Origin of the sequence: Pantoea leporis (genome assembly GCF_028048155.1) — a bacterium.
Taxonomy (GTDB): Bacteria; Pseudomonadota; Gammaproteobacteria; order Enterobacterales; family Enterobacteriaceae; genus Pantoea; species Pantoea leporis.
This window is the reverse complement of the sequence record NZ_JALMEU010000001.1, coordinates 403,546-518,888: the sequence shown is the minus strand read 5'-3', so window position 1 is coordinate 518,888 and position 115,343 is coordinate 403,546. Positions and strand designations below refer to the sequence as shown.

The window sequence follows — 115,343 nt, the reverse complement described above, 5'->3', positions numbered from 1 at the left end:
CAATGGCGAGGCGACGCGCGAGCAGATTCAGGGCTGGGTGGCGAACCGCTTCTACTATCAAACCAATATTCCGCTGAAAGATGCGGCGATCATGGCGAATTGCCCGGATGCGGCGACGCGGCGTAAATGGGTGCAGCGCATCCTCGATCACGACGGCAGCAACGGTCACGAAGGCGGGATTGAAGCCTGGCTGCAGTTGGGTGAGGCGGTGGGGCTGGATCGTGACGTGTTGCTGTCAGAGAAGCTGGTGCTGCCGGGCGTGCGTTTTGCGGTGGACGCCTACGTGAACTTCGCGCGCCGTGCTAACTGGCAGGAAGCGGCCTGTAGCTCGCTCACCGAGCTGTTTGCGCCGCAGATTCATCAGTCGCGTCTCGACAGCTGGCCGCAGCACTATCCGTGGATCAAAGAGGAAGGCTATTTCTACTTCCGCAGCCGTTTGAGCCAGGCGAACCGCGATGTGGAGCATGGGCTGGCGCTGGCGCTTGAGGTGTTTACCCGCGCCGAACAGCAGAACCGCATGCTGGAGATCCTGCAGTTTAAACTCGATATTCTCTGGACCATGCTCGATGCCATGACCATGGCGTATGCGCTGCAACGTCCGCCTTATCATACGGTCACCGATCAGGTGTCTTGGCACAGCACAAGACTGGTATAACAACATGAAAGATAATGTGATTCCGGCTTTCCGTCGCGGCTACCGTATGCAGTGGGAAGCGGCGCAGGATAGCCATGTGGTGCTCTATCCGGAAGGCATGGCCAAACTGAACGAGACCGCCGTGGCGATCCTCGAACTGGTGGATGGCAAACAGGATGTGGCGGCGATCGTTGCCACGCTGGATGCGCGTTTCCCGGACGCGGGCGGCGTCGGCGACGACGTCAAAGAGTTCCTGCAATCCGCCATCGAACAAAAATGGATACAGTGTCGTGAACCCGAGTAAAAGCGTGACGCCACCGCTGTGGCTGCTGGCAGAACTGACCTATCGCTGCCCGCTGCAGTGTCCGTATTGCTCCAATCCGCTGGATTTTTCCCAGCAGGAGAAAGAGCTGACCACCGAACAGTGGATTGAGGTGTTTCGTCAGGCGCGCGCCATGGGCAGCGTGCAGCTCGGTTTTTCCGGCGGCGAACCGCTAACCCGTAAAGACCTGCCGGAGCTGATTCGCGCCGCGCGCGATCTCGGTTTCTACACCAACCTGATCACCTCCGGCATCGGCCTGACGGCGAAAAAACTCGATGCCTTTGCCGACGCCGGACTCGATCATATCCAGATCAGCTTCCAGGCCAGCGATGAAACGCTGAACGCGGCGCTGGCCGGGTCAAAAAAGGCCTTCCAGCAGAAGCTGGAGATGGCGAAAGCGGTGAAAGCGCACGGCTATCCGATGGTGCTGAATTTCGTGCTGCATCGCCATAACATCGACCAGATCGACAAAATCATCGATCTCTGTATCGAACTGGAAGCCGACGATGTCGAGCTGGCGACTTGCCAATTCTATGGCTGGGCGCAGCTCAATCGTGAAGGATTGCTGCCGACGCGCGAGCAGATCGCCAACGCCGAAGCGGTGGTGGCCGATTATCGTCAGCGCATGGGCGCCAGCGGCAATCTCACCAATCTGCTGTTCGTGACGCCGGATTACTACGAAGAGCGGCCGAAACCCTGCATGGGCGGATGGGGATCGATCTTCCTCAGCGTCACGCCTGACGGCACCGCGTTGCCGTGCCACAGCGCGCGTCAGCTGCCGGTTGCGTTCCCGTCGGTGCTGGAGCGCACGCTGGACGATATCTGGTACAACTCGTTTGGTTTTAACCGCTATCGCGGCTTTGACTGGATGCCGGAACCCTGTCGCTCCTGCGATGAAAAAGAGAAAGACTTTGGCGGCTGTCGCTGTCAGGCCTTTATGCTGACCGGCGATGCCGATAACACCGATCCGGTGTGCAGCAAATCGCCGCATCACGGCAAGATCCTCGAAGCACGGCGCGAAGCCAACTGCAGCGACATCAAAATCCAGCAGCTGCAATTCCGCAATCGCAGCAACTCCGAACTGATCTTTAAGCAGCGCGTCACCTGATGCACGCGCGCCAGCTCACGCTCGCCAACGGCCTGCGCTGCCATCTTTATCATCAGCCCGACGCGCGTGAGGCGACGGCGCTGATGCGCGTGCAGGCCGGCAGTCTGGATGAAGCGGATCGCTGGCCGGGTTTGGCACATCTGCTGGAACATCTGCTGTTTTGCGGCAGCGAAGCTTTTCGCGACGACGACCGCCTGATGCCGTGGCTGCAGCAGCAGGGCGGCCAGGTGAACGCCACCACGCAGTTAAGCCGCAGCGCCTATTTCTTTCAGCTCCCAGCTGCGGCGTTGTCGGCGGGCGTGCAGCGGCTGTGTGATATGTTGGCGTCACCGTTGCTGACGGCGCAGGCCATTCAGCAGGAAACGGCGGTGATTGAGGCTGAGTATCAACTGCTGCAAAACCATGCCGACACCCTGAGTGAAGCTGCCGTGCTGGATAAGTTGCCGGGACGTTTCCAGCGCTTCCGCGTCGGCAGTCGGCAGGCTTTTGGTGACAATGTCACGGAGTTGCAGTCCGCATTACGCGACTTCCATAGCCGCCTGTATTGCGCTGAAAACATGGAACTTTGGCTGCAAGGCCCGCAATCACTGGATGAGCTCGAACAGCTGGCGGCACGCTTCGGCGGCAGTTTGCTGGCGGGTGGAGAATGCGCTGCGGCTGTTGAAGCGACGCTGTTGCAAGGCGATCGTTTACTGCTATCAGGCGGTGAAGAAAATTTCTGGCTGACGATGTTGGTGGCGGGCGATGAGCAAATCATGCGTGACAATGTCACCTTATTAACAGCATTCTGGCAGGACGAAGCGCCGGGCAGCTTGCTGGCGCAGTTGCGCGTTGAGGCGTTATGCGAAACCTTTGATGCGCATTGGTTATGGCAAGATGAGCAACAAGCGTTACTGGCGCTGCGCTTTAACGCCAGGCGCATTTCCCCGGCGCAGGCGCAACAGATTGAGCAACGCGTTTGGCAGCATCTGGCTGCCTTAACTGAATGTAATGCGATTCAGCTGCAGCACTACGCACAGCTCGCGCAGCAGGATTTCGCGACCTTGTCGCCGCTGGAGCAATTGCGCGGCCGGGCGTTGGGATTCGCGCCGGGTTGTGCGCTGCCAGACAACTTCACGGATTTTGCCGCAGCGTTGCCAGATTGTCCGCGCACGCGTCTGCTCACGCAGCAACAGATTGACGGCGCACCGCATCACACGCAGGGCTTTACCTTGCAACTGGCCGAGTGGCTGCCGCCGTCGTTGGCTGCGACCAAACCCGCAGCGTTTCACTTCTATCCTGCTTCAGCCGCTGTTCCGCTCCCTCGTCTCTCGCCCGTGGCGCAGCCGTTGCCGCTGATTGCACCGGTAAAACAGGTTGAAACGCTGCTGCTGCGTCCGGCGTTTTATCAGACCTTGCGTGACGAAGACGCGCAGGCGCGGCAGTGCCAGTTACGCCCGTTGCTGGCGGAATTGCGCCACGCGGGTGGCAACGGCAGCTGGCAACAGACGCATGCCAGCTGGCAGCTGCTGCTCAATCTGCCTGCATCCGCCGATCGTGCGTTGTTTAGCGTGCATCAGGCATTACAGGCGCTGAACACGTCGGTGCTGGCGCAGCCCGCAGCGAATACCCCTTCGATTGTGATTCGTCAATTGCTCGCCGCGTTGCCCACTCGCTTGATCAAGCCATTACCCGCGCCACAATGGCTGGCGGCATGGTGCGGCATCAATACCGCATTAAGCCAGCGCGTGGCGCATCTGCTCAGCGATTTTACGCCGGATCTGGCGCGCGACACGCCGCTGGCACGACTGCAACACGGCATCGTGCCCATCGCCTGCGACGGGCACGATCAGGCGCTGCTGCTGTTTATGCCGTTACCGCAGGCCGACGATGCCAGCCTGGCCGCTTTACGCGTGCTGGCGCTGATGCTGGAAACGCGCTTCTTCCAGCGGTTGCGCGTGGATCAGCAAATTGGCTATGTGGTGTCGGCGCGCTATCAGCGGGTGGCGGATGTGGATGGCTTGATGCTGGCGCTACAATCACCGGATATCTCCTGGCGCGCGCTGCTGGGTCATTGCAAACGCTTTATGCGTGAGATGGCAGCCGAGATCGCGGCAATCTCGCCGCAAAAGCTGGCGGCATGGCAGGCAAGCTTAATGACGCAATGCGCAAGCAAAGACAATGGCGAGGCCGCACTCGAAACCCTGCGCCAGCAGCACGGCCTGGCCACTCTCAATCGCGCGGCTATTCAGTCGCTCACGCTGCCGCAGCTCGAGCAACTGCATCAGCGTCTGCTTCGCGAACGGCATCGCTGGTTGATTTTGGTTAATCAAAGCTGAAAGGTTCAACCGAAACGTACCCATAATTATTCGTCTTTGTAGGGGCGCCATTTATGGTGACCAGGAGCGGATGAATGCGCACCCTACGAAACCCGTGGTTGCCGCTGCTACATCTCCCGCCAAAACTTCTTCTTACTGGTTTTACCAATCCCTGGATTACAGCTGTTGGTGGGATCAAGCTGTTTCCAATGCGCGACATGCTCACACGACGCCTGATAAAGGTGCCCCACATTGTGCTCGGCGGGATATTTCGCGCCGCGCTGTTCCAGATACCGTTTCACCTCTGCCTTAAACACTTTTGCGTCGTAGCCGGGTTTCAGCACGTAATCCTGATGATTGACGAAGCAGAAGAAGTGCCCGCAACACGAATCAACCTGTACCTGCGCCGCCAGATAATCGGGCAGCGTCAAACGCCATGCATCGTCATTACGGCGCAGCGCCACGTCGAAGGCTACCAGCCGCTCGTTGGGGTTGTAACCCAGCGCGTCGCAGTAGGAAATGGTGCAGCCGCCCACGCCGAAGCGCACTAAAAACGCATCCGCCGCTTCACGCGTATTGCAGCGGAAAAAGCCGCCGTGCTGCTCAGCAAAGAATTGCTGCAGTAAACTCTGCAACTCGGCGGTTTGCGGCGACTCTACTTTGATCATCAGATGATGTTGATACTCGCTGCGGTAATCCATGATGCGCGGCGCGATAAAGCTCGGCGTCAATTGGTTGAAGAATTGCAGCACCCGATCAACAAAATTGCGCGGCAGGAATTTAAGATGGCTGACGCGCACATCCCATTTGGCTTTATTGGCCATCATCTGCGGAATGGCCTGCGGGCCCAGTTTGCGAATCGCCAGATACATATGCTTGGCGTAGCGCACGGTTAAATCGAAGGCATTGCGATGGATATATTCCGCCTGCAGCGGCAGTTCGCTCATTTCGGTTAGCAGGAAACGGCGCAGCGCCACCAGCACGTTCTCATTGTTAGTGCCGATGTAGAAGGTGTCGCTGCCGGCGCTGGCTTCGAAGGTGGGCAAGCGTACAGCGAACACCACCACTTTACCGGCGCTGCCCGAGCTGTCGTAAAGGTAGCGCAGATCGCCATTGAAGCGTGCTGGGGAATCCGCAGTCACATCTCGTAAGCGGTCGGCGTAGTCATCGGCCCAGATTTTACCCTGCCAATCGGCTTGCTCGCCGGTTTGATACTGCTGCTGCGCCAGGTTTGCCAGCATCACTTCTGGCGTGTCGCCCAACTCGATGCCGAGGTGATTAACCATCTCTAAGCGACCATCCTCATGAATACGGGCGAACAGGGATTTTTCGGTAAACGCGGGGCCGCGCCGAATCAGCGAGCCACCGGAATTATTACAGATCCCGCCGACCACCGACGCGCCGATGCAGGATGATCCAATAACCGAGTGCGGTTCACGCCCGAGTGGCTGTAAGGTGTGCTCCAGTTCGGTCAAGGTGGTGCCGGGGAAGGCGATCACCTGGCGCGCCTGATCGATCACCTGCACGCCTTTGAGCTGGCGGGTGCTGATGATCACGATATCGCGGTCGTAATCATTGCCGTCAGGCGTTGAGCCGCCGGTGACGCCGGTATTTGACGCCTGCATCAACACAATCACATCGTGCGCCACGCACACCTGCAGTGTTTGCCACAGCTGCAACAAGGTTTGCGGTAACGCCACCGCCAGCGCGTCACCGCGCCCGACGCGGAACCCCTTTATGTACCAGGCTTTATCATCCGCATGGGTTAATAACTGTTTGTCACCCACCACCGCGGCCAACTTAAGCAAAATATCCTTCTGCATGCTCATTTTTCTCTTCTTTATTCTTTATCTGCCACGGTATTGGACAAGCGCAGCTGCACTGAGTCAATCATTCACTGGCCCTGACGCGTAAATAACGCACGGAATCATTATCCCTTTTTACTTTACGGAATAACCGGCAGGAACCGATAAAAATGCGCGGGAAATCACAAAATAGATCGAAATAAAAATCGCCAAGGGCGCGTTTATTTGGCTTGCTGATTTTACTGCGCAAAATAAATATAAACCTATGATTTTATTTGTTATTAAGGTTTTAAGGTGAAAAGTGCCATGTGATTTATATCACAAAAATAAGCCTTTGTTGGATGCTGTCAATTATCTCACTCGGGAAATTCATCGCAAAAGTGTGACATTCGTTGCAAATAACAATGCGGTTAATCGGAAGAATGAATTCCAGACGCACAGCATAAAGGATGATGACAATGAGAATTGGCATGGTGATCAGCGGTGGCGATGTCACCGGGATTAATAACTTTGTGTATCAAATATCGCGCTTAACTCAAGCGGAAATGGTGTTATTTAATGGTGGTATTCCAGGTTTGCTGGAAAACAATCATCAGGAAATATCCCAACGTGATTTAGTGGATTACGCCATCGCCGCTATTCCGGTGATGCAATCGGGACGAACCAGCAGGAAATTAATTCGCCCGGAATATGAGATGATCGCCAAACACCTTAAATCGCTGCGCATCGATGTATTAATTATGGCGGGCGGAGATGGTTCATTACAATTCCTGCATACGCTGAGCGAATTTGGTGTCAACTGTTTTGGCGTCGGCATGACCATCGATAACGATGTCTTTGGCAGTGATTACAGCATCGGTTTCTCCACCGCCTGTGAGCAGGTGTTAAAAGAGGTGGCGAAGTTACGTAATACCGGCCGCGCCTTAACCGGTCGTGTATTTATGGTGGAGCTGCTGGGCGGTTATTGCGGTGAATTAACCTTGCAGTCAGCGATCAAATCCAATGCCGATTTCGCGCTGATACCGGAATGCCAGATTGCACCGCAGGAGCTGGCGGAACGCATCACGCAGCGGCTGGCGGCGCAGAACAGCGTGATAATTTTGTGCTCGGAAGGCTATACCCGTGAATATTCGCCGGGCTTTCAGGGCGCTATCGATACCTTAATTAAACAAATTGAACCGTTAATTGGTGTGCGTATTCGTAAAACGATTATCGGTTATGGCCTGCGTAATGGCGATCCTACCTGTGAAGAGATTTATCAGGGCACCATTATGGCCAGTGAAGTCGCGCGTTGTATTCAGTCGGGAATGCGCAATAAAGCGGTGATTATTAATGGTAGTAATCGACCGATTCCGATTGATTTAATAAGCATGAAAAAACGCCTGGTCGATACGGAAGGGCATCATTATAAACTCGCTAAACAACTGCAAATTCTGTGAGGAAATAGCCATGCTGAAAATATTATGTGTCTGTGGATGTGGTTTGGGTTCAAGCTTTGCGATTGAAATGAGCGCCAAGTCAGTATTAAAGAAACTCGAAATTGATGCTGATATTGATCACACCACCATTTCTGAAGCCAACGCCTTTAAATCCGACATGATTTTAACCCAGAAAGCCTTTGCTGATGTGTTAAATGCCGATGCCAGCCCGGAACAGATCAAGCGGGTGATTATTCTCAATAAGCTGACCGACAAAGCAGAAATTGAAGAGAAAATCGTGGCGTTTATGAAAGAACGTAACTTAAAGGTTGCTAATCATGAATAGTGTCATCGACTTCCTGGTAAAAGACTTATTGGGGCAGGCATCGATACTGATCGCCTTTATTGCCCTGATTGGTCTGCTACTGCAAAAAAAATCGGCGGGCAAGGTGGTGGAAGGCACATTTAAAACTCTGCTCGGTTTCTTAATTATGATGGCCGGTATCAACATTATTGTCGGTACGCTGACCTTCCTGAACACCATTTTCACCCACGGCTTTGGCATGCAGGGTTATATCACCGACGTTGCCGCCATTGCCGGGTTAGCAAACCGCGAGCTGGGTTCAGAAGTGGCGCTGACGCTGTTGGTGATCTTTATCGTCAACATCATCATTGCGCGTCTGACACCGTTCAAATACATCTTCCTTACCGGACAGGCGCTGCTGTGGATGGCGACCATCGGTGCGGTGATTGGCTATAAAGCGGGGCTGACAGGTTTACCTCTGATCCTTACCGGCGGCATTTTTGGCGGCATTATGGCGGTGGTGATGCCTGCACTGGCCCAACCGGTGGTGCGCCGCATCACCGATTCTGACGACGTGGCGCTCGGGCACTTCTGCACCATTGGCTATCTGCTGACGGCGGCGGTGGCAAAGGTGGTGGGCAAAGGGTCGCGCTCCACCGAAGATCTCAAACTGCCCGATAACTTTAAATTCCTGCAGGACACCTATCTGTCGATGGCGGTGGTGATGGTGCCGATGTACCTGATCCCTGCGGTCGCCGCCGGTCCGGAATTTATCGGCCAGTACAGCAACGGCATGAACTACCTGATGTACGCCTTTATGCAGTCGATTCAGTTCGTGTGCGGTGTGTTCGTGCTGTATAGCGGCGTGCGTCTGTTGCTGAACGAACTGGTGCCGGCTTTCCGTGGTATCGCCATGCGTCTGGTGCCGGATGCAAAACCGGCGCTCGACTGCCCGGTGATGTTCCCGTACGCCCCGAACGCGGTGATCGTCGGCTTCCTCGCCACCACGCTGGGTTCGGTGGTTGGCATGCTGGTGTTCCCGATGTTTGGTCTGGCGATGATTCTGCCAGGATTGCTGACTAACTTCTTTGCCGGTGGCACCGCAGGCGTGTTCGGTAATGCGCTCGGTGGGCGTCGCGGCGCAATGATTGGCGGTTTCGTGCACGGTCTGTTCATTACCTTCCTGCCGGCGATTCTGGTGCCGATGCTGGAAAGCTACGGTTTTACCGGCGTCACCTTCAGTGATTCGGATGTCATCAGTACCGGCCTGGTGCTCGGCCATGCATTCCAGAATAACTGGCTGTTCGTCGCGCTGTTTATCGCCTTTATTACTCTCATCGCCTGGTTTGTTAACGGAAAATCCACCAAGTCTAAATCCCATGAGGAAAAGCTCCATGAAACTTTATAACTTTACCGATCTGTTGCAGGTGGCTAAAGAACGTGAATTTAAAGCGCTCGGTTCCTTTAATTTGCACTGCCTGGAAATGTTGCCCGCCTTTTTTAAAGCAGCGGAGAAAACGAATAGCCCATTAATGATTCAGATCTCAACCGGAACCGCCAAATATCTCGGACATAAATTATTGGTGGATGCGATTCGCTCATTGTCTGAAAGCCGTAACGTGCCGACCTGTTTGCACCTCGATCACTGTTCGGATTTGGACGCTATCCAAACCGCGCTGGATGCGGGCTTCAGTTCAATTATGTATGACGGTTCACATTTACCGATTGAAGAGAACATCGCCAATACGCGCCGTGTTATTGATATGGCGCGCCCGCTGGCGGTTTCGGTTGAGGCGGAATTGGGCGCGATTGGCGGTTCGGAAGATGGTAAAGAGGTGGAAATGAACGATGCGGCGTTTACCACCGTCGATGAAGCCAAACGCTTTGTCGATGAAACCGGCGTCGATATGCTGGCGATCTCCATCGGCACGGTGCACGGCTTGTACACCGGTAAAGCCCATATTCAACATCAGCGCCTCGCGGAAATTACCGATGCCACTAAAACGCCGCTGGTGCTGCACGGCGGTACCGGCGTCAGCGATGAAGATATGCGTCTTGCGGTGCGCAGCGGGATTGAAAAAGTGAATGTCGGCACCGAGATGAATGTGCAGTGGGTTGCGAACTGCAAGCAGACGTTTGAAAAGGGCAAGGTCAACGACAGCGTGCGTAATTTCCTTGTGCCGGCCAACGATGCCGTGACCAATGTGCTGGTAGAAAAGATTCAACTGTTTCGCTAATTCCGACTTACTCATGACGTAATAACCTGAGGTGCCCGGCGCCATTCGGGGCAGGAGATGCTATGTTTGGATTCTTGAAAAAGGGCTCTGATAATAAGAGCCAGGATTCACAGGAAATAGATCTTCAGGCTGAAACCATCAGCGGGAAAATAAGCGAACTGGAAAATCAGTTAGCCAATAATCCGCAGGCGACAGACACGCAAAAACAATTAATGCTGGAATATAATCGTGCATTAAATATCTTTGCCAAAAGTCGACACTATCGTCAGGAAATTGATCCGTTGTTTGTCAAAATTGATGAACTGCGTAACACCATTCGCAAATCGTTTTAAGGAGGCAGTATGAGTATTAAACAACTGCTGCAGGAGGCAAGTGCGATTCAGGTGGGGATCAGCGCCAGGGATTGGCGCGAAGTGATCGCGCTGGCGGCGCTGCCGCTGGTGAACGGCGGTTACATCAAAGCCAGTTACCCGGAAGCGGTGATCGCTAACACGCTGGAGCATGGTGCCTATTACGTGTTTGAGGAGGGCATCGCCATTCCCCATGCGCGGCCGGAGACCGGCGTGCTGAAAGATTGTTTCAGCATGATTGTGCTGGATGAGCCGATCTCATTCGACGGCAGTGACAAAGCCGACATCGTGATTATGTTCGGTGCGCGTGACAGTAACGCCCACATTGAAGAGGGTATCCGCGCGATTGTTACGCTGCTGGAGGATGATGAGACGCTGGTGCGACTGCGAAAGGCCAGCAGTGCCGCGGAGGTGATAGAAATCCTATGACAACCGACACAGAAGAGAAAATTGTCGTGCTGGTGAATGGCATTCCGGCTTCCGGCAAAAGCACGCTAACGCGCGCGCTGGCCGAGCATTTCGGCTTTCCGGTGCTGACGCTGGATAGCCTGAAAGAGCCGTTTATGGCCAGCTTTGCGCCGGTGGATCGCCTGCGCAATCGCCAGTTAGGTTGTGCGGCGTATCAGGCGATCTGGCAAGTGGTGGCGCAAGCGCCGACGCGTTGTATCTATGTCATCGATGCCTGGTTTGGCTTCCAGCCGAAAGAGGTGCTGCAGCAGGGATTGCAGCAGGCGGGCGTGACGCGGGTGCTGGAGCTGTGGCTGGCGATCACGCCGGATGAGGCGGTAGCGCGTTATCAGGCTCGTTTAACCGATCGCATGCCGGGACATCCGGGCGCGGAGTATCTGCCAGAACTGCGCCAGTTAGCAGAAACAGCCCAACCGATGGCGCTGGGTCCGGTGTTGCAGCTTAACGCACGCAATCCGGATCAGGCGGCAGCCTGCGCCTGGTTACAGCGTCAACTGCGGCTGCCGATCAGCGCTCAACCGGCTTTATCGGCCTCGGGCTAAATAATGTCGGCAGCAGGCTGAACGCACATCAGCCCTGTGGCCGACAGCACCATCGCATGATTCGTCAATGCATCTTCTCCTGCCTGAACCAGGCTTTGTGATTACGCTCACAGAGGAAAGCACGATGAATATCGATTTACACGGAAAAACAGCCTTAGTTACCGCATCAACTGGCGGTATCGGTTTTGCCATTGCACAAGGTCTGGCGGCCAGCGGCGCGGAAGTGGTGCTGAACGGGCGCAGCGAAGCATCGGTGAGTCGTGCGCGGGAGAAGCTTAACGGCGTAGTGGCGGGCGCCAAAATTCACACCTTTATCGCCGATCTCGGCAGTGCCCAAGGGGTTAAGCAACTACTTAATGGCTTGCCGCCAATTGATATTCTGGTGAATAACGCCGGGATTTACGGTCCGCAGGATTTTTATGAAGTGGATGACGACACCTGGGACGCCTATTGGCAAACCAACGTGATGTCCGGCGTGCGCCTGTCGCGGGCTTTATTGCCGGAGATGGTGCAGCGTGGTTGGGGCCGCGTGGTGTTTATCTCCTCTGAATCAGCCTTGAACATTCCCGCCGATATGCTGCATTACGGCGTGAGCAAAACGGCGCAGCTGTCGCTGGCGCGCGGTCTGGCGAAAGTGGTGGCGGGCAGCGGCGTGACGGTAAACAGCGTGTTGCCCGGTCCAACGCTCTCTGATGGCTTTGCCGCGATGATGGAAGATGAGGTGAAGCGCACCGGTAAGGCGCTGGAAGAGCTGGCGAAAGAGTTTGTGATGGCGCAGCGGCCAGGTTCGGTGATCCAGCGCGCCGCCACGGTGGAAGAGGTGGCGAATATGGTGGTGTATGTTTGCTCGAAACAGGCGTCGGCGACGTCCGGTGCCGCGCTGCGCGTCGATGGTGGCGTGGTGGATGATATTGTTTAACGCCGTGTAACGATAAAATTTTGATGGCCGCAATCCTCGTAGCGGCGCCATTTATTGCGTCGTGTTTAGGTGGGTAATATGCCTTCGTTGAGATGCGCGATAAATCGCGCCGCTACGATGCTGGATCTGGGTTGAGCACCACAAAGACAAAAGTTTACACAGCAAAGCTTGGTGTTTCTGCTGCAGATGCTTAAAATGCCCGCACTTTTCTCTGAGGCTGCGGCATGACGATATCGCTATCACGCGCAAAATGGATTCTGGCACTGGTTTGTCTGGTGCTGGCGTTTTGTCTCGTCCAGCGCAGCTTCAATTTGCCTTCCGCACCTTTAGCGCAGGTCAGCGCGTCCGCGCACACCAACAGCAGTGATGATGCCAGCGGCAGCGAAAAACCCTGTGCGCTGAGCGCCAAATCGCTGAGTGCCGCCGCGCCAATCCTTGATACCGCATTGCCTTTCCTGCTGTTGCTGCTGGCACTGATCGCCACCTACACACAAACCACCACTTGCGTCGGCTATCGCCGCGCACCGCTGTTTCCGCCTCTGCGACGGCGGCATCTGACATTTTGCGTCTTCCGGGAATAACACCTGCGCGTTACATCGCGTAAACCCTGTTATTCACTGGAGAATTCACATGACTGTATTGATCAGGAGCCTGCTGCTCCTGCTGGCGAGCTGCGCAATCACTGCGCAGGCGGCAGACACCGGCTGGCTGCGCAATGCGCAAAACAGCCACGCCGAAGTGCGCTTGCGCAGCGCCAGCCACAACGATAATCAGCAACTGCTGCTGGATATTCGCCTGCAACCCGGCTGGAAAACCTACTGGCGCACGCCTGGCGAAGGCGGCGTTGCGCCGGAAATCCGCTGGCAAACCCCGGCGGTCAAGGCGCAATGGTTCTGGCCCGCGCCCGAGCGTTTTGACGTCAGCGGCTTGACCACGCAAGGCTATAAAGGCGATATCACGCTGCCGATCGAGCTGGCGAAACTGTCGAGCCAGCAACTTGTGGGAACGCTGACGCTCTCAACCTGTAGCGATGTTTGCATCCTCACCGACTTCCCGATCAGCCTCGATCTGACCCAGCCCGCAGACGCCGATTTTGCCCGCGATTTCGCCGAGGCGATGGGGCGCATCCCGGCGGCTAGCGGCTTAACCGATCAACTCCACGCCAGCTTTGTAAATGGCGAATTGCAGATCCGCGCACAGCGTCAGGGCGGCTGGCAACAGCCTGAACTGTTCTTCGATTATCCGCCGGGCAGCATGCTGGCGGCACCGACGATCCGTGTGAATGGCGACACGCTCAGCGCGCGCGTAGCGGTCACCGATGAATGGGGCGAAGCGGCACCGGATCTGCGCGGCAAAACGCTGTCGCTGGTGGTTGCGGATGCTGGCATTGCGCAGCAAAGCACGATAAATATCGGCGCGGAAACGCTGGTGTCCGGCGATGCGGCGCAAACCTTATGGTCGGTGTTGCTGCTGGCGCTGCTCGGCGGCTTGATCCTCAACCTGATGCCGTGTGTGTTGCCGGTGCTGGCGATCAAGCTCAGCAGCCTGGTGCAGCAGCAAGGGCAAACGCAGCGTCAGACGCGCCAGCAGTTTCTCGCCTCCAGCGCCGGAATCATTTTCTCCTTCCTGCTATTGGCGCTGCTGATGACGGGACTGCGACTCAGCGGTCAGGCGCTGGGCTGGGGCATTCAGTTCCAGAGCAGCGGCTTCCTGCTGGTGATGGTGCTGGTGATGTTCCTGTTTAGCGCCAGCCTGTTTGATCTGCTGCATTTCCGCTTGCCGTCGGGTTTGAATACCAAACTGGCGACGCAGGGCGGCGACGGCTTGCTCGGGCACTTCGGCCAGGGCGCGTTTGCCACCTTGCTGGCCACGCCGTGCAGCGCGCCGTTTCTCGGTACGGCGGTGGCTTATGCGCTGACGGCACCGCTGCCGCAGCTATGGCTGCTGTTTGTCGCGCTCGGCGTTGGCATGAGTTTGCCGTGGCTGCTGGTGGCGGCGTTACCGGGCATGGCGCGCTGCCTGCCGCGTCCGGGGCGCTGGATGCTGCATCTGCGCAGCGTGCTCGGCCTGTTGATGCTGCTCGCCACCTTCTGGCTGGTGACGTTGCTGGTGCCGCATTGGGGCAGCACCTTCGCGCTGGTGCTGGCGGGCGTGTTACTCGTGGTGTTGTGTGGCTGGCTGGTGAAACGTCGCGCGCTGCAGCAGGCGGGCGTGGTGTTTATCACCCTGACGCTGGCCGGAGCGCTGTTCCTGATGACGCGTATCTCGCCGGAAGAGGAGGCGCTGCACTGGCAGCCGTTGACCGAAGCGGCGATCCATCAGGCACTCGAGCAGGATAAACGGGTGTTTGTCGATGTCACCGCCGACTGGTGCATCACCTGTAAAGTGAATAAATCTCGCGTCCTGAATCAGCCCGATGTGCGTGCTGCGCTCAAAGCCGATGATGTGGTACTGCTGCGCGGCGACTGGACGCAGCCCGATCCCGCCATTGGTGAATTCCTGCGCCGCCGCGACCGCGTGGCGATCCCTTTTAACCAAATCTATGGCCCGGCACTGCCGCAAGGCCAGATTTTGTCACCGCTGCTGAGTCGTGAAGCGGTGATCTCCACTCTCTCTGAGGCGAAAAAATAATGAAGAAATCCCTGTTACTGCCACTGATGTTCCTTGCCATGCCTGCACTGGCGGCCGCGCCTTTTACGCCTGAGCAGGAAGCGCGCATCAAAGAACTGATCCGTGAAACCCTGGTGCAGAATCCGTCGATTCTGGCGGAAGCCGCTGATGCCTTTGATAAAGAAGCAGCGCAACAGCAGCAAAACGTAGTGGCGCAGATGGTGAAGAAAAACCACGATGCGCTGTTTAACGACGCCGGTTCACCGCGTATTGGCGCTGAAAAACCGGCGCTGACGCTGGTCTATTTCACCGATTACAACTGCGTGTTCTGCAAGAAGTTTGAAGCCGATATCGAAAAACTGATTAAGGCTTATCCGCAGGTAGCGGTGGTGATCAAACCGCTGCCGTACCGTGCTGAAACCTCTCTCACCTCGGCGCGTCTGGCGCTCACCGTGTGGGAGCAGCAGCCGAAAAACTTCCTAAAGCTGCATGAGCGTTTGATGGCGAAAAAGGGCAATCACGATAACGCCAGCATCGACGCGGCGCTGGAGAAAACCGGCATCAAGCTGAAAGAGCCAAGCAAAGTGAGCCTCGATACCATCAACAGCAACCTGACGCTGGCGCAGCAGCTCGGCGTTCAGGGCACGCCAGCCACGCTGGTGGGCGACCAGATGATCAGCGGCGCGGTGCCGTATGAGCAGCTGGAAGCGGCAGTGAAAGGCGCGCTGCAGGCGAAGCAATGAGTCGATTAAAGCGCTGGTTGCGTGAGGCGCTGCTGCTGGTGCTGATTGTCGCGGCTGCGCTGTGGGGCATGGATTGGCTGCGGGCACCGCAGCTGCCTGCCGACCTGGCGCAACAACCGCTGACCTCGCTGCAAGGTGAGGTGAATCTGGCGGAACTTAGTCAGGATCGGCCACTGCTGGTGTACGTCTGGGCAACCTGGTGCGGCGTGTGCAAACTCACCACGCCAACCGTAGCGGCGATGAGTCAGGAAGGTGACAAGGTGGTGAGCGTGGCGCTGCGTTCCGGCATTGACGCGCGCGTGGCAACCTGGCTGGAGAAGAAAGGGCTGCAAGGCGTGGCGATCAATGATGAGAGCGGGGCGATCGCCCAGCGCTGGGATATCAACGCCACGCCGACCTTTATCGTGCTGCATCAGGGCAAAGTCATCAGCACCAGCAGCGGCTGGACCAGCGGTTGGGGGCTGAAACTGCGACTTTGGTGGGCTTCCCGCTAATCGTTCTGGCGGCACGTTACGGTGCCGCCAGAAAATCCTCGCGTTGCGGCGTAAAGGTATCCAGCAGTACGCCCGCTTCCAGACACACGCAGCCGTGCACAATATTCGGCGCTTTATACAGCGTATCGCCGGCGCTGACTTCTTTCGTCACGCCATCAATGGTGAAGGCAAAACGTCCGGATAGCACATAGGTGAGCTGCTCATGCGGATGGTGATGCAGCGGACCGACAGCACCCTGCTCAAAGGTGACTTCTACCGCCATCAGGGTGCCGCCGTGCGCCAGTATTCGGCGCGTCACGCCGTTGCCTAAATCGTCCAGTCGGGTTGCGCTTTTAAAGATAAACATGATTTCTCCTTGCAGGTTGCATCGTCAATATGTGACTTAACTCACAGTCAAAAAGGCATTTAAAGGCTGCATTTTAACGTTCTTTGATTAAAATGAAACGGTGTTTCAATTTAATCTGAGGAAGGATCATGAAAATCGCTTTGATGATGGAAAACAGCCAGGCTGCGAAGAACGCAACGGTGTTGAAAGAGCTTCAGTCTGTGGCGCAACCGCTCGGGCATCAGGTGTTTAACGTCGGTATGAGCGACGAACAGGATCACCATCTTACCTATATTCACCTCGGCATCATGGCCAACGTACTGCTTAACAGCAAAGCGGTGGACTTCGTGGTGGCCGGTTGCGGTACCGGCCAAGGCGCGTTGATGTCGCTGAACCTGCATCCCGGCGTGGTGTGCGGCTACTGCATCGATCCGGCGGATGCTTACCTGTTTGCGCAAATCAACAACGGCAATGCGCTGTCGCTGCCGTTCGCCAAAGGCTTCGGCTGGGGCGCGGAACTAAACCTGCGCTTTATTTTCGAAAAAGCCTTTACCGGTGAAAAAGGGCACGGCTATCCGCCAGAGCGCAAAGAGCCGCAGGTGCGTAATGCCGGCATTCTGAACGAAGTGAAAGCGGCGCTGCTGAAAGAGAATTACCTTGATTCACTGCGCGCCATCGATCCTGAGCTGGTGAAAACTGCAGTGAGCGGCCCGCGCCTGCAGCATTGCCTGTTTGAACATGGGCAGAATCAGGAGATCGTGGGTTTTGTGCGTGAACTGACGCAGTAATCAAAACGGTTTGAGCGAAGCCAGGGAAACCTGGCTTTGTTGTTTATGTCCTTCTTCATTTGCACTATGGCATCAAAGTACCGGAGCATGTGTCGGAGAAAACGCTAAGAGTTGGGCAGCTTCAGAGTCAGTGAAGCACTCGATTTTGTTATGCCTTCGATTCAACAGTCACGCGTATTTATCCTACCGGACCAACCGTTGCAGACGTCTCAATTGTTCATTCAAGTCACCACAGACGACGTAATGCATGTCAGTTAAGCCAGTGACGAGTACGCGGTCCGGTGCGTGTTGTTGAAAAGGGCACCTTTGCCAGAGGCGCTGGCGCGTCTGCTGCGGCAAAAGGGCTATTCGCAGCGCTGAGGCTTTTACGTTGGGCCAGGAGCCTCGCGCATGGATGCGCGAGGCAGTTCGGGGTCGGCCAGGGAAGGCCGATCCGCGAACGGTCCGTTGGCACAACGTGGAAGCCGAAGGCACCGCGCTAGCGGCGCGAGGACGGCCCTTGACGCAGCAGATGTGTCAGAGCCCGCTACCTATTCAAAGCAAAATGTCCTTATCAGTAAGGATTACGCCATCAATGGCGACCCTACGCTAAAACCCCGTTATCCTGCCGACTCGCATCCACCAGCATCTGCGTATACGCCACCTGCGCGCGATTGTGCACCAGCGCATCGACATCCAGCGTCTCCAGCACTTTGCCGTGTTGCATCACCGCCACGCGATGGCACAGATGCGCCACCACGCCGAGATCGTGCGTCACCATCAGGTAGGTCAGCTTCTCCTGCTGCTGCAGATCACTAAGCAGATTGAGGATCTCGGCTTGCACCGAGACATCCAGCGCCGAGGTCGGTTCATCCAGTAGCAATACGCGCGGTTCGAGAATCAGCGCGCGGGCGATGGCAACGCGCTGGCGCTGACCGCCAGAAAGTTGGTGCGGATAGCGGGTTTGCCACGCGCGATTGAGGCCAACTTTCTCCAGCATAGCGATAACGCGCTGCTGACGCTGGCCGATGCCGTGAATCTGCAGCGGCTCCTCGAGAATATCGCCGATGGTGTGGCGTGGATGCAGCGATCCGTACGGATCCTGAAACACCATCTGCACGCTGCGGCAGCGCTCGCGCGCGATGCGATGCGCCAGCGGCACGCCATCAATCGCCAGCTCGCCGTGCCAGTGGGTGAACAGCCCGGAGAGGCACTTCAGCACCGTGGTTTTGCCCGATCCGGATTCGCCAACCAGGCCAAAGATTTCACCCTGATGAATCGACAAATTGACGTCGAACAGCACCTGATTACGTCGCTCCTCCTCACCAAAACTGAGGTTGAGATTACTTACGCGGATCATCTCGTTCATCATTGCTCCTTAGGGTTGCAGCCAGCTGGCCTGACGTTGCAGCACCGGCAGACGCGCTCGACGCTGATCCATATCGGGCAGTGCAGCGAGGAGGCCTTGCGTATAGGGATGCTGCGCCTGAGCGAGTTCGCTGGCCGCCAGCGACTCCACCACGCGCCCGGCATACATCACCAGCACGCGGTCACAGAAACGCCGCACCAGATTGATGTCGTGACTGATAAAAATCAGCCCCAGACCGCGCTGTTTCACTAAATCATCCAGCAGCGCCAGCACCTGCAAACGCACCGAAACATCCAGCGCCGAAGTGGGTTCATCGGCAATCAGCAGCTCAGGCTCGGTAATCAGCATCATGGCGATCATCACGCGCTGGCCCTGACCACCGGAAATTTCATGCGGATAACATTGATAGATGCGGCCCGGATCGCGCACCTGCACCACATCGAGCATCTCCATCGCCCGCTGCCGCGCAACCTCGCGCTGGCCGGGATGATGACTGCGCCAGGCTTCAGCAATCTGCTCACCCACGCGTACCACCGGATTCAGCGAATATTTCGGATCCTGCATAATCATGGAGATGCGCTTGCCGCGAATGGCGCGCATCTGCGCCGGCGTGGCACACAGCAGGTCCACGTCACCAAACTGCATGCGCTGTGCAGTGACCTGCGCGCTGCGCGGATGCAGCTGTAACAGCGCGCGGCCAACGGTGGATTTGCCGGAACCGGATTCACCCACAATCGCCAGTTTCTCCTTGCCCAACTGGAAGGAGATGCCGCGCACGGCGGGCGTCACCAGCCGGCCATTGACGAAATTGACCTGTAAATCCTGCACGTCGAGCAACGGTGCAGCGCTATTCGCTGCGGGGATCGAGGATGTCACGTAAGCCATCTCCTAAGAAGTTGAACGCTAAGCTGTTGATCAGAATCGCCAGACCTGGCACCGTCACCACCCACCAACACTCCAGCATGTATGTGCGGCCGCTGGCGATCATCGCGCCCCATTCCGGATCCGGCGGCTGCGCGCCCAAACCGAGAAAACCGAGTCCGGCAGCGGTGAGAATGATGCCCGCCATATTCATGGTGATGCGGATAATCACCGAAGGCAGGCACAGCGGCACAATGTGTTTCCACAAAATGCGCAGTGACGAGGCGCCCTGTAAGCGCACCGCGGAGACAAAGTCGGCCTGACGCAGCGACAGTGCTTCAGCGCGCGCCAGGCGGGCAATCGGCGGCCAGGCGGTGAGCGTAATGGCGATCACCACATGCTCCAGCCCCGGACCGAGCGCGGCGACAAACGCCAGCGCCAGCACCAGGCTAGGGAAGGAGATGAAGATGTCGGTGACGCGCATCAACACGCTATCCACTTTGCCGCCGAAGTAACCGGCGGTGACGCCGAGCAGCAAGCCCAGCGGACCCACGGTGATCGACACCAGCAGCACGATATACAGCGTGATGCGCGCGCCCCACACCAGACGGCTGAAAATGTCGCGGCCAAATTCATCGGTGCCAAACCAGTGCTGCGCGTTGGGCGGCGTCAGCGCGTTGTTGAGATCCTGAATCAGCGGATGGTAGGGCGCAATCCAGGGTGCGAACAGCGCCACCACCAGCAGCAGCAAAATGATGCCGCCGCCAATCGCGGTTAGCGGGTTGCGCGCCATTTGCCCGAGAAAATGGCCGATGCGCGCGCCGGTGCGGCGACAGCGCGCCAGCCGTTCGCGCGTCTGGCTGGCTAACGGCGTATCGAGAGAAATCGTCATACTTTGGTCCTCGGATCGAACACCTGATAGAGCAGGTCAGAGAGAAGATTGAGCAGCACGAATATCAGGCCGACCACCAGCACGCAGCCCATCACCGCATTCATATCGCCGAGCATCAAACTGCCGGTGAGATAGGACCCAAAACCGGGCCATGAGAACACGGTTTCAATCAGCACCGCGCCTTCCAGCAGCGAGCCGTACGCCAGCGCCACCACCGTGAGCAGCTGCACCAGAATATTGCGGAACGCGTGCTGCCAAATCACCTGCCATTCGCTGAGTCCTTTCACCCGCGCCGTCAAAATGAACTCCTGCGACAGTTGCGCCAGCATAAAGCTGCGCGTCATGCGGCTGATGTAAGCCAGCGAGTGAAAGCCGAGCAGGGACGCAGGCAGAATCAGGTGATTGAGCGCATTGCTGAACACCGTGAAGTCGCCCACCAGCAAGGCATCGATCAGCAGAAAACCGGTGCGACGCGGCACAATGCCATCGAGACTGAAATCAACACGGCCCGCGCCGCCGACCCAGCCGAGATGGGCATAAAACAGCAGCAGACCCACCATGCCCACCCAGAAGATCGGCGTGGAGTAACCCGCCAGGCTGATGATGCGCACCAGATAGTCAATCACGCTGTTGCGGCGTGCGGCGGCCCACACGCCCAGCGGGACGCCGAGGCCGGTACCAATCACAATCGCCAGCGTCGCCAGTTCGACCGTGGCCGGGAAGACGCGCAGGATATCGTTGATCACCGGCTGCCCGGTCAGTAGCGCCAGCCCGAGGTTGCCGTGCAGCAGGCCTTGCAGATAGATACCAAACTGCACCCACAGCGGTTTATCGAAGCCGAGTTGGTGATAAACCTGCTGATAGGTGTTGTGATCGGCATCCGGCCCGACAATCGCCAGCACCGGATCGAGCGGCATCACGCGACCAATAAAGAAGGTCAGCAACAGCAGGCCAAACAGCGTGATCGCCACCTGAACGGTGCGGCTACGCAGGCGCCGCCAGTGGCTTTTTGTCAGCTTCATTGCGCACCTCCCGCCAGGCTGTCTGGCGTTTTCCATACGTCACGCAGGAAAGTGGTGGCCGACGGATGCGGCACGTAATCCCGCACCCGATTGTTCACCACCACCGAATCGGTCATTTGCGAGATCGGCATCAGCGCCGGAATCAGCTGGTCGTAGCGCTGCTGGATAGCGAAGTAATCCTGCTGCTGCTGTTTTACATCGCGCTCCAGCAGCGCTTTATCGATCATGCTGTTCAGCTGCGCGTCATAAAAACCGGTGCGCCAGCCCTGAAAATTGGTGAGGCGCGCGCTGTCGGCGTTGTTGGGGTTGTACACCAGCGCGCGCAGGCTGGAGTGCGGATGCGGCTCCACGCCGCTGCCGCCGCGCCCGACCAGCAGATTGAACTGACGATCGCGCATCGCACCGTAAATCTGGTTACCGGTGCCGGTAATGATTTTGGCGCGAATGCCGCCCTGCATCAGCGTGGACTGAATCGCGATGGCGACATTGAGGAACGGCTGATCGGCCAGCACGCGCAGCGTGGTATCAAACCCGTTGGGATAACCGGCGGCGGCCAGCAAGGCTTTGGCGCGCGGCACATCCAGCTTGTAGCCAGGATCGGGCAGCGTTGCCGGCATGCCGGCTTGAATTGGCCGCTGATGTAGCGTGCCGTAACCGGCCATCAGCGTTTTGTTAATCCCCTGATAATCCACCAGATAACGCAGCGCTTCGCGTACCTGCGGATGGGCGAAGTGATCGTCCTTCATGCTCATCGCCAGGTAATAAATCGTGCCTTTTTGTACCGCGTCGATGGTGAGATCGGGATCGTGGCGCAGCGCTTTTACATCGGGGATCGCCATGTTGCTGGCAACATCGAGATCGCCTTTCTCCATCATCAGACGCAAGGTTTGCGACTCCTGCAGATGACGGAATACCACACGCGTCAGCTTCGGCGCACCGCGCCAGTAGTGGGCATCGCGGCTGATGCGCAGCACATCTTTGGCCTGCCACACATCCAGGCGGAACGGTCCGGAACCCGCTTCGTGGGTGGTGAGCCAGCGATTGCCCCAATCGTTATTCACCGCCTGCGCCTGCACGGTTTTGCTGTCGAGTACCACCATGCTGCCGAGCGCCGCCAGCGAATAGAGCACCAGCTTGGGATCGTTAGGCTTGGGCAGGCGAATCACTACCGTGTGCGCATCCGGCGCGCTGATCATCTGATCCACGTTCTCTTTGCTGAAGCCGTAAGATTTCCATACCGAGGCCTGTGCCAGATTCAGGTGCAGCACGCGACGCATCGACCAGATTACATCGGCGCTGCTCAACGGATTGCCGGAGTGGAAGGTGACATTGTCACGCAGATGAAAGGTGAGTTGACGATTGTCGGGGCTGATCTCCCAGCGCTCCGCCAGCGCTGGGCGCACGTTGGTGAGCTGTTGCGGATCTAACTCGACTAAACCGTCATAGAGATTGACGACAATGCCGACCACTTCGTTGCCGGTCATGGCGGCGGGATCGAGCGTGAGCAGGTTATTCATGTTCATGCCCACAATCAGCTGGTCGTCTGGCGTGGCCGCCAGCAACGATGGGCTACAGGTGAGCAGCAGCAGCGCGGCGCACCACGCTCTGCAGGGGTTCATTAGGTTCATAAGCAAAGTCCAGCAGGTCAGAGGTTTATCGTTTTTATGCCGTACTGCTTGTGTTGGGCGCTTACCAGCGATTTAGCGTGTGTGTCTCAATCCACGCGAAATTGATGTCCTCCCCAAGTCCGGGACGCGTTGGCAGATGGACAAAACCCTCTGCGTCCATGGGATCGACCAGCGCGTTGAGATAGGCCGGCGGCTGTTCGTAATCAAGGAACGGATGCAGCAGACCGCGTTCATACCAGCGGCAGTTGCGGATAGCGCCGACCACCGCGATGCTGGCGGCACCGTTGCCGTGTACTTCGCAATCCATACCAAAGGCTTCGGCCAGGCTGGCGACCTTCATGGTGGCGGAGATGCCGCCGACGCCGTTAGCGCCAGCGCGTAGAATGTCGCAGGCACCAGCGCGCACCCAATCGGCGCGGCTGTGGTGTTTGCCGCCGAGACTTTCCGGGCCGAGCACGTCAATGCTGAGGTTTTCCGCCAGCCACGCGTATGACGCCATGCTTTCCTCTTCCATCGGCTCTTCGAACCAGGCGAAATTGAGTTTTTCCAGCGCTTTGCCGATGGTGAGCGCCTCGCTGCGGCTGTACCAGTGATAGCCGTCGAGCATCAGGGCGATGTCCGGGCCGACCGCTTCGCGCACCGCGGCGCAGGCTTTGATGTCCATTTGGGTGCTGGGCGCGAACGAAACCGGCGGCATCCAGGTGTGCAGTTTGATGGCCTGATAACCGCGCGCGACCAGTTTTTCGGCAAACTGCGCGTATTCATCGGGCGTGGATAAACCGCCTTCCAGCTCATCGCCGCACATGGTGCTGCCGTAAGCAGGAATTTTCTCGCGATAACCGCCAAGCAGTTTGTGGACCGGTTGTTTGAGCTTGCGACCAATCAAATCCCACAGCGCCTGTTCCACCGCCGATAACGCACGTTCGGTGAGCTGATGGGCGCTACCGCGCTGCCAGTGCACCAGATCCTGCCACAGACGCTCGCGATCAAAGGCATTTTGCCCAATCAGCACTTTGCGGAAGAAGGCGTTCACCACATGCGGCCGAATCACTTCGGCGGGGGCAAACGCGTAGCCGCAATCGCCATCTTCGCTGGCGATCGTTAGCAGCGCCATTTGGGCATCGGTCTCTGCGCCGGGATGCGAATGTCCGGCGCTGTCAGAGACGCGTCGCGTGGGGTAGCTAAACAGGGTGACATCAATGGCACTGATCTTCACGGTAACTCCTCCTTCAACTCAGTGGCTTGCCCAAACCAGGCATTAACATAAAAAATAAAACATCGTTTCATTTTGTAATTTAGCGTTCACATTTTGTTTACGCATTAGCCAAAGCGCGGGATAGCGTGGCGATTAATTGGGCATTTGCCCGGTGCGCTGTGAGGTTTTTCACGAATGACGGGCGTTTTGTGAGCGAATGCACAGCGGGAAAAAGCGCAGGGAATGTAAAAAAATGTGTATCCAGGGCTTTTCATTTCCTGTCTGCCAGGTAATAGTGACGCCGCGAAATTTAAATAATAATCATTATCATTCTAGGTGTATTAAATGAAATCATGGCTGATAGCACTGGGATTACTGGCGGTGGCGGGGCACGCTGCGGCGAAAACCATTACCGATGTGGCTGGACGACAGGTCGAGGTCAAGGAGGAGTCTAAACGCATCATTCTCGGCGAAGGGCGTCAGATGTACTTGCTGGCGGCGTTTGACACCGCTGCGCCGTTCCAGCGCGTGGTGGGCTGGCGTGACGATTTCCATAAAGCCGATTACGACGGCTATATGGCGTATGAAAAGAAATATCCGCAGATCAAAAAGCTGCCGACCTTTGGTGGCGCGAAAGATGGCACCTTTAACGTCGAACAGGCGCTGACGCTGAAGCCCGATTTGGTGCTGATGAACCTCGAATCCAAAGCCGCGACCGACGAAGGCAAGCTGATCGAGAAGTTACAAGCGGTGGGCGTGCCGGTGGTGTTTATCGACTTCCGCGAGAAGCCGATGGAACATGCTGAGCAAAGCATCCGCATCATGGGTGAGCTGGTTAACAATCCACAGCGCGCCGAAGAGATCGTGGCGTTCCGCCGTGCGCAAATCGAAAAGGTGACCGATCGCCTGAAAAACTTTAACGGCACGCGCCCGAAAGTGATGATTGATCGTGCTGGCGGCTACAGCGACGAGTGCTGCATGTCGTTTGGTAACGAGAACTTTGGTCAGATGGTAGAACTGGCGGGCGGCAGCAACATCGCCAAAGGGTTGATTCCAGGCACGTTCGGCACACTCAATCCCGAGCAGATCATCGCCAGCCGTCCCGATGTGGTGGTGGTGACAGGCGCGAACTGGAAAAACTACAACACCGTGGGTAAATGGGTTGGCGTGGGGCCCGGTGCGGATGTGAAAGAAGCGACGGCGCGTTTACGCCTGCTAATGATGCGTGATGCCTTCAAAACACTGCCGGTGGCGCACAACGGTAACGCGCATGCCATCTGGCATCAGTTCTACGACAGCCCGTATCAGTTTGTCGCGATCCAGGCGCTGGCGAAGTGGCTGCATCCTGAACTGTTTGCCGATCTCGATCCGGACGCCACGTTCCGTGAGTTTCACGAAAAGTTCTTGCCCTTGCCGTATCGACCGGGTTATTGGGTAAGCCTGCCGGCAGATAAGTCTTAAGTTAGAGTGTGTTTGATAAGTGTTAAACGTTACTGTTTATCTTTACTAATATTTCACAGGTGGCTGCACGTTGTTTTATAAAAGCGAAACGCGTGCACCATCTGACAATAATACGGTAAGGGAGAGAGTAATGTTTCATACCTCAGGAAAATCGGTGTTCGGTGTGACGTTGTATACGCTGCTGGAACCGTTGCCGCTGGGCTTTTTTGTCGCCGCCTGGTTTTTCGATATCCTCTATTTGCAAACCTTCGTCATCATGTGGACCAAATCCGCCAGTTGGCTGATCACTATCGGTCTGGTGCTGGCCATCCTGCCACGTTTAATCAGTTTGGTTTATTTATTCCGTGGCGCGCGGCCGACAGAGAAAACCCATTTCTGGCTGTCGCTGCTGGCGATCGTGCTGGCGGTGGTGAACGCCTTTATTCACAGTCGCGATGCTTACGCGGTGGTGCCACTAGGCATCACGCTGTCGACGCTGGTGGTGGCGCTGCTGCTGATCGCTAACGTGCAGCTGGTGTTGCGCGAACGTCGCACGCAAGGAGGTCGCGTATGAAACACTTACTCAGTGCGGTAGCCATCGCGATGCTGCTCAGTGCCTGTGACGACGGGGCGCTGATCGATCCTCAAAAGCAAATCGGTGCGAATCCTGAACTGCCGCAGGCGCAGAACTTCTTTATGCCGCCGATGCAGGTGCCGGAAGGCACGCCGTGGAAAGCCGGTGAAATGCCGAAAGTGGCGGATGGGTTAAAGATCGAAAAGATCGCCGACAATCTGCAGCATCCGCGTCAGGTGCTGGTGCTGCCGAACAATGATGTGCTGGTGGCGGAATCCAATGGCACACCGAAACCGACCACCGCACCGAAGCAGCTGATTATGGGCATTGTGCAGAAAGCGTCTGGCAAGGGCGGCGAGGGCGGTAATCGCATTACCTTGCTGCGTAATGTTAACGGCAAATGGGAGCAACATCGCTTTATCGACAACCTGACGGCGCCGTTTGGTATGCAGCTGGTGGGCAACACGCTGTATGTGGCGAACGCCGATAGCCTGGTGAAATTCCCGTATGAAACCGGGCAAACCGAGATCCGCACCCCGCCGGTGGAAGTGACCGAGCTGCCGGGCGGGCCAATTAATCATCACTGGACCAAATCGCTGCTCGCCAGCCCCGACGGCAGCAAGCTGTACGTTGGCGTAGGTTCGAACAGTAACGTGACGGAAAACGGCATTGGCGAGGAGTATCGCCGTGCGGCGGTGCTGGAAGTGGATGCGGCCAGCGGTGCCAGCCGGATTTATGCCAGCGGCCTGCGCAATCCCACCGGATTGCAGTGGGAGCCGCAGAGCGGCAAGCTGTGGGCGATTGTGAATGAACGCGACGAGATCGGTTCTGATTTAGTGCCGGATTACATGACGTCGTTGCAGGACAAAGGCTTTTACGGCTGGCCGTACAGCTATTATGGCCAGCACGTGGATGAGCGCGCGCAGCCGCAGAGGCCGGATCTGGTAGAGAAGGCGATTAAACCGGATTACGCCCTGAGTTCGCACGTCGCACCACTCGGTCTGTTGTTCTACGGCGCGGATAATATGCCGCAGTATCGCGGCGGGGCGTTTATCAGCGAACACGGCAGCTGGAACCGTACGCCGCTCAACGGCTATCAGGTGGTGTGGGTGAAATTCGAGAATGGGAAACCGGTGGGACAACCACAGCCGGTGGTGACTGGTTTCCTCACCGACGATCAGAAGCAGGTGCGCGGTTTGCCGGTCGGTTTAGCTACCGATCGGCAGGGCGGCGTATTGATTGCCGATGATGCGGGAAATACCATTTGGCGTATCAGTTCCGCCAGATAATTAATCGCAGGTAATAAAAAAGGATTTGGCATTAAGCCAAATCCTTTTTTTTATGTTCGCTAAACGGCTGGTAACCGCGCCGCGAACGGGGTGCTCAGCACTCCTCACAACAGCGATAATAAAATGTGCGGCGAGATATTTCAAGTTTTGCCATAATACTGTATGGTTATACAGGTGTTGAGTGACGAGCGAAGCCTCATTGTTTTTCTGATGACTCCAGGGGCGCGGATAGTTAAATCCCGGCAGGTTTCAGGTGGTGCTGGCCTGTGGCTTTTACAATGAGAGCCGCTCAGCACTCCTCACAATTGTGCTTAGGCGGTCGGCGGGTGGAGTCAAAGCCCCGGCAGCTGAAAGGCGCGCTCCTCTCAGAGGAGAAGGAAAGTGATGGAACTTGTTCGATTGCTGCTGGACATCGTCCGCATCATTCTTCAAATCATCGTTGCCCTTTTGCAACTGACCGGTCAGGCACACTGACTGGAACTTGAGACAAGGCGGAGCTCACCCCTCCGCCTTTTTTCGCGTGGATCAAAATCCGCTGCGCTAAAAACGCGACTATCCTCATCTCATTCTGTAATGCGAGGAAGTGCATCATGGCAATCACGTTCGGGCCGATTACCGCGCCGATGACGTTCAGCGACGTTGAACCGGTTTTTCTCACCGATGATACGCTTGTGCAGCGCAAGAACGCGCTGCTGGCGGGCATGCAGCGCGAGGGTTTTGACTGGCTGGTGATCTATGCCGACAAGGAACACGGCGGCAATTTCGAATATCTGAGCGGATTTATCCCGCGTTTCGAAGAGGGATTGCTGCTGCTGAATCACTCCGGAGCTTGCACGCTGGTGCTGGGCAACGAAAACCTGAAAATGGCGCGCTTTTCACGCACAGCGGCCGCGCTGCTGCACACGCCGTACTTCTCGCTTCCCAATCAGCCCATGGACAATGAAGTGCCGCTGGAAAGTCTCTTCAATGATGCGGGCTTAGCGAACGGCCATAAAGTCGGGCTGGTGGGATGGAAGATGTTTACGCCCGCCGCCGGCAATGGGCGTGCGATGTTTGATCTGCCGTACTTTATTGTCGATGCCATTCAGCGCACGCTCAACGATGACGCCATGTTAGAAAATGCCATCCACTTGTTTATTGGCGATAACGGCGCGCGCACCACCTGCAATGCCAATGAAATCGCCCATTACGAATATGGCGCAAACCTCGCGTCAAAGTGCATGCTGGACGCGCTGAATGCCATCGAGGTGGGCGTGCGTGAAACAGAATTGGGCGCGTTACTGCACGCCGAAGGGCAATGCAACACGGTGGTGACTATCGCCGCCACCGGCAACCGTTTCGACAAAGCGAACCTCTATCCCACCGACAAAAAAGTGCAGCGCGGCGATCCGCTCTCGCTAACCACCGCCTTCAAAGGCGGACTCTCCAGCCGCAGCGGCTTCGTCATTGCCGATCGAAGTGAGCTGCCGCCAGGCCAGCAAGATTATCTGGAGCGCATCGCCAAACCCTATTTCTCAGCCGTGGTGGCCTGGCTGGAAAACATTCGCTGCGGCATGAGCGGTGGTGCGCTGTACCAGCTTATCGAGCAGGTTTTGCCGAAGGCCCGTTTTGGCTGGCACCTCAATCCGGGACATCTGGTGGCGGACGAAGAGTGGATGTCGTCGCCGATTTATCATCAGTCCACCGAATTGCTTAAGAGCGGCATGATGCTGCAAATTGACATCATCCCGTCGGTGCCGGGCTACAACGGTGCCAGCGCCGAAGAGTGCGTGGTGCTGGCCGATGCGGCGCTGCAAAGCGACATCCGTACTGATTATCCGGCGCTGTGGCAGCGCATCGAAACCCGCCGCCGTTATCTGCGGGAAACCATCGGCATTCAGCTCAGCGATGAAATTTTGCCGCTGTCGAATAGCGTGGCGTATTTAAGGCCGTTCTTTTTAGCAAAGGATCAGGCGTTAAGCGTGGTGAGTTGATGTCGTGAGGTCGCCCTGAATGGCGTAATGCCGATCAGTCAAGCGCCGTACCGAATCAGCGCACCTTCCGTAGCGGCGCGATTTAGCACGCAATGAATTGCGCCGCTTCAATGTGTGCTCTCGGTAATTAGCCTTACAAGGTAAGTCGTTAACGCACATTAGTTTGGCGGATTATGGGTGGCGTACAGCGGCCAGGATTCAAACAGATAACCATCGAAATCAATATCATCAACGTCTGAGAACTCCAGCAGCCGCTGTTTCACATTTTCAAGGTGTTGCCACATCGCCAGCTTGGCGGCGCGCGCGTCTTTTTTGATCAGCGTCGCGAGGATTTTTTTGTGATCGTCGAGCCACTGTTTGCGGTAATCGTTGTTGACCAGATGGCGATGCAGTTGGCTCCACATCACGTTATCTTCGCGCCACTGCCAGGATTGCTTAAACAGCTCAACCAGCATGCTGTTATGGGTGGCTTCGGCAATCGCCAGATGGAAATTGCGATCGCCGTTTTCACTTTGGTTGACCGAACCCGACGCCAGCTCTTTCTCTTCCAGCTCCAGCGCCTGGCGCATCTTCATAATGTCTTCACGCGTCGCCTGCAGCGCGGCGAACTCGGCAATATTGCTCTCCAGCAGCTGACGCGCCTGCAACATCTCGAACGGTCCGGCATCGTTGCTGGCTTTGTGAAGCGAAACAGGTTGCTGCGGCGAATCGTGAATCACATAGATGCCCGCACCGCGACGTACCTCAATTAATCCTTCCAGCTCCAGCATAATCAGCGCTTCACGCACCAGCGTACGCGTCACATTCAATAGCGCGGCGAGTTCGCGCTCCGGCGGCAGCCGTTCGCCCACCGCATACTGCTTCTGCGTGATCATCTGGCGGAGCATTTCCCCGACTTCCTGATAAGGGCGCTGTGCTGAAGTTTGAGTTTTCATCGTGCTCTTTTCTGTGTGTTAAAGGATTCACAATCTCTGATACAGCCTCACTCAGAGACGCGCACTATAGCATAGCGAATAAGAATCGGCCTGGTCACGGCGCGCAGTGACCAGGCCACCATCACTGGGCTTTCAGCGCGAAATAGCGTTCGGCATTGTTAAAGCAGATGTCGCGCAGCATGTTGCCGAGCATCGGCTCATCGTGCGGCACAATGCCGTCTTTTACCCACTGCGCCAGCAGATTGCACAGAATACGGCGGAAGTATTCGTGGCGCGTGTAGGAGAGGAAGCTGCGTGAATCGGTCAGCATACCGACAAACTGGCTGAGCAAGCCGATTTGCGACAGTTGCTCCAGTTGACGCAGCATGCCGTCGCGCTGATCGTTGAACCACCAGCCAGAACCGAACTGCACCTTGCCGGCAACGCCCGCGCCCTGGAAGTTGCCCGCCATAGTAGCCAGCACTTCGTTATCGCGCGGATTGAGGCAATAGAGAATGGTTTTCGGCAGCTGATCGTTGAGGTCCATCGCATCCAGCAGGCGCGCCAGCGGCCAGGCAATATTGTTATCGCCAATCGAATCAAACCCGCTGTCTGGCCCGAGCTGGCGGAACATGCGCGTGCTGTTGTTACGGATCGCGCCGATGTGCAGCTGCATTACCCAGCCGCGTCGCGCATATTCGCTGCCAAGCCACACCAACACTGCGCTGCTGAACTGGGCGATTTCCAATTCATCCAGCGCATCGCCACGGCGACGTTTGGCCAAAATCGTATCGAGCACGCGGTCGTCCGGCACCGGCGCAAAGCGCAGGGTTTCAATACCGTGGTCTGAGGCGCGACAACCGTGGGCGGAGAAGTGGTCAAGGCGTCGTAACAGCGCGCGGCGTAGCGCCTCGAAGCTGTCGATGGCGACATCGGCGGCGGCTTCCAGACGAGCAAGATAGTCGACAAAACCCTCCAGCTCGATTTTGAAGACCTTGTCCGGACGCCAGCTCGGCGCAACGTCAATATCAAAACTGCGGTCATCGGCGATTTGGCGGTGATAGTGCAGTGAATCAACCGGATCGTCGGTGGTGCCGACCATGCGCACCTTCATCTGGCGCATGATGCCGCGCGCGGAAAATTCCGGCGTCGCCAGCTGTTCCGCGCAGCGCTGCCAGATCGCAGGCGCGGTGTCCGGGCCAAACAGCGTATCGGTGATGCCAAACGGGCGCCGCAGTTCAAGGTGCGTCCAGTGATAGAGCGGGTTACCGAGGGTTTTTGGCACCGTTTGCGCCCAGGCGAGATACTTGTCGTAGTCGCTGGTGCTCTTGCCGGTAATCAACGACTCATCGACGCCCGCGGCGCGCAGCGCGCGCCATTTGTAGTGATCGCCTTCCAGCCAGATTTGGCCGAGGTTGGCGAAGCGACGATCTTCAGCAATCTCCTGAGGATTGAGGTGACAGTGATAATCGTAGATTGGCATATCCGCAGCGAAGTCGTGGTACAAGCGCCGCGCGATGTCGCTCTGCAGCAGAAAATCTTCATCCATAAAGCGCATTATTGGGCTTCCTGAGCAAAATAGGCGCGGTGGATCGCCAGTTCGACGCCGCGAATTTCCGCCAATCCTTTCAGGCGACCAATCGCCGAGTAGCCGGGATTGGTTTTCTTCTTCAGGTCATCCAGCATCTGGTGGCCGTGGTCGGGACGCATTGGAATCAAATCTTCCTCCCCCGCGGCTTTACGTCGCTGCTCCTCTTCGGCAATCGCCTTGATCACCGCAAACATATCGACATCGCCAGCCAAATGCGCGGCTTCGTGGAAGCTGTTGGGGTTCTCTTCCCGCTTGGTGGAGCGCAGATGCGCGAAGTAGATGCGTGGGCCGAAGCGCTTGACCATGCCGGCTAAATCATTCTGTGCCAGCACGCCGTACGAGCCGGTACACATGGTGAAACCGTTGGCGGGGCTGCTGACGGTATCGATCATCCATTGCAGATCGTCGGCGTTGGAAACGATGCGCGGTAAGCCGAGAATTGGGCGTGGCGGATCGTCCGGATGTACCGCCATGCGTACGCCCACTTCTTCCGCAACCGCGACAATGGCGCGCAGGAAGGTGGCAAAATTCTCTCGCAGCTCGGCCTTACCGATACCTTGATAACGCGCCAGCTGGGCGCGGAATTGATCCAGCGTGTAGCCTTCCTCCGCACCCGGCAAACCGGCGATGATGTTGCGCATCAGGCGGTTACGGTGCTCTTCACTCATCGTTGCAAAGCGTTCAGCAGCCTCGGCGATCTCTTGCGCACTGTAATCCTGCTCCGCGCCGGGACGCTGCAGAATGTGCAGTTCAAACACCGCGAACTCAATCTGATCAAAACGCAGGGCTTTCGCGCCATCCGGCAGCAGATATTCGAGATCGGTGCGCGTCCAGTCGAGGATAGGCATGAAGTTGTAGCACACGGTTTTAATGCCGCACTGCGCCAGGTTGCGCAGCGACTGCTGATAATTGCTGATCCAGTGCTGGCAGCGGCCGCTGCCGGTTTTAATCTCTTCATGAATCGGCACGCTCTCCACCACCGACCACACCAAACCGGCGGCTTCCACCAGCGCCTTGCGCTGCATAATTTCGTCGACTGACCACACTTCGCCGTTAGGGATGTGGTGCAGTGCGGTGACGATGCCGGTTGCGCCCGCCTGGCGCGCATCGGACAGAGAGACAGGATCGTTGGGGCCGTACCAGCGCCAGGTCTGCTTCATGTTGTTACCTCACTCACTATTGGTTGACCAATATTCTTTATTAGCGCATTACATCAGATAATAACTACGCGATTCCGGATTAAAACTCTGCTTTTTACGGGGTTAAGTCAACCTGGTAAGTGATTTTGGTTAACCAGATCACATTTGCGACATCAATCTGGCGACCACTTTTCGCAACTGTGGTTCACTCCTGGCGGATGGTTAGAAATGACTCACTAACGGAGAATCTGATGAACCGCAGTTTAAACCCAGGGATAACCGCCGCAGGCACCAAACGCACCTTGCGCAATCTGCGCTGGTGGGTATTGGTGCTGTTCTTAGCAGGCGTCACGGTCAACTACATCACCCGTAACTCGTTGGGCTTGCTGGCACCGGAGCTCAAAACCAGCCTCAACATCACCACCGAACAATATTCCTGGATCGTCGGCGCATTCCAGCTGGCGTATACCTTCTTTCAACCCATTTGCGGCTGGCTGATCGACGTTATTGGCCTGAAAGTCGGCTTCCTAATCTGCGCCACCATTTGGGCCGTCGCCTGTTTGTTCCACGCTGGCGCGGCCAGTTGGGTGCATCTGGCTATCCTGCGTTTTGTCATGGGCGGTGCAGAAGCAGCAGCCACGCCCGCTAACGCCAAAGTGATTGGCGAATGGTTCCCGAAAAAAGAGCGTCCTATCGCCGCCGGATGGGCGGGAGTGGGCTTCTCGCTTGGCGCGATGCTGGCACCGCCGATTATCTACTTTGCGCACGCTTCCTTTGGCTGGCAGGGCGCGTTCCTGTTCACCGGCTGCCTGGCGTTGGGTTGGGTGGTGCTGTGGTGGTTGTTCTATCGCGATCCGGAGCAGCATCCCAATCTGCAGGCCTCGGAACTGGAATTTATTCGTCAGGATAATGAACCGCCAGCAGTGAAACTGCCGTTCTTTACCGCGCTGAAAACCGTGTCGAAAAACAAACGTTTTTACGGCATCGCCATTCCCGCCTTTATGGCTGAACCTGCCTGGGGCGTGCTGAGCTTCTGGGTGCCGCTCTATCTGGCGAAAGAGCTGGGTATGGATCTGAAGCAGATTGCTATGTTCGCCTGGCTGCCGTTCCTCGCCGCCGATTTAGGCAGCGCGGCCAGCGGCTATCTGACGCGGCTCTACACCAAAATCTTTGGTTTTACTCAGGTTAATTCCGTGGTGGCGAGTTCGGTGACGGGCGCTTTCCTGATGCTGTCGCTGGCGCTGGTCGCGGTCACTAAAGATCCTTACGTAGCGATTGCGCTTATCTCGATTGGTGGTTTCGGCCATCAGATCATCTCCTGCATGCTGAGCGCGCTGGTGGTGGAGAAGTTTGATAAAGGCCAGATGGCCACCGTCAACGGCATGCGCGGCTCGTTCGCCTGGATCTCCAGCTTCCTGTTCTCACTGCTGATCGGCGTTACCGCCGACACCATTGGCTTTAATCCGCTGTTTGTCGCCATGGGCTTCTTCGACCTGATTGGCGCCGTATTCCTGATTGCTTTTATTGCTGAACGTCGCGCCCAGCGCGCATGAAAAAGTAGGTAACGATGAAAACGTTAAAAAATTGGTCATTAGCCGGTTCCGATGCACACCACGTGGCGTTAAACGTCGACGGCAAACACACGCTGTGTCTGTATGTGCTGGAAACGGGCATGTTCCGCGTGGCGATTAAACGTCATGGCGCATACAGCCTCGATCGCACCTGGAGCATCGCGCCACAAAGTGATGTGCCGTGGGAAGGGCGTCAGCGTGACAGCCTGGCCGGATTCACCTTGCCATCGTTCACGCTGGAAGAAGAGGGCGACACGCTGGTGGTGGCCACCGATAAGCTGCGGGTGATCGTCCATCAACCGCTGGCGCTGGAGTGGCAATATTGCGACAGCCACGGCGCATGGCAGCTGCTGACCTGCGACCGTCCAACCAGCGCTTATCAAATCAACGCGCACGGGGATGGCGTGGCGCACTATCAGTGCCGCATGAACGACGATCGCTATTATGGTCTGGGCGAGAAAACCGGCGATTTGCAGCGTAATGGCCAGCGCTATGAGATGCGTAACCTTGATGCGATGGGCTACAACGCGGCCTCCACCGATCCGCTGTACAAGCATGTGCCTTTTACCATCACCCGTCGTACCGATGTTAGCTTTGGTCTCTATTACGATAACCTCAGCAGCAGCTGGTTTGATCTGGGCAATGAACTCGATAACTATCACAAACCGTATCGCCGCTGGCAGGCGGAAAGCGGTGATATCGACTATTACCTGTTTGTCGGTGACAAGGTGCTGGATGTCACCAAAGCCTTCGTGCGTCTCACAGGTAAAACGCTGTTCGGCCCGAAATGGAGCCTTGGCTACAGTGGTTCAACCATGCATTACACCGATGCGCCGGATGCACAACATCAGCTGATGAACTTCATTCGTCTCTGCGAAGAGCACGATATTCCGTGCGATTCATTCCAGCTCTCGTCCGGCTACACCTCAATTAACAACAAGCGCTACGTGTTCAACTGGAACTACGACAAAGTGCCGCAGCCGGAGGTGATGAGCCAGGCGTTTCACGACGCCGGCTTGCGCCTCGCCGCCAATATCAAACCGTGTCTGTTGCAGGATCATCCGCGTTATAACGAAGTGGCGGAACAAGGGCTGTTTATTCGTGACTCCAAAGAAGATGCGCCTGAACGTTCGGTGTTCTGGGATGACGAAGGTTCACATCTCGATTTTACCCATCCGCAAGCCGTCGCCTGGTGGCAGGAAAACGTCACCAAACAGCTGCTGGAAAAGGGCATCGATTCCACCTGGAACGATAATAACGAATATGAAGTGTGGGACGGCGAAGCGCGTTGCCACGGTTTCGGCACGCCAATTGCCATCAAACACATTCGCCCGGTGATGCCGCTGCTGATGATGCGCGCCTCGATGGAAGCGCAACAGCGCTTCGCGCCGGAAAAACGTCCTTTCCTGATTTCCCGTTCGGGTTGCGCCGGGATGCAGCGCTATGTGCAAACCTGGAGCGGCGATAACCGCACCAACTGGACCACGTTGCGTTACAACATCCGCATGGGATTGGGTATGAGCCTGTCCGGTTTGTACAACGTGGGACACGACGTCGGTGGCTTCTCCGGCGATAAACCAGATGCAGAACTGTTTGTGCGCTGGGTACAAAACGGCGTGATGCATCCGCGTTTCACCATTCACTCGTGGAATGACGATCACACCGTCAATGAACCCTGGATGTATCCGGCGGCTACGCCTGCGATCCGCGCCGCGATTGAACTGCGTTATCGTCTGCTGCCTTACCTCTATACGTTACTGTGGCAGGCGCATGCTGACGATGAACCGATGCTGCGTCCGACTTTCCTCGATCATGAACAGGATGCGCAGACGTTCGCCGAGTGCGATGAGTTTATGCTGGGCCGCGATCTGCTGGTGGCCAGCGTGGTCGAACCCGGCCAGCGCGAGCGTCGTCTGTGGCTGCCCGACAACCAAACTGGCTGGTATGACTTCGCTACCCAGCAATGGTTCAGCGGCGGTCAATGGATCACGCTGGCGGCTCCGCTGGAAACCCAGCCGATGCTGGTGCGTGCCGGAGCGGGCTTACCGCTCAGCGAGCGCCTGCGTCATGTTGACACTAAAACTGACGATCGCCGCACCTTGCAGCTGTTCCCGCTGAAAGGCAAAGGGGTTAGCCACGGTATGCTGTTTGAGGATGATGGCGAAAGCTGGGGTTATCAGCAGGGCAATGCGCTGTGGCTCAACTGGAAAATGCGCAGCGATGCTGAGGCGATTCACCTCAACTTCCAGCGTAAAGGCAGCTTCCAGCCAGCCTGGCAGACGCTGAAGATTATGCTGCCGCCGGGTGAACAGCGTCAGCTGTTTATTGATGGCGTAGCGGTGGATAAGGCGCAGGCAGAAGCGGTGTTAGCGGATATTGCTGCGGAGTAATCGGTCGCCCTGAATGGCGGCACTACATCGATGTTGTATTCGTAGGGTGCGCATTCATGCGCACCTGGAATAAAGCAGAGAGATCAGTCGATTAACCCTTTCGCCCGCGCCAACAGAAACGCGGTAACCGTTGTCGCGTCGCTGATCTTTCCTGCCAGAATCAGTTCAAAAATGCGTCGATTTTAATTTTCTTCGCGGTTAGTCCCACCTCTTCCGCATCCAGATTTTGCCCCTGATTCGCCATTCACATTTTCTGAATTAACGTGCCATCGCCTGTTTTAGGGCGTTTAGAAAAACCGTGACGCGCGTTGGCAGATGCCGTGCGGTGGGAAACAGCGCCCAGACGCCGAGCAGCTGCGGTTGAGCATCTCGCAAGGTAATCTCAGTCAGTTCACCTGCCGCCAACTCTTGCTGCACATCCCACGCAGAGAGCTGGGCGATGCCGCTGCCCGCTACGCATAAGGTACGCACGCCTTCCACATTGCTGCCGCTAAAACGGCCCTCAACGCTGACACTGGAAATATGGTCGTCGACTATAAAACTCCATTGCGGCACGCCGGATAAGCGCAGGCAGTTATGCTGATGCAAATCGGCCAGCAGTTTTGGCGTGCCGAAGCGCGCCAGATAGTCTGGAGAAGCACAGAGCACGCGCGGATTATCCGCCAGCCGCTGCGCGACCAAGCGCGAATCCCGCAGCGGGGCGATGCGAATGGCGACGTCGTAGCCCAGCCCAACAATATCGGTGACGTTATCGCTGAGCTGGAAATCGATCTTCAGTTCGGGATTCTCCGCCATCAGCGCGGGCAGCAATGGAATAATGGTGCGGCGGCCAAAACCAGAAGGTGCGGTGATGCGCAGCTGGCCGGTGGCGCCCTGTTTATTCGGCGAGAACAGATTGCGCGCGCTCTGTTCGGTTTCCGTCAGGGTTTTGGCGTAGGGCAGAAACTCTTCACCTTCATCTGTTAACGCAATGGCGCGGGTGGTGCGATGCAGCAGGCGCACGCCGAGATCTTCTTCCAGCGAGGCGAGTCGGCGTGAGACCGTCATCGGCGTGGTGTTCAGTCGCCGCGCGGCCTGCGTCAAGCTGCGCGTCTGGGTGACCATCAGAAACACCTCAACATCTTTTGAGTTCATTGTAACGATTTCCGTTATACAGACGTATCATCATCGGCCATTTTTGTCCCTGTGGCGACCGAATATACTGTGCTCTGTAGATAATCCGCATCCAGAGAGCAATATGAGTGATAAACATCTTTTTCAGAGCGGCACACTGAACCGGCTGGCGCTGAAGAATCGCATTATGGTGGCGCCCATGACGCGCATCTCCGCCAGCGTTGACGGCATACCGGGCGAACGTATGCAGCACTACTATCAGCGCTTCGTGCGCGGCGGCTTTAGCGCCATCATCACCGAAGGCATCTATATCGATGAAGCCTGGTCGCAAACCTATGCGTTTCAGGCGGGGCTGATTAACGCTAAACAGAGCGCCGGCTGGCGCGCGATCACCGATCGGGTGCATCAGCATGGCGGCAAAATCATTGCGCAGTTGATGCATGCCGGGGCGATATCGCAGGGCAATATCTATCGACCGGACACGCTCGCGCCCTCAGCGGTGCAGCCGCGCGGGGAACAACTCGGTTTCTATCACGGTCATGGCGCCTATCCGCTGCCACGCGAAATGAATGAAGAGCAGATCCAGCAGGTGATCGACAGCTTTGCGCACACTGCGGCGCGGGCAGTCGGCGAAGCGGGTTTTGATGGCATCGAAATTCATGGCGCTAACGGCTATCTGCTTGACCAGTTCTTTACCGATTACACCAATCAGCGCAACGATCGCTGGGGCGGCGATATCGTGGCACGTTTGTCTCTGACGCTGGCGGTGATCGCCGCGGTGCGCCAGCGCGTAGGCAAGGATGTTACGCTGGGAATTCGCCTCTCACAGGGCAAAGTGAATGATTTTCATCACAAATGGCGGGAAGGCGAAGTGGGCGCGCGCCTGGTATTCGCCGCGATTGCTGAGGCCGGCGTGGATTATCTGCATCTGACTGAATATGACGCGCTGCAACCGGCGTTTGCCGATTCGCCGCTGTCACTGGTGCAAATTGCGCGTCAGGCGGCACCGAAATTGCCGATTATCGCCAATGGCGCGTTAAGTGATGCCAGCACGGCGGCGCAGGCGCTGGAGCAGGGCGCGGATTATGTGTCGATAGGCAAAAGCGCGCTGGCCAATCCCGACTGGCCGATGCGTATTCGTGATGGCGTGGCATTGCGCGAATTTGATAAAAATCTGCTGGCGCCATCGGCGGGTGTGAAAAACTGCGAATTGGTTTAACGCTGAAAGGGCGCTGATTGGTAAATGGGTCGCCATGAATGGCGACCACACGATTATTGCGCAAAAGCCCACGTCAGTTTGCCCTTGTCGGAGACCAGCTTCTCCAGCTTCTTCTCGTTCACTTTCTTGCGTGCGCCTAACCGATCCGCCGTCAGCGGGCCGCTATCGCTGTGCGCAATTACCGTGTCTTTCGGCACGCTGGTCATCTTCTCAGCGATGGTTTCCAGCGCTTTGGCGTAACCGCTGCGATTGTTGAGGTCAAAGTTCTTCAGCGGCAGCTGCGTTTCCAGCCATTTGCCCCAGTAGAACTCGAGGAACGGCGGCGGATTCTGCTCCTTCTCAAAGCCAATATCGCGCACGAAATAGACCAGCGAGCGATATTCATCATTCTGCATATGCTGGCGGCCCAACTCTTTCGGCAGCGCGTCCGGTTTAATTTTGCCAGCTGGCGTATCCAGCCACACCAGATGTGCCGTTTCCATTTTTTGCCAGAAGGCGGACATAGTTTTCAGGCTGCGGAAGTCATCGGTGATGCGCACCTGCACCGGCGTATTAAGACCGGCGATATCGGCGAAATTGCTGAAAGTATGATGACCATCGGTAAGGTACAACACGTTATCCGGCGCAATCACCGCCGTTTTCATCGGCCCCGGTTCGCTGCCGACCGGCGCTTTACAGCTGAAGCTGCTGGGCTGCGAGAGACGTGATTTACTGTCAAATTTATCAACGCCTTTCTGCCCCATGCTTTCGCAATAATCATCGAACAGCTTTTTCGGTTCGGCTTCATAACGATGCTGCTTGTAATCCAGCTGACGATAGCCAATCGCGGCCTGCGTTGGATGGAGTTGCGCTAACTGCACTTGCACAATATCACCGGCTTTGATGTCGGCGGGCAGAGCGGCGGATGCCTGTCCGGCTGACCATAACAGCGCCAGTATTGACCACGGTGTTCTCATTCCTTTTCCTCGAATCGCCTGAAACAGATACGCACAATAGCATTAGTGTCATTTTGCCGCTGTAGTGTTGTCGCTCGCGGTTGCCCAGTCGCAACCGGTCATCCAGACATCTGACCACACGGAGCTTTGATTATGGCACTTGCTGCTGTGCAACCGACAAAACTGCAACACACTGTTATCGATCCCAGCGTGCGCATGCGCGAAACCCAGATTGGCGCGCAATGTGAAGTGCTGGCCGAAACCTATATCGAATACAGCGAACTGGGCGACTTCTCCTATCTAGGAGAGCATTGCTGCGTCGCCGATGCGCAAATCGGACGCTTTAGCGCCATTGCCAATCATGTACGGATTGGCGCACCCAATCATCCGATGGATCGCGCCTCGCAGCACCGTTTCACCTACTGTCCCGAATACTACGATGCGCAGGCGGAACGCGATAATGGCTTCTTTGCTGACCGTCGCGCCGATCGCGTGATTATTGGCAATGATGTGTGGATTGGCCATGGCGTGATCGTACTGCCGGGCCTGAAGGTGGGTGATGGCGCGGTGCTGGCGGCCGGTGCGGTGGTGACGAAAGAGGTGCCGCCATACACCATTGTCGGTGGCGTGCCAGCCAAAGTGATCCGTGCACGTTTCGCGGCGGATATTGCCGCGCAGCTGCAGGCGATTGCCTGGTGGAACTGGCCGCTGGAGAAGCTGATGGCGAATCTGGCCGATTTCCAGTCCTCCGATCTCCGCGCATTTTGCCAGCGGCACGGCAGCTAACCGCGCTGCAAGCGCCATTTGTCGTCGCAGTGAATCTCAAGTAAACTCAAAATACCCTGTTTTTGAGATTGCTTGAGATGAAGCTGCGCCGCCCACCCGCTCAACTTATTGATTCGCTGAGTATCAGTGAGATTAATTCGCTCCTCGCCAGTCATGCCGAGTGGGATGAGCGCTATCTGCATTTCGATGAGTTATATCGTCGTGTCAGTGATAGTCAGACGCGTGAGAAAGTGTGGAGCGCACTGAAATTCAAGCGCCGCAGCAGCGCGCAGCACTTTGTGATCGCCGATCAAACCGTGACCTGTAATCTTACGGCCAAAATCACGGCGGCGATGTCGATGGTTGATCGTATGACCTTTGCGCGCAACGGCGAACCAACGAATGAGGACGCGGCTTCTTACCTGATGTCACAGCTGATCATGGAAGAGGCGATTTCATCCAGCCAGTTGGAAGGCTCGGCGACCACCTCGCGCGTGGCGATGGAGTTGCTGGCGGTGGGGCGTGCACCGCGCAACGAAGATGAAAGCATGATCATGGGCAACTGGCGCTTGATGCAGCACATTGCCACGCTGGGTGACGCGCCGCTGACGCGCGCCGATATTCTGGAAATTCATCACATCGCCTGCGCCGGCATTAATGATGAAAAATATCGGCCTGGCGCCGTGCGCGACAATAACGATGTGTTTGTTGCCGGGCGCGACGGCGAAATCATTCATCAGCCGCCGGATTATCAGCGGCTCAATAGCCTGCTGGACGCGTTATGCGCCGAAGTTGCCTGGCTGGAGCAGCAGGGCACGCATCCTTTGCTGGTGGCCTCCGTGTTGCACTTTGCTATCGGCTACATTCATCCCTTCAATGACGGCAACGGGCGCACCGCGCGCGGGCTGTTCTATCATCATCTGATTCGTCACGGTTACAGCGCGTTCCGCTACATCTCCATCAGCAAGCTGTTGAAAGCCGCAGCGGTAAAGTACGGCATTTCCTATCTTTACAGCGAAACTGATGAGATGGATCTGACCTATTTCGTGCAGTTTCAGTGCGAAGTGGTGATGCGCGCGGTGACTGCTTTCACCGGGCAAATCGCCACGCTGCATAAAGAGCGGGAACGTTTAGTGACGTGGGTGGAAGAGCATATGACTTTAGCCAAAGGGGAGCTGGATATCATGGCCATCGCGCTGAATGCGCCGGGTTCGTTACTCAGCTCTGCCGGGATTAAATCGCGGCTCGGCATCGCGGATAACACCGCGCGTGCGCGCCTGAAAAACCTCACTGAACAGGGATTGTTGCGTCCACTAAAGGAGGGGAAAGGAACGGTGTATCAGGCGCCTGTTTCACTGCGCAAGCTGCAGGAGTGGCTGAAAAAGCGCGAAGGGTAACAGCGTTATCGCAAGCAATCTCAAAATGCCCTGTTTTTGCGATTACTTGCGATGTGGATTAGATCGGCGGATGCATTACCATCGCCGACAGCACCGCTTCCTGCGGCAACCCGACATGCAGCAAAATCTGCTGGCGATAATGCTCATCGGCGTCGCGCGCATTGTCGCTGAGTAACACGCCCACTTCATTGACGTTCTTGCCGGCCACCTGCACCTTGTCACGCGCGGCACTGCGCATCCATTCGTACTCGATATCAATGTGGCCGGTATCAATGCAGCGAATGCCATGCTGGCTGAGATCGTAAGCCAGCACCGTGGCGGTGGGGCCGAGCGACATCAGCACCATATCGTAATCGCGTGCGTGCGCCAGCACCGAGCTGTAGAGCTCGTTGTAGACCGAGAAGGCGTTGCGATTGAGCGTGGTGATGCGTTTAATCTCCCGCGCGCCATCGAGCAGATCGTTACCGATGCCGAGACGCGTGCCGCTGCCTTCCACAATTAATATCTTTTTATCGCTGAACAGCTGCTTGAACTTATTAAACACGCGAACCGCCTGCTGCTTGTCCTTATAATCGTGATAGGGACGCGTAACGGAGGTGTTGCCGTAGCGGTAATCTTTCTTTAATAAGCTTTCATAATGGCGAAAATAAAATGCTTTATGAAAAAACCAGAATAGGGCCGAACCAAAACGCATATTCGCGGTGCCGCGAAAGGCATCGGGCATACATAATAAACACGGATTCTTCGGCTGACTTCCGCGCCGTAATATCTCTTTAAGGCGAATAGAGAGTCGTTCATCAAAAGATTGAAAGCCGATATTCTTGAACAAAGTCATTTCCAGTTCGCCGTCGCCATAGCGGCTTACGGAGAGCTTGTGGTTGCTAAGCAGCAGGTCAATGGTCTGTTCAGGCGACATCACCTGATATTGCCGGGCTCGCGCATTGGCAACCGGAAACTTAAAAGCAGCGTGTGTGAGTTTAAAAGGAAAACGTAATTTACGATAAAAGAAATCTGCGCTGATCATCATAACCTTCTTTTTATTAGCGGCCTTGCCGCAGAGCAGTTACGTGATTTATATCACGCTTAATCCGGGATAACAGGCTGAGGAAACTCTCAAAAAGTCATTGCGGCGCAATGGCTAATCAATTTAAAAAAGATTAAATGAAGAGGGAATAAATAAAACTGTAATAAAACCGCACTTATTCGCGCTGCTATGATAATTGTTGCCAGGAATAATCGCAGCAGCGCATTAATGATTAATTAAGTTATTTCAATTGATGACGAACGGTTAAAGCGATTTTCCGGCTTTACTAAGCCTAAACGATCGCGCAGCGTGCCCGGTTGATAGTCGCTGCGGAAGACGCCCGCAGCCTGCAGGCGCGGGACAACCTGTTCGAGGAAGCGATCTTCGTTCTCGTCAATGTAGGTGGGCAGAATGACAAAACCGTCGCAGGCCTGATGCTGATACCAGTCAATCATCTGCTGCGCAATGCTATCTGCTGTGCCGGTCGGCGCCGGGAACGACAAGCTCTCGGCGTAGCGTTTCGCCATCTCGCCCAGCGTCAGATTCTGCTCAATGGCGCTGGCGATCACATACTGAAAACGGCCTTTGCTGCCGGTGATCTTTTCACGCAGGTCAGGCACCGGCCCGTCAATGGGGTACTGCGACAGATCGATATTCATGCTGGCCGAAACAAAGCTGAGGCCCGATTCCACGGTAATCAATGATTTCAGGTACGCCGCACGCTCCTTGGCATCGCGCTGCGTATTGCCGACAATCGGCACCATGCCGGGCAGAATGCGCAGTTGATCGGGCTGACGCTGATACTGCAGCGCACGCTGTTTCAGGGTTTGATAAAACTGCTGCGCGCGTTCCCGATTGGGTTGCACCACAAACAGCACTTCCGCCTGTTGCGCGGCCAGATCGATAAAGGCTTCCGATACGCCAGCCTGGATCACCACCGGATGACCTTGCGGCGGACGCGGCAGATTAAGCGGTCCCTGCACGTTGAAAGATTCACCCTGATGATCAAGCCTATGGAAGCGTGCCGGGTCGGCAAAGTGCGCCTGCGCTTTATCCAGAATCAGCGCGTCCTCTTCAAAGCTGTCCCACAGCGCTTTCATGACATCAATAAATTCAGCCGCGCGGCGATAGCGAGCTTCATGGCTGAAGTGCTCGCTGCGACCAAAGTTGCGCGCTTCGGCGTGGCTCAACGAGGTAACCACGTTCCACGCTGCGCGCCCGCCGCTAATATGGTCGATGTTTGCCAGCTGACGCGCGGTGGTGTAAGGCACCGAATAGGAGGAGGAAACCGTGCCGCCGAGGCCGATGTGGTCAGTCACCGCCGCCAGCGCGGCTAATAATGTTAAGGGTTCAGACCAGCCAACCTGACGATGCTGCACGGTGTGCGCCAGATGCCCGCCGTAAACATCATCAATCGCCAGCTTGTCCGCGACAAAAATCATGTCCAGCTTCGCGGCTTCGGCGCGCTGGGCGATTTTGCGGTACAGCGGCCAGTTACTGCCGCCGGTCGCGGCTGAATCGGGATGGCGCCAGCCGCCCTGATGAATGCCGGAGTCGAGGTAGAGCGCCAGATTCATCATGGTTTGGCGGCTCCGTTGGCGTTAAAGAAGGAGGCATCCACCAGTTTGTCGGCTTTTAAGCCGGGTTTGATCAGGCCGCCACGGGTGAAGGTATCAATCGCCAGTTGCTGGCGTTTCTCCACCAACGCGTAATCTTCTACCGGCGCGTTGTTTTCACGCTGCACTTTACTCAGCGCCACCGCATCTGGCAGACGCAGCAGTTTGGCGAGCTCGCTGGCGTAGGCTTGTGGATGCGCCACGCCCCACGCGCGTGCGCGGATCAGGCGCTCGCGGAAGTCCGTGAGCTGCTCACGCTTGCTGGCGATGGCGCTATCGGTCGCCACCAGATAGTTTGAAACTGGCGAATTTTTGCCGTCGATGGCGATGCGATCGCCGGATTGCGCCACGGCAAAGGACACATAAGGTTCCCAGGTTGCCACCGCATCCACCGCGCCATTATCCAGCGCCAGCGTGGCTTCCGACGGCGTGGTGAAGACAAAATTGACGCTGTCGTCGGGCAAACCCGCTTCGTGCAGCGCATTCAGCACCATGTTTTGCCCGGCCGATCCTTTTACCGTCGCCACTTTCTTGCCTTTTAGGTCGGCGATGCTGTGCAGGGCGCTGTCCTTTTTCACCAGGATGGCATTGCCGAGATATTGCGATGCCTGAATGGCGCGGATCTGCGCGCCTGCGGCCACGGCAAACGACAGCGGACCATCGCCGACTAAGCCGGCATCCAGATGCTGGGAGTTGAGCGACTCCAGCAGCGGCGCAGCGTTGGGGAACTCATACCATTTGATTTCATACGGCACATTGTTGAGCTCGCCAGCGGCGGACATCACCGCGCGAGCATTGCCTTTTTGATCGCCGACGATCAGTGGGTCAGTTGCAGCGTGAGAAGTCACCGCGAGGAGCAACAATGAGGTGGCTAATAAAGTGATTTTCATAACGTTTCCCGGGTAAAAAGAAAACAGCGTAAGTTTTCTACTACAGCGGGCGTAGTAACAAATCTGCGCAAGGTTATGTCTCAGGCGCAAATGCCCCCAAATCGCGCATCCTCGCCATTTTTCGTTATCAAAAAATGCGAATTTTCCTCACTAATGATTAATTCTCTCAACGAAAATGAAACGTGATTTCAGTCACAGATTGAACGAGGCGGTAGCTGGCAGCCATTAGCCAAACTACATTCATTAGCGGAGCTAACAACACACCTCGCAACGGGTTTTTACTAAACGGTAACGTAAGTTAAAATTCTGTTGATTTTATGTGGGGTTATTTTTGAGGTTTTTCGATGAATATGGTTGAGGGATTAGCATGGTTAACAAATTAACCAGTATCGTGCTCGCGATTCTGGCGATTGCCTTGCTGTACATGGGCGGCAAGCTGTTGATGCTGGGCGGCAGCGCCTTCTATGCGCTGATGGCGGTGGGATTACTTATCACCGCAATTTTACTGTTCCGCAACCAGCGCAGCGCGCTGGCGCTGTATGCGGTGCTGATGTGGATTACGCTCGCCTGGATTATCTGGGAAGTGGGCTTTGATAAATGGCAGTGGATCCCACGCGGTGACCTGTTCGGCGTGATCGGCCTGTGGCTGGCGATGCCGTGGGTGGTGAAACCGCTGTATCGCGGCGAACGCCGTTTTCACGGCTTCCTCGGCGGCACCGTGATTATCATGATCGTGGTGGTGATTGGTCTGTGCTTCTACGATCCGGTTCCGCAGCAAGGCACCATCAGCAATGCCCGCGAGCAAAACAGCGAGCAGGGCGCCGCTAACGACTGGACCGCGTACGGTGGTTCGTCTGACGGCCTGCGTTTCTCGGCGCTGAATCAGATCAGCAAAGACAACGTCAAAAACCTCGAAGTTGCATGGACCTACCACACCGGCGATCTGCGCCAGGATGCGGATGCCACCGAATACACCTTCGAAGCTACGCCGCTGAAAGCCAACGGTATGCTGTATTTCTGTACGCCGCATAACGAAGTGCATGCGCTTGATCCGGAAACCGGCGCGGTGAAGTGGAAATTCACGCCAAATAAAGATCGCTCTTACCTGCAGCAGCATCAGACCTGTCGCGGCGTAAGCTACTACGAAGAAACCCCGGTTGCCGCGCAGGATAGCGCCGCGAATCCGGCCATCTGCCGTAAACGTATCTTTAACGCCACCACCGATGCGCAGCTGATTGCGCTGGATGCCGATACCGGTAAACCGTGCGCTGATTTCGGTCAGAACGGTGTGGTTGATCTTCACGCCAACATGGGTGAAGTACGTCCACATGCGCTGATGCAAACCGCAGCACCGCTGGTGGCGGGCAAGCTGGTGATCGTTGGCGGTTCCGTGATGGATAACGGCTTCAACAGCGGCAACCCGTCAGGCGTGATTCGTGCCTATGACGTGCAAAGCGGTCGTCTGGTGTGGAACTTTGATCCGGCTAACCCGGAAAACACCGCGCCAATTGCTGCCGGTCAAAACTACCCGCAGGACACGCCAGTGGCGTGGGGCACGTTGAGTGCTGACCTGAAAAATGGCGTAGTCTATGTGCCGTTTGGTAACGCTTCACCGGATGAAGTGGGCATTGAACGCGATCCAAACAGCAACACCGAGAAGTTCCGTGATGCGCTGGTGGCGCTGGATCTGCAAACCGGTGCGTTCAAATGGCGCTATCAGAGCTCCAACCACGATCTGTGGGACCGCGATAATCCGTCACAGCCTTCGCTGGTGGACATCGATTATCAAGGCCAGAAGCAGCCTGTGGTGATCCTGCCGACCAAAACCGGCAACCTGTTTGTGCTGAACCGTCTTACCGGCCAGCCGGTGTATCCGGTGAACCAGGTGAAGGTTTCGACTGAAGGTGGCGTAGCCGGTGAGAAATTTGCGGCGACTCAGCCGGTTTCCAGCCTGAACTTCATCCCACAGCCGTTGACCGAGAAGTCAATGTGGGGCATCACACCGTTTGACCAGATGTCATGCCGCATGGATTTCCGTAGCCTGCGCTATGATGGCAATCCGTGGACGCCCGCAACGGAAGGCGGTTCACTGATCTTCCCTGGCAACATTGGTGTGTTCAACTGGGGTTCTGTTGCTGTCGATCCGCAGCGTCAAATGCTGATTGCCGCGCCAGTGCGTCTGGCCTACAAATACAACCTGATCAAACGCACCGAGCAGACCGCCACCGAGCGCCTGTTTACCAAAGATGGCACGCCATACTGGAACGAAAACTTCCACGGTGACTACGCGATCCATATCCAGCAGATGGCGTCAGGCCTCGGCATTCCCTGTGTAGCGCCGCCTTGGGGCCGCATGGTGGGCGTGGATCTGAAGACCGGTAAAACCGAATGGCTGCGTCGCGTGGGCGTCACCAAAAACCTGAAGACCAGCTTCCTGCCTGGCCGCTTCCCCATCGGCTTCCCGATGGGCATGGTGGCGCACGGTGGTCCATTGCTGACCGCAGGGGATTTGGTGTTCCACGGTGCAACTGCGGATAACTTCTTCCGCGCCTACGACAGCACCACCGGCGAACTGCTGTGGCAGACCGAGCTGAGTGCCGGTGCGCAAGCCACGCCGTCTACCTTTATGGGTAAAGACGGTAAGCAGTACGTGGTGATTGCCGCAGGCGGTCACGGTTCGCTTGGCACCCAGGCGGGTGACAGCGTTGTGGCATTCCGTTTGAAGTAATTGCAGTGAAATAGAATAAGGCGCCCGCTGTGGCGCCTTTTTTTGTTTTTGTCAGGTTATATTGAGCATCCCTAAGAGACGCCACTAATCAGGAATTCTATGACTATCGCCTGCCTGCATACCGCCGCCAGTAATATCGCTATTTTCGATGACGCCGCGCACTCATTGGGCATGAGCAACGGCGCACTGAGTCATATCGTGATGCCGCATTTGCTGGCGGAAGCGGAGCTGACCGGTGGCATGACCGCTTCGCAGCAGCAAAAGCTGGAACAGCTGTTACGCAGCCTGACGCCGTGGTTCGACGCGATTCTGATTACCTGCTCGACGCTGGGTCCGGTTGCCGATGGTTTTTGTGTTGAAGGGCATGATTGCCCGGTGTATCGCACCGATCGCATGCTGGCCGATGAGGTGCACCGTTTGCCGGGTAAATCTCTGGTGCTGTGTGCGGCGGAATCCACGCTGGCGGCGACGCGCGCGCTGTTTTGCCCAGCGACGCTAGCGGTTGAACAGCATCCTGTTGTCCAGCTGATTCCTGGCGCATGGGCGGCGTTCAAAGCGGGTCATCAGGATGCGTATCTGCAAATGATTGCGCAAGCGGTGGCAGACGGGAAACAGCAGGGCGCAGATCATGTGGCGCTGGCCCAGGTTTCCATGGCGGCAGCGTCCAGGCTGTGTAGCGCCGGTAGTCAGCCATTAACCAGCCCGCAGTTGGCGTTAAAGGTGGTACATAATTTTTCGTAGGGTGCGCATGCAAGACCGCGCATCGGGTTAACGTTTACTCTCATGTAAATAATAATCATTTGCATTAATGATTATAACTCATTATCGTTAGCAACACTTTGTAACCTATCGCGATTTAACCTTTAAAAATCCTCAATCAAAGAGGACGCTATTCTGCTGTCGCTTTTCAGGAGCGCTCTTTTCATTTTCCTGACATACGCCCACATCCGCGATTTGGTAGACTCTCGATTGAGAATGAACGTTCACTACAGGATTATTCATGAAGAATTTTCAGCGCACGGCCATCGCCGGGCTGGTGTTATTGCTCGCCGCCTGTGACCAAAATAGCGCCCCGCCAGCGGGCGACATGACCACCGAAGTCGGCGTGAAAACGCTGCAAACTGAGTCGGTGACGCTCGATAGTCAACTCACCGGACGCGTGGTGGGCAGCATGGTGTCGGAAGTGCGTCCGCAGGTGGACGGTATCATCCAGAAGCGCCTGTTTACCGAAGGCGACGAAGTCAAAGCCGGTCAGGTGCTGTATCAAATCGATGCAGCCAGCTATCAGGCCAGCTACGATCAGGCCGTTGCGCAGTTGAAAAATGAGCAGGCGTTAGTGAAAAGCAGCCAGTTAAAATCCGCGCGCTATAGCGCGCTGGTGAAAGAGAACGGCGTATCGCGTCAGGATGCCGACGATGCGCTGGCAACCTATCAACAGAACGTGGCGTCGGTTGATCAATATCGTGCCGCCGTCGAAAGCGCCCGCATCAACCTCAACTACACGCAAATCAAAGCACCGATTTCTGGCCGCATCGGCATCTCGTCAGTGACGCCGGGCGCGCTGGTGACCTCGGCGCAAACCACGGCGCTGGCGACCATTCGCGCGCTCGATCCGATCTATGTCGATCTCACGCAATCCAGCGTGCAACTGCTGAAACTGAAGCGTCAGCAGGCTTCCCTCCAGCAGAGCAGCGATGTGGTGCCAGTAACGGTAAAACTGGAAGACGGTAGCAATTACGATCATCCCGGCAGGCTGGAACTGACCGAAGTGGCGGTTGATGAAGCCACCGGAACCGTTACGCTGCGCGCCATCTTCCCCAATCCGCAGCATGAATTGTTGCCGGGCATGTATGTGCGCGCCAGCGTCACCAACGGTGTTAAAAACGATGCGATTCTGGCACCGCAGCAGGGCATCACGCGTGATGCTAAGGGCAACGCCACGGCGCTGGTGGTGGATAACGAGAACAAAGTGCAAAGCCGGGAAGTGGTGACCGATCGGGTTATCGGCAACACCTGGCTGGTGACCAGCGGGTTAAACAGCGGCGACAAGCTGATTGTCGAAGGCACCGCCAAAGTGCAGGCCGGGATGACGGTAAAAGCAGTTGAAGTGACGCCAAACAGCGCCAGCAGCGGAGGCCAGTAACTATGTTGGCTCAGTTCTTTATTCGCCGCCCGGTATTCGCCTGGGTGATCGCCATCTGCATCATGATGTTTGGCGTGCTCAGCATTAAAAGCCTGCCGATTGCGCAATATCCCGACGTCGCACCGCCGCAGATCAGTATTCAGGCCACTTACACCGGCGCGTCGGCGGAAACGCTGGAAAGCAGCGTCACGCAGGTGATCGAGCAGCAGCTCACCGGCCTCGACGGCTTGCTTTATTTCGATTCCACCAGCACCGCCTCAACCGGCCAGGTAAAAATCAGCGTCACTTTCCAGCAGGGCACCGATCCGGATATTGCGCAGGTGCAGGTGCAGAACAAAGTGCAGCAGGCCGAAAGCCGCTTGCCGACGTCCGTTACCACGCAAGGCGTGACGGTGGAGAAGGCGCAAAGCGACTTCCTGTTGATTCTGGCGCTGTACGATAAAACCAACCAAAGCACCTCGGCCGATGTGGCGGACTACATGGTCAGCAACATGGAAGATACGCTGGCGCGCGTGCCGGGCGTCGGTAGCGTGCAGGTGTTTGGTGCCGAATACGCCATGCGCATCTGGCTCGATCCCGCCAAACTCGCCTCCTTTTCGCTGATGCCGTCCGATGTGACCAGCGCGCTGGAGAGCCAGAATACCCAAGTTTCCTCCGGTCAGCTGGGCGCGCAACCGGCCAGCAAAGAGCAGCAGCTGGTGGCGACCGTGCGTTCGCGTTCACGTCTGCAAACGCCGGAACAGTTCCGCAATATCGTGTTGAAAAGCCAAAGCGACGGCTCGGTGGTGCATCTGAGTGATGTGGCTCGCGTAGAAATGGGTGATGAGGATTACAGCGCCAACGTGCTGGCGAACGGTCATCCGGCTTCAGGGATCGCGGTGCAGCTGGCGTCCGGCGCCAATGCGCTGTCAACCGCCGAACAGGTGAAAGCCACCATCGACGAGTTCCGCAGCAGCATGCCGCCGGGCTATGAAGTGGCGTATCCGCTCGACAGTACCGACTTTGTGAAAATCTCGATTGAAGAGGTGGTGAAAACCCTGATCGAGGCGGTGATTCTGGTGGTGATCGTGATGTTCGTGTTTCTGCAGAACATCCGCACCACGCTGATTCCGGCGATTGCCGTGCCGGTGGTGCTGCTGGGAACCTTTGGCGTGCTGTCACTGTTCGGGTACTCGATCAACACCTTAACCATGTTCGGCATGGTGCTCGCCATCGGGCTGTTAGTGGATGACGCAATCGTGGTGGTAGAGAACGTCGAGCGTGTGATGCGCGAAGAGGGTTTGCCGCCGCGTCAGGCCACTGAAAAATCGATGAAAGAGATCACCGGCGCGCTGATTGGTATCGCGCTGGTGCTGTCGGCGGTGTTTCTGCCGATGACCTTCTTTAGCGGCTCAACCGGTGTTATCTATCGTCAGTTCTCCATCACCATTGTGTCATCGATGGTGCTGTCGGTGATTGTGGCGTTAACGTTGACGCCGGCGTTGTGCGCCACGCTGCTCAAACCGCACAACGAAGAAGGCGGTCAAAAGGGCTTTTTCGGCTGGTTTAATCGCAGCTACGAGCGCGTGCAGACGCGTTATCACAACGGCGTGGGTCATGTGCTGCACAGTTCGGTGCGCTATCTGCTGCTCTACGCGGTGCTGCTGATCGGTTGCGCGGTGCTGTATATGCGTTTGCCGACCGGCTTCCTGCCGACTGAGGATCAGGGCTATATCATGGTGCAATACCAGCTGGCACCGGGCGCGACGGAAAACCGCACCAGCGCGGTTCGTCGTCAGGTGCAGGAATACTTCGCGACCAAAGAAAAAGACAACGTCAACGTCAGCATGCTGGTGAATGGCTTCAGTTTTGCCGGCAGCGGCCAGAACGCCGGGATTGGCTTTATCTCGCTGAAGAACTGGAGCGAGCGTAAAGGTGCTGAAAACAGTGCCGATGCCATTGCCGCGCGTGCAATGGCCAATCTTGCCAGCATTCGTGATGCGCAGATCTTCGTGCTGTCGCCGCCGTCGGTGTCCGGTTTGGGGCAGTCAGACGGATTCACCTTTGAGCTGCAGGCGCGTGGTGCCACCGGGCGCGATCAGCTACTGCAAATGCGCAATCAGCTGATTGCTGAAGCCAATCAGGATCCGCTGCTCAGCGCGGTGCGTGCCAACACCTTGCCGGATTTGCCGCAGCTGCAAGTCAATATCGACGATGAAAAAGCGCAGTCGCTGGGTCTCACCATCAGCGACATCAACGACACGCTCAGTGCGGCGATTGGCGGCAGCTACATCAACGACTTCACCGATCGTGGCCGCGTGAAGAAGGTTTACATGCAGGGCGATCAGCAGTTCCGCAGCAAGCCGGAAGATATCGATCGCTGGTACGTGCGCGGCAGCGATAGCAACAGCAATACCACCATGGTGCCGTTTGCGTCGTTTGCCTCCTCGGAGTGGGCGTATGGCCCGGATGTACTGTCTCGCTATAACGGCCTCGCGTCCTACGAAATCGAAGGTTCGGCGGCGGCCGGCAAGAGTTCCGGGGATGCGATCAGCGCGATGGAAAAACTGGCTGCGAAGCTGCCGGCGGGCACCACTTTTGCGTGGAGCGGCTTGTCGTATCAGGAAAAACTCTCCGGCAACCAGGCGATGTCGCTGTATGGCATCTCGCTGATTGTGGTGTTTCTGTGCCTGGCGGCGTTGTATGAAAGCTGGTCGGTGCCGTTCTCGGTGATGATGGTCGTACCGCTGGGGGTGATCGGCTCGCTGCTGGCGATCAGCCTGCGCGGGCTGGAAAACGACGTCTACTTCCAGGTGGCGCTGTTAACCATCATTGGCTTGTCGGCGAAGAACGCGATTCTGATCGTTGAGTTCGCTGAAGACAATTACCGCAAAGGGGAAAGCCTGGTGAAGGCGGCGACGCACGCGGCATCGATGCGCCTGCGGCCCATCATTATGACTTCGCTGGCATTTACCGCTGGCGTATTGCCGCTGGCGATTTCCACCGGCGCGGGCGCCAACAGCCGTATTGCGATCGGTACCGGTATTATTGGCGGCACGCTGACTGCTACCTTGCTGGCGATCTTCTTTGTACCGCTGTTCTTTGTTCTGGTGCGTCGCGTGTTCCCGGCGATACCGCATGACGATAATCATGCATCTGTGCCCAAGGCGGGGGAATAACATGTCGGCAAAACTCTTAATGGTATTGGTTCCCGCGCTGCTGTCGGGTTGTGTGTCGCTCGATCCGCACTATGAGCGCCCGCAAGGCGCGGTCAGCAGCCAGATGCCGAGCGGTGAAGCCTATCGTTCATTGCAAGGCACGCCAGCCAGCAACTACCGCGACCTGAGCTGGCAGGATTATGTGCTCGACGCTAAACTGCGGCAGGTGGTGGCGATGGCGCTGGATAGCAGCCGCGACTTGCGTGAAGCGGTGGCCAGCGTTAAATCCGCGCATGCGCAATACGGTGAAGAGCGCGCCAATCTGTTCCCGGCTATTAGCGCCGGCGTGAGCGGCACGCGTTCGCGCGCGTTGACCGGCGAAGGCAATCAAACCGCCATCAGCAACAGTTATTCAGCAGAAGGTAGCGTCAGTTCGTTTGAACTCGATCTGTTTGGCAAAAACCAGAGCCTGACGCGCGAGCAGTATGAAACCTATCTCGGCACGCTGCAGGGCGCACGCAGCACGCGCCTGACGGTGTTGTACAACACCGTGGATTACTGGCTGCAGCTCGCCGCCGATCGCAGCAATCTGGCGATTGCCAAGGAGACCGCTGAGAGCGCGCGACAATCGTGGCAGGTGACGCGCAAGCAGATGGAAAATGGCATCGCCTCGATGGTGGATGTCTCGTCTGCGGAAACCACCTATCAGTCCGCGCAGGCCGATGTCGCCAGCTACAGCACGCTGGTGGCGCAGGATAAAAACGCGCTGGATTTGGTGGTGGGCCGCAGCGTGCCGGATAACCTGCTGCCTGACAGCATTGAGTCGATAGGTAACGCACTGCGCGAGGTGCCTGCGGGCGTCTCATCAGATGCGTTGCTGAATCGTCCTGATGTGCTGCAAGCCGAGCATAATCTCAAGTCTGCCAACGCCAGTATCGGCGCGGCGCGTGCCAACTTCTTCCCGAGCATTACGCTGACGGGCAGCGGCGGAGTCGGCAGTAGCGATCTGTCGACGCTGTTTAAAAACGGGGCGGGCATTTGGTCGTTTGCACCGAGCATTTCACTGCCGATTTTCCAGGGCGGCTACAACGTCTCTTACCTGAAATACACCAAAGCACAGAAAGAGTATTACGTAGCGGCGTATGAGAAAGCGGTGCAAACCGCCTTCCAGGAAGTGGCGGATGCGCTGGCGCGTCGTGGCACCATCAACGATCAGCTCAGCAGTCAGCAGCGTAATGTAGCGGCATCGCAAACCTATTATCATCTGGCGGATCTGCGCTACCGCAACGGCGTTGATAGCTACCTCAATGCGTTAACCGCGCAGCGCACGCTGTACAGTGCCCGAACCAATCTGGTGAGTACGCAGCAAGCCTATTACCTGAATTTGATCACCTTCTATAAAGTGATGGGTGGCGGCACGGCGTTGAAAGAATCTGAAATAATGAGCACGCAATAGTTGCACTTTCGTAGCGGCGCGATTTATCGCGCAATAAATTGCGCCGCTACAATGCCTGCGTGCGGGGAAGCAAGAATTGGAAACATTGTCTGGGTTTCTCACCGGAAACGCATCACGTATGATGACGGGAATAAACGATAAATTCTTTTTCGGAGCCAATGTGAGTCACTCTGAACATGACGATTTTCTCTTACAGCGTCAGCAGCAGGTGATTTCTGCGGCGAAAGTCTGTTTTAGTCGCTCCGGATTTCATGGCGCCAGCATGGCGGATATTAGCCGTGAATCTGCGTTAGGGGCAGGGCAAATATATCGTTACTTTAGCAGTAAAGAGCTTATTGTGATGGAAACAATAAAAAGCATCGCGCAGAATTGGCGTCTGTTTTTAATACAACACTTGCCCGCACAACAATCGACTCAGGATATTATCAACGCTGATTCGCCATTCTGGCAGCATTGGCCGAGTCAGGACCGGAAATTATTACTGGAAATGTATTCTGAGGCGTCGCGTAATGAATCGGTGCGCACCATTCTGGCCCAGCAGGAGCAATTATTACTTGCTGAGTTAGCGGCTATTTTTCGCGCGCAACAACCTGATATCAATCCAACACAGCGCGCCAATCGCATTCAATTTTTATTGCTGCTGGTCGATGGCGTCGCCTGTCGCGCCTTCGTCGATAGCGACCTGGACCAACGTGAAATGCAGCGGGTTAACGGCGTTCTCAGCCAGCATCTGTTCGGCTGAATTTACATCGCACCGTGCGGATAGACATCATTCACCACCGCATTGAAAAACGGCATAAAGCCCGACTCCATATCGCGCTGCTTCATGCAGCGGCGAATAATAATGCCGTCAATAATCAGCGACATCACATATAAGCGGGTGTGAATGGCATTGGCGTCCTGCTCGGGGTGCAGCGTCTGCTCCTGAGCAATAAAATTATTTTTAAGATCATGCCAGGCATCGAGCATGATTTGTTGGATGCGATTATTACGCGTGGCTTCAGATGACACTTCCATCAGCAGAATAATACTGTTTTCCACTGCCGCCGGCACAATATCCTCCGCTTCGTGATAATGTCCTTTCATATGCGCGATACGTTCAAAGTCTGCATTGAGTAGCGTGATCATCCGCTGCACCACATTGGTGACTAATGCCTCAATGATCGCCTCTTTGTTTTTATAGTATTTATAAATTAAACCAATACTGACGTCGGCCTGGCTGGCAATATTCTGAATCGATGTCTGGTGAAAGCCTTTCAGCCGCATGCATTGCTCGGCGGCGGCCAGGATCTGTTCGCTTCGGTTCATGATTATTACACTCGCAGAATAAAGCGGCTATTTTACGCAATTAAAGCTGTACTGGCGATGAATAAAAACATTAACCCGACCTGATTATTTCGGCGCTTTAGCGTTGTTCAGTTTTTTTGATTTAAGCGAGCAGTTTTGCCTGCTGTTCATGATTTTTCAGACCTCTATGATGGTGGACAGAAAAAATCATCAAGGAATAACATCATGAACATCCTGCGCGCCCAACGCGATCAGCTGTTTGAATATGGTCCTTTCACCATTCGCCGTCAGCGTCCCGGTGAAGCGTTTGGACCGCTGGCGATTGTCGACCAAATGACGCTGCAACTGGATGCCACTATCCCGCTGCATTCTCATCAGGATAGCGAGATTTTCAGCTACGTTTGGCGCGGTTCGCTGCTGTACAGCACCGAGCAGGGTGAAACGCACTCCCTTAACGCCAAACGCGCGCTGCTGCTGAGTGCCGGTAGCGGCATGCGCTTTGCCGAGTCTGCGCCTTTTATCGAAACCGAGATGTTGCAGGCCACCATTAATCCAGCGCAAACCGGCGGTGAGCCGCAGGTCAATACCTTTACCCGTGCGGACGGTGCGGCAGTGAACGCATGGACGTTACTGGCAGGGCCGCACGGCAGTGAGGCGCCGCTGGCGCTGAATCAGGCGGTATACATTTATGACCTGAAACTGGAGCGCGGCAAACAGGTGGATGTGCCACAGCGTGCAGGCTTTTCCAGCTGGATTACCGTGCTGGACGGCATTGTGCGTATGGATAATGAACGGATGCACAAAGGCGATTCCGTGAGCGATAACAAGGCTTTGCCAGCGTTGATGGGCGAGCGGGATGCAACGCTGATTGCGTTTCTGGTGCAGAAAAGCCTGTAGAGCCGCCATTCATGGGCACCTAACCCATCCTCCTCATAACATCGTGCTATCATCTGCGGATAAAACACCGGAGGAGGGTAATTCAATGAAAAAGAAAGAGTTCGTTACCCAGGATTTGCTGAGCAAGATCTATCAGGAAGATACCTCCGCGCCACGCAAATTACCGCCAGAACGCCAGCTGGCCGAGGAATATGGCGTATCGCGTTTCACTATCCGCCAGGCGCTGGAGAAACTGGTGAGTATCGGCGCGGTACGTATCGTGCAGGGATCAGGTATCTGGATTAATGAAACGGTACGTAATAACCCGCTGGTTTATAATTCGATCACCGAAAAGCGCTTTGATCAGATGCATTACCGCTCACTTAGCCTGCGTAAAAGACGCCCCGATAGTGATGAGCAACAGATATTCGCCATTAACGACAACGCCTTTATCTGGGAGTTTTCCCGCCTGCGCTATGTCGATAATGTGGCAGTACAAATTGAAATATCGCGTATGCCCGCAACCTTATTTACCGATCTCAACGGTGAGATTATTGAGCGCTCGATACAGCAATATGTGTTGTCCAAAGGCTACCAAATCTCACATTTACTCACCAGCTATCGTGCGATTAGCGTTAACCGCGAACAGGCGACGCTACTGGGTTGTAAAAAAGGCAGTCCGGCGATGCACATTATTAATCGTGGTATTTTGCAGGGCGGGCAGGTGTATGAAATCAGCGACATCGTAGATATTAATTACACCTGCACCTATCTGATTCCGCATAACCCGGATAATCTGCGTTTCCGCCAGCAACAGCGTTAACTTATGGCGTGTGCATGGTGCCGTCTGGCAGGCGACTCTGCGTCCATTCATGCGGACGATAAACCACCGGATATTTTTCCGCTAACGCTTGATCAAAGCCGACGCCAATACCTGATGCTTGCGGCGGATAGAGATAGCCATTTTTAATTTCCGGCGCGCCAGGGAAAATGGCATCCGTCAGCGTTGAGCGTGGAATAAATTCCTGAATCGCAGCATTGTGCAGATGAATATTCAGATGTGTATTAACCGCCACGCCAATCGGCGTCATATCGCCTGGTCCGTGCCATGCCAGTCGCACACCAAATGCCTGACACAGTGCAGCCAGTTTCAATGCCGGCGTAATACCACCAATCTGCGAGACGTGACAACGAATAAAGTCGATGCGACGATTGACAATTAATTCGTGCCATTCTGCGGGATTATTAAATAATTCGCCTAACGCTAACGGCACCGCGCTTTGCTGACGCAACTGCGCTAGCCAGCCAGTTTGCGCGGGTGGGAGCACATCCTCAAGGAAGTAGGGCATATACCGCTCAAGCTGTTTTACCAGCTGAATGGCCTGCTGCGGGAATAAGCGCTCATGCACGTCATGCAATATTTCAAAACAGTGACCGTATTTCTCCCGCAACGCGCGGAACATCTCGACCGTATTCGTCATGTACTCTTGCTGCGAGTAATAAGCGCCGGAGGTGCTATTTTCCGGTGCGTGGAGTTCTTTCGGCGTTCCGCCGTAAAAGCCCAGCTGACAGCGGATATGGCGATAGCCTTTCTCTAAGGCGTTATCAACGGAGGTATAAAGTTCCTCCAGCGTTTCACCGCTGGCATGGGTGTAAGCTGCAATCGCATCGCGCGCTTTGCCGCCCCACAGCTGATATAAAGGCATATCGGCTAACTGCGATTTAATATCCCACAGCGCCATATCCACGCCCGAAATGGCATTGTTGGTCACCGGCCCGTTACGCCAATAGGCATTAACGTTCATCATCTGCCACAGGTCTTCAATATTGTTGGCATCGCGTCCAACTAATAGCGGCACTAGATACTCATCCACCATGGTTTTTACCGCCAAAGGACGCTGTTGAAAGGTGGCGCAGCCGTGACCGATAATCCCTTTATTGGTGGTGACGCGTACGGTAATAAGGTTATGGCGATCGGGGCGGGTAATAAAACACTCAATACTTTCAATAAGGGTTGGGGTCACGTGAAATACTCCTGTGGCGTAGTGACTGCGCTCAATTTCAAGGCCTGTAGACAAGCTATTTTGGCGTATCATTACCGGGTTTTTATTGAGACGCAAACCCTTTTTCAGCCAATAAATATTGGTCAGTAAAAAAGAGTATTTATCGCGATAAAAACAGACCAATTTGCTATTTTAAAACTTAATGGCCCTGTTGCAGCGGGTTTTGTGATAGCAGTCATGATTTATTGGTTTGTTTTGTCGAGCGTTATTTATTACCATCCAGTGCAGATTTCATCAGGCTGTTTTTCTTCCCTCAGGAGCACGTATGGGAACGCAGGAAGTAATAAAAAACATAATCCACTTAGTGGGTGGGAAGAATAATATCAATAAAGTCTGGCATTGCATGACGCGTCTGCGCTTTGACCTTATTGATGACAATAAAGTTAAGCAGAGCGAAATTAAAACCTTGCCCGGCGTATTGGGCGCGCAAATGCAGAGTGAACAATTCCAGATTATTATCGGGCCCAAGGTCAATAGCTGGTATGAGCAAATCGTTCCGGTATTAAATAACGACGGCGTTCAGCCCGCGCAAAACGAGAAAGCGCGCAAAAGCCTGGTATCGCTGTTTATGGATACCGTTTCGGGCGTATTTGGCCCGATTGTTCCCGCCATTGCTGGTGCCGGGATGATCAAAGGTTTGCTGGCCGGATTAGTGGCGTTAAAGCTGGTTTCGGCCAAAAGCGATACGGTAATGGTGATTGATTTAATTGCAAGCGGCGTGTTCTATTTCCTGCCGTTCTTTTTAGCGGTCTCCGCCGCCAAAATCTTTAAAACCAACGAGTATTTAGCCGCAGCCGTGGCGGCGTGTTTAATGTATCCCTCTTTAATTGATGCGGCAAAATCGCTGGCGGCGCATCAGGAGGGCGCAGTAAGCGCATTTTGGCTGATGGGCGTGCTGCCGGTTTCGGTATTTAATTATGCTTCCAGCGTTATCCCGGTTATCTTCTCTATTCTGGCTCTCAGCTATATCCATCGCGGGGTGGATCGCATTATGCCGGAAGTATTGAAAACCGTATTTACCCCAACCTTAACGCTGTTCCTGGCGGCATTAACCGCGCTGGTGGTAATTGGCCCGATGGGTATTTGGCTTGGCAAAGGTTTGGCGCTGTTTATTGAGGGCTTATTCAGTATCTCAGCGAGCTTTGCTGGCTTAATTGTCGGTGCCATTCGCCCCGTAGCGGTGCTAACCGGCATGCATCACGCGATGACACCGATTGCGCTACAGAATTTCAGCGATCGCGGTTATGACATGTTGATGCCGATGATGTTTATGGCAAATATGTCGATTGCCGGAGCCACATTTGCTATCTGGAAATTGACTAAAAATCGTCAGGACAACGTGGTCACACTTTCAGCCGCCATTTCAGCATTATTAGGCATTACAGAACCGGCGTTGTTTGGCGTGTTAACGCGCTACAAAAAAGCCTTTATTGCGGCAACGGTTTCCAGTGCGCTGGCTTCGGCCTTTATCGGTTTCTTTGGCGTGCGTTTATACGGCTATATTCTTTCCAGTATATTCAGTTTGCCGGCCTATATTGGCCCGTACTTTATCTGGGCCATTTCCGGCGTCGCCATTGCGCTTATTATGTCGTTTAGTCTGACATTGATGTTGGTAGGCAAAGAACCGGATTTAGTCGTACAGCCCGAGAATAAGTAATGTTTGGTCGCCATTTATGGCGACCAATTTACGCTTAGCTCACACTCGCCACCAGCCAGCTTTCCAGCTCGCTCAGCTCATTCATCTGCTGAGGATATTCTGCTTTCAACTGCGCTAATTGCGCCAATACGGTTTCAGGTCGATACACCGCGCCCTGTAGACGCAACTCCAGCGTTTCTAATGGCGAAGGGTTCAGGCTGTCGGTGAAAATCTGGCAGCGAGAAATCACGCCGCGTTCGACATCAAAGTGGATCTCAACGCCGCCCCAGACAAAACGCTCATTCAGCAGATGCGAGAAATCCGGTGCGTTACCAAAATTCCATTCCCAGCTGCTTAGCCGCGCAAACTGCTCTTCAAAACCAGGCAAATCAGGCAGTGCGGCGGGGGAAATATGCTCCGGTTCGCACTCTTCCTGGTAGTAAGCGAAATAGGCGGCAATCACCTCACGGCAGATCGCCTCAAAGCTGATGCCTGGCACCAAATCGGCAATGTTGGCCACGCGCGATCGCACCGAGGTAATGCCTTTCGCCTGTAATTTTTTAATGTCTGGATTGAGGTAATCTGCGAGACGCGACAAATCAGCATTCATCAAAAAGGTGCCGTGATGAAAACCGCGATCCGGCGTTTCACGGTAAGCAGATCCGGAAATCTTACGCACTTCGCCATCCACATTCACCACGATATCGTTGCGACCGGAGGCTGTTGCCGGAATGCCGAGCTGTTCCAGCGCGCGCAGGATAATCGCCGTGGAGACTGACTTATCGTATTCCGGTTTACCGGCCATAAAGGTGAAGCAGCAGTTGCCCAAATCGTGAAACACCGCGCCGCCACCGCTGCTGCGTCGTGCCAGCTTGATGCCGTCTTCCGCCATGCGCCGCGTGTTGCACTCTTTCCACGGATTCTGGGCGCGCCCGATAACCACCGTTTCGGCGTTCTGCCAGAGAAACAGCACGCGCTGCGTCGTCGGCATCTGGCGGAAAATGCACTCTTCTACCGCGAGGTTAAACCAGGGATCGTGTGAGTCAGAAATTAGCAAACGTAGGGTGGACATGATTTTTTCGGTTCCGTGAGAAAGGGCAAACCGGGACAGAGTACGCTGAAGCGGAGCGAAAGGTAAGAAACAGCAGCGCATTCCATTTCAATAATAAAATGAATTAAGCTCTAGACGACTGGTCTATTAGCTGATACTTTGCATTCAAGCGCTAGACGACTGGTCTAGTTTAGAAGTTTAAACCCAGCAAGCAGGAGATGGATGATGAAGATTCTTATGGTTCTAACCTCACACGACCAATTGGGTAACACCGGCCGCAAAACCGGTTTCTGGCTGGAAGAGCTGGCCGCGCCTTACTACGCATTCAAAGATGCTGGCGCAGAAATCACGCTGGCGTCACCGAAAGGCGGCAACCCGCCGTTAGATCCTAAAAGCAATGAGCCCGATTTCCAGACGGAGCAAACGCATCGCTTTGAAGCGGATGCAGCAGCAACCGCGCAACTCGCCGCCACCGTGCGTCTGGACAGCGTATCGCCAGCCGATTTCGACGCGGTGTTTTACCCAGGCGGTCACGGTCCGCTCTGGGATCTAGCAGAAGATCAGCACTCAATCGCGCTGATCGAAGGCTTCCTGGCCGCCAACAAGCACGTTGCACTGGTGTGTCATGCGCCGGGCGTGCTGCGTCACGTCAAAACGCCGGAAGGAAAACCGCTGGTAGCAGGCCGTAAAGTCACCGGTTTTACCAACAGTGAAGAGGAAGCGGTTGGCCTGACTCAGGTGGTGCCTTTCCTGGTGGAAGACGAGCTGGTTGCGAAGGGCGGTCTGTATTCGAAAGGCGCGGACTGGAGTTCCTATGTCGTCAGCGATGGTTTGCTGATTACCGGACAAAACCCAACGTCTTCAGCAGAGACGGCGCAACAGTTGATCAAGCAACTGGCGTAATAGACGAATCGGGAGGCGAACCGCTGTCCGCCTCCCTTATCGCAGCAGTAAACGCATGCTTAGCGCCTAGACGACTGGTCTAGTATTTGGTAATCTACCGCTATGACGACTACATCCCAATTGCATAGCAATGAAATCCGCGATCACATCCTTGCCACTGGCCAACGCATTATGGCCGGCAAGGGTTTTTCGGCTGTCGGATTAAATGAAATCCTCACCGATGCCGGTGTGCCAAAAGGCTCGTTCTATCACTACTTCAGCTCGAAAGAGGCTTTTGGGGTGGATATGCTGGCGCGCTATTTCGATGATTATCTGGCTGAGCTAGACGCGACATTGAGCCAGCCGGGCTTGACGATGGCGCAGCGGCTGATGAATTACTGGCAGCTGTGGCGTGAATCGCAATCGTTCTCCGATTGTCAGGGCAAGTGTCTGGCGGTGAAGCTGGGCGCGGAAGTTGCCGATCTCTCGGATAGCATGCGCGGCACGCTACAGACCGGCACGGCCGGCATTATCGCGCGACTGGCGGATGCGCTAGAAGCGGGTGTTGAGGAAGGGTCGCTGTCTGTCGATGACAAACCTGTGCGTGTAGCGGAGAGCCTGTATCAGCTGTGGGTGGGCGCCAGCCTGATGGTGAAAATCGTGCGCAATACCGGCCCATTTGATTCCGCCATGAGCATGACGCAAAAAATCATTCGTATTACCGCGTAGTAAAAAGGGCGACTCAACAGAGCCGCCTTTTATTTTGTCGGGGCACCATTTAGCGATCGCCTATCACAACACCGATCTCGCCGTGTTAACCACGTTCTCAACCGTAAAACCAAACTCTTTGAACAGCTGATCCGCAGGCGCCGACTCACCGAAGGTGGTCATGCCGACGATCGCGCCGTTCAGGCCGGTGTATTTGAACCAGTAATCCGCGATACCCGCTTCAATCGCCACGCGTGCGGCAACGGCTTTTGGCAGCACGGATTCACGGTACGCCGCGTCCTGCTTGTCGAAGGCGTCGGTGGATGGCATAGACACCACGCGCACCTTGCGGCCTTCCGCCGTCAGCTGATCAAACGCCGCCACCGCCAGCTCCACTTCCGAACCGGTGGCGATCAGGATCAGCTCTGGCGTACCTTCGCTGTCCTTCAGCACGTAACCGCCGCGCGCCACGTTAGCCAGCTGCTCAGCGCTACGATCCTGCTGCGCCAGGTTCTGACGCGAGAAGATCAGCGCCGACGGGCCGTCCACGCGTTCAATCGCGTACTTCCACGCTACCGCTGACTCAACCTGGTCGCACGGGCGCCACAGGCTCATGTTTGGCGTCACGCGCAGGCTGGCCATCTGCTCAACCGGCTGATGCGTCGGGCCATCTTCGCCCAGACCAATTGAGTCGTGGGTGTACACCATGATCTGACGGATCTTCATCAGCGCGGCCATACGTGCGGCGTTGCGCGCGTACTCGACGAACATCAGGAAGGTGGCGGTGTACGGCAGGAAGCCGCCGTGCAGCGCGATACCGTTGGCGATGGCGGTCATACCGAACTCGCGCACGCCGTAATGGATGTAGTTGCCCGCCGCATCTTCGTTGATTGGCTTAGAACCAGACCACATGGTGAGGTTACTCGGCGCCAAATCAGCGGAGCCGCCCAGATATTCCGGCAGGATTTTACCGAAGGCTTCAATAGCGTTCTGCGAGGCTTTACGGCTGGCAATTTTCGCCGGACTGGCCTGCAGCTGCTCAATGAACTTCTGCGACTCGCTGGCCCAGTTCGCCGGCAGCTCATTGTTCACGCGACGTTTGAACTCGGCAGCCAGCTCCGGATGCGCGGCGGCGTAGGCGGCAAACTTCTGGTCCCACGCCGACTCTTTCGCCTGGCCGGCTTCTTTGGCATCCCACTGCGCGTAGATGTCTGAAGGGATTTCAAACGGACCGTGGTTCCAGCCGAGCTGCTTGCGGGTCAGCGCGATTTCATCGGCACCCAGCGGCGCGCCGTGCGAGTCGTGCGTACCGGCTTTATTCGGCGAACCGAAGCCAATCACGGTTTTGCACATCAGCAGCGAAGGCTTGTCGGAAACCGCTTTGGCTTCTTCCACCGCTTTTTTAATCGCGTCCGCATCGTGACCGTCCACGCCGCGCACCACGTGCCAGCCGTAGGCTTCGAAACGTTTGGCGGTGTCGTCGGTGAACCAGCCGTCAACGTAACCGTCGATGGAGATGCCGTTGTCATCGTAGAAGGCAACCAGTTTGCCCAGCTTCAGGGTACCGGCGATGGAGCAGACTTCGTGTGAGATGCCTTCCATCATGCAGCCGTCGCCCATAAACACATAGGTGTTATGGTCTACGATGTCATGACCCGGACGGTTGAACTGCGCCGCCAGCGTGCGCTCGGCAATGGCAAAACCCACTGCGTTAGCGATGCCCTGACCCAGCGGGCCGGTGGTGGTTTCAACGCCGGGTGTGTAGCCGTATTCGGGATGCCCCGGCGTTTTGGCGTGCAGCTGACGAAAATTTTTTAATTCGCTGAGCGGCAAATCGTAACCGCTAAGGTGCAACAGGCTGTAAATCAGCATTGAGCCGTGACCGTTCGATAAAACGAAGCGGTCGCGGTTAGCCCAGTGAGGATTGCGTGGATTGTGCTGCAAAAAGTCGAGCCACAACACTTCAGCGATGTCCGCCATGCCCAGCGGGGCGCCCGGATGTCCCGAATTGGCTTGTTGTACGCCATCCATACTCAAAGCGCGGATGGCGTTGGCTCTTTCCCGGTGTGTCGACATAAGGTTCTCCAGAGGTGCGACGTCGGCGCTTATTTAGCGTGGGATACTTGTTCGTAGTAACCGATCTTGTCTACTTTGGCGGTTGAGCCGCCACCTTCAAATTCCGATGCCAGCCAGGCATTCACGATGTTCTTCGCCAGCTCAGGCCCGATGACGCGCGCGCCCATGGTCATGATCTGCGCGTTGTTGCTCTTGCGAGCACGCTCAGCAGAGAAGGTGTCATGACACTGCGCCGCGCGCACGCCTTCCACCTTGTTGGCGACAATCGCCACGCCGATGCCGGTGCCGCACAGCAGAATGCCGCGCTCAAATTCGTTCTTCTGGATGGCGGTGGCGAGCGCAAATGCCACATCCGGGTACATCGGACGGTCGTTTTGCGCGTCATTGGTGTAATCCGTCACCACATACTCTTTCTCTTCCAGCAGCTTTTTAATCACATTTTTCAATTCGATAGCCGCATCATCGGCGCCAATTGCGATAGTTTTCATCGTCGTTCTCCAGCAGGGTGTGCAATGACGCCTGCACGTTTGTTCAGCAGGCGAGAAGATGTTCATAGTTAGCCTGCCACAAAATCAATCATATGTTCAATGGTTGTTCATATGAATTGCCTTCAGGATCGCGCCTGAATGCCTCAGAAAACCCTGTTAAACCGCCTGTGCCGAGCCGTATGGGCGCAGTAATCCGATAAATTGACCAAAATCAGATCTCATGAAGCCGCTCACACTTTCGCGTGTTGCAGTTGAGAGATGCACAATTATCCGTGTAGTGTTCATATGTTCGCATGACTATACCAATGTACAAGAAGACCCATCGAGGACTCGAACATGTGTCATTTACACCGTACCTCTCAGTACTCCTGCAGCCAGCGCCTGTTTGGCGATTGGTCAACACCACATAAAGAAATGATCACTCACGCACGTCGTGGAGGTGCGTTATGAACCAACCATCAATGACAGCGGTGGAACAATCCACCATCAGAAAAATCTCCTGGCGCTTAGTGCCGTTCGTGGCGCTGATGTTCTTTATCAACTTCCTCGATCGCACAGCGATTTCGTTTGCCGGCCCCAACGGCATGACGCAAGACCTCGGCCTCACCGCACTGCAGTTTGGCCTGGCATCGGGCATCTTCTTTATTGGCTACATTCTGCTGGAAGTGCCAAGCAACCTGGCGCTGCATAAGTTCGGCGCGCGTCGCTGGCTGGCGCGCATCATGATCAGCTGGGGCATTGTCTCGCTGCTGTTCACCTGGGTGAGCAGTGTGGAAGGCTTGTATACGCTGCGTCTGCTGCTGGGTATCGCTGAAGCCGGCTTCTTCCCAGGCGCGATTCTCTACCTCAGCATGTGGGTGCCGGGACGTCATCGCAGCAAAATCCTGTCGCTGTTCTATCTTGCCCAGCCGCTAACGGTGGTGTTCGGTGCGCCATTAGCCGCGTCCCTGATTCAGCAGCACGGCCTGTTCGGCATGGAAGGCTGGCGCGTGATGTTTATGGGCGTGTCGATTCCCGCGATTTTGATTGGTATCGTCGCGCTGTTCTGGTTGGTGGATTCGCCGCGTCAGGCCAAGTGGCTGACCGCCGAAGAGAAAACCTGGCTGACCACCGAACTGGAAGCCGAGCATCAACAGAAGCAGGGCCATCAAAAACACAGCCTGCGCTCGGTGATGGGCAACGGCCGCGTCTGGATGCTGTGCCTGATTTACTTCGGCTTTATTTATGGCCTGTATGCGCTGGCGTTTTTCCTGCCAACCATTATCGCGGGCTTCCAGCAGCAGTTCGGTACCACTTTTAACGTGATGCAGAAAGGGCTGATTACCGGCGTGCCGTATCTGATTGCGGCGGTGGTGATGTTCTTCTGGTCGAAAGATGCCACGCGTCGCGGTTGCAAAACCTGGCATATCGCCATTCCAGCGCTGGCAGGCGGCATCAGCGTGCCGCTGGCGCTGTATATGGATTCGCCGTTCACCACCATTATGGTGATTGCGATTACCGCCAGCTCCATCTTCGCTGCACTGCCGAATTTCTGGACCTTACCAACGCAGTTCCTGACCGGCGCGTCTGCCGCCGCAGCCATTGCCTTGATCAACACCTTAGGAAACGTAGCGGGCTTCTCCGCGGGCTACATCACCGGCGCGCTGCATGACGCCACCAACAGCTACGCCTTGCCGATGTTTGTGGTGGGTGGATTCATGCTGCTGTCCGCGTTCCTCATGCTGTTACTTAATCGCCGTCGCTCGCCGTCTCAGCCGACCTCTTTAGCTCAGGAGCATTAATATGACTTACCTGTTTAACCAACCTTCAGCCTTTGCCGCTGAGCTTATCGAAGGCTTTGTCGCCGCCAACGCCGATAAAGTCCGTCAGGTCGCCGGAGGCGTGGTGCGCAGCACCCGCAGCCAGCCGAATACGGTGGCGGTGATTGTGGGCGGCGGGTCCGGTCACTATCCGGCGTTCGCCGGGTTGGTTGGACAAGGTCTGGCACACGGCGCGGCGATGGGTAACTTATTCGCTTCGCCGTCGGCGCAGCAGATCTACAACGTAGCGCGTGCGGCCCATAACGGCGCGGGCGTGTTGCTGATGTTCGGTAACTACGCCGGGGATGTGCTGCACTTCGGCCAGGCGTGCGAGCGTTTGCGGGCGGAAGGTATCGCCTGCGAAGTGCTGGCGGTGACCGACGATATCTCCAGCGCGGGTAAAGATGAGCTGGAGAAGCGTCGCGGTGTGGCTGGCGATCTGTGCGTGTTCAAAGCCGCCTGCGCCGCGGCTGAAGCGGGTCACGATTTATCACAGGTTCTGCAGCTGGCACAGCACGCGAATCAACGCACGCGTACCTTTGGCGTGGCGTTTTCCGGTTGCAGCCTGCCGGGCGCTTCGCATCCGCTGTTCGAAGTGGAAAAAGGGCGCATGGCGCTGGGACTGGGCATTCACGGCGAGCCGGGGATTAAAGAGACCGACATGCCGAGTGCGGATGAGCTGGCCGAGATCTTCGTGGAGCGCTTGCTCAATGAACTGCCAGCCGACATCCCGCAAGCTGACGGTCAGCGCGTGGCGGTGATCCTCAACGGTCTGGGCTCGGTGAAATATGAAGAGCTGTTTGTTGTCTATCGTCGCGTCGCGCAACTGCTGGAGGCCGCCAACCTGCAGGTGGTTGAGCCGGACGTCGGCGAGTTTGTCACCAGCTTCAATATGGCTGGTGCGTCACTGACGCTGATGTGGCTGGACGATCAGCTGGAAACCTTGTGGCGCGCGCCGACCAATACGCCAGCGTACCGCAAAGGCAGCGTATTGGTGGCCCAACCGTTAAGCGCCGCTGAGCGCGTTGAAAGCACGGAAGAAGCCTTGCCAGCAGCCACCGCAGAATCGCAAGAGAGTGCGAAACGCGTACTTCAGTTACTCGAATCCGTGGCGGAAACATTACAGCGTAACGCTGAACGCCTTGGCGATATCGATGCGGTGGCCGGTGACGGCGACCACGGTATCGGCATGGAGCGCGGCGTGCTGGGCGCGGTTGAGAAAGCGCGTGAAGTCGCTGCGCGCGGTGCCGGGGCGGGCAGCTTGCTGTGCCGCGCGGCAGATGCCTGGGCGGATAAAGCGGGTGGCACATCCGGCGCGTTGTGGGGCGTGGCGCTCACTGCATTGGGTACCGCGCTTGGCGATCGTCAGACACCAGATGCACAGCGTGTGGCCACCGGCGTACGTGAAGCAAAAGAAGGCATTATGCACTTTGGTAAAGCGCGCGTTGGCGATAAAACCATGGTGGATGTGCTGGTGCCGTTCAGCGACAGCCTGATTGAGGCGGTTGCCGCCGGTGCGTCGTTAACGGACGCCTGGCTGAAGGCGGCGCAGGTGGCTGATAAAGCTGCGCAGGACACCGCGCAGCTGGTGCCAAAAATGGGGCGTGCGCGTCCGCTGGCAGAAAAAAGCGTTGGCACGCCGGATGCCGGAGCCATTTCGCTGGCATTGATCGTCAATACCGTCGGCGATCTGCTAAAAGAACACAGTGCCTCTGAACAAGGAGCTTGAAGCATGTCTCAGCCAAAAATCTGGCTCGGCGTCAGTTTAAAAATGTACTTCGGCTATCAGCAAACCTTGCAATGGTGTCGTGATGTAGCGGCATTAGCCGACCATGCTGCGGTGAAAAACGGCGACGTGGGCTTGTTTGTGTTACCGGCTTATCCGGCGATTCCGGCGGTTGCAGCCATCTTCGCTGACACGCGGGTGCGCTTCGGCGCTCAGGATGTTTGCCAGGCTGAGAACGGAGCCTGGACCGGCGAAGTCAGCGCCAGTATGTTGCAGGAGTTAGGCTGCTCGCTGGCCGAAATTGGTCACGCTGAGCGCCGTCGTCATTTCCACGAAGATAAAGTGCAAATTGCTGCCAAAGTGGCGATGTCGCTGCGTCATGGCATCACGCCGGTGCTGTGTATCGGTGAAGAAGTGCAGGCAGAACCGCAGCAGGCAATCGCGCTGTGCCAGCAGCAGCTGGCCGAAGCGCTGGCTGAGTCAGCGCAGCAAGGCTTAAAGGGCGAGGTGTTCTTTGCCTACGAACCGCAGTGGGCGATTGGTGCGCCGCAACCGGCTCCAGACAGCTATATCCGCGCCGTGTGCGCCGGATTGCAGCAACTCGCCACGCCGCCCGGCATCACCTTGAAAATCATTTACGGCGGCAGTGCCGGTCCGGGACTGATTCAGCGCCTTGGCGCGGATGTAAATGGCCTGTTTCTGGGGCGCTTTGCCCACGATCCCAAAGCGTTGGCACAAATTATTGATGAAGCCAGTGAGCTGGCTCAGGAGCGCCGTTAATGAGCCGTATTGGACTCAGTACCTACGCCTTTTTCTGGCGCATGTCATCGAAAGTCCCTCATCCGCTGACGCTGGAGCAGATGCTGCAACAGACCGCCGATCTCGATGTGTCGGTGTTTCAAATCTGCGACTACCCGGCGATTGAAAGCTGGACTGACGCACAGCTGCTGACGCTGCGTCAGCAGGCTGATGCGCTCGGCATCACGCTGGAACTCGGCACGCGCGGCCTCGGCACCGCGCATCTGCGTCGTTATCTGCATATGGCGGAAATCCTTGATGCGCGCGTCATACGCTCGATGTTCAACACCACCGATCACCGTCCCACGCTCGACGAAGCCGCCGAGCTGATTGGCAAAGTGTTGCCGGATTTTGCCCGCCAGCAGGTGCGTCTCTGTCTGGAGACATACGAGCAGGTGAACAGCGGCGCGATGATGTCAGTGATCAACAAGTTCCTGTCTCCGTGGCTCGGCGTGTGTCTCGATCCCGCCAACTGTGTCGCCGGCCTCGAACTGCCAGAGCAGGTGATTGCCAACACCGCCGCGCGCGTCGGCAATCTGCACATCAAAGACTTTGCCTTCACGCGCCGTGATGGCTGGATCGGCTTTACCTTTGCCGGCTGCCCGATGGGCGAAGGCTTGCTGGATTACGACCGGATGATCGCCAGCGTGCGCCCGGCGGATAAAGGCATTAACCAAATCGTCGAACATTGGTTGCCGTGGCAAGACGATGCCGCCGTAACCTGCGAGCGAGAAGCCGAATGGACTCGCCGCACCGTGGAATTCTTACGTAGTAAACAAGATCAGGAGTAACAACATGAGCGTGCAACTGAAAACCATCACCGTGATTGGCGCGGGCGGCAAAATGGGTATGCGTATTTCTGCCAACTTCCAGAAAAGCGATTACCAGGTGTTTTACTGTGAGAACTCCCCCAAGGCGCAAGAGCAGGTGAGCGCGCAGGGGCGCGAACTTTCTGATGCCGCCTCCGTGGTGCCATTGAGCGACGTGGTGATTCTGGCGGTGCCGGATATCGTGCTGGGCAAAGTGTCTGAAGGCGTGGTGCCACAGATGAAACCGGGCGCGATTCTGCTGACGCTGGATCCGGCGGCGGCCTACGCCAATCTGATCGCCCATCGTGATGGCATTGAATACGCGGTGGCGCATCCTTGCCATCCGTCGGTATTCCTTGAGCGTTACACCAAAGAAGAACATGCCGATGCCTTTGGCGGTATCGCGGCGATTCAGCACGTGGCGGCTTCCTATGAAACTGGTTCTGATGAGCAGAAAGCCGAGCTGAGCAAGGTGATCAGCGTGATGTACGGCCCGGTGGAGCAGGTGCATTGGGTCACCGTGACGCAGCTGGCGTATCTGGAACCGACGCTGGTGGAAACCGTAGCCTGCATGGTGGGTGCGTTTATGAAAGAGGCGCTGGATGAAACCGTGAAGCACAGCGGCGTGCCGGAAGAAGCGGCTAAAGCGATGTTGTACGGCCATATTCAGATCGCGCTCGCCGTGGCGTTCCGCGCGACCAACCCGTTCTCGGATGCCTGCATGATCGCCATGGAGTACGGTCGTGAGAAGATTGTGAAACCTGACTGGAAACAGATCTTCGATCAGAAAGAGCTGGATATCGTGATTGCCCGTATGCTGAAAATCGACGCCATCAAGCGCTAAGCGTGACGCTCGATCGACTCGCGGCGCTGTGGTCTGGCGAAGCGAGTCGTATCAATGATATAACTCCTTCCTTTGGTGTAATCATGTCAGTTAAGACCAAACAGCACGCACCTACTGTAGCGGCGCAATTTGTTGCTCGATGAATCGCGCCGCTACAGTAGGTGCGGTTATCGCAATCAGTACTTAACCGAATGGCATTAATACACGATCTCAAATAAGACAGGTTACGGATGGAAAAAAACACGCTTTCTCAGGACTCCGAGCTGCTGACGGAAATAGCTGTCGCCTATTATCAGGACGAAATCACCCAGGAGGAGATTGCGCGTAAGTTTGGTATTTCCCGCATTAAAGTCGGCCGGCTGCTCAAACGCGCACGCGAAGAGGGCATCGTCGAAATCAACGTGCGCTACCATCCCGTCTTCAGCACCCGCCTCGAACAACAGCTGCAAAATCGCTTCCCACAACTGCAACGTGCGCTGATAGCGCTCGATCAGCCCGATCAGGAAGAGCAGCGACGTCAGGTCGCCGCGCTGGTGTCGTCACATTTAGCGCAGTCGCTGAAAGACGACGCCATTGTTGCCGTTGGGCAAGGACGCAACGTGGCCGCTGTCGCCGATTATCCCGGCCAGGTGCCGACGCGTAATTGTCTGTTTATCAGCGGTATTGGCGGCACGCATCGTCCCGGTGATGCCATTAACGCCGACCATATCAGCCGTCGTCTGGCGAAGAAGTTCGGCGGCATCAGCGAAACGCTTTACGCGCCCGCTTATGTTGAGAACCGCGCGTTGCGCGATGCGTTTATGCAAAACGGCACCATCAAAGAGACGCTGGACCGCGCGCGTAAAGCCGACGTGGCGCTGGTGGGCATCGGCGACATGAACGAAAACAGCTATATGGTGAAACTCGGCTGGTTCACACCGCACGAAATCATCGACGCCAGCGTTAATCAGGGCGTGACGGGGGATGTCGCCGGCTACGACTTCTTTAATTCGCAGGGCCAGCACGTGGATACCGTGATGAACGATCGCGTCATTGGGCTGAGCATTGATGAACTACGCAAGATTCCCTGCGTGATTGCCATTGCCGCGGAAAATACCAAAGCGATGGCGATCCTCGGCGCACTGCGCACTGGCGCGATCGATATTATCGCCACCACCGCACAGAACATTCGCACCATTCTGAGTTTGTCGCAGGAGAAGATTTAGTTAAACGCTTCACTGGGTTTATTCATTAGGACATCACCGGCGATCATCGCCGTTAATACGGCGTATTTTAAACCTGGCGTACAGCCTTATTCCGCCACGCGCAGTGCCATAACTTAACGGTCTTGTTCGTGCTATGTTCAGGATATATCCTGTATTTTTCCTTGTTGAGAATCCCTGCCTGATGACTAACGCGCGCTTGCTCTCGGTTGAAAATCTCTCGCTGCACACTCACGATCAGCGCTTGCTGGTGGATAACATCTCTTTTCATCTCGATCGCAAGGAAATCCTGGCGTTAGTTGGCGAATCGGGATCTGGCAAAACCTTGACCTCGCTGGCGCTGATGAGTTTGTTGCCGGCGGGCGTGCAGCAGAGTGGCGGCCGCGTGGTGTTCAATGGCGAGCCGCTGGATGCGCGCACAACCCAGCAATTGCGTGGTTGCCGCATCGCCACGGTGTTTCAGGAGCCGATGACCAGCATGAATCCCACGCTGCGTATTGGTGAACAGATTGCCGAAGTGCTGGTGCGGCATCGTCAGTTCGGCTGGAAACAGGCGCAGCAGGAAGCGATAGCGCTGCTGGATCGCGTCGGCATCGTCAATCCAGCGCAGCGCGCGCGGCAGTATATTCATCAGCTGTCGGGTGGCATGCGGCAACGGGTGATGATCGCCAGCGCCATCAGCGGTCAGCCGGAGTTATTGATTGCCGATGAGCCGACCACCGCGCTGGACGTGACTATTCAGGCGCAGATTCTGGCACTGTTGCAGGAGTTGCAGCAGGAGATGGGCATGGGGATCTTGTTGATCACCCACGATCTCTCGGTGGTGGCGCGCTACGCCGACCGCGTCTGCGTGATGCAGCAAGGGCAGCTGGTTGAGCAGGGCGCGGTGCTGAGTACGCTCGGCGCGCCAACGCATCCTTACACGCGCAAATTGATTGCTGCTTCGGCAGCGCAAATCCCCGAGGCGACTGCGCCGGTTGCACAGCCGCCGCTGCTGGTGCTGCGCGACATCAGTAAAAGCTATCCGCTGCCGCGCCGCATGCCGCTGTGGCCGGCCAAACGGCAAACCGTGTTGCATCCGGCGAATCTGTCGATTGCGCAGGGCGAAATTGTCGGACTGATTGGCGAATCCGGCTCCGGTAAAACCACATTGGGCAGTGCGGCGATTGGCCTGATTACGGCGGATGGCGGCGAAGTGCATTTTCAGGGGCAGCATTTGCAAGGACGTCAGCTGCATAGCTTACGTCGCCACACGCAGATTATTTTCCAGGATCCTTATGCCAGCCTGAATCCGAAAATCCCGGTTGGTGAGCAGATCGCCGAACCGCTGCGCGTCTGGCAACTGCGCAAAGGCGCGGCGGTGGATGCGCGAGTCAAAGAGCTGCTGGCGTTGGTGGGATTGAAAGCCGAACATGCCACCCGTCTGCCGGGCGCGTTCTCGGGCGGCCAGCGTCAGCGTATTGCCATTGCACGCGCGCTGGCGATGGAGCCGAAGCTGCTGGTGGCGGATGAAGCGGTAGCGGCGCTGGATTTATCGGTGCGCGGGCAGATTCTGGCGCTGTTTAATACGCTGCGCCACAAGCTGGGATTATCGGTGCTGTTTATCAGCCACGATCTCGGCGCGGTGCGTCAGTTGTGCGATCGCGTGGTGGTGATGTATCACGGCAGGATTGTGGAGTCCGGCGCGACCGCCAGCGTGATTAACCATCCACAGGACAATTACACCCGCCAACTGCTCGCCGCTGCGCCGGACGTGCAGCAGGCGCTGGCGCTGCGATCAGCTGCCGTGTAACAGCGGCAGTTCGTGGTGCTCGGCCCATTCGTGCCAGGAACCGACGTACACCGAAACATGGGGATAGCCCGCCAGTTTTAACGCCGCCAACACCGTGGCGGCGCGGGCACCACGATGGCAATAAACCTGCAACTTCGCGTTTTTACTCAGTCCTGCCGCCTCGGCGCGTGCGGCAATCTGCGGCGCTGATAAGAAATGGCCGTTGGCGATGACATCTTCCCAGAACAGTAGCTGAGAATGCGGAATCCGTCCCGCGCGCTGACAGCAGGCATGCGCAAAGCTGCCGTCAAACTCGCTGGGGCGACGGGCATCCACGTTGATCACCGCCACGCCATCCGCTGCTAGTACCTGTTCACGGCTGCACACCAGCTCGCGATTCCACGCGGGTGCGTTGGCTGCCGGTGGATGCGCCACGGTGCGGCTTAATCCCAATCCCGGCGCGAGTTCATAGCCTGCCGCAATCCAGGCATCCACGCCGCCATCCAGAATCAGCGCATCATCACGCTTGAGCAGCCAGGCGAACCAGGCGCCGCGCGGTGAACGCATGCCAACCTGCTGCTCGAAAAACACCGGCGTGGCGTTGGGATACGCGGTAAACATCGGCTGCAGCGCGGTGGCGGCTTCGGCTGCCATCACCGCTAAACCTCTCTCGCTGCAATCCTCAATAAAATAGTCGTAGACGTTACAGTGCTGCGCGCCAGGCAAGGTGGCGCGTTGCCAGTCGGCACATTCGCGGACATCGATCAGCAGAAACGCTTCGCCGTGCGCTTGGCGCTGATGCAGTGAAAGCACATCAATGATCATGCAGAACTCCTGAAAACAGCGACTGCAATGAACCGAGCTCGTCGTGCTCGGCGGCCTGTAGCACGCGGGCGGCGAGGGCGATATCAAATACATTGAGGCCAAATGAGGAGAAATAGACGCTGTCATCGGGCTGTGGACGCCAGTGATCCAGTAGCAACGCGGCGAGATCGGCCGCCACATCCTGCTCAGCAAACTCCCCGGCGCGGAACATCTGGAACAGGCTTTTGGCGCTGCGCTGGGCAAAATCGCCCCACGCATCCACCACCACCTTGCTGCTGGCTTTGATGGCGGCAAAACTCACTTCGTGATAACCGACCTGCACAATGATCCTGCCGGGACGTACCGCTGCGGCGTCGACAATCGGCTGGTCGGCGCTGGTACAGGTCAGCACGGCGTCATAAGGCTGCGCCAGAGCGAGCCGCAGATCGGTTTCGATTTGCACTTCGCGCAACGCACTGAGTTTAAAAGGGGAGCGATTCCACACGCCAATCTGTTCCAGCTGCGGAAACAGCTGCTGCAGCATGCGCAGATGCGCCTGAGCATGTAAACCGGCGCCGAGCAGCAGCACGCGTTTTACCGGACGCGGCGCGGCCAGCTGTAACGCCAGTGCGCTCACCGCCGCAGTGCGCGCCGCGGTGAGTGCCCCGCTGGCCAGCAAGCCGCGCGGAATGCCGCTCTGCGCATCGTTAATCAGGGTCAAGGCTAGGGCGGCGGGCAGCGCGTCCGGTCGCTGTGGACGATGTGCGGTCCACTTCACGCCTGCGGCGTTGTAGGTGCCGCCGACGCGCGCCGGTAAGGCATAAGCTTTACCGAGCGGCGTACCGAGATCGATGTGATTTTCGGCGGGCATCTGCGCCTCGCCGAGACGCATTAGCTGAATCACCGCTTTGACGTCTTCCAGCGCCAAAGCGACATCCCCGCCGCCTAATTGCGCGACGGTGGCTTCATCCAGTACACGCAATAAGGCTTCCATTACGCCTCCAGCAGGCGATCGGCGAAGGGATAAAGCGCCGGAGAACCGCCACAATGCACGAAGGTCACGCGCGATCCCTGCGGAATGCGCCCCTGTTCGACCAGCGAGAACAGGCCGTGCATCGCTTTACCGGTGTAAACCGGATCCAGCAGCACGCCTTCCAGTTGGGCGAGTTGATAGATGGCAGCGATGCCGCCGTCCGATGGCACGCCGTACGCCTGACCGATATAACCATCCTCAATCCAGATATCCTCCGGCTGCCACTGCTGCGGCCATTGCAGTAGATCGGCACAATCCTGCGCCATGCCGGCAATGCGTGGCTGGAACCAGTCGGCTTTGGCGCTGACGCTCACGCCAATCACCTTAGTATTGGGCCAATAGCGACGCGTGCCCACATGCAATCCCGCCAGCGTGCCGCCGGAACCGGTGGGCGCGACGATGAAATCGGGTGCGGGCATCTGGCTGGGTGCCAGCTGCGCCGCTAACTCTTCCACTGCGCGTACATAACCCAATGCGCCGAGTGGCGTTGCGCCACCCAGCGGAATAATCATGGGGGTTTCACCTTGCGCGAGAGCCGCATCCGCGTGCGCCTGCATCGCACCTTCAATCTGGCTGAAATAGCCGTCGGGATCGAGGAACTGCACCTCGGCCCCGAACAGCTTATCCAGCAGCAGATTCCCCTGCCAGCTTGCGGGCGGATTGCCCCGCAGCACCAGCACCGGACGCATACCAAACTTGCGTGCGGCGGCAGCCACCATGCGGGCGTGGTTCGACTGATGCCCGCCGGTGGTGATCACCACATTCACGCCTGTTTTGCAGGCCTCCGCCATCAGATACTCCAGCTTGCGGACTTTGTTGCCGCCGCCGCCGAAGCCACTGTAGTCATCACGTTTGATCGTCAGCGTGATCCCAAGTGCCTCACTGAGCCGCGGCAGCGGCTCGTGAGGAGTGGGGAAGAAGCCGAGCGGAACGCGTTCAAACTCTTCTACTGATTTCATTATTTACTACCTTTATTTTTGTGTACTGCGGTGTTTCCCTGGTGTGGCGCGACCCGGCCAATGGCCGAATCATTGAATGCGTTGAGCCATAAGCTCATGGATTGCTGGAAGCGTTCGAGCCCCGCCAGCGTGACAAACTCATTGACGGCGTGCGCGTTGCCGCCGTGGCCTAATCCGCCAATCAGAAAGGCGGGCGCAACGGCCGCGAAAGCGTAGGCGGGCGCACAGCCCGGCGCCCACGGCCAGATTTGCGGTGCCGCGCCCAGCGTTTGATAGCTGGCGATCAGGGCATCGACGCCACTGGCGCTGCGACTAAAGCGCACGCCGGGATAGCGATCAAACAGGTGCAGCTCGCTGCCGGCTAAATCGGGTTGTGCCAGCCGCTGCTGCACGTCGGCAATCATCGCGTCCTGATCGAAACCCGGCGGGATGCGAAACGCCAGCTCCGCGCTGGCACGGAACGGGATGACGCCGCGTCCGCCCGGCGGATCGCTGTGCAGTTCGGCCAGCGTTAACACCGCGCTACCAAGCAGCGTTTGCAGGCAGCTCAGCGTATCGCCGGCGATCATCAGGCGCTGGCTGCGACGGAACTGCAGTTCGTCATCGATGCTGAATTCGGCGGCTAAGGTCGCCAATAACTGATTCGCCTCATCGTCCGTGGCGTGACACGCTAATACGCCGCTGTGTTCAGCTGGCGCGATGGCATCTAATGCCTGCACTAAGCGCCACGCCGGATTGGCGATCCAACCGGCATTGCTGGCATGAATCGCGGAGGACGGTCCGCCCCATGCGCCGCCGGTGACGCTGAGGCGTCCGCTGGCCAGTCCGGTAAAGCCGAGATAGACGCGCGGTGCGCCGCCACCGTATTCGCACAGTGACGGAAACAGCACGGCTTCAGCGGGAGCAATCGGGCAAGGCTGTTGCGCCAGATAACGCCGCAGCGCGCCGCTGCCCACTTCCTCTTCGCCTTCGAGCAGGATTTCAATATTAAAATCGAGCTGCTGGCTCTGCTGCAGTTCACGTAGCAGAATCAGCAGGGCGGCGACCGGGCCTTTGTTGTTCTCTGCACCGCGTCCAACAAATACCGCGCCAACATCTTCCCAGTAACACACGCCACCGACAAACGGCGGCACATCCCAGCCGGCATCATCCGCAGGCATTACGTCATACATGTTGTACAGCACCACGGTTTTGCTGCTGCCGTTATCGATGCGTACATGGACCAGCGGCGGGACATCATCGGTTTGAGACGCCACCGGATAGACGATCGCGGCATTCAGCTGCGCCACCATCCACTGTTCCAGCCAGGCGGCCAACCCGCGCTGCGAGGATAACTGACCGGCTACGCTTGGCCAGCGCGTCAGTTCACTCAGCAGTTCAAGCGTGGCGTCAAGGCGACTCATAAACGAATCCTCGGGTTCAGCACCAGATAGAGCAGGTCGATCAGCAAATTGATCGCCACAAACACCACGGCGGCGAGCAACACAATCGCCTGCACCAGCGGGAAATCGCGGTTTTGAATCGCCTGAATCGCCAGACGACCAATGCCGGGCCAGGCAAAAATAATCTCGGTCACCAGTGCGCCGCCGAGCAGCGAGGCGAAATACATGCCCTGTACGGTGATCACCGGTATCAGCGCGTTACGCAAACCGTGGCGTACCACGATGCGCCAGGCGCTGAGCCCTTTGGCGCGCGCGGTGCGGATATAATCCTGTTGCAGCACATCCAGCAGGCTGGCGCGCGTCAGGCGTGCCACGGCGCTCATGTAAAACGCACCCAGACTGAGCGCCGGCATTACCAGCGCGGCGAAAGTGCCGTAACCGCTGGAGGGCAGCCACTGTAACTTCAGGCTGAACAGCAGAATCAGCAGTAGCCCGAGCCAGAACACCGGAATCGCCTGGCCGGAGAAGGCCAGCAGGCGACATAACAAATCCCACAGGCTGTGCGGCCGTAGGGCGCTGATAATGCCGAGCAGCAGACCGAGCAGCGAACTCCATGCCAGCGCACTCACCGCCAGCAGCGCCGTCGCCGGCAGACGTTCGGCAATCAACGCCAATACCGGCTGGCTGTAGCGCAGCGATTCACCAAAATCCCCGTGCAGCACGCCGCCAAGATAGTGGCTGTATTGCCACAGCAGCGGACGATCAAAGCCCATGCTGTGACGGAAAGTATCGATCTCCTGTTGGCTGGAGCCGGGCGGCATCATCAGCGCCGCCGGATCGCCCGTCATGTGCAGGCTAAAGAAAATCAGCAGCGACACGCCGAGCAGCACTAATACTGATTGGCCAAGGCGATTAAGCAGAATGTTCAGCATCTTAATCCAGCCTTGTGTGCGTGCGACGCAGCAGCGCATCGCCGAGCAGGTTGCAGCCAATCACCAGCGCCGCAATCACCAAACCGGGATAGAGCACCAGCCATTGCGACAGCAGCATGTAAGAGCGACCTTCGCCAATCAGATTGCCCAGCGTTGGCGTAGGCGGCTGAATGCCCATGCCGAGAAAACCCACTGAGGCTTCGAGCACGATCAGGCGTGGGATATCCAGCGTTAGCAACACCACCAGCGGCGTCAGCAGATTGGGCAGGATATGCCGTAGCAGTATGCGCAGCGGCGAAAAGCCCATGGCGCGCACCGCCTGAATATATTCCAGTTCCCGAATCTCTAAGGTTTTGGCGCGCGCCACGCGGGCATAAATCGCCCAACTGGTACAGCCCATAATCACAATGATGTTGGTCAGTGACGCGCCCATCAGCGCAATTACCAGCAAAATCAACAGAATAAACGGCACCGCCAGCTGGATGTCGATCAGTCGCATGATCAGCGCATCAACCCAACCGCCGGCGTAACCGGCGATCATACCGAGCGCGACGCCAATCACCGCGCCAATCGCCGCCGCGACCAACACCACCAGTAGCGACAAGCGCGTCCCGGAGAGAATGCGCGCCAGCAGATCGCGGCCCAGTTGATCGGTGCCGAGCCAATGCGTGGCTTGCGCACCGGGCGAACCCGGCGGCAGGAACATCTCATTGAGATTGTTACTTAAGGCATCGGGCAACGGCAGCCACGGAGAGAGCAGCGCCGCGGCAATCACCACGATCAGCAAAAGGCTGCCGATCACCGCATCGCCGTAAATCAGGCGGCGCGGACGGCGCTGCAGCACGGTGCCCGGTGAAATCATTTCAGCCTCAGATCAAACAGCGGGATGCGGGCATCGACGCGGCCTTTGAAGTTGAGCGACGTGCTGTGCGCATACAAGGTATCTTCACGGTACAGCGGCAGCAGCGGCTGTTGTTCCGCGACGCGTTGCTGAATCTGCTCTAACACTTTTTTGCGCGCAACGGGATCGACAATCTGACGGCTTTGGTCGAGCAGCTTATCCAGCTCTGCATCATGCACGGTGGAATAGGGCTCGCCGCTGCGCAGGATGGGGAACAGCGCGGCATCGGCATCCAGCGTCTGCGTGGATCCCCACGCCAGCATATACATCGGAGCCTGTTTCTGGGACGCGACCTGCTGGGTGTAAACCGACCATTCCGGCACCTCCAGCTCGGCTTTCACGCCAATGGCGGCTAAATCCTGCACGATGGCTTGCGCCACATCGGCGCTGGCAATATAGCGGCGCGGCGCCTGGAAGCGCAGGGTAAAGCCGTTTGCGTAACCGGCTGCAGCCAGCAGCGACTTGGCTTTCGCCACATCCTGCGCGGTGGCCGGAACCGCCAGATAACCAAAGTCATTGGCTCCGGCCATGGTGCCGGTTGGCGTGCCAAAGCCGTGCAGCAGCTGTTGGGTATAAGCCTGACGGTTCAACGCCAGCGAAAGCGCCTGACGGACGCGCACATCACTCAGCGGTTTCTCATCATCTTTAAGGCCGAGATAGATCGTCAGTCCGCCGCCTTTCACCTGTTCCAGTTCGACGTTGGGGCGATTTTTCAGCGCGGGCACTAAATCAGCAGGCACGCTTTCAATCAGCTGCACTTCACCGGTCAGCAGTGCGGTGAGGCGTGCGGTGGCTTCGGGAATCGGACGCCAGGTAACGCGATCAATCGCCGGTTTGCCGCGCCAGTAAGTTTCATTGGCGACCATCACCACTTTTTCATCCGGGATAAAGCTATCAAGCTTGTAAGCGCCGCTGCCTACCGGTTTGCGTGCGAACTCGCTGGCGCCAACTTTCTTCACGTAGGCGGGCGGCACAATGTAAGCCGGGTAGCGGCTCATGCGCGTGGGCAGCAGAGGATCCGGGCCGTTGGTGTGGATCTGCACCTGATAGTCGTTGATCACATCCACCGATTTGATGGTGCGGATATAGGAAATCGTCGGTGCGTGATTAGCGGGGTCTAAAATACGATCGATGGAGAACTTCACCGCTTCGGCGTTCACCGGCTCGCCATCGGTAAATTTCACGCCCTGGCGCAGGGTAAATTGCCAGGTGGTGTCGTTAATCGCTTTCCACTCAGTGGCTAAGCCCGGCTGTAATGACATGTCATCGGCGCGGCGCACTAAGGTATCGAAGAGGTTGTCGACTAAGGTGGCAGATTCTTTAAGAAAGCCGGGATCCATCGCCGTGGCAGACGTGGGTTGGCCAATGGTCAGTTCCGCTGCCTGTACGGCTGGCATCAGAGCAAATAGCAACGCGGTGGTGGCAAACTTCACTGCAGGTAATCTCATAACGTTTCCCAAAATTGCCAACGGCAAGGTAGTGAAAAGAGTGGATACTGCCAGAATCAAGACTGTGCTTATTTGTAATACATGATATATCCTATAATCTGGCAAGTTGGCAATAAAACATTAAAAATAACTTACCATTTGCGAAATTCAGTAGAAGGCCCTCAACGTATGATCGAAATGGATAAAGCGCAGCGCATGAGTTTGACCGCGCAGGTGGAATCGTCACTGCGCAGCGCGCTGATTGTTGGCAAGTTAAAACCTGGCGCACGGCTGGTGACGCGCGATTTGGCGGCTCAATTGGGTACCAGCATCACGCCGGTGCGTGAAGCCTTGTTGCGACTGGTTTCTGCCGGAGCATTAGACGCCACGCCAGCTGCGGCGTTTCTGGTTCCGGAAATGACGTGCCAGCGCTTTGATGAGATTACGCTGATTCGTAAGCAGCTTGAAGGTTTAGCGGTGAGGGCGGCGACGCCATTTTTGGGAAAAAAACAGATTTCCGAGCTGAAAAAACTCTGCGCGCGCTTTATGCAAGCCAAACAAAGCGGTGATGCCGAGGCGGCGTTAGAAGCTAATCGCGCGTTCCGTTTTACGCTCTATGGCTATGCGCAAATGCCAACGCTGGAGGCGCTGATCGAACAGCTTTGGGTGCAGATCGGTCCGTGCTTTAACTATCTCTATCCGCAGCCGGCCGAGGTGGTGAATGGGCATCATAACTATGATCACCTGCTGGAAGCGTTACAGGCCGGCGATGCGGTCACCAGTGAAAAGATATTGATGAAAGCGATTGATGATGGGGCTGCGATTTTGCATCAACATTATTTTAATCAGTGATTCATGTTTGAAGGTCGTCATTAATGATGACCCTTCGGTGGCCTTTAACCGCGCGGTCACCGCAATGACATAAAACCTTCATTTCCTTCCGCTAGCTTACCGCCATTCTGATTTCTGGATTGCGGATGCATGAGCCACCTTTCGCTTCACCACATCACTAAAGCCTGGGGCGAGAAAACCGCCCTGGACGACATCAGCTTCGACGCGGCAGAAGGCGCGTTTGTCGCGCTGCTCGGTCCATCGGGCTGCGGTAAATCGACGCTGCTGCGTACCATCGCCGGACTGGAAACAGCCGATCGCGGGGCGATCCACTTTAAACACGCCGACATCACCCATCTGCCGCCGTCGCAGCGCAAGCTATCGATGGTGTTTCAATCCTATGCGCTGTTTCCCCACCTTAACGTGCGTGAAAACCTGCTGTTTGGTTTGAAAGCGCGCGGCGAGGAGAAACAGTCGTTTGCTGCACGCCTTGATAACGTCAGCAAGCTGATGGAGCTGGATAAGCTGCTGGATCGTTTGCCGTCGCAGCTCTCCGGCGGACAACAGCAGCGCGTGGCGCTGGGCCGTGCGGTGATCGCCAATAACACGCTGTGTTTAATGGATGAGCCGCTGTCAAATCTCGACGCCAGGCTGCGGCAAAGCATGCGCCGTGAAATCCGCGCGCTGCAGAAAAAACTCGGTTTGACCATGCTGTACGTCACGCACGATCAGACTGAAGCGATGAGCATGGCCGACAGCATTATCCTGCTCAACGATGGCCACATTGAACAGCACGGCACGCCAGACGATCTCTACAACAATCCCGCCAGCGTGTTTGCCGCACAGTTCATTGGCGCACCGCCGATGAACATCCTGCCGCTGCAGCGCAATGGCGCGCATCACTATCTGCTGCATCTCACCGCGCCGGTAGTGGAATACCGCGACGCGCCGCTGAGCCTTGGATTGCGTGCCGAAGATATCCAGCCGATCGCTGCAGAACAGGCGGCGCTGACCGCGCGGGTGATCGGTTCTGAATATATGGGCGCTGATACCTTGCTGGTGTGCCTGCTTGCTGGCATCAGCGAACCGCTGACCATTAAAGTGCCGGGCATGCAGCGCTTCACCGATGGCAGTGAGGTGGGATTGCAGTGGTCCGCCGCGCGGCAATATCTGTTTCATCGCGAGAGCGGTAAGCGCTGCGTGCCAGCCGAACAACAGATGTTTGCTTCACAGAAAAAATACGCCGTTTAACCGTTGTCATTTGCCCAAGGGAAAATCATGTCTGCGATTCGTTATTCACGTCTTTCTGCATTAGTTCTCGCCGTCACCACCTCAGCTTTTGCGGCTGAACCGGTCAAGCTGCAAATGTATTACCCGATCGCGGTGGGCGGCAAAGTAAGCCACACCGTAGATTCGCTGGTGGCGGATTTCCAGAAAGTGCATCCGGACGTGAGCATTCAGCCGGTGTATACCGGTGACTACGCCACCACCGTGACCAAAGCGCTGACCGCCTTTCGCGGTGGCAACGCGCCGCAGCTGGCAGTGATCGGTGATATCGAAGCGTATTCACTGATTGATGCCGGTGCGATTGTGGCGGCCAGCGATTTAGCGCAGGGCGAGGAAGGCAAAAAATGGATCGACGGTTTCTACCCGGCGTTTCTGCGTCACATTGACGGCAAAGTGTGGGGCGTACCGTTCCAGCGTTCAACCGTGGTGATGTACTGGAACAAACGGGCGTTTGAGAAAGCCGGTTTGAATGCCGATACGCCACCGGCCAACTGGCAGCAGGTGGTCGAGTTCAGTAAGAAACTCACGATCAAAGATGCCAACGGCGTCAGCCAATGGGGCATCGAGATTCCGTCCACACCAAACGGCTACTGGAACTTCCAGGGCTTGTCCGCCACCAACGGCGGTCGTCTGGATAACGGCAAAGGCACCGCGGTGCACTTCAATACGCCGGGCAACGTGGAAACGCTGCAGTGGCTGACCGATCTCGGCCAGAAAGAGGAGGTGTCGCCGAAGGGTGCCATTGCGTGGGGCACCACGCCGCAGGACTTCATTAGCGGCAAAACGGCCATGATGGTGACCACCACCGGCAACCTGACCAACGTGCGTGATAATGCGAAATTCCCGTTCGGTGTGGCGATGCTGCCGGAGAAAACCCAGCGCGGCAGCCCAACCGGCGGCGGTAACCTGTATGTCTTCAAAAATGCCTCGCCAGAACAGCAGAAAGCGGCGATGGAGTTTATCCGTTGGGTAACCTCACCCGAGCAGGCGGCGCGCTGGAGTATCGCCACCGGTTATGTAGCGACCTCTCCGGCGGCATGGGATACCACGGTGATGAAGGATTACGTTAAAGAGGTTCCTCAGGCATTGGTGGCGCGTGAACAGCTGAAGTATGCGCAGCCAGAACTCTCGACTTACAACAGCGTGCAGATTCAGGATGCGCTCAATCACGCGGTAGAAGCGGCGGTGACGCAGGCGAAAACGCCAGCCGAAGCGCTGGAAGGCGCGCAGAAGCAAGCCGATCGTCTGCTGAAGTCTTATCAATAATGACGAGCACGATGCTCACCGTTGCGCCGGTTCGGCGGCCCCGGTTATGGTCGATGCAGCTGTATGGCTACCTGCTGATTTTACCGGCACTGAGTTTTTTACTGCTGTTTACGCACTATCCGGCGGTTGCGACCGTATGGGAAAGCCTGTTCAGCGCAGCACGTAACGGTCGTCCAGCCCATTTTGTTGGGCTGGATAACTATCTTGCGCTGCTGGATGACGACATCTTCATTCAGTCGCTGTGGAATAACCTGCTGTATGCGTTGATCACCATTCCGCTGGCGGTCATGCTGGCGCTGCTGATGGCGCTGGCGGTCAATAGTCATATGCGTGCCAATGCGTTGGTGCGCACCGCGTTCTTTATTCCTTCGCTGCTGCCGATGATCGCCATCGCCAATCTGTGGCTGTTCTTCTACACGCCGCAGCTGGGTTTGCTGAATAAGCTGCTGGCGCTGTTTTCGCTGCCAGCGATGAACTGGCTCGGCGAACCGGGTAGCGCCTTGTACTGTTTGATGGCGGTATCGGTATGGCGCGAAGCGGGCTTCTTTATGATCTTTTATCTCGCCGCTTTGCAGCAGATCGATCCGCGCCTCAGCGAAGCCGCGCAGATAGAAGGGGCGTCGCGTCGCTATTTCTTCCGCCGCGTGCAGTGGCCGCTGCTGATGCCCACCACGCTGTTTGTGCTGATCAATGCCTCGATGAATGCGTTTCGCATCGTCGATCAGGTGATCGCGATGACCAACGGCGGGCCGAATAACAGCAGTAGCCTGCTGCTGTTCTACATCTATCGCACTGCCTTCAGCTTCTGGAATATGCCCGCCGCAGCGGCAATGACGGTGGTACTGCTGGTGATCCTCGCCGCGATTGCACTGCTTAAATTCAACCTGCTGGACAAGCGAGCCCATTACCAATGAAGCCAACAATCACGTTTGGTCGCCTGTGTCTGAATATGGGCATTGGGCTTGCCGCGTTGCTGTGGTTTTTACCGATTCTGGTGGCGATCTGGGTGGCGATTCATCCAGCATCCGATCAGGCGAGCTTTTCGCTTTTTTCGCCGCTGACCTTGCAGAACTTCGTTAATGCCTGGCACGCCGCGCCCTTTGGTCGCTACTTCCTCAATACCAGCTTGCTGGTGCTGATGATTGTGGTGGTGCAGCTGATTCTGGCGACCATGGCCGCTTACGCATTAGTGCGCTTCCGCCTGAAATTCTCCGGCGCGATCTTCGCGCTGATCCTGCTGCAGCTGATGATCAGCCCCGACGTGCTGATTCTGAATAACTACAAAACCATCGGCGCGCTGGGTTTCCGCGATACGCTGACCGGCATCGCGCTGCCGTATTTCTCATCGGCCTTCGCCATCTTTCTGCTACGCCAGACCTTTAAAAGTATTCCGCTGGTATTGGAAGAGGCGGCAATTGTGGAAGGTGCCAGCCGCTTTTACATTCTGCGCAAGATTTACATCCCGCTGGCGAAGCCGATCTATGTGGCGTTTGCGCTGGTGTCGATCAGTTTCCACTGGAATGATTTCCTCTGGCCGCTGGTGATCACCGATTCGGTCAACGTGCGGCCGCTCACCGTGGGCCTGCAACTGTTCTCGGCGCCGGAGCAGGGCGTGCAATGGGCATTGATTGGCGCTGCTACGTTAATGACCACCTTGCCGCTGTTGGTGCTGTTCCTGATTTTCCAGCGTCAGTTTATTCAATCTTTTATGCGTGCTGGTATTCGCTAAGGAGTGCTTTTCGTGTCTTATCCGCATCCGCTGACTGAACTGCAGCGTGAACTGCTGGGCGATGTCGCCGAGCTCTATGCCTTGCCCGATGTGCGTTCCGCGCCGCTGAGCAGCACGCTGCGTTTTGGTTTGATTGCCGATCCGCAATATGCCGACATCGACGCGGATATGGCGAAAAATCTCTACTATCGTCACGCGCTGCATAAGCTGCCGCAGGCGATTGCGGTGTTGAATCAGCAGCCGCTGGATTTTGTCGTTACGCTGGGGGATTTAGTCGATCGCGACTGGAACAGCTACGCGGCGATATTGCCGATTTACGATCGCCTCGAACATCCACATGCGGTGGTGCTGGGTAATCACGATGCGCAGACCATCGCGCAGCATCTTAACGAAGCCGCTGCGCTACCCAAAAGCTATTACGCCTTTGGGCTGCAGGGCTGGCGTTTTATTGTTTATGACGGCAACGACATCAGCCTCTATTGCAACACGCAGAACGGTGACGATCGCAAGCAGGCGGAGGCGATGCTGGTGGACCTGACCGCGCGCCAGCAGCCGCAGGCGAAACCCTGGAACGGTGCGGTAGGAACGCAGCAAATGGCGTGGATTGAGCAGCAGTTGCAGCAAGCCCAGCAGCAAGGGGAGAAAGTGGTGGTGTTTGGGCATTATCCGCTGGCGCCGCATAACAGCCATAACTTACTCAACGGCAGCGCGCTGGCAGAGCTGCTTTCTAGTTACAACATACTATGCTGTTTCTCTGGACACGATCATCGCGGCGGCTTTGCGCGCATCCGTCGAACAGGCTTCTATACGCTCAAAGGGATGCTGGATGGGGCAGAAGAGGTGCCGTTTGCGGTGGTTGAAATTGAGGGCGATGAAGTCATCGTGAAAGAATACGGTGTAGCGTCGCCATTTATGGCGACCACTCATGATGATGCCGGCATCTGCCCGCGCTGACGATGTGTCGCAATCTCTTCGGCGCGTTGCAGCAACTGCTGCAAATCATCCTCATCGATATCCAGCACTTCACCGCTTTCCAGCGCCTGATGCAGGTCTTCACGCGTAATCGCTACGTCGATCACCACAGGCGGCGCTTTGGTTTCCGTTGCCGCCAGCGGATGCGGGTAACGGCGTCCGGCGAGATTGTTAAACAGCAACGCCAGCAGCGCGAGGCAAACCGAGTTCAACAGCACCGGCGTCAGAATAAAGTGGTAACCCAGCTGCTGGACGCCGTTACCGCCCAAAATTGCGGTCAGCGCCACCGCGCCGCTCGGTGGATGCAAACAGCGCAGTTGAAACATCAACGCGATCGTCACACAGGCCGCGATACCACACGCCAGCGCGGGATGGGGAACCCACAGCGCGGTGGTGACGCCAACAACGCCCGCCACCAAATTGCCGCCGACAATTGACCACGGCTGCGCCAGCGGACTGTTCGGCAGACCAAACAGTAATACCGCTGAAGCGCCCATCGGCGCGACAAACCACAGATTCACTCCACCCAGCAGCCAGTGGCTGGTCAGGCTGGTCATCATTAAACCCAATCCCGCGCCAATGCTGGCGATGACCATCTGCTTTCTGCCTCCCGGTAACGGATGGGGCCAAAGGCGGGCCAGAAAGGTGCGCACGGAGGTTATCCACGTCACCGATGGCTGATTTGTCATTACGGAATCACTCTGTCATAAGAAAAAACGATGGGTGCGAATTGTCGCTGATCGATCCGTTGACAACAACCACATTGTTAGTGTGCTGTTATATCGTGGTAAGAGAAATGCTGATGATTGTCGCGAGGCTTAACCAACGCCTAAGGTTGCTGTATAGTCCGTTTTTTTTCGGAGGAACCATGCTGCCTAACTCATCCACACGCCTGAACAAATACATCAGCGAGAGCGGAATCTGCTCACGCCGCGATGCCGATCGTTACATCGAGCAAGGCAACGTTTTCATTAACGGTAAACGCGCTGCCGTCGGTGCGCAGGTGTTTGCAGGGGATGAAGTCAAAGTGAACGGGCAGCTGATTGAGCCGCGTGACGAAGAAGATTTAGTGCTGATTGCGCTGAACAAACCGGTGGGCATCATCACCACCATGGAAGAGGGTGAGCGTGACAACATTGGTGATTTCGTTAATCACAGCAAGCGCGTGTTCCCGATTGGTCGCCTTGATAAAGATTCGCAGGGACTGATTTTCCTCACCAACCACGGCGATCTGGTGAATAAAATTCTGCGTGCCGGTAATAATCACGAAAAAGAGTATGTGGTCACCGTTGATAAACCGATCACCGATGAATTTATTGCCGGAATGGGCGCGGGCGTACCGATGCTCGGCACCGTCACCAAAAAGTGCAAAGTTAAAAAAGAGTCGACCTTTGTCTTCCGCATCATTCTGGTTCAGGGGCTGAATCGTCAGATTCGTCGAATGACCAAACACTTCGGCTTTGAAGTGACCAAGCTTGAACGTACGCGCATCATGAACGTCAGCCTGAAAGGCATTCCGCTCGGCGAGTGGCGCGATTTGACCGATGACGAGCTGATTGATCTGTTCAAACTGATTGAAGACTCATCATCCGAAGATCAAAAAACGCAGAAGACGCAGGCGAAAAAGAAACCCGCCAGCGCGGCGAAAAAGCCCGCGACGGTTGGCGCTAAACCGGGTGAGAAAGCGGGAGCAAAACCGGCTAATCGCCAGCGTTTCGCCCAGCCAGGTCGTAAGAAGAAAGGGCGTTAATTTTCTTTCCCCGCGCACAGCGCGCGGGGAAAAGCCGTCACTTGTCGTTGCCAAACCCTTGCTTCTTCAGCGCGTCCAGCACGTGCGGGAAGTAAATCTTGTGATAATAACCGCTAACGCTTTCACTCCAGCTCTCGCCATCCTCACGTCCGGTATTTTTCCAGTGCTGCACCATCTCCTGATTGTAGGCAGCGATGTGTTGCTCCAGTCCATCACGTTGATAGCGCTCTTCATGGCGGAAGGTGGCCAGCGGCAGACGCGGCTTCTGATGCGCAGGCTGATCGACATGGCCAATCACCACGCCCGCCACCGGGAAAGTATATTCCGGCAAATCCAGTAAGCGGATTAACGCCTGCGCATCGCGACGAATACCGCCAATCGGCACAATGCCCAAACCTTCCGCACGCGCTGCCGCCATGATAGAACCCAACGCAATACCCACATCGGTTGAGCCCGACACAATGCTTTCGATGCTCTGCTGGGCGATCTGCTCGCGGTCGATAGCGTTCATCGCCAGACGCGATTTATGCATATCCAGCACCAGGGTAATAAACACCGGCGCTTTAGCAATCCACGGCTGACCGCCAGCAATCTGGGAGATTTGTGCGCGTCTTTCAGCATCGCGCGTCACCACCAAAGAGACCTGCTGCGAGTTCACCGAGGTTGGCGCGCGATAGGCGGCCGAAATGATGCGATCCAGCACCGCATCCGCAACGGGAAGGTCGGTAAAACTGCGATCGCTTTTATGACTGGTGAAAATATCGATTAATGAACTCATGGATCCTCCTGATTGGGAGGCGAGAGCGTAGCAGAAGAGAGAGTGATGTGACTTAACCGTTGTTGCCGTGGCTAACTACTTCTTTTGAATAAGCAAAGTGCGGAATGGGATAAGCAATGAGACCGGTGCATAAAGCACCGGCTAAGCGACTCTGGCTTCAGCGACAGCCGGATGAACGCTGCGATCGGGTCCGCTCAGCATCACCGGTTTACCGGAGCGTAATCCGCGCTGGAACTGGGTCATGCGTTCATGGCTGATCCCGGCACCGCACCACAACAGGTGATGATCGTGGCGGCTTTCTGAACTGTACAGCATCGGTTGTGAGGTTTGATCCACCTCGACGCAGAATCCTTGTCCGGTAAGGCGAATGGCTTCCAGCCACACTTCCGTTTCATCGCCGGTGCTGACCACTTCCAGTAACAGTGGCATCTGCTGCTGACGGGCTGAAGCGCGTTTTACACAGTCGCTGTGATGAACGATCGCTTCATGAAAGCGCGTTAACCTGCGTGATGCCCCGCGACGCGTATCATCACGCAGCCAGCGGTTGAGCGGTTTCATCAGCACATTGACGAAATCGTCGCTGCTGTAATCGCCCGCCAGATTGCGCACAGTACGCGCTAGTTCTCGATCAGAGCCTAACTCCAGCTGCCGTAACAGATCGCCGCGGCGTGCCACCCAACCAGACGAAGAGTAATCGAGCCCGCAGTGACGGCCTTGATAGATTTGCCACAGCGTGGCGCCACCCGAGGTCAATGCCATCATGGCGAGCACTTCATCAACCTGATGTCGGCTCCAATCCTTATTGACGTGATTCTCAGAAATTAATCCACCGCGCAACCAGCGACGTAAATTGGCGCGGTTGGCACCGGTAATGGCGCAAACGGTTTCAGTTGAATAAAAGTTCATTACGAGCCCTCAGATAGAGGGTGAATGGCCGTGGGTGCTAATCCAGGATGAGTGACCATCCTGAACCTTATCTGTATGGATTACCAGTATCTTTACGTAACTGTGCATAAAAAACCGACAAAGCGCAGCGGGAAAAAACGCACCGAAATAGTGCGGATTGGCTATTACCAATCGCCAGCTAGCCTAAGGAGAAAATAGCATTATGGATAAAAAATGGCTGTGATAATTTTTTATTTCACACGCCAGATAACAGGCGTCACACAACATTACTTTATTGTTTCCAGGGATATTAAGAATGAAAAAGCACCGCCTGGCAGGTCTGTTATTGGCTTCTCTATCACTATTATCAGGAATGGCGCACGCCGAGGATCAACCGATTCCGTCGCTGGCGGGTAAACGCATTGGCATTACCGTCGCGGGTACCGATCACTACTGGGATTTGAAAGCTTATCAGGGACAAATCGATGAGGTGAAGCGCCTTGGCGGAACGCCGATTGCGCTGGATGGCGGGCGTAAAGAGTCGCAGCAAATTGCGCAGATTCAGACGCTTATTGCGCAAAAACCGGATGCCATTATTGAAACCCTCGGCACAGCGTCGGTGCTGGAACCCTGGCTGAAAAAAATACGCGAAGCGGGCATTCCTTTATTTACCGTTGATACCGCCAGCCCATCCAGTATTAACGTCACCACATCGGATAATTTTTATATTGGCGAACAGTTAGCATTAAAACTGGTAAACGACCTGCGCGGCGAAGGCAATATTTTGGTATTTAACGGTTTCTATGGCGTGCCGGTAGTCGCAATGCGCTACGACCAGTTAAAAGCCGTGCTGAAGTGGTATCCGAAAATTAAAATTATCCAACCTGAATTGCGCGATGTCATCCCGAATACCGTGCAGGATGCGTATGCGCAAATCAGTCAATTACTAAATAAATATCCGAAAGGTTCGGTGCAGGCGATTTGGGCGGCGTGGGATGTGCCGCAAATCGGCGCCACGCAGGCGGTAGACGCTGCCGGACGCAACGAAATCAAAACGTATGCGGTGGATGGCAGCCCGGATGTGGTGTCGCTGGTTAAAGATCCCAAATCCAGCGCGGCAGCGGTGGTGGCGCAGCAGCCGTATGTGATTGGCCAAACTGCGGTGCAGAACGTGGCGAAATACCTCGCTGGCGATCGTTCGTTGCCGCCCGCAACCTATGTGCCGTCGATTCTGGTGACTAAAGAGAACGCTGCCGAAGCGCAGAAAACCCTGGGTCAAACGGATGGCAAATAACGCGCCACTACTGCAACTGCACGCCATCAGCAAAGCCTTTGATGGCGTGCCTGCGCTGCAATCGGTGTCGCTCAGCGTGCATGCCGGTGAAGTACACGGCTTGATTGGCCATAACGGTGCGGGTAAATCGACGCTGATCAAAGTGTTAGGCGGCATTCACGCCGCCGATCGCGGCAGCATCGAGCTGGATGGCCAGCCGCTTACGCTCGCTACGCCCGCGCAGGCGCAACGCCAGGGCATCGCCATCGTGCATCAGGAGCGATTGTTGCCCGGCTCGCTAACGGTGGCGGAAGCGCTGTGGCTTGGCAACGAACCGCGCTTAGCCGGTACGCCGTTTATCCTGCGACGTCGTATGCGCCAGCAGGCAGAGCAGCAGCTGCAGCAGCACTTTGGTTTGCAACTCGATCCTGATGCGTTGATCGCCACGCTGAGCGTGGCGGAGCAGCAACTGGTGCAAATCTGTCGCGTGCTGCAAAACGCGCCGCGCGTGGTGGTGCTGGATGAACCGACCGCCGCGCTGGCGCGCCATGAAGTGCATGCGCTGTTCCGGGTAATTGAACGCATGCGCCAGCAGGGCATCGCGCTGCTTTATGTTTCGCACTATCTCGATGAAATTCAGGAGCTGTGCCAACGCGTCACGGTGCTACGTGACGGCAAAGACGTGGCGCAGTTCAACGCAGATCAACTATCACCGGCGGCACTGATCGCGGCGATGGTAGGCGACGCGCGTCATGAACTGGCACCGCGTCAGTCGCGCCGCGCCGGTGCGCAAGTACTGCAGGTTACTGCGCTCAGCGCGCCCGGCAGTTTTCACAGTGTGTCGTTCACCGGCCGACAAGGCGAAATCATCGGCATCACCGGCTTGTTAGGTTCCGGCGGTAAAGCGCTGATTCGCGCGCTGTTCGGGCTGGAAAACGGCGTCAGCGGCAAGGTTACGCTGGGCGAAGTGAGCGGCGTGCCGGCTTCTCCACATGCCGCAGTGAAGCGCGGTATCGCCTTTGTACCGGAGGATCGCCGCGCCAACGGCGTCGCGTTAAATTTGTCATTGCGTGACAATGTCACCTTAACCACGGTGCAACGCTTGCTGCGCTGGGGCGGCGTTTCGCGTCAGGCGGAGAGCGAACTGGTGGCGAAGAACATTCAGCAACTGGATATCCGCACGCCGGGGCAGCTGGCGGCGCTGCGTCAGCTTTCGGGCGGCAACCAACAGAAAGCGGTGCTGGCCAAATGGTTAAACACCGGTGCGCGTCTGTATTTGCTGGATGAGCCCACGGTGGGCGTTGATATTGCGGCTAAGGCGGCGATTTATCACACATTGCAGCAGTTGGCTGATGACGGCGCCCTGATTCTGGTGTTCTCCACCGATTTACTCGAACTGCAAACGCTGGCCGATCGCATTATGGTGTTGGCGCGCGGCGAACATGTCGCCACGCTGGAGGCACAGCACACCAGCCATCAGGAAATTCTCTCCTGGGCTTCGGGCACCGGCGCGTTAACGGAGCGTGCTTCATGAGTGATGTTACCCAATCTGCACCGCTTGTAGCACCGCGCAGCGTGCGTGGTCAGCAGTGGCTGCAACACGTTTCGCTGCTGATTATTGTGCTGGTTTTAGCCGTCTTTGCCTGGCTGTCGCCGATTTTTCTTACGGTGATGAATCTTGGCAACGTGCTACAGCAGACCGCGGTGGTTGGCACGCTGGCGCTTGGCTTAACGCTGGTTTTAAGCGGCGGCGGCTTGCAGGGTATTACCGGCGGCATTGATCTGTCGATTGCCGCCAACCTTGGCCTAAGTGCGGCGGTGTTTGCCAGCCAGCTCAACGCCGGTCAGCCCATCGCGATTGCCTTGCTGCTGACGCTGTTTACCGGTGCGGCTGTGGGTTTGTTTAACGCGCTGGCGATTGTCTGGCTCGGGATTTTGCCGCTGCTGGCAACGCTCACCAGCATGAATATCGCTATCGGCCTGGAAATGGTGCTGACCAGCAACGCCTCGGTGTCGGCCAGCAGCGATCTGCAAAATCTGTTGTTAAGCAACGGCCCTTTAGCGGTGTCGTGGCTGGGCTGGTCGTTTCTGCTGCTGGCGTTTGGCATGATCGCCTTGAGCCGCCTGACGTCCTTTGGCCTGCGCTTGCAGGCGGTGGGCAGCCATCCGCAGGCGGCGAATGCGGCGGGCATCGGCGTTAAACGCTATCAGGGTTTGAGCTACGTGTTGTGTGGCGTCAGCGCGGCTATCGCGGCAATTGCGTCGGTGTCGCTACTAAGCGGCAGTTCGCCTGGCGCCAACGACAATCTGTTGATGGTGATCGCGGCGGCGCTATTGGGCGTGGTGTTTTCCCGTCGTCTGGTGCCGACACTTGGCGGCGCACTGATTAGCGCGCTATTTCTCAGCCTGATTGCCAACGGCTTTCAGCTGATCAATGTCTCAAGTTACTGGATAAACGGCGTCGAAGGCGTGTTGATCCTATTAGTGGTGGCGTTAACCGCGCTGTTACGTCGTCGCCAGTCAAGGAGAACGCAAGGTGTCTGACTCTTTGTTATCACCTGTCGCGCCACGCCCGCGCCAGACCGGCTGGCTGCGCGCCATCATCGTGCTGACCTTTGTAGCGCTGCTCGTGTTCTTTATTATCGCGGTGCCCGCTTTTGCCACTGTCTCCAATATTCGCAGTGTGTTGCTCAATAACGTCGCGCCGCTGGCGATCGTCGCCCTGGCGATGACGTTGGTGACACGCATTGGCGCGATTGATCTCTCGGTGGGCACGGCGATCGATATTGCCTGTCTGGTTTTGGTGACACTGGTGCTGCATCAGGTCAGTTTGCCAGTGGCGCTGTTCGCGGCATTAATTGCCGCGCTGCTGGTTGGCGTGTTTAACGCCTTTTTGGTGACACAGTTAGGCGTGGAGCCGTTTCTCGCCACGCTTGGCACGCTGTTTATCGGACAAAGCGTGCAGCAGCTGTCGTCAAATGGCGGACAACCGGTTTATCTGCTGAGCCAGAAACTGCCCGATGGTTTTTCGGCGATAGGTCACGGCGCGCTGCTCGGCATTCCGCTGCCGTTGTGGCTATTGTTCCTGGTAGCGCTGGCGCTCTATCAGTTGCTGCATCGCAGCGCCACCGGCCGTTCATTGCGGGTAATGGGCGAGCAGTACAGCGTTGCGCAGCATTCGGGCGTGCCAGTGAAACGACTCACTGCGCTGGCGTTTATTCTCGCGGCGTTGATTGCCGGTATCGTCGGTTTGATTCTGGCGGCCAACGTCAAAGCCTGGGTGCCGCTGTCGGGCAATGCCTATCTGCTGAATGCGATTGGTGCCAGTTTTATTGGCGCCACCTTCGCGCCATCACGTCGGCCCAATGTGTTAGGCACGCTGCTTGGCGTGGTGCTGCTGAGCTTTATCGCCAACGGCTTGCTGCTGGTCGGCTGGAATTTTTACTGGCAACAGGTCGCCACCGGCGGATTAATTTTCATTGTGCTGGCCGTCGGGGCTCTGCGCGCGCGTCATCACAGCTGAGAGAGGTCAAAGATGAGCCGGGCACCGTTTTTACTGTTTGGTTTTATGATGAATGTGCCGGGCCACATCTCCGCAGGATTGTGGCGGCATCCGCAGGATCAGGCTCATCGCTATACCGAATTGCGTTACTGGACCGATATTGCCCAACAGCTGGATCGCGCCGGGTTTGATGCGCTGTTCATCGCCGATGCGCTGGGTCAGTTGGACGTGTGGCAAAACAAGCCGGACGCGGCGTTGCGTCTGGCGACACAAATGCCGGTTAACGATCCACTATTGCTGGTTTCTGCAATGGCAGCGGTGACGCAACATCTGGGCTTTGGCATCACCGTTTCTACCACCTACGAACAGCCGTATCTGCTTGCGCGCAAATTCACCACGCTTGATCACCTGAGCAACGGGCGCATCGCCTGGAATGTGGTGACGTCAATGCTGGATTCAGCGGCACGTAATCTGGGGCTGACGCAGCAAATTCCGCACGATGAACGCTACGATCGCGCGCAGGAGTTTCTCGATATCACCGGCAAGCTGTGGGAAGGATCGTGGGAAGAGGACGCGGTGCGGCGCGATAAGCAAAACAGCGTGTATAGCGATCCGGCCAAAGTGCATGCTATCAAGCATGCCGGGCGCTGGTATCAGGTACCGGATGCGCACCTAAGCGAGCCCAGTCTGCAGCGCACGCCGGTGCTGTTTCAGGCGGGAACCTCCAGTCGCGGGGCGCAATTCGCTGCACGCAACGCGGAAGTGATATTTCTCGGCGGCGTTACGCCGCAGGCCATTGCTGCGGATATCCAACGCATTCGCCAGTTAGCCGCAGCAGAAGGGCGCCATGCGGCTTCGCTGCGTTTCGTAACGGCTATCACGGTGATCACCGCAGAGAGTGATGAAGCCGCGCAGGCTAAATATCGCGATTATCAGCAGTACATCAGCGAAGAGGCCGCGCTGGCGCTGTTCTCTGCGTGGACCGGTATCGACTGGTCACAGGAGGATTTGGATACGCCGCTAGCGTTTCGTGAAACCGATGCCTGTCGCTCAGCCTTAGCCAGCCTGACGCGCATTGACGATCAAAAACGCTGGACGCTGCGTGATGCGGCGCGCTACATCGGCATTGGCGGATTGCATCCGCTGCTGATCGGCGGTCCGGAGAGTATCGCCGATCAGCTGGAACAGTTTGCCGCGGAGTCGGGTGTTGATGGCTTCAATCTGGCGTGGGCGATTAGTCCCGGCAGCTTTGAGGATTTTATCCAGCATGTGATGCCGGTGCTGCGTAGCCGAGGGCTTATCCGTGAAACGCCCGCGCAAGCCGTGACGTTGCGCGAACGGTTGTTTGGTCAGCCGCGACTCACGGCTGACCATCCAGCGGCACGTTTTCGCCACCGTTAATTCCATGCATGGCGCGGCGGCGGGGTGCCATTGAGGTAATAATTGCCGACGTGGTAATACTTCCAGCGCACCGGATCGTGCAAGGTGTGGGTGCGCGCATTGCGCCAGTGGCGATCGAGGTTGAACTCCTGCAGCGTTGAGCGTGTACCCGCCAGTTCGAACAGCTTGTTACCTGCCAGAATAGCGATTTCGGTAGTTAACACTTTGGCTTCAGCGGTAGCGACCGTTGCCGCAGCCACCGTGCTTTCATCGGGTTGCCGCAGCGCCAGATCAATCGCTTCGCCAGCGCGCCACAGTAAGGCTTCAGCGGCGTGCAGGCGAATTTTCAAATCCCCGACTGCCGCCAGCGTAAAGTGATCATCGGATGCGCGCTCCTGGCCGCTATCAATCCACGGACGTGACCGCTCGCGCACAAAATGCAGCGTGTCTTCAACAGTGCCGCGAGCAATGCCCACATCCACCGCCGACTGAATAATCTGCGAAATCGGACCGGCGGCAGTCGGGCGCTCAAACGCCTGATAAGCCGGGATCACGCGGGATAGCGGGGCGCGCACGTTCTCCAGCAGCACGGTGCCCGATGCCGTGGTGCGCTGACCAAAGCTCGACCAGTTGTTAATGATGGTCACGCCCGGCGTGTTGCGATCCAGCACAATCAGATGCGCGCGATCCTGATCGTCGAGCGCCACTGCGTGAATTCGATGCGCCAGCAGTGCGCCGGTGGCGTAGAATTTCTCGCCGTTGATCACCACGTCATCACCTTCACGCTGAAAACGCGTCTGGAAATCGGCGACGGTGCGCGAATTCTTCTCGGAGAAAGCGTTGCCCCAGCGCAAGCCAGCCAGCACTTCGCCCAGTAGTTCTTGTTTCTGCGCCTCGCTGCCATCCGCCACCAGATGCGCCACGCCGGCTAAATGGTTCTGCGGTAGCTGACCGAGCGCGGAATCTGCCGCCGAAATGATGGCGATGACTTTCGCCACCGTCACCCAGGATACGCCCGCGCCGCCATAGATTTTAGGGATCGCCATCGCCCATAAGCCACTTTGTGAGAACGCATCCAATTCGTTGAGCGGCAAGATGCCTTCGCGGTCGCGCAGTGCGGCGTCACGCGCAAACTCTGTGGCCAGACGTTGAGCAATCTCAATGGCTTCGGCATCATCACGAATGATATGCGCCGGTTCAGCAGGTAAGGGAACGGGTGCTTCAGGCTGTTGGGAATTGACCTTCAGGATGTGGGTTTGGCTGAGCGACATGAGAACTCCCGATAATGACGATGTAGGGAAAATATCTTCTCATGCGCTCAGCGCGCGCCATATCTCAATTGCGGCTATGCAAAGTGAAAAATAGCGTTAACACAACGGTTTACTGCGCGACTTTCACCACGGTTTTACCGAAGTTTTTGCCTTTCAGCATATCGAAAAACGCCTGCGGGGCATTTTCCAGTCCGTCGATCATGTGCTCGCGGTAGTGGATTTTTTGCTGCTCCACCAGCGGCGTCATCGCTTTGAGGAATTCGGGATAACGATCGCCGTAATCCTGGAAGATGATAAAGCCCTGCATGCGAATACGACGTTTAAGAATGCCGCCCATGATTTGCGGGGTGCGATCTGGGCCTGGCGGTAATTCGCGGCTGCTGTAACCAGAAACCAGGCCACACACCGGCACGCGCGCCGCGGTGTTCAGCAACGGGAATACGGCATCAAACACTTTGCCGCCAACGTTTTCGAAGTAGATATCAATGCCGTCCGGGCAGGCAGCCGCCAGTTGTTCCGCAAAGTCGTCACGATGGTGATCGATACAGGCGGAGAAACCGAGCTTCTCAATCGCATAACGACACTTCTCTTCACCCCCCGCAACGCCTACGACATGGCAGCCTTGGAGTTTCCCAAGCTGACCCACCGTTGCACCGACCGGGCCGGTAGCCGCCGCGACCACCAGGGTTTCACCCTGTTTTGGCTGGCCGATATCCATCAAGCCCATATAGGCCGTAAAGCCCGGCATACCGAGAATGCCCAGCGCCCAAGAAGGATGGGGCAGATCGCCCAATTTCGCCACGCCGTTTCCGTCCGAAACCGCATAGCTTTGCCAGCCGCTTTGCGCGAGGACCACATCGCCTTGCTGGAAATCCGCGTGTTTAGATTCCACCACTTCGCTCACCGTGCCGCCAACCATCGGTTGGTCGAGTTCAGCAGGTGCAGCATAAGATTTGCTGTCATCCATGCGCCCGCGCATATAGGGGTCGAGCGACAAATAGAGCGTGCGCAGCAGAATTTGGCCGTCGTTCACGTCAGGAATGGGCTGCTCCACCAGGCGGAAATTCTCTTTTACCGGTTCGCCATGCGGGCGTGAAGCTAATAGCCAAGCTTGATTACGTTGAGTAGATTGCGACATTTTTACCTCTATTAGCGTTTCCACGTGAGGCAAGTGTAGACGAGGAAAAGGCTAGTTTGAGGGTAAGGTCGCCATTAATGACGACCTTACGAAATATCTGTAGGGTGCGCATTTATGCGCACCTGGTAAAATGCCAGTGAGCCAGCGCACAAACCAAGCGTAAACTTTTCGACGCGAATTAATATAACACCATGAATTTTAACAATCATAGGGCATTTGCCTAAGCGGTCTCGGGCAATGCCACATACACCTGGCCACACTCTGCTGCGTATACCTATAGCGATGCTTTTCTCCCTACAGGTGACGCATGACACAACAACAATACGTATTATCGCCCGATCATGACGCGCATATCGCCTCGGCTATCGGCAAGTTCTTCCGCCGCATCATTCCGATGCTGGCGCTGATGTTAATTGTGAACCAAATTGACCGGGCAAACATCGGCTTCGTAAAAGCCGAACTGCAAACGGATGCGGGCATTAGTGCGGCCGCCTTCGGCTTAGGCGCGGGGCTGTTCTTTATCGGCTATGCGCTGTTTGAAGTGCCGAGCAACATGATGCTGAAGAAACTCGGCGCACGCGTGTGGCTGACGCGCATCATGATTACGTGGGGCATGGTGGTGGTGCTTACCGGTTTTGTGAGTACGCCGCTGCATTTCTATCTGCTGCGTTTCCTGCTCGGCGTGGCGGAAGCCGGCTTCTTCCCTGGCGTGCTGTTCTATTTTCGTCAATGGGTGCCGAATGCGTGGCGAGGGCGAGCTACCGCGTTGGTGTTGAGCGCCACCGCCAGCGCTTTTCTGTTCTCCGGTCCGCTCACCGGTGCCATTCTGATGATGCATGATGTTGGCGGCATCACGGGCTGGAAATGGGTGATGTTTATGGAAGGCGGCGGATCGATGGTGATCGGCTTGCTGGCCGCCTTTGTGCTGGTATCCAAACCGCAAGGCGCGAAATGGTTGAGCGATGCCGAGAAACAAGCGCTGGCGCAGCAGTTAGCGCTGGAAGATGATGCGCGCGAAGAGCACGCGGTGAAACACGGCCGCTGGGGCTTGATCAGCGATCGCAGCCTTTTGTCTTACTGCCTGATCTTCTTCACCATGACCATGACCGGCTACACGTTAGTGTTCTGGCTGCCGCAAATCATTCAGCGTATTCAGGGCTTCAACAGCTTTGAAACCGGATTGCTGACCGCCGTGCCGTGGCTGTTCGCTATCGTCGCGCTGTTTCTGCTCGGCAAAGCCACCGACCGCTATCGCGATAAACTGGACAAAGGGCTCGGTATCGCCATGCTGATCGCCGCGTGCGGCACCTTTATGGCCACGCTGGGAACGCCATGGTTTGGCTTTGTGGCGATGATTGTGGCCTGCATCGGATCCAAAGTGAGCGCGGCGTTCTTCTGGCCGATGCCGCAAAGTGAATTACCCGCCTCGATTGCCGCGCCCGGCATTGCGCTGATCAACTCGATTGGCAACCTCGGTGGCTTCTTTGCGCCCACGGTATTCGGCTACCTCGAAATGCACACCGGCAGCACCACCGGCGGACTTTACGCGCTAACCAGCGTGTCTGTGGTTACCGGACTCTATTTGCTGCTGCGTCGCAAACCTTTTCCACCCGCTTTCGGTCACACGGAGAGAAACCATGTCAGACAGTCCAGTCATTAAATCGATGCGTATCGTGCCGGTTGCCGGCTACGACAGCATGTTATTGAACATTGGCGGCGCCCATAACTGCTATTTCACGCGCATCATCGTGATACTGACCGATTCCGCCGGACATACCGGCGTAGGCGAAACGCCGTGTCATGCATCCACCTTGCAGTTGCTGGAACAGTTTCGCCCGCTGATAGAAGGTAGTTCGCTGCTGCGTCTCAACGCGACGCTGAGCCAGTTGTTCAGCAGCGAGGCTCGTCAGCAACAAACCTCGCACACCAACGACATTCATATCCCGCAGATGAATCCGGAGAAGTTTTATAACGCCGCCGCCGCCATTGAAGCGGCGCTGCTGGACCTGCAAGGCAAGCTGTTTAACCTGCCGGTAGCGGACCTGCTTGCCAGCGGTAAACAGCGCGATCGCATTCCGGTGCTGGGTTATTTGTTCTACATCGCCGATCGCAAGCGCACCAATATGCACTATCGATCAGGGGAGCATGAGCAAGAAGGCTGGTTCCGTCTGCGTCATGAAGCGGCGATGGACAGCGATGCCGTGGTGCGACTGGCCGAAGCGGCAGTTGAGCAATACGGCTTCCGCGACTTCAAGCTCAAAGGCGGCGTGCAGCCAGGCGAAGTGGAAGTGGCAACGGTGGAAGCGCTGCTGGCGCGCTTCCCTGAAGCACGCGTCACCGTCGATCCTAACGCCAGCTGGTCGCTGGAGGAGGCGATTTGCTTTGGCAAGCAGCTGGCGGGGAAGGTGCCGTATCTGGAAGATCCTTGTGGCGCTGAACAAGGCTATTCCGGTCGGGAAACGCTGGCCGAGTTTCGCCGCGCCACAGGTGTGCCGGTCGCGACTAATATGATCGCCAACGACTGGCGCCAGCTGCATCATGCGCTGCAACTGAATGCCATTGATATTCCGCTCGCCGATCCGCACTTCTGGACGATGCGTAACGCCAACGTGGTGGCGCAGCTGTGCAACGAATGGGGGCTGACAACCGGCTGCCACTCCAATAACCATTTTGATATTTCGCTGGCGATGGTGGCGCACCTGGGTGCCGCCGCGCCTGGCGATCGTCAAACCGCCTTTGATACGCACTGGATTTGGCAGGATGGTCAGCAGCTTACGCGTCAACCGCCGCAAATCCGCGATGGTTATCTGGAGTTACCGCCGGGGCCGGGATTGGGCATCGAGCTGGATATGGATCGCATCGAACAGGCGCATGCGCTATACAACGCGCTGCCGGATAAAAATCGCAACGATGCGCTGGGGATGCAGTTTTTGATCGATAACTGGCGCTATGACGCCAAACGTCCGTCATTGGTACGCTAAGGAAGCAGCATGAAGAACCTATTACGCGCGGCAACGCTATTAGCGTCGTTGGCCGCCAGCGCGCCGTTGCTGGCGCAGACTTTTGTCTACGTTTCAGAAGCCGATGATGGCACCATCGCGCGCTACGCGCTGAACGAGCAAACCGGTGCATTGCAACTATTGGGACGCACTCAGGCCGGCGGCAAAGTGATGCCGATGGCGTTGAGCGCCGATCACAAACATCTTTACGCCGCGATTCGCAGTAAACCGCTGCAACTGGTGAGCTGGAACATCGACAGCAAAACGGGCGATCTCAGCCCGTTGAATAGCGTATCCGCTGCGGCCAGTTATCCCTACATCAGCACGGATCCGCAGGGTCGTTTTCTGCTGGGCGCTTCCTATGATGGCGATGTGGTGCACGTTTATCGACTAAATAGCGACGGCAAGCTGATTGCGCCGCCGGTCGGGAGTTACAAAACCGGACATGCCGCGCACTCGGTGATTGTTGATGCGAGCGGCGAGCAGGCTTATGTCGGCAATCTCGGCACCGATCGCGTGCTGCAATTGAAACTGAGCGCCGAGGGAGAGCTTTCGGGGTTAGGCAACGGCTATGTTAAAACGGCGACAGAAAACGGACCGCGCCATTCGGTGTTGTCGCCGGATAATCGCTATCTCTACAACATCGGTGAAATGGGCGGCATCATTACGCAGTTTCGTCGTGAAGCCAGCGGTGAGCTGGTGAAAGTGGCGGAGACACCAAATGCGGTAGCGGAAAAATATCAACTGCAACACGGCAAAGAGCGACCGCCGGGCTACAGCGACACCACGCCGCGCATCTGGGCGGCCGATATTCGTCTGACGCCGGATGGCCGTTTTCTCTATGTCAGCGAGCGGACCAGCAGCACCATCAGCGGATACCGGATTAACAAAGCAGACGGCAAACTGACGCTGATTGATAGCTGGCAAGTCGAGAAACAGCCGCGCGGCATCTCGATCACCGCTGACGGACGTTGGTTGATTGCCAGCGGCGAAAAGAGTGCGGTGACCGGCAGCTATGCCATTGATCAAGAAAGCGGGGCGCTAAAGCGCGTTGGCGAAGCACCGGCTGGCGGTGACGCCAATTGGGTGACGGTGGTGAGTTACAAATAATCCCTAAGGATTGCCATTAATGGCGACCAGGTGCGCCTTACAGTTGCTTATATTTCTCATTGGTTAAAGTGTAGCGGTGGGCTGGCTGAATGATAATGCGCTCAAAGTTGCAAGCACTTGTGAGCGCGATTCATTAATATGACATGCGTGACAATGTCACTGATTGGGGTAAGCAGAGTGCGACAATGTCCCTCGACGATCGACCTTTCTTGCGGCTAACCACAACAGTGCGGTGACAATCCAGCCAATAATCCACGACACATCATTACCGGCAAAAATCCAGGTTAACGAACCGTGATGCAGTGGATTATCAATGAACGGCAACTGTACCAGCACGCCGCAGAAGTAGACAATTATGCCCGCCCAGTTCCAGCGACCGTAACGTCCGTTGGGCTGGGAGAGTGCCGGTACATCGACTTTACCTTTGGTGATCAGGTAGAAATCGGTCAGGCTGATTGCGCTCCACGGCACAAAAAAGGCCAGTAAAAACAGCAGGAAATGGGTGAATGATTTCAGGAAAGCGGGTTCGCTAATCAGCGCAATCACACAAGAAATCGTCACCATCAACACCACAAACAGAATGCGGCCGCCACGACTTAATGCGGTTTTCTGACGGAAGCCAGAAACGATGGTGGTGAGTGACATAAAGCTGCCGTAAGCATTCAGCGTGGTGAAAGTGATTTTGCCGAAGCAGATCGCAAAATAGATCACCATCGCCATCGTAGCGCTGCTGCCTAAACTGACAATATAGCCAACCTCGTTGCCAGAGAAAGCCTTACCGGCAATCGCCGCGACAATTACACCCAACGTCATTGAAGCCTGCGTTCCTAAAACCGTGCCGAAGAAAACGCAGCTGAAAAGTTTTTTGGCTGAGACGTTAGCCGGTAAATAGCGCGAATAGTCAGAAACATACGGGCAAAATGCAATCTGCCATGACGACGACAACGAAACCGCAAGCAGGAAGTTAGCGACCGTGAAATGCTGGTTCTGCCACACTGCGGACAGATCATGGGTAGAAAGCAGCGTGATAAACAGGTAAACAAAGGCAAGTACGCCAATCACGCTGGCCACTTTACCGAGCTTGTGAATCACGCGATATCCCAGCACCGCGATGACGACGATAATCGCACTGAACAGGATCATGCCTGACGCATTGCTGGTATTGATCAGTTTGGCGAGCGCCTGTCCGGCTAGCACCGTACCGCTGGCAGAGAATCCGACATACATGATGCACACCAACACCAACGGAATCACCGCACCATATACGCCAAACTGCATGCGGCTGGTGATCATTTGCGGCAATCCGAGACGCGGTCCCTGAATGGCATGCAGTGACATGATCGCCGCGCCCACAACTTGCCCAACCAGCAAGCCGATGATCGACCACACCACATCGCCGCCCAACACCACGGCCAGCGCGCCGGTTACGATGGCGGTGATCTGCAAATTGCCACCAAACCACAAGGTGAATTGGCTGAAAGGATGTCCGTGGCGTTCGCTCGGAGGAATGTAATCAATGGATCGCGTTTCTGACAGGCGCTGTTTCTCTGCGCCGGCGTAATCTGCTGCAGGTGATTCGGCTGACATAGTTTCCTCGCTAAAACGGCTAAAGATGGGAAATTATTGTTAGTATGATGTGGCTTCTCTTGGTGGTACATGTATATACATGTTGCGATATTGTCATGCAGCATGGAAACTTACAATACGATCGGTCATTGGAAAATGTGATGACGCGGGCAAGGTTGGGAAGTTATGAAATGGAGAGTACGGATGAGTTGATATGACGTCGCTACGTGAATTCTGCAAAAAGAGCAGGGTGGAAGTTGCCGAGAATTCACGTAGCGCTGCCGGTTTTGTCGCCAGAAATTACTGATCTTTGCCCATAGTCCAGGGATTTGGCGCGGAATCATCTGCCTTATCCGCAGCAAAATCATCCAGTGAATCCAGATACAGTGCTTCAACCTCAGCGCGTGCCCAGGGTGTGCGGCGTAAAAACTTCAGGCTCGATTTAACGCTTGGATCGCTTTTGAAGCAGTTGATATTAATGAGCTTACCCAGTTCGGCCCAGCCATAATGGGCGACCAGCGCAGTAATTTGCATCTCAAGCGTGACGCCGTGCAAGGGATCTTTGGAGCGATGATCGTTCATAGGAAATCCTTAAAATGTTGACGGCAAAGGTTACAAGAAAGCCACGTAAGCGGCAATGGTGCGATCTTCATTGCCGGTAAATGCTGTACACTTGTTGCCAGAAAATCACTATTGGACGGTACGCTATGAACGACAAGAAAATGATTTCCATCGATCAATTCAATCTCAGTGAACGCGTTGCAGTAGAAGAAGCGTTTAAGGGATTGATGGGGAAGTATCGCCAGCGCACTGGCAAAGAGCCGGATGCAAAGAAAGAGAAAGAGTTCACTGCGGAAGCCCGGCAGCAGATTATGACGACGAAACTGGCCAAAGAGAAAGCGCTGGCTGAAAAGGCAAAGAAAACGCCAACGCGCAGGAAGAAACCTGAATCGTTGAAAGAGAGTGAAGTCAGTGATTTCAACTGGAAGGCGTCGGTGATTAAAGGGCGCAGATAACGGCAACGTGCGTTCAACAGTCCGTCGCCGGGATGATCGCGGGTTACGGATTGTTGGTGACGGAGGTGAAAGAAGGCAGGTGATGAGCGGATGAAGGTTTGAGTGCGCGATGATATATCTCATTTAACATAATATACATTATGCGCCCTTTGGTTGATATCCGCCTTGGACTATATTCATCAACGTCATCATTACGGAGAAAATTCATGAGCCATTTCACCTGCGGATGCCTTTGCGGAAACGTTCGATTCGAAGCAACCTCAGGACGTTTTGAAAACTAAATAAAAGAGGAACCAATCAGTGGTTCCTCTCCAATCTTAAATACGTTTACGGACGTGCCGCCGTGCCATCTGGCAGACGCGCGTTAGTCCAGTCTGGAATACCGCCCGATACCGGATATTTTGCCGCCTCTTTCAGATCGATATCCACGCCCAGCCCCGGACGATCGCTGAGATAGGCATAACCGCGATCAATCTCCGGACAACCTGGGAACACTTCCTGCAGCGCCTCATTCACCGGCGTGTACTCCTGAATGCCAAGATTGGTGATGCTCAGATCAATATGCAGGTTTGCTGCCACGCCAATCGGTGAGATATCGCCCGGACCATGCCACGCGGTGCGCACGCCAAACAGTTCCGCAAAAGTCGCCAGCTTCTTCGCCGGTGTAATGCCGCCAATGGTACTGACATGGCAGCGAATATAATCGATCAGCTGGTTTTGAATTAATGGCTTCCACTCGTTGATTTGCGTAAACAGCTCGCCCATGGCAATTGGCGTGCTGCTTTGGCTACGTAATTTACTCAGCCAGTCGATATTTTCTGGCGCAACCGGATCCTCGAGGAAAAATAGCTGATACGGTTCGAGTGATTTCGCCAACTGAATCGAAGCGATTGGCGTGATGCGCTCGTGCACATCGTGAATAAACTCAACGCCAAAACCGAGCTTGTTGCGCAGATGATCAAACAGGCGCGGTACGGCGCGCGCATAAGCATCCGGATCGAAATAGATGCCGTGAGTAGGATTACGCGGTGACACCTTCGGCTGGATATTGCGCGCCTTGGCCAGCTTGCCGGCGATCAAACGCAAATCATCGGTACCCGCGCCGCCATACATGCCCATCTGACAGCGCACATATTGATAGCCCTCTTCCATGCGCGCGCGGATGTTGTCTTCAACTTCTATCTCATCGGCACCGTCGCAGTGGCGATAAAGCGGCACGCCATCACGACATTTGCCGCCAAGCAGTTCATACACTGGCAGGTCGGCAACTTTACCCTTCAGGTCCCACAGCGCCATATCCACACCGGAGAGCGCATTATTCATCACCGGACCGTTACGCCAGTAACCGCTGACCGCCGCCGATTGCCAGATGTCTTCGATACGCGCCGGGTCTTTGCCGATCAAAAACGGCTTCATGTAGTTTTCAATCGCGGCGGCGACCGCGTAGATACGCTGAGTAAAGGTGGCGCAGCCCAAACCGTATAAACCGGGTTCGCTGGTTTCGATTTTTACCACCACCAAATCAATGCCGCCTGGCGCGGTAAGGATGGTTTTTACATCGGTAATTTTCAGGTTAGTCATCATGATCCTCACAGTATCTGGATAACATGCTGTATGATGTCCTACATGTTATGTGTATTAAAAAGCCCTGTGCAGGGCTTTTGGTTATTCAGTTATGGCGTACATCCTCGATGGCGTGCACGTTATGTGTCATCGCGCTATTAAGCGTCTCGGCTGCCAGCGAGGCATCGCGGTTTTTCAACGCCATAAAGACTTTAATGTGGGCTTCAACGCTTTCCAGCGTAATGCCCAATACGCGGTTCAACTCTTCGAGGTAATGCACATAAATCCCCTTGAGGGATTCCATGACGTGGATGAACACTTTGTTGTGCGAGGCTTTCACAATCGCCAGATGGAAATCGTAGTCCGCCAGCGAGTACTTCTTGTAGTCATCTTTACTCACCAGCATGCGATTTAGGGCGCTTTCCAGCACTTTGACATCCTCATCTGTGGCGTTCTGCACTGCCAGCTCCATACATTTGAACTCGACGGTCTGACGGAAAACCCGCATATCATCAAACTCTTCCTGCGAAAGGTGCAGAATGGGCTGGTTATCGCTGAACGATCCGTAGCGCGCCACTTCGCGGGTAACATAGGTACCCTTCCCTTGATGCGTCACCACCACGCCAAGGTCTCGCAGCTTCTGCACGGCACTCCGCACGCTGACGCGGCTCACCTGAAAGGTTGCGGTCAATTCCGCTTCTGACGGCAACTTACAGCCCGGCTCCCACAGACCATCCTGAATGTTCTGCTTCATCTGCTCGTAGATGACATCAACCACATTATGTTTTTGGATACTTTCCAGCGCCACGGCTTTACTCACTTGTCCTACATGTCTACCGCTTTTTAACGCGTCACTGCTTGCAACACAAGCAGCAATTTTTCGCGCAGCAAAAGCGATACTGCAAAACCCCGAAATTTAACTATTACTTTCATTAGGTTAATCATCAAAGGTAGATAATTACCTTCTGATGATGACATTAATAATTTGTGAGATATCTTACAAATCTCTCGCCTGCCAATTGCTGCCTTTCTGCGCATGACGTAAAAGTAACCCATCCAACTTGTTAGTCATGTTACATGAAGGACGTTTTGTTATGCAGACCTTATTTAACCTCTCCGGGAAAACCGCCCTGATTACCGGCTCAACGCGCGGTTTGGGATTTGCTTATGCACAAGGCCTGGCGCAGGCCGGCGCAAAAGTGCTCCTGAATGGCACGCGTCAGGAGCACATGGATAAGGCGCTGGAGCAATTACAGCAACAAGGATTTGATGCCCGAGGCTTTCTGTTCAATGTGGCAGATGAAGCCGCGATTGAAGCGGTATTCCAGCAGCTTGATGAAGAGAACATTCACGTCGACATTGTGATCAACAACGCAGGCATTCAGTTCCGCAAACCGATGCTGGAACTGGCATTGAGCGACTGGCAGCGGATGCTGGATATCAATCTCACCAGCGCGTTCCTCGTCTCACGTGCTGCAGCCAAACGCATGGTGGAACGCCAGCGCGGTGGGAAAATTATCAATATCGGATCGCTGACCAGCGAAGCCGCGCGCCCTACCGTCGCGCCCTACACTGCGGCAAAAGGCGGCATCAAGCTGTTAACCAAATCGATGGCGGCTGAATGGGCGCCGTTCAATATCCAGACCAACGGCATTGGGCCGGGCTATATCCTAACGGATATGAACGAAGCGCTGATCGAAAACGAAGAGTTCAATAAATGGGTCTGCAGCAGTAATCCTTCTGGTCGCTGGGGAAAACCCGACGAACTGGTTGGTACCGCCATCTATCTGGCGTCCTCTGCTTCCGATTACGTCAATGGCCAGATGATTTACGTGGATGGCGGCTGGCTCGCCACCTTATAACGGACCGATTTAAACGACCTAAGCTGGGCACCAAGACTCAGCTGTATCCTACTCAAGCGACCTGAGGTCATAGCATGAACCAGAATATTGCAGGGATTTTACCGGCTAGTCGGTGGGGAAAACTCATCCCGATTGCCTTTATTACCTATAGCCTCGCCTACCTCGATCGTGCCAACTACGGTTTTGGTGCCGCCGCAGGTCTGGCTGAAGATCTCAATATCACGCCCGCCATTTCGGCATTACTCGGCGCACTGTTTTTCCTCGGTTATTTCTGTTTCCAGGTGCCGGGCGGCATTTACGCGGAAAAGCACTCGGCGAAGAAGCTGATTTTCTGGAGCCTGATCCTGTGGGGCGCATTGGCCACCGCCACCGGCATGGTGCACAGCGTGGCGCTGCTGGCGGTGATCCGCTTCCTGCTCGGCGTCGCAGAAAGTGTGGTGATGCCGGCGATGCTGATCTTCCTCAGCCACTGGTTCACGCGCGCGGAGCGTTCCAAAGCCAACACCTTTCTGTTCCTCGGCAATCCGATTACCGTGTTGTGGATGTCGATTCTCTCCGGCTATCTGGTGAACGCCTTTGGCTGGCGCGGCATGTTCATTATTGAAGGCGTGCCTGCCATCTTATGGGCGTTCATCTGGTGGAAAATTTATGCCGACCGACCGCGTGATGCCAAATGGCTGAGCGAGGCCGAAAAGCGTGCGGTGGAAAACGCGCTGGCGGCAGAGCAGCAGTCGATCAAACCGGTTAAGAATTACCGTGAAGCTTTCCGCTCGCCTAAAGTGCTGGCGCTGGCGTTTATCCACTTCTTCTGGAATATCGGCATGTACGGTTTCATCATGTGGCTGCCTTCCATGCTGAAGAGCGCGTCCGGCATGGGTATTGTCGCGACCGGTTGGCTCTCAGCCGCGCCCTATCTGCTCGCCGTGCCGCTGATGCTGACCGCATCCTGGTTCTCCGATAAATACCAGCAGCGTAAAAACATCGTGCTGCTTTTCCTTGGGCTGGGCGCGGTGTGCTTCATTGCTTCTTTTACGCTCGGTGCGACGCACTTCTGGTTCTCATGGGTGCTGCTGGTGATCGCGGGCGGTGCGATGTACACGCCGTACGGACCCTTCTTCGCTGCGATCCCTGAGATGCTGCCACGCAACGTTGTAGCGGGCGCGATGTCCTTCGTGGTCTGCTTCGGTGCGTTGGGATCCTTCGTCGGCGCATGGATTGTGGGCTATCTCAATGGCCTTACCGGCAGCCCAGCGGCCTCTTATGTATTTATGGGCGGATCGCTGGTTGTGGCGGTATTACTCACCGCACTGACCACCTTTAGTAGCCTGAGCACGCCAACGGCACAAACCCGCTCTGCACACTCATAGAGAATGAAGTCATGACCATGAAACCCACGCGCACGCGTTTAAGCGTTTTATTCATGCTGTTTATTGTCACCGCTATCAACTATATGGATCGCGCTAACCTGGCGGTAGCCGGTTCCCATATTCAGGGCGAGTTTTTCTTATCCGCCACGCAGTTAGGTTTACTGTTTTCGATGTTTACCTGGTTTTATGCTCTGAGCCAGATTCCGGTCGGCTATCTGCTTGACCGTATTGGTTCGCGCTGGCTGTACGGCAGCGCGATTGTGCTGTGGAGCCTGTTTACCCTGCTAATGGGATTGGCATCGCATCACTTTTTCACCACCGCCACCGCGTCATTTATGATGCTGTTGGTGTGCCGCGCGCTAATTGGCGTAGCAGAAGCGCCCTCTTTTCCCTCCAACACCAAAATCATCGCCACCTGGTTTCCCGACCATGAACGTGCGCGTGCAACGGCAACCTATTCCAGCGCGCAATACATTGGTCTGGCGCTGCTGACGCCGGTGCTGTCGTTTATCGTCTCTCAATGGGGTTGGGAGATGTCATTTTATCTCTCTGGCCTGGTGGGCATTGTGTTCGGCATTTACTGGCTGATTGTCTATCGCGACCCGCAGCACAGCAGCAAAGTGAATGATGCGGAACTCGATATCATCCGCAAAGGCGGCGGCCACGGTTCAGTGAATCAGCAAGCCGGAAACGGCAAGATTAACTGGCAGTCGGTAAAACACATTCTGCGCCAGCGCACCACCTGGGGTTTGTTTATCGCGCAGTTCGCGGCCTCGTCGACGCTCTACTTTTTCCTGACCTGGTTTATTGTCTATCTGGAAAAAGGGCTGCATCTGTCGATCGATAAAGCGGGGATTGGCGCAATGTTCCCTTATCTGATGGCGATGGCTGGCGTGCTGTGCGGCGGAACGCTGAGTGATTTCCTGCTCAAGCGTGGCCGCAGCCGCACCTTCGCACGCAAGCTGCCGGTAATGCTGGGGATGTTGCTCACCTGTTCGATTGCGCTAGTGAATTTCTTCCAGGACAGCCCGGTAATTGCCATCGCTATTCTCTCTATCGCCTTCTTCGCCAACGCCTTCTCTAATCTCGGCTGGGTGGTGTGCAGCGATGTGATTCCGCGCCACTTAATCGGCACCATCGGCGGCTTTCTGAATATTTTTGGCAATCTCTCCGGCATTGTCAGTCCGATCATCATCGGCGTTATTTTGCAGCGCACCCACAACTTCCAATACGCGATGTGGTACATCGCTGCCGTCGCACTGATGGGCTTTTTGGCCTACCTGCTGCTGGTTGGCAAAATTGAAGTGATGACGCCGCCCGGCCAACAACCGGCTGAAAATAAAAAGAAATTTGAAACCCCTTCAAACGCATAGAGAGAAGCATAATGCAGCAGAAAACAGTGAACGCGGTGATCGTCAATGCCGCACATGATGTGCGCTGTGAGTCGCGGGAAATTGAGTGGAACGCGCAGCAAGTGTTAGTCAAAGTTGAGCGTGGCGGGATTTGTGGCTCGGATATTCACTATTTCCAGCATGGCCGCGCGGGCATGTCGGTACTGAAAGCGCCGATGATTTTAGGCCATGAATTTGTTGGCATCATCGAGCAAGTGCCAGAAAACAGCGACCTGAAGGTTGGCCAGCGCGTGGCGATCAATCCTTCCCAACCGTGCCAGCTGTGCGCGCTGTGTCAGGAAGGAAAACAGAATCTTTGTCGCTCAATGCGCTTTATGGGCAGCGCGCAGTTTTTCCCGCATGTTAACGGCGGATTTGCCCAATATGTGGCGGTTAATCCCGTGCAGTGCGTACCGTACAGCGATGGCGCAGATGCCAAAGTGATGGCCTTTGCCGAACCGCTGGCGGTGTGTATTCATGCGGTACGCCAGGCTGGCGATCTGACCGGCAAGCGCGTGCTGGTCACCGGCGCCGGACCGATCGGTTGTCTGGTCATCGCGGCGGCACTGGCTTCAGGTGCCACCGAAGTGGTGGCTACCGACATCAGCGAACGTTGTCGTCAGTTGGCGATCAATATGGGGGCCAGCGCGGCGCTGGATCCGCGTGACGAACAGCAAATTGCGCGCTGGGCAGAAAATGGCGGCAGTTTTGATGTCTGTTTTGAAGCTTCTGGCGCAGGCGCGGCGGTGGCTTCGCTGGTCGCCTTTACCCGTCCGGGCGGCATTATCGTGCAGCTTGGCATGGGCGCGGCAGAGGTAAACTATCCCATCGGGCCGTTGCTGGTCAAAGAGATACAGCTACGCGGATCCTTCCGCTTCACCAGCGAATTCACCACCGCAGTACGCTGGCTTGAGCAAGGCAAAATCAATCCGCTGCCGCTGCTTTCAGCCGAAATGCCCATGCAGGATGCCGCACTTGCGCTGGAGCTGGCAGCGGATAAAGAGCGTGCGGCTAAAGTCCAGCTGGTTTTCTGAAGGCTAACCGGAGAGAAAGCCTCTCCGGTTATTTCCTGAAACGGACTAAATCCTTCAGGGTGGCGTGCTCAAATTCGGGTAATGCAGCAAAAATGCCATCACCTTGCATGTCATAAATTTGCTGAAAATAAAATTTTGCGCCATCAACTGCGCCCAGAGCATAGAGCGCACGCGCAAGCGTCATTCGGGAAAGTATTTGGTTTTGTTGCGCTTCCCAATCTAGGGCTTCTTTCGCCGCTTCAATTGCTTCTTGATAGCGCTGACACTGGATTAATATTGCGCCATAGCCGCTCATAATCCAGAAA

General features: G+C 56.2%; 102 protein-coding genes (2 of these 102 only partly in view). 64 read left to right on the top strand and 38 right to left on the bottom strand.

Going from position 1 to position 115,343, the window contains the following annotated elements; genetic code table 11:
• The 4 genes in view from pqqC to pqqF are tightly spaced (at most 4 nt apart) and all read left to right on the top strand, a layout consistent with a single transcriptional unit that may run on beyond the window.
• A protein-coding gene (gene pqqC, locus MWH02_RS02395) for a pyrroloquinoline-quinone synthase PqqC (RefSeq protein ID WP_137385725.1) crosses the window boundary here: on the top strand, positions 1-655 show its 3' portion. Its footprint begins 101 nt before the window's first position; 655 of the gene's 756 nt are visible here — the last part of the coding sequence; the start codon falls outside the window, past its left edge; it ends in the stop codon at positions 653-655.
• Between the two features lie 4 nt (positions 656-659).
• Positions 660-938: a pyrroloquinoline quinone biosynthesis peptide chaperone PqqD gene (pqqD, locus tag MWH02_RS02390; protein WP_061720121.1), complete on the top strand. Its 279-nt coding sequence runs from the start codon at positions 660-662 to the stop codon at positions 936-938.
• Entirely contained in the window at positions 925-2,064 is a 1,140-nt protein-coding gene (gene pqqE / locus MWH02_RS02385; RefSeq protein ID WP_101764482.1) for a pyrroloquinoline quinone biosynthesis protein PqqE, read from the top strand. Before pqqD ends, pqqE begins: the two co-directional genes overlap by 14 nt.
• Positions 2,064-4,382, top strand: a complete 2,319-nt coding sequence (pqqF, locus tag MWH02_RS02380; protein WP_271459835.1) for a pyrroloquinoline quinone biosynthesis protein PqqF — start codon at positions 2,064-2,066, stop codon at positions 4,380-4,382. Before pqqE ends, pqqF begins: the two co-directional genes overlap by 1 nt.
• A 107-nt stretch (positions 4,383-4,489) precedes the next feature.
• Here pqqF and dld read toward each other — a convergent pair whose 3' ends face one another.
• On the bottom strand, positions 4,490-6,190 hold the full coding sequence (gene dld, locus MWH02_RS02375) for a D-lactate dehydrogenase (protein ID WP_271459834.1): 1,701 nt from the start codon (positions 6,188-6,190) through the stop codon (positions 4,490-4,492).
• A 434-nt stretch (positions 6,191-6,624) separates the two neighbouring features.
• Between dld and MWH02_RS02370 the strand changes: the two genes are divergently transcribed.
• The 12 genes from MWH02_RS02370 to MWH02_RS02315 all read left to right on the top strand — a co-directional run bounded on the left by MWH02_RS02370 (position 6,625) and on the right by MWH02_RS02315 (position 16,251).
• Positions 6,625-7,605, top strand: a complete 981-nt coding sequence (locus MWH02_RS02370; protein WP_101764479.1) for a 6-phosphofructokinase — start codon at positions 6,625-6,627, stop codon at positions 7,603-7,605.
• A gap of 10 nt (positions 7,606-7,615) precedes the next feature.
• A complete protein-coding gene (locus MWH02_RS02365) occupies positions 7,616-7,930 on the top strand; it encodes a PTS sugar transporter subunit IIB (RefSeq protein WP_008110086.1) in 315 nt (104 codons plus the stop codon).
• Entirely contained in the window at positions 7,923-9,296 is a 1,374-nt protein-coding gene (locus MWH02_RS02360) for a PTS sugar transporter subunit IIC (RefSeq protein ID WP_008110085.1), read from the top strand. The genes MWH02_RS02365 and MWH02_RS02360 overlap by 8 nt, the downstream gene beginning before the upstream one ends.
• Entirely contained in the window at positions 9,283-10,125 is an 843-nt protein-coding gene (locus tag MWH02_RS02355) for a class II fructose-bisphosphate aldolase (protein ID WP_101764478.1), read from the top strand. The genes MWH02_RS02360 and MWH02_RS02355 overlap by 14 nt, the downstream gene beginning before the upstream one ends.
• 62 nt (positions 10,126-10,187) lie before the next feature.
• Positions 10,188-10,457, top strand: coding sequence for a hypothetical protein (locus MWH02_RS02350; protein ID WP_271459833.1), 270 nt, complete (start codon positions 10,188-10,190; stop codon positions 10,455-10,457).
• A gap of 9 nt (positions 10,458-10,466) precedes the next feature.
• Positions 10,467-10,904 (top strand): PTS sugar transporter subunit IIA, encoded by a 438-nt coding sequence (locus MWH02_RS02345; RefSeq protein WP_271459832.1) that lies wholly within the window; start codon positions 10,467-10,469, stop codon positions 10,902-10,904.
• The gene (locus tag MWH02_RS02340) at positions 10,901-11,485 is read left to right on the top strand and encodes a P-loop nucleotide/nucleoside kinase family protein (RefSeq protein ID WP_110866091.1); all 585 of its coding nucleotides are present in this window, start codon (positions 10,901-10,903) and stop codon (positions 11,483-11,485) included. Before MWH02_RS02345 ends, MWH02_RS02340 begins: the two co-directional genes overlap by 4 nt.
• Positions 11,486-11,609: 124 nt before the next feature.
• Positions 11,610-12,404 (top strand): SDR family NAD(P)-dependent oxidoreductase, encoded by a 795-nt coding sequence (locus MWH02_RS02335; protein WP_271459831.1) that lies wholly within the window; start codon positions 11,610-11,612, stop codon positions 12,402-12,404.
• A gap of 224 nt (positions 12,405-12,628) precedes the next feature.
• Positions 12,629-12,985, top strand: coding sequence for a hypothetical protein (locus tag MWH02_RS02330; RefSeq protein ID WP_271459830.1), 357 nt, complete (start codon positions 12,629-12,631; stop codon positions 12,983-12,985).
• Between the two features lie 49 nt (positions 12,986-13,034).
• Positions 13,035-15,035: a protein-disulfide reductase DsbD family protein gene (locus MWH02_RS02325; RefSeq protein ID WP_271459829.1), complete on the top strand. Its 2,001-nt coding sequence runs from the start codon at positions 13,035-13,037 to the stop codon at positions 15,033-15,035.
• Positions 15,035-15,757, top strand: a complete 723-nt coding sequence (locus MWH02_RS02320; RefSeq protein WP_110866094.1) for a DsbA family protein — start codon at positions 15,035-15,037, stop codon at positions 15,755-15,757. The genes MWH02_RS02325 and MWH02_RS02320 overlap by 1 nt, the downstream gene beginning before the upstream one ends.
• A complete protein-coding gene (locus MWH02_RS02315) occupies positions 15,754-16,251 on the top strand; it encodes a protein disulfide oxidoreductase (RefSeq protein ID WP_217546721.1) in 498 nt (165 codons plus the stop codon). The genes MWH02_RS02320 and MWH02_RS02315 overlap by 4 nt, the downstream gene beginning before the upstream one ends.
• A 16-nt stretch (positions 16,252-16,267) precedes the next feature.
• Here the strand turns inward: MWH02_RS02315 and MWH02_RS02310 are convergent, their stop codons facing one another.
• On the bottom strand, positions 16,268-16,597 hold the full coding sequence (locus tag MWH02_RS02310) for a cupin domain-containing protein (RefSeq protein ID WP_217546719.1): 330 nt from the start codon (positions 16,595-16,597) through the stop codon (positions 16,268-16,270).
• Between the two features lie 128 nt (positions 16,598-16,725).
• On the opposite strand from MWH02_RS02310, the gene MWH02_RS02305 reads away from it, so the two are divergent.
• Positions 16,726-17,364 (top strand): RpiB/LacA/LacB family sugar-phosphate isomerase, encoded by a 639-nt coding sequence (locus MWH02_RS02305; protein ID WP_008110061.1) that lies wholly within the window; start codon positions 16,726-16,728, stop codon positions 17,362-17,364.
• A gap of 583 nt (positions 17,365-17,947) precedes the next feature.
• Here the strand turns inward: MWH02_RS02305 and MWH02_RS02300 are convergent.
• The 6 genes from MWH02_RS02300 to MWH02_RS02275 form a co-directional block, all read right to left on the bottom strand.
• Complete coding sequence (locus tag MWH02_RS02300) at positions 17,948-18,703, bottom strand: ABC transporter ATP-binding protein (RefSeq protein WP_271460172.1); 756 nt, start codon at positions 18,701-18,703, stop codon at positions 17,948-17,950.
• Between the two features lie 18 nt (positions 18,704-18,721).
• Positions 18,722-19,588 (bottom strand): ABC transporter ATP-binding protein, encoded by an 867-nt coding sequence (locus MWH02_RS02295; protein WP_101764468.1) that lies wholly within the window; start codon positions 19,586-19,588, stop codon positions 18,722-18,724.
• A complete protein-coding gene (locus MWH02_RS02290; protein WP_101764467.1) occupies positions 19,560-20,465 on the bottom strand; it encodes an ABC transporter permease in 906 nt (301 codons plus the stop codon). The genes MWH02_RS02295 and MWH02_RS02290 overlap by 29 nt, the downstream gene beginning before the upstream one ends.
• Positions 20,462-21,487 (bottom strand): ABC transporter permease, encoded by a 1,026-nt coding sequence (locus MWH02_RS02285; RefSeq protein ID WP_101764466.1) that lies wholly within the window; start codon positions 21,485-21,487, stop codon positions 20,462-20,464. Before MWH02_RS02285 ends, MWH02_RS02290 begins: the two co-directional genes overlap by 4 nt.
• A complete protein-coding gene (locus tag MWH02_RS02280) occupies positions 21,484-23,115 on the bottom strand; it encodes an ABC transporter substrate-binding protein (RefSeq protein ID WP_271459828.1) in 1,632 nt (543 codons plus the stop codon). The genes MWH02_RS02285 and MWH02_RS02280 overlap by 4 nt, the downstream gene beginning before the upstream one ends.
• 61 nt (positions 23,116-23,176) lie before the next feature.
• Positions 23,177-24,331 carry a mandelate racemase family protein gene (locus MWH02_RS02275; RefSeq protein ID WP_137385741.1) on the bottom strand — a complete coding sequence of 385 codons (1,155 nt, stop codon included), beginning with the start codon at positions 24,329-24,331 and terminating at the stop codon, positions 23,177-23,179.
• A gap of 324 nt (positions 24,332-24,655) precedes the next feature.
• Here MWH02_RS02275 and MWH02_RS02270 point away from each other — a divergent pair, with 324 nt between their 5' ends.
• From MWH02_RS02270 to MWH02_RS02255, 4 genes are all read left to right on the top strand, one after another.
• Positions 24,656-25,771 (top strand): ABC transporter substrate-binding protein, encoded by a 1,116-nt coding sequence (locus MWH02_RS02270; protein ID WP_271459827.1) that lies wholly within the window; start codon positions 24,656-24,658, stop codon positions 25,769-25,771.
• 130 nt (positions 25,772-25,901) lie between these two features.
• Positions 25,902-26,324, top strand: coding sequence for a DUF2231 domain-containing protein (locus MWH02_RS02265; protein WP_271459826.1), 423 nt, complete (start codon positions 25,902-25,904; stop codon positions 26,322-26,324).
• A complete protein-coding gene (locus MWH02_RS02260) occupies positions 26,321-27,613 on the top strand; it encodes a PQQ-dependent sugar dehydrogenase (RefSeq protein WP_271459825.1) in 1,293 nt (430 codons plus the stop codon). Before MWH02_RS02265 ends, MWH02_RS02260 begins: the two co-directional genes overlap by 4 nt.
• A gap of 590 nt (positions 27,614-28,203) precedes the next feature.
• On the top strand, positions 28,204-29,586 hold the full coding sequence (locus tag MWH02_RS02255) for a M24 family metallopeptidase (RefSeq protein WP_271459824.1): 1,383 nt from the start codon (positions 28,204-28,206) through the stop codon (positions 29,584-29,586).
• A gap of 158 nt (positions 29,587-29,744) precedes the next feature.
• Here MWH02_RS02255 and uxuR read toward each other — a convergent pair whose 3' ends face one another.
• The 3 genes from uxuR to uxuA form a co-directional block, all read right to left on the bottom strand.
• Complete coding sequence (uxuR, locus tag MWH02_RS02250; protein ID WP_110866101.1) at positions 29,745-30,521, bottom strand: Uxu operon transcriptional regulator; 777 nt, start codon at positions 30,519-30,521, stop codon at positions 29,745-29,747.
• Positions 30,522-30,642: 121 nt separating this feature from the next.
• The gene (gene uxaC / locus MWH02_RS02245) at positions 30,643-32,061 is read right to left on the bottom strand and encodes a glucuronate isomerase (RefSeq protein ID WP_271460171.1); all 1,419 of its coding nucleotides are present in this window, start codon (positions 32,059-32,061) and stop codon (positions 30,643-30,645) included.
• Positions 32,058-33,251 (bottom strand): mannonate dehydratase, encoded by a 1,194-nt coding sequence (gene uxuA, locus MWH02_RS02240; RefSeq protein ID WP_271459823.1) that lies wholly within the window; start codon positions 33,249-33,251, stop codon positions 32,058-32,060. The genes uxaC and uxuA overlap by 4 nt, the downstream gene beginning before the upstream one ends.
• 230 nt (positions 33,252-33,481) lie before the next feature.
• Here uxuA and MWH02_RS02235 point away from each other — a divergent pair, with 230 nt between their 5' ends.
• Positions 33,482-34,783, top strand: coding sequence for an MFS transporter (locus tag MWH02_RS02235; RefSeq protein ID WP_110866104.1), 1,302 nt, complete (start codon positions 33,482-33,484; stop codon positions 34,781-34,783).
• 14 nt (positions 34,784-34,797) lie between these two features.
• Positions 34,798-37,191: a glycoside hydrolase family 31 protein gene (locus MWH02_RS02230; protein WP_271459822.1), complete on the top strand. Its 2,394-nt coding sequence runs from the start codon at positions 34,798-34,800 to the stop codon at positions 37,189-37,191.
• A 258-nt stretch (positions 37,192-37,449) separates the two neighbouring features.
• Here the strand turns inward: MWH02_RS02230 and MWH02_RS02225 are convergent, their stop codons facing one another.
• Positions 37,450-38,325 (bottom strand): LysR family transcriptional regulator, encoded by an 876-nt coding sequence (locus MWH02_RS02225; RefSeq protein ID WP_101764454.1) that lies wholly within the window; start codon positions 38,323-38,325, stop codon positions 37,450-37,452.
• A gap of 103 nt (positions 38,326-38,428) precedes the next feature.
• Here MWH02_RS02225 and MWH02_RS02220 point away from each other — a divergent pair, with 103 nt between their 5' ends.
• Positions 38,429-39,523 (top strand): oxidoreductase, encoded by a 1,095-nt coding sequence (locus MWH02_RS02220; RefSeq protein ID WP_271459821.1) that lies wholly within the window; start codon positions 38,429-38,431, stop codon positions 39,521-39,523.
• A 53-nt stretch (positions 39,524-39,576) separates the two neighbouring features.
• Here the strand turns inward: MWH02_RS02220 and MWH02_RS02215 are convergent, their stop codons facing one another.
• Positions 39,577-40,479: a ParB/Srx family N-terminal domain-containing protein gene (locus MWH02_RS02215; protein ID WP_271459820.1), complete on the bottom strand. Its 903-nt coding sequence runs from the start codon at positions 40,477-40,479 to the stop codon at positions 39,577-39,579.
• 132 nt (positions 40,480-40,611) lie between these two features.
• On the opposite strand from MWH02_RS02215, the gene MWH02_RS02210 reads away from it, so the two are divergent.
• Complete coding sequence (locus tag MWH02_RS02210; RefSeq protein WP_271459819.1) at positions 40,612-41,244, top strand: DapH/DapD/GlmU-related protein; 633 nt, start codon at positions 40,612-40,614, stop codon at positions 41,242-41,244.
• Between the two features lie 77 nt (positions 41,245-41,321).
• The gene (locus tag MWH02_RS02205; RefSeq protein ID WP_271459818.1) at positions 41,322-42,620 is read left to right on the top strand and encodes a Fic family protein; all 1,299 of its coding nucleotides are present in this window, start codon (positions 41,322-41,324) and stop codon (positions 42,618-42,620) included.
• A 58-nt stretch (positions 42,621-42,678) separates the two neighbouring features.
• On the opposite strand, the gene MWH02_RS02200 is transcribed toward MWH02_RS02205, so the two are convergent.
• The 3 genes from MWH02_RS02200 to MWH02_RS02190 all read right to left on the bottom strand — a co-directional run bounded on the left by MWH02_RS02200 (position 42,679) and on the right by MWH02_RS02190 (position 46,150).
• A complete protein-coding gene (locus tag MWH02_RS02200) occupies positions 42,679-43,644 on the bottom strand; it encodes a GT-D fold domain-containing glycosyltransferase (protein ID WP_271460170.1) in 966 nt (321 codons plus the stop codon).
• 236 nt (positions 43,645-43,880) lie between these two features.
• Entirely contained in the window at positions 43,881-45,224 is a 1,344-nt protein-coding gene (locus tag MWH02_RS02195; RefSeq protein WP_271459817.1) for an NtaA/DmoA family FMN-dependent monooxygenase, read from the bottom strand.
• Positions 45,221-46,150, bottom strand: coding sequence for an ABC transporter substrate-binding protein (locus tag MWH02_RS02190; protein WP_271459816.1), 930 nt, complete (start codon positions 46,148-46,150; stop codon positions 45,221-45,223). The genes MWH02_RS02195 and MWH02_RS02190 overlap by 4 nt, the downstream gene beginning before the upstream one ends.
• A gap of 367 nt (positions 46,151-46,517) precedes the next feature.
• Between MWH02_RS02190 and MWH02_RS02185 the strand changes: the two genes are divergently transcribed.
• The 6 genes from MWH02_RS02185 to MWH02_RS02160 all read left to right on the top strand — a co-directional run bounded on the left by MWH02_RS02185 (position 46,518) and on the right by MWH02_RS02160 (position 56,356).
• A complete protein-coding gene (locus MWH02_RS02185) occupies positions 46,518-48,878 on the top strand; it encodes a membrane-bound PQQ-dependent dehydrogenase, glucose/quinate/shikimate family (protein WP_271459815.1) in 2,361 nt (786 codons plus the stop codon).
• 99 nt (positions 48,879-48,977) lie between these two features.
• Positions 48,978-49,619, top strand: a complete 642-nt coding sequence (locus MWH02_RS02180; RefSeq protein WP_271459814.1) for a glutamate racemase — start codon at positions 48,978-48,980, stop codon at positions 49,617-49,619.
• Between the two features lie 259 nt (positions 49,620-49,878).
• The gene (locus MWH02_RS02175) at positions 49,879-51,021 is read left to right on the top strand and encodes an efflux RND transporter periplasmic adaptor subunit (protein ID WP_271459813.1); all 1,143 of its coding nucleotides are present in this window, start codon (positions 49,879-49,881) and stop codon (positions 51,019-51,021) included.
• Positions 51,022-51,023: 2 nt separating this feature from the next.
• The gene (locus tag MWH02_RS02170) at positions 51,024-54,179 is read left to right on the top strand and encodes an efflux RND transporter permease subunit (RefSeq protein WP_222233477.1); all 3,156 of its coding nucleotides are present in this window, start codon (positions 51,024-51,026) and stop codon (positions 54,177-54,179) included.
• A 1-nt stretch (position 54,180) separates the two neighbouring features.
• Positions 54,181-55,614, top strand: coding sequence for an efflux transporter outer membrane subunit (locus tag MWH02_RS02165; RefSeq protein WP_137385761.1), 1,434 nt, complete (start codon positions 54,181-54,183; stop codon positions 55,612-55,614).
• A 118-nt stretch (positions 55,615-55,732) separates the two neighbouring features.
• Positions 55,733-56,356, top strand: a complete 624-nt coding sequence (locus MWH02_RS02160) for a TetR/AcrR family transcriptional regulator (protein WP_271459812.1) — start codon at positions 55,733-55,735, stop codon at positions 56,354-56,356.
• Between the two features lie 2 nt (positions 56,357-56,358).
• Here the strand turns inward: MWH02_RS02160 and MWH02_RS02155 are convergent, their stop codons facing one another.
• A complete protein-coding gene (locus MWH02_RS02155) occupies positions 56,359-56,922 on the bottom strand; it encodes a TetR/AcrR family transcriptional regulator (protein WP_271459811.1) in 564 nt (187 codons plus the stop codon).
• A 204-nt stretch (positions 56,923-57,126) separates the two neighbouring features.
• On the opposite strand from MWH02_RS02155, the gene MWH02_RS02150 reads away from it, so the two are divergent.
• Both MWH02_RS02150 and MWH02_RS02145 read left to right on the top strand, forming a co-directional pair.
• A complete protein-coding gene (locus MWH02_RS02150) occupies positions 57,127-57,798 on the top strand; it encodes a pirin family protein (RefSeq protein WP_271459810.1) in 672 nt (223 codons plus the stop codon).
• A gap of 85 nt (positions 57,799-57,883) precedes the next feature.
• Complete coding sequence (locus tag MWH02_RS02145; protein ID WP_101764439.1) at positions 57,884-58,600, top strand: GntR family transcriptional regulator; 717 nt, start codon at positions 57,884-57,886, stop codon at positions 58,598-58,600.
• Position 58,601: 1 nt separating this feature from the next.
• Here the strand turns inward: MWH02_RS02145 and MWH02_RS02140 are convergent, their stop codons facing one another.
• Positions 58,602-59,801, bottom strand: a complete 1,200-nt coding sequence (locus MWH02_RS02140) for an enolase C-terminal domain-like protein (protein WP_271459809.1) — start codon at positions 59,799-59,801, stop codon at positions 58,602-58,604.
• A gap of 304 nt (positions 59,802-60,105) precedes the next feature.
• Here MWH02_RS02140 and MWH02_RS02135 point away from each other — a divergent pair, with 304 nt between their 5' ends.
• On the top strand, positions 60,106-61,497 hold the full coding sequence (locus MWH02_RS02135) for a PTS transporter subunit EIIC (protein WP_271459808.1): 1,392 nt from the start codon (positions 60,106-60,108) through the stop codon (positions 61,495-61,497).
• 34 nt (positions 61,498-61,531) lie between these two features.
• Here the strand turns inward: MWH02_RS02135 and lplA are convergent, their stop codons facing one another.
• Entirely contained in the window at positions 61,532-62,548 is a 1,017-nt protein-coding gene (gene lplA, locus MWH02_RS02130; RefSeq protein WP_271459807.1) for a lipoate--protein ligase, read from the bottom strand.
• A gap of 204 nt (positions 62,549-62,752) precedes the next feature.
• On the opposite strand from lplA, the gene MWH02_RS02125 reads away from it, so the two are divergent.
• On the top strand, positions 62,753-63,430 hold the full coding sequence (locus MWH02_RS02125; RefSeq protein ID WP_271460169.1) for a type 1 glutamine amidotransferase domain-containing protein: 678 nt from the start codon (positions 62,753-62,755) through the stop codon (positions 63,428-63,430).
• A gap of 102 nt (positions 63,431-63,532) precedes the next feature.
• Positions 63,533-64,138 (top strand): TetR/AcrR family transcriptional regulator, encoded by a 606-nt coding sequence (locus tag MWH02_RS02120; protein WP_271459806.1) that lies wholly within the window; start codon positions 63,533-63,535, stop codon positions 64,136-64,138.
• Between the two features lie 63 nt (positions 64,139-64,201).
• On the opposite strand, the gene tkt is transcribed toward MWH02_RS02120, so the two are convergent.
• Both tkt and MWH02_RS02110 read right to left on the bottom strand, forming a co-directional pair.
• Positions 64,202-66,193: a transketolase gene (gene tkt, locus MWH02_RS02115; protein WP_271459805.1), complete on the bottom strand. Its 1,992-nt coding sequence runs from the start codon at positions 66,191-66,193 to the stop codon at positions 64,202-64,204.
• Between the two features lie 29 nt (positions 66,194-66,222).
• Positions 66,223-66,681 (bottom strand): RpiB/LacA/LacB family sugar-phosphate isomerase, encoded by a 459-nt coding sequence (locus MWH02_RS02110; protein ID WP_101764432.1) that lies wholly within the window; start codon positions 66,679-66,681, stop codon positions 66,223-66,225.
• A gap of 446 nt (positions 66,682-67,127) precedes the next feature.
• Between MWH02_RS02110 and MWH02_RS02105 the strand changes: the two genes are divergently transcribed.
• From MWH02_RS02105 to MWH02_RS02075, 7 genes are all read left to right on the top strand, one after another.
• Complete coding sequence (locus tag MWH02_RS02105; protein WP_101764431.1) at positions 67,128-68,462, top strand: MFS transporter; 1,335 nt, start codon at positions 67,128-67,130, stop codon at positions 68,460-68,462.
• 1 nt (position 68,463) lies between these two features.
• The gene (locus tag MWH02_RS02100) at positions 68,464-70,209 is read left to right on the top strand and encodes a dihydroxyacetone kinase family protein (RefSeq protein WP_271459804.1); all 1,746 of its coding nucleotides are present in this window, start codon (positions 68,464-68,466) and stop codon (positions 70,207-70,209) included.
• 3 nt (positions 70,210-70,212) lie between these two features.
• Positions 70,213-70,986 carry a triose-phosphate isomerase family protein gene (locus tag MWH02_RS02095; protein WP_271459803.1) on the top strand — a complete coding sequence of 258 codons (774 nt, stop codon included), beginning with the start codon at positions 70,213-70,215 and terminating at the stop codon, positions 70,984-70,986.
• A complete protein-coding gene (locus MWH02_RS02090; protein WP_271459802.1) occupies positions 70,986-71,795 on the top strand; it encodes a sugar phosphate isomerase/epimerase family protein in 810 nt (269 codons plus the stop codon). The genes MWH02_RS02095 and MWH02_RS02090 overlap by 1 nt, the downstream gene beginning before the upstream one ends.
• Before the next feature lie 4 nt (positions 71,796-71,799).
• Positions 71,800-72,657: a phosphogluconate dehydrogenase C-terminal domain-containing protein gene (locus MWH02_RS02085; protein WP_101764427.1), complete on the top strand. Its 858-nt coding sequence runs from the start codon at positions 71,800-71,802 to the stop codon at positions 72,655-72,657.
• 230 nt (positions 72,658-72,887) lie between these two features.
• Positions 72,888-73,862 carry a sugar-binding transcriptional regulator gene (locus MWH02_RS02080; protein WP_110866128.1) on the top strand — a complete coding sequence of 325 codons (975 nt, stop codon included), beginning with the start codon at positions 72,888-72,890 and terminating at the stop codon, positions 73,860-73,862.
• Positions 73,863-74,043: 181 nt separating this feature from the next.
• Positions 74,044-75,651, top strand: a complete 1,608-nt coding sequence (locus tag MWH02_RS02075; protein ID WP_192233821.1) for a dipeptide ABC transporter ATP-binding protein — start codon at positions 74,044-74,046, stop codon at positions 75,649-75,651.
• Here the strand turns inward: MWH02_RS02075 and MWH02_RS02070 are convergent.
• From MWH02_RS02070 to MWH02_RS02040, 7 genes are read right to left on the bottom strand one after another with little or no spacing between them, the layout of a single operon-like run.
• Positions 75,637-76,455 (bottom strand): sulfurtransferase, encoded by an 819-nt coding sequence (locus MWH02_RS02070; protein ID WP_271459801.1) that lies wholly within the window; start codon positions 76,453-76,455, stop codon positions 75,637-75,639. The genes MWH02_RS02075 and MWH02_RS02070 overlap by 15 nt on opposite strands.
• Positions 76,445-77,428, bottom strand: a complete 984-nt coding sequence (locus MWH02_RS02065) for an ornithine cyclodeaminase (RefSeq protein WP_271459800.1) — start codon at positions 77,426-77,428, stop codon at positions 76,445-76,447. Before MWH02_RS02065 ends, MWH02_RS02070 begins: the two co-directional genes overlap by 11 nt.
• Positions 77,428-78,426 (bottom strand): 1-aminocyclopropane-1-carboxylate deaminase/D-cysteine desulfhydrase, encoded by a 999-nt coding sequence (locus MWH02_RS02060; protein WP_271459799.1) that lies wholly within the window; start codon positions 78,424-78,426, stop codon positions 77,428-77,430. The genes MWH02_RS02065 and MWH02_RS02060 overlap by 1 nt, the downstream gene beginning before the upstream one ends.
• Complete coding sequence (locus MWH02_RS02055) at positions 78,426-79,829, bottom strand: M20 family metallopeptidase (protein WP_271459798.1); 1,404 nt, start codon at positions 79,827-79,829, stop codon at positions 78,426-78,428. The genes MWH02_RS02060 and MWH02_RS02055 overlap by 1 nt, the downstream gene beginning before the upstream one ends.
• On the bottom strand, positions 79,826-80,740 hold the full coding sequence (locus MWH02_RS02050; protein WP_110866134.1) for an ABC transporter permease: 915 nt from the start codon (positions 80,738-80,740) through the stop codon (positions 79,826-79,828). Before MWH02_RS02050 ends, MWH02_RS02055 begins: the two co-directional genes overlap by 4 nt.
• Position 80,741: 1 nt before the next feature.
• The gene (locus tag MWH02_RS02045) at positions 80,742-81,602 is read right to left on the bottom strand and encodes an ABC transporter permease (RefSeq protein WP_101764420.1); all 861 of its coding nucleotides are present in this window, start codon (positions 81,600-81,602) and stop codon (positions 80,742-80,744) included.
• Positions 81,599-83,089 (bottom strand): ABC transporter substrate-binding protein, encoded by a 1,491-nt coding sequence (locus MWH02_RS02040; RefSeq protein ID WP_110866135.1) that lies wholly within the window; start codon positions 83,087-83,089, stop codon positions 81,599-81,601. Before MWH02_RS02040 ends, MWH02_RS02045 begins: the two co-directional genes overlap by 4 nt.
• A 168-nt stretch (positions 83,090-83,257) precedes the next feature.
• Here MWH02_RS02040 and MWH02_RS02035 point away from each other — a divergent pair, with 168 nt between their 5' ends.
• The 6 genes from MWH02_RS02035 (at position 83,258) to MWH02_RS02010 (ending at position 89,135) form a co-directional block, all read left to right on the top strand.
• The gene (locus MWH02_RS02035; protein WP_271459797.1) at positions 83,258-83,920 is read left to right on the top strand and encodes a GntR family transcriptional regulator; all 663 of its coding nucleotides are present in this window, start codon (positions 83,258-83,260) and stop codon (positions 83,918-83,920) included.
• 129 nt (positions 83,921-84,049) lie between these two features.
• Entirely contained in the window at positions 84,050-85,150 is a 1,101-nt protein-coding gene (locus MWH02_RS02030) for an ABC transporter ATP-binding protein (RefSeq protein WP_271459796.1), read from the top strand.
• Between the two features lie 27 nt (positions 85,151-85,177).
• Positions 85,178-86,452, top strand: coding sequence for an ABC transporter substrate-binding protein (locus tag MWH02_RS02025; protein ID WP_271459795.1), 1,275 nt, complete (start codon positions 85,178-85,180; stop codon positions 86,450-86,452).
• Positions 86,452-87,366: a carbohydrate ABC transporter permease gene (locus MWH02_RS02020; protein WP_271459794.1), complete on the top strand. Its 915-nt coding sequence runs from the start codon at positions 86,452-86,454 to the stop codon at positions 87,364-87,366. Before MWH02_RS02025 ends, MWH02_RS02020 begins: the two co-directional genes overlap by 1 nt.
• Positions 87,363-88,181, top strand: coding sequence for a carbohydrate ABC transporter permease (locus tag MWH02_RS02015; RefSeq protein ID WP_110866140.1), 819 nt, complete (start codon positions 87,363-87,365; stop codon positions 88,179-88,181). Before MWH02_RS02020 ends, MWH02_RS02015 begins: the two co-directional genes overlap by 4 nt.
• Before the next feature lie 12 nt (positions 88,182-88,193).
• Positions 88,194-89,135 (top strand): metallophosphoesterase, encoded by a 942-nt coding sequence (locus tag MWH02_RS02010; protein WP_271459793.1) that lies wholly within the window; start codon positions 88,194-88,196, stop codon positions 89,133-89,135.
• Here the strand turns inward: MWH02_RS02010 and MWH02_RS02005 are convergent.
• On the bottom strand, positions 89,105-89,842 hold the full coding sequence (locus MWH02_RS02005; protein WP_101764412.1) for an HPP family protein: 738 nt from the start codon (positions 89,840-89,842) through the stop codon (positions 89,105-89,107). The two genes, MWH02_RS02010 and MWH02_RS02005, sit on opposite strands and share 31 nt — an antisense overlap.
• Positions 89,843-90,021: 179 nt before the next feature.
• Between MWH02_RS02005 and rluF the strand changes: the two genes are divergently transcribed.
• Positions 90,022-90,903 (top strand): 23S rRNA pseudouridine(2604) synthase RluF, encoded by an 882-nt coding sequence (gene rluF, locus MWH02_RS02000; RefSeq protein ID WP_101764411.1) that lies wholly within the window; start codon positions 90,022-90,024, stop codon positions 90,901-90,903.
• 37 nt (positions 90,904-90,940) lie between these two features.
• On the opposite strand, the gene MWH02_RS01995 is transcribed toward rluF, so the two are convergent.
• The gene (locus MWH02_RS01995; RefSeq protein ID WP_101764410.1) at positions 90,941-91,681 is read right to left on the bottom strand and encodes a nitroreductase family protein; all 741 of its coding nucleotides are present in this window, start codon (positions 91,679-91,681) and stop codon (positions 90,941-90,943) included.
• 141 nt (positions 91,682-91,822) lie between these two features.
• Positions 91,823-92,587 (bottom strand): hypothetical protein, encoded by a 765-nt coding sequence (locus MWH02_RS01990; protein WP_110866144.1) that lies wholly within the window; start codon positions 92,585-92,587, stop codon positions 91,823-91,825.
• A gap of 295 nt (positions 92,588-92,882) precedes the next feature.
• Here MWH02_RS01990 and MWH02_RS01985 point away from each other — a divergent pair, with 295 nt between their 5' ends.
• From MWH02_RS01985 to MWH02_RS01965, 5 genes are read left to right on the top strand one after another with little or no spacing between them, the layout of a single operon-like run.
• A complete protein-coding gene (locus tag MWH02_RS01985; RefSeq protein ID WP_101764408.1) occupies positions 92,883-93,860 on the top strand; it encodes a sugar ABC transporter substrate-binding protein in 978 nt (325 codons plus the stop codon).
• Entirely contained in the window at positions 93,850-95,373 is a 1,524-nt protein-coding gene (locus MWH02_RS01980) for a sugar ABC transporter ATP-binding protein (protein WP_271459792.1), read from the top strand. Before MWH02_RS01985 ends, MWH02_RS01980 begins: the two co-directional genes overlap by 11 nt.
• On the top strand, positions 95,370-96,383 hold the full coding sequence (locus MWH02_RS01975; protein ID WP_217546629.1) for an ABC transporter permease: 1,014 nt from the start codon (positions 95,370-95,372) through the stop codon (positions 96,381-96,383). Before MWH02_RS01980 ends, MWH02_RS01975 begins: the two co-directional genes overlap by 4 nt.
• Positions 96,376-97,362 carry an ABC transporter permease gene (locus tag MWH02_RS01970; protein WP_271459791.1) on the top strand — a complete coding sequence of 329 codons (987 nt, stop codon included), beginning with the start codon at positions 96,376-96,378 and terminating at the stop codon, positions 97,360-97,362. Before MWH02_RS01975 ends, MWH02_RS01970 begins: the two co-directional genes overlap by 8 nt.
• Before the next feature lie 12 nt (positions 97,363-97,374).
• Entirely contained in the window at positions 97,375-98,742 is a 1,368-nt protein-coding gene (locus tag MWH02_RS01965) for an LLM class flavin-dependent oxidoreductase (protein ID WP_271459790.1), read from the top strand.
• Here MWH02_RS01965 and MWH02_RS01960 read toward each other — a convergent pair.
• Positions 98,739-99,992, bottom strand: coding sequence for an SfnB family sulfur acquisition oxidoreductase (locus MWH02_RS01960; RefSeq protein ID WP_271459789.1), 1,254 nt, complete (start codon positions 99,990-99,992; stop codon positions 98,739-98,741). The two genes, MWH02_RS01965 and MWH02_RS01960, sit on opposite strands and share 4 nt — an antisense overlap.
• Positions 99,993-100,101: 109 nt before the next feature.
• A complete protein-coding gene (gene curA, locus MWH02_RS01955) occupies positions 100,102-101,130 on the bottom strand; it encodes an NADPH-dependent curcumin/dihydrocurcumin reductase (RefSeq protein WP_271459788.1) in 1,029 nt (342 codons plus the stop codon).
• Positions 101,131-101,437: 307 nt separating this feature from the next.
• Between curA and MWH02_RS01950 the strand changes: the two genes are divergently transcribed.
• From MWH02_RS01950 to MWH02_RS01940, 3 genes are read left to right on the top strand one after another with little or no spacing between them, the layout of a single operon-like run.
• Positions 101,438-102,790, top strand: coding sequence for an MFS transporter (locus tag MWH02_RS01950; RefSeq protein ID WP_271459787.1), 1,353 nt, complete (start codon positions 101,438-101,440; stop codon positions 102,788-102,790).
• Positions 102,768-104,111 (top strand): enolase C-terminal domain-like protein, encoded by a 1,344-nt coding sequence (locus MWH02_RS01945; RefSeq protein WP_271459786.1) that lies wholly within the window; start codon positions 102,768-102,770, stop codon positions 104,109-104,111. Before MWH02_RS01950 ends, MWH02_RS01945 begins: the two co-directional genes overlap by 23 nt.
• A gap of 9 nt (positions 104,112-104,120) precedes the next feature.
• A complete protein-coding gene (locus MWH02_RS01940; RefSeq protein WP_271459785.1) occupies positions 104,121-105,239 on the top strand; it encodes a lactonase family protein in 1,119 nt (372 codons plus the stop codon).
• Positions 105,240-105,395: 156 nt separating this feature from the next.
• Here the strand turns inward: MWH02_RS01940 and MWH02_RS01935 are convergent, their stop codons facing one another.
• On the bottom strand, positions 105,396-106,826 hold the full coding sequence (locus MWH02_RS01935) for a purine-cytosine permease family protein (protein ID WP_271459784.1): 1,431 nt from the start codon (positions 106,824-106,826) through the stop codon (positions 105,396-105,398).
• A 279-nt stretch (positions 106,827-107,105) separates the two neighbouring features.
• Positions 107,106-107,387, bottom strand: coding sequence for a VF530 family protein (locus MWH02_RS01930; RefSeq protein WP_271459783.1), 282 nt, complete (start codon positions 107,385-107,387; stop codon positions 107,106-107,108).
• 125 nt (positions 107,388-107,512) lie between these two features.
• Between MWH02_RS01930 and MWH02_RS01925 the strand changes: the two genes are divergently transcribed.
• Positions 107,513-107,821, top strand: coding sequence for a hypothetical protein (locus MWH02_RS01925; RefSeq protein WP_271459782.1), 309 nt, complete (start codon positions 107,513-107,515; stop codon positions 107,819-107,821).
• Between the two features lie 327 nt (positions 107,822-108,148).
• Here MWH02_RS01925 and MWH02_RS01920 read toward each other — a convergent pair whose 3' ends face one another.
• Both MWH02_RS01920 and MWH02_RS01915 read right to left on the bottom strand, forming a co-directional pair.
• Positions 108,149-109,402 (bottom strand): enolase C-terminal domain-like protein, encoded by a 1,254-nt coding sequence (locus tag MWH02_RS01920; RefSeq protein WP_271459781.1) that lies wholly within the window; start codon positions 109,400-109,402, stop codon positions 108,149-108,151.
• Positions 109,403-109,490: 88 nt separating this feature from the next.
• Positions 109,491-110,192, bottom strand: a complete 702-nt coding sequence (locus MWH02_RS01915; RefSeq protein ID WP_110866446.1) for a FadR/GntR family transcriptional regulator — start codon at positions 110,190-110,192, stop codon at positions 109,491-109,493.
• Positions 110,193-110,478: 286 nt separating this feature from the next.
• Between MWH02_RS01915 and MWH02_RS01910 the strand changes: the two genes are divergently transcribed.
• From MWH02_RS01910 to idnD, 4 genes are all read left to right on the top strand, one after another.
• Positions 110,479-111,246, top strand: a complete 768-nt coding sequence (locus MWH02_RS01910; RefSeq protein ID WP_271459780.1) for an SDR family oxidoreductase — start codon at positions 110,479-110,481, stop codon at positions 111,244-111,246.
• Between the two features lie 74 nt (positions 111,247-111,320).
• Positions 111,321-112,613, top strand: coding sequence for an MFS transporter (locus tag MWH02_RS01905; protein ID WP_101764393.1), 1,293 nt, complete (start codon positions 111,321-111,323; stop codon positions 112,611-112,613).
• A 17-nt stretch (positions 112,614-112,630) separates the two neighbouring features.
• Entirely contained in the window at positions 112,631-113,986 is a 1,356-nt protein-coding gene (locus MWH02_RS01900; RefSeq protein ID WP_271460168.1) for an MFS transporter, read from the top strand.
• 11 nt (positions 113,987-113,997) lie between these two features.
• Positions 113,998-115,038: an L-idonate 5-dehydrogenase gene (gene idnD, locus MWH02_RS01895; protein WP_271459779.1), complete on the top strand. Its 1,041-nt coding sequence runs from the start codon at positions 113,998-114,000 to the stop codon at positions 115,036-115,038.
• Positions 115,039-115,066: 28 nt separating this feature from the next.
• On the opposite strand, the gene MWH02_RS01890 is transcribed toward idnD, so the two are convergent.
• Positions 115,067-115,343, bottom strand: partial view of a hypothetical protein gene (locus MWH02_RS01890; RefSeq protein ID WP_101764391.1) — the 3' portion only. Its footprint extends 155 nt past the window's final position; the window shows 277 of its 432 coding nt (coding positions 156-432); the start codon falls outside the window, past its right edge; it ends in the stop codon at positions 115,067-115,069.

Coding starts and splice junctions, on each gene's coding strand:
- MWH02_RS01930 (WP_271459783.1), bottom strand. CDS start 107,387: ATGAACGATCATCGCTCCAAAGATCCCTTGCACGGCGTCACGCTTGAG.
- MWH02_RS02235 (WP_110866104.1), top strand. CDS start 33,482: ATGAACCGCAGTTTAAACCCAGGGATAACCGCCGCAGGCACCAAACGC.
- MWH02_RS02105 (WP_101764431.1), top strand. CDS start 67,128: ATGAACCAACCATCAATGACAGCGGTGGAACAATCCACCATCAGAAAA.
- MWH02_RS02360 (WP_008110085.1), top strand. CDS start 7,923: ATGAATAGTGTCATCGACTTCCTGGTAAAAGACTTATTGGGGCAGGCA.
- MWH02_RS02220 (WP_271459821.1), top strand. CDS start 38,429: ATGAGTGATAAACATCTTTTTCAGAGCGGCACACTGAACCGGCTGGCG.
- dld (WP_271459834.1), bottom strand. CDS start 6,190: ATGAGCATGCAGAAGGATATTTTGCTTAAGTTGGCCGCGGTGGTGGGT.
- MWH02_RS01995 (WP_101764410.1), bottom strand. CDS start 91,681: ATGAGTTCATTAATCGATATTTTCACCAGTCATAAAAGCGATCGCAGT.
- MWH02_RS02325 (WP_271459829.1), top strand. CDS start 13,035: ATGACTGTATTGATCAGGAGCCTGCTGCTCCTGCTGGCGAGCTGCGCA.
- MWH02_RS02005 (WP_101764412.1), bottom strand. CDS start 89,842: ATGACAAATCAGCCATCGGTGACGTGGATAACCTCCGTGCGCACCTTT.
- MWH02_RS01940 (WP_271459785.1), top strand. CDS start 104,121: ATGAAGAACCTATTACGCGCGGCAACGCTATTAGCGTCGTTGGCCGCC.
- MWH02_RS01975 (WP_217546629.1), top strand. CDS start 95,370: ATGAGTGATGTTACCCAATCTGCACCGCTTGTAGCACCGCGCAGCGTG.
- MWH02_RS01945 (WP_271459786.1), top strand. CDS start 102,768: ATGTCAGACAGTCCAGTCATTAAATCGATGCGTATCGTGCCGGTTGCC.
- MWH02_RS02330 (WP_271459830.1), top strand. CDS start 12,629: ATGACGATATCGCTATCACGCGCAAAATGGATTCTGGCACTGGTTTGT.
- MWH02_RS02060 (WP_271459799.1), bottom strand. CDS start 78,426: ATGAAATCAGTAGAAGAGTTTGAACGCGTTCCGCTCGGCTTCTTCCCC.
- MWH02_RS02305 (WP_008110061.1), top strand. CDS start 16,726: ATGAAAATCGCTTTGATGATGGAAAACAGCCAGGCTGCGAAGAACGCA.
- MWH02_RS02335 (WP_271459831.1), top strand. CDS start 11,610: ATGAATATCGATTTACACGGAAAAACAGCCTTAGTTACCGCATCAACT.
- MWH02_RS02310 (WP_217546719.1), bottom strand. CDS start 16,597: ATGTTTATCTTTAAAAGCGCAACCCGACTGGACGATTTAGGCAACGGC.
- MWH02_RS02265 (WP_271459826.1), top strand. CDS start 25,902: ATGTTTCATACCTCAGGAAAATCGGTGTTCGGTGTGACGTTGTATACG.
- MWH02_RS02200 (WP_271460170.1), bottom strand. CDS start 43,644: ATGATCAGCGCAGATTTCTTTTATCGTAAATTACGTTTTCCTTTTAAA.
- pqqF (WP_271459835.1), top strand. CDS start 2,064: ATGCACGCGCGCCAGCTCACGCTCGCCAACGGCCTGCGCTGCCATCTT.
- MWH02_RS02215 (WP_271459820.1), bottom strand. CDS start 40,479: ATGAGAACACCGTGGTCAATACTGGCGCTGTTATGGTCAGCCGGACAG.
- MWH02_RS02090 (WP_271459802.1), top strand. CDS start 70,986: ATGAGCCGTATTGGACTCAGTACCTACGCCTTTTTCTGGCGCATGTCA.
- MWH02_RS02165 (WP_137385761.1), top strand. CDS start 54,181: ATGTCGGCAAAACTCTTAATGGTATTGGTTCCCGCGCTGCTGTCGGGT.
- MWH02_RS02145 (WP_101764439.1), top strand. CDS start 57,884: ATGAAAAAGAAAGAGTTCGTTACCCAGGATTTGCTGAGCAAGATCTAT.
- MWH02_RS02210 (WP_271459819.1), top strand. CDS start 40,612: ATGGCACTTGCTGCTGTGCAACCGACAAAACTGCAACACACTGTTATC.
- MWH02_RS01990 (WP_110866144.1), bottom strand. CDS start 92,587: ATGAACTTTTATTCAACTGAAACCGTTTGCGCCATTACCGGTGCCAAC.
- MWH02_RS02125 (WP_271460169.1), top strand. CDS start 62,753: ATGAAGATTCTTATGGTTCTAACCTCACACGACCAATTGGGTAACACC.
- MWH02_RS02135 (WP_271459808.1), top strand. CDS start 60,106: ATGGGAACGCAGGAAGTAATAAAAAACATAATCCACTTAGTGGGTGGG.
- MWH02_RS02270 (WP_271459827.1), top strand. CDS start 24,656: ATGAAATCATGGCTGATAGCACTGGGATTACTGGCGGTGGCGGGGCAC.
- MWH02_RS01900 (WP_271460168.1), top strand. CDS start 112,631: ATGAAACCCACGCGCACGCGTTTAAGCGTTTTATTCATGCTGTTTATT.
- MWH02_RS02035 (WP_271459797.1), top strand. CDS start 83,258: ATGATCGAAATGGATAAAGCGCAGCGCATGAGTTTGACCGCGCAGGTG.
- MWH02_RS02080 (WP_110866128.1), top strand. CDS start 72,888: ATGGAAAAAAACACGCTTTCTCAGGACTCCGAGCTGCTGACGGAAATA.
- MWH02_RS02260 (WP_271459825.1), top strand. CDS start 26,321: ATGAAACACTTACTCAGTGCGGTAGCCATCGCGATGCTGCTCAGTGCC.
- MWH02_RS02195 (WP_271459817.1), bottom strand. CDS start 45,224: ATGATGAATCTGGCGCTCTACCTCGACTCCGGCATTCATCAGGGCGGC.
- MWH02_RS02110 (WP_101764432.1), bottom strand. CDS start 66,681: ATGAAAACTATCGCAATTGGCGCCGATGATGCGGCTATCGAATTGAAA.
- MWH02_RS02230 (WP_271459822.1), top strand. CDS start 34,798: ATGAAAACGTTAAAAAATTGGTCATTAGCCGGTTCCGATGCACACCAC.
- MWH02_RS01905 (WP_101764393.1), top strand. CDS start 111,321: ATGAACCAGAATATTGCAGGGATTTTACCGGCTAGTCGGTGGGGAAAA.
- MWH02_RS02370 (WP_101764479.1), top strand. CDS start 6,625: ATGAGAATTGGCATGGTGATCAGCGGTGGCGATGTCACCGGGATTAAT.
- uxuR (WP_110866101.1), bottom strand. CDS start 30,521: ATGAAAACTCAAACTTCAGCACAGCGCCCTTATCAGGAAGTCGGGGAA.
- MWH02_RS02120 (WP_271459806.1), top strand. CDS start 63,533: ATGACGACTACATCCCAATTGCATAGCAATGAAATCCGCGATCACATC.
- MWH02_RS02065 (WP_271459800.1), bottom strand. CDS start 77,428: ATGGAAGCCTTATTGCGTGTACTGGATGAAGCCACCGTCGCGCAATTA.
- MWH02_RS02100 (WP_271459804.1), top strand. CDS start 68,464: ATGACTTACCTGTTTAACCAACCTTCAGCCTTTGCCGCTGAGCTTATC.
- MWH02_RS02340 (WP_110866091.1), top strand. CDS start 10,901: ATGACAACCGACACAGAAGAGAAAATTGTCGTGCTGGTGAATGGCATT.
- MWH02_RS02170 (WP_222233477.1), top strand. CDS start 51,024: ATGTTGGCTCAGTTCTTTATTCGCCGCCCGGTATTCGCCTGGGTGATC.
- MWH02_RS02050 (WP_110866134.1), bottom strand. CDS start 80,740: ATGCTGAACATTCTGCTTAATCGCCTTGGCCAATCAGTATTAGTGCTG.
- MWH02_RS02025 (WP_271459795.1), top strand. CDS start 85,178: ATGTCTGCGATTCGTTATTCACGTCTTTCTGCATTAGTTCTCGCCGTC.
- MWH02_RS02160 (WP_271459812.1), top strand. CDS start 55,733: ATGATGACGGGAATAAACGATAAATTCTTTTTCGGAGCCAATGTGAGT.
- MWH02_RS02315 (WP_217546721.1), top strand. CDS start 15,754: ATGAGTCGATTAAAGCGCTGGTTGCGTGAGGCGCTGCTGCTGGTGCTG.
- MWH02_RS02175 (WP_271459813.1), top strand. CDS start 49,879: ATGAAGAATTTTCAGCGCACGGCCATCGCCGGGCTGGTGTTATTGCTC.
- curA (WP_271459788.1), bottom strand. CDS start 101,130: ATGTCGCAATCTACTCAACGTAATCAAGCTTGGCTATTAGCTTCACGC.
- MWH02_RS02355 (WP_101764478.1), top strand. CDS start 9,283: ATGAAACTTTATAACTTTACCGATCTGTTGCAGGTGGCTAAAGAACGT.
- MWH02_RS02095 (WP_271459803.1), top strand. CDS start 70,213: ATGTCTCAGCCAAAAATCTGGCTCGGCGTCAGTTTAAAAATGTACTTC.
- MWH02_RS01960 (WP_271459789.1), bottom strand. CDS start 99,992: ATGTCGCTCAGCCAAACCCACATCCTGAAGGTCAATTCCCAACAGCCT.
- lplA (WP_271459807.1), bottom strand. CDS start 62,548: ATGTCCACCCTACGTTTGCTAATTTCTGACTCACACGATCCCTGGTTT.
- MWH02_RS02070 (WP_271459801.1), bottom strand. CDS start 76,455: ATGATCATTGATGTGCTTTCACTGCATCAGCGCCAAGCGCACGGCGAA.
- MWH02_RS02085 (WP_101764427.1), top strand. CDS start 71,800: ATGAGCGTGCAACTGAAAACCATCACCGTGATTGGCGCGGGCGGCAAA.
- rluF (WP_101764411.1), top strand. CDS start 90,022: ATGCTGCCTAACTCATCCACACGCCTGAACAAATACATCAGCGAGAGC.
- MWH02_RS02345 (WP_271459832.1), top strand. CDS start 10,467: ATGAGTATTAAACAACTGCTGCAGGAGGCAAGTGCGATTCAGGTGGGG.
- MWH02_RS02290 (WP_101764467.1), bottom strand. CDS start 20,465: ATGACGATTTCTCTCGATACGCCGTTAGCCAGCCAGACGCGCGAACGG.
- MWH02_RS02225 (WP_101764454.1), bottom strand. CDS start 38,325: ATGAACTCAAAAGATGTTGAGGTGTTTCTGATGGTCACCCAGACGCGC.
- MWH02_RS02150 (WP_271459810.1), top strand. CDS start 57,127: ATGAACATCCTGCGCGCCCAACGCGATCAGCTGTTTGAATATGGTCCT.
- MWH02_RS02280 (WP_271459828.1), bottom strand. CDS start 23,115: ATGAACCTAATGAACCCCTGCAGAGCGTGGTGCGCCGCGCTGCTGCTG.
- MWH02_RS02015 (WP_110866140.1), top strand. CDS start 87,363: ATGAAGCCAACAATCACGTTTGGTCGCCTGTGTCTGAATATGGGCATT.
- MWH02_RS02045 (WP_101764420.1), bottom strand. CDS start 81,602: ATGATTTCACCGGGCACCGTGCTGCAGCGCCGTCCGCGCCGCCTGATT.
- MWH02_RS02075 (WP_192233821.1), top strand. CDS start 74,044: ATGACTAACGCGCGCTTGCTCTCGGTTGAAAATCTCTCGCTGCACACT.
- MWH02_RS02320 (WP_110866094.1), top strand. CDS start 15,035: ATGAAGAAATCCCTGTTACTGCCACTGATGTTCCTTGCCATGCCTGCA.
- MWH02_RS02180 (WP_271459814.1), top strand. CDS start 48,978: ATGACTATCGCCTGCCTGCATACCGCCGCCAGTAATATCGCTATTTTC.
- MWH02_RS01925 (WP_271459782.1), top strand. CDS start 107,513: ATGAACGACAAGAAAATGATTTCCATCGATCAATTCAATCTCAGTGAA.
- MWH02_RS01910 (WP_271459780.1), top strand. CDS start 110,479: ATGCAGACCTTATTTAACCTCTCCGGGAAAACCGCCCTGATTACCGGC.
- MWH02_RS02040 (WP_110866135.1), bottom strand. CDS start 83,089: ATGAGATTACCTGCAGTGAAGTTTGCCACCACCGCGTTGCTATTTGCT.
- MWH02_RS01935 (WP_271459784.1), bottom strand. CDS start 106,826: ATGTCAGCCGAATCACCTGCAGCAGATTACGCCGGCGCAGAGAAACAG.
- MWH02_RS02190 (WP_271459816.1), bottom strand. CDS start 46,150: ATGAAAATCACTTTATTAGCCACCTCATTGTTGCTCCTCGCGGTGACT.
- MWH02_RS02255 (WP_271459824.1), top strand. CDS start 28,204: ATGGCAATCACGTTCGGGCCGATTACCGCGCCGATGACGTTCAGCGAC.
- MWH02_RS02205 (WP_271459818.1), top strand. CDS start 41,322: ATGAAGCTGCGCCGCCCACCCGCTCAACTTATTGATTCGCTGAGTATC.
- pqqD (WP_061720121.1), top strand. CDS start 660: ATGAAAGATAATGTGATTCCGGCTTTCCGTCGCGGCTACCGTATGCAG.
- MWH02_RS02350 (WP_271459833.1), top strand. CDS start 10,188: ATGTTTGGATTCTTGAAAAAGGGCTCTGATAATAAGAGCCAGGATTCA.
- MWH02_RS01980 (WP_271459792.1), top strand. CDS start 93,850: ATGGCAAATAACGCGCCACTACTGCAACTGCACGCCATCAGCAAAGCC.
- MWH02_RS02300 (WP_271460172.1), bottom strand. CDS start 18,703: ATGATCCGCGTAAGTAATCTCAACCTCAGTTTTGGTGAGGAGGAGCGA.
- MWH02_RS02055 (WP_271459798.1), bottom strand. CDS start 79,829: ATGAGTCGCCTTGACGCCACGCTTGAACTGCTGAGTGAACTGACGCGC.
- MWH02_RS01920 (WP_271459781.1), bottom strand. CDS start 109,402: ATGACTAACCTGAAAATTACCGATGTAAAAACCATCCTTACCGCGCCA.
- MWH02_RS01950 (WP_271459787.1), top strand. CDS start 101,438: ATGACACAACAACAATACGTATTATCGCCCGATCATGACGCGCATATC.
- tkt (WP_271459805.1), bottom strand. CDS start 66,193: ATGTCGACACACCGGGAAAGAGCCAACGCCATCCGCGCTTTGAGTATG.
- MWH02_RS02185 (WP_271459815.1), top strand. CDS start 46,518: ATGGTTAACAAATTAACCAGTATCGTGCTCGCGATTCTGGCGATTGCC.
- MWH02_RS01985 (WP_101764408.1), top strand. CDS start 92,883: ATGAAAAAGCACCGCCTGGCAGGTCTGTTATTGGCTTCTCTATCACTA.
- MWH02_RS02030 (WP_271459796.1), top strand. CDS start 84,050: ATGAGCCACCTTTCGCTTCACCACATCACTAAAGCCTGGGGCGAGAAA.
- idnD (WP_271459779.1), top strand. CDS start 113,998: ATGCAGCAGAAAACAGTGAACGCGGTGATCGTCAATGCCGCACATGAT.
- MWH02_RS02365 (WP_008110086.1), top strand. CDS start 7,616: ATGCTGAAAATATTATGTGTCTGTGGATGTGGTTTGGGTTCAAGCTTT.
- uxuA (WP_271459823.1), bottom strand. CDS start 33,251: ATGAAGCAGACCTGGCGCTGGTACGGCCCCAACGATCCTGTCTCTCTG.
- MWH02_RS01965 (WP_271459790.1), top strand. CDS start 97,375: ATGAGCCGGGCACCGTTTTTACTGTTTGGTTTTATGATGAATGTGCCG.
- MWH02_RS02155 (WP_271459811.1), bottom strand. CDS start 56,922: ATGAACCGAAGCGAACAGATCCTGGCCGCCGCCGAGCAATGCATGCGG.
- MWH02_RS02020 (WP_271459794.1), top strand. CDS start 86,452: ATGACGAGCACGATGCTCACCGTTGCGCCGGTTCGGCGGCCCCGGTTA.
- MWH02_RS02285 (WP_101764466.1), bottom strand. CDS start 21,487: ATGAAGCTGACAAAAAGCCACTGGCGGCGCCTGCGTAGCCGCACCGTT.